This window comes from Leptospira montravelensis (assembly GCF_004770045.1).
Classification (GTDB): Bacteria; Spirochaetota; Leptospiria; order Leptospirales; family Leptospiraceae; genus Leptospira_A; species Leptospira_A montravelensis.
The window spans coordinates 1-115343 of sequence record NZ_RQFO01000001.1; the positions used below are offsets into that span (position 1 = coordinate 1).

The 115343-nt window shown below is 38.3% G+C and carries 102 protein-coding genes and 1 tRNA gene (1 of these 103 running past the window's edge); 43 read left to right on the forward strand and 60 right to left on the reverse strand.

The genetic code is table 11. The features are described from left to right. Positions 1-195 precede the first annotated feature (195 nt). On the reverse strand, positions 196-594 hold the full coding sequence (locus tag EHQ31_RS00005; protein WP_135570652.1) for a hypothetical protein: 399 nt from the start codon (positions 592-594) through the stop codon (positions 196-198). A 185-nt stretch (positions 595-779) separates the two neighbouring features. Further along, the gene (locus EHQ31_RS00010) at positions 780-1313 is read right to left on the reverse strand and encodes a gamma carbonic anhydrase family protein (RefSeq protein ID WP_135570654.1); all 534 of its coding nucleotides are present in this window, start codon (positions 1311-1313) and stop codon (positions 780-782) included. A 158-nt stretch (positions 1314-1471) separates the two neighbouring features. On the opposite strand from EHQ31_RS00010, the gene odhB reads away from it, so the two are divergent. Genes odhB through EHQ31_RS00025 form a run of 3 tightly spaced genes read left to right on the forward strand, consistent with a single transcriptional unit; the run spans position 1472 to position 6913 of the window. Beyond that, positions 1472-2695 carry a 2-oxoglutarate dehydrogenase complex dihydrolipoyllysine-residue succinyltransferase gene (odhB, locus tag EHQ31_RS00015; protein WP_135570656.1) on the forward strand — a complete coding sequence of 408 codons (1224 nt, stop codon included), beginning with the start codon at positions 1472-1474 and terminating at the stop codon, positions 2693-2695. A gap of 8 nt (positions 2696-2703) precedes the next feature. Continuing rightward, entirely contained in the window at positions 2704-4110 is a 1407-nt protein-coding gene (gene lpdA / locus EHQ31_RS00020; protein ID WP_135570658.1) for a dihydrolipoyl dehydrogenase, read from the forward strand. A gap of 34 nt (positions 4111-4144) precedes the next feature. Continuing rightward, on the forward strand, positions 4145-6913 hold the full coding sequence (locus EHQ31_RS00025; protein ID WP_135570659.1) for a 2-oxoglutarate dehydrogenase E1 component: 2769 nt from the start codon (positions 4145-4147) through the stop codon (positions 6911-6913). Positions 6914-7112: 199 nt separating this feature from the next. Here the strand turns inward: EHQ31_RS00025 and EHQ31_RS00030 are convergent, their stop codons facing one another. From EHQ31_RS00030 to EHQ31_RS00060, 7 genes are all read right to left on the reverse strand, one after another. Beyond that, complete coding sequence (locus EHQ31_RS00030; protein WP_208652691.1) at positions 7113-7892, reverse strand: hypothetical protein; 780 nt, start codon at positions 7890-7892, stop codon at positions 7113-7115. Beyond that, a complete protein-coding gene (locus EHQ31_RS00035; protein WP_135570661.1) occupies positions 7892-9013 on the reverse strand; it encodes a DegT/DnrJ/EryC1/StrS aminotransferase family protein in 1122 nt (373 codons plus the stop codon). The genes EHQ31_RS00030 and EHQ31_RS00035 overlap by 1 nt, the downstream gene beginning before the upstream one ends. A gap of 12 nt (positions 9014-9025) precedes the next feature. Next, on the reverse strand, positions 9026-9451 hold the full coding sequence (locus EHQ31_RS00040; protein WP_135570662.1) for a hypothetical protein: 426 nt from the start codon (positions 9449-9451) through the stop codon (positions 9026-9028). Then, positions 9448-10392, reverse strand: a complete 945-nt coding sequence (locus EHQ31_RS00045; RefSeq protein WP_135570663.1) for a PdxA family dehydrogenase — start codon at positions 10390-10392, stop codon at positions 9448-9450. The genes EHQ31_RS00040 and EHQ31_RS00045 overlap by 4 nt, the downstream gene beginning before the upstream one ends. Continuing rightward, a complete protein-coding gene (locus EHQ31_RS00050; protein ID WP_002989231.1) occupies positions 10393-10833 on the reverse strand; it encodes a bactofilin family protein in 441 nt (146 codons plus the stop codon). Positions 10834-10900: 67 nt separating this feature from the next. After that, the gene (locus tag EHQ31_RS00055) at positions 10901-11674 is read right to left on the reverse strand and encodes a hypothetical protein (protein ID WP_135570664.1); all 774 of its coding nucleotides are present in this window, start codon (positions 11672-11674) and stop codon (positions 10901-10903) included. A gap of 1 nt (position 11675) precedes the next feature. Next, a complete protein-coding gene (locus EHQ31_RS00060) occupies positions 11676-12875 on the reverse strand; it encodes an LBF_1011 family protein (protein WP_135570666.1) in 1200 nt (399 codons plus the stop codon). A 48-nt stretch (positions 12876-12923) separates the two neighbouring features. Between EHQ31_RS00060 and EHQ31_RS00065 the strand changes: the two genes are divergently transcribed. The 7 genes from EHQ31_RS00065 (at position 12924) to EHQ31_RS00095 (ending at position 22958) form a co-directional block, all read left to right on the forward strand. Continuing rightward, the gene (locus tag EHQ31_RS00065) at positions 12924-15191 is read left to right on the forward strand and encodes a lytic transglycosylase domain-containing protein (RefSeq protein ID WP_135570668.1); all 2268 of its coding nucleotides are present in this window, start codon (positions 12924-12926) and stop codon (positions 15189-15191) included. Positions 15192-15259: 68 nt separating this feature from the next. After that, on the forward strand, positions 15260-16549 hold the full coding sequence (locus tag EHQ31_RS00070) for a citrate synthase (RefSeq protein WP_135570670.1): 1290 nt from the start codon (positions 15260-15262) through the stop codon (positions 16547-16549). A gap of 51 nt (positions 16550-16600) precedes the next feature. After that, on the forward strand, positions 16601-18526 hold the full coding sequence (locus EHQ31_RS00075) for a SpoIIE family protein phosphatase (protein WP_135570672.1): 1926 nt from the start codon (positions 16601-16603) through the stop codon (positions 18524-18526). Next, a complete protein-coding gene (locus EHQ31_RS00080; RefSeq protein WP_135570674.1) occupies positions 18523-19356 on the forward strand; it encodes a class I SAM-dependent methyltransferase in 834 nt (277 codons plus the stop codon). Before EHQ31_RS00075 ends, EHQ31_RS00080 begins: the two co-directional genes overlap by 4 nt. A 33-nt stretch (positions 19357-19389) precedes the next feature. After that, positions 19390-20223, forward strand: a complete 834-nt coding sequence (locus EHQ31_RS00085; protein ID WP_135570676.1) for a TrmH family RNA methyltransferase — start codon at positions 19390-19392, stop codon at positions 20221-20223. Next, the gene (locus tag EHQ31_RS00090) at positions 20220-21287 is read left to right on the forward strand and encodes a glycosyl transferase (protein WP_135570678.1); all 1068 of its coding nucleotides are present in this window, start codon (positions 20220-20222) and stop codon (positions 21285-21287) included. Before EHQ31_RS00085 ends, EHQ31_RS00090 begins: the two co-directional genes overlap by 4 nt. Next, a complete protein-coding gene (locus tag EHQ31_RS00095; RefSeq protein WP_135570680.1) occupies positions 21288-22958 on the forward strand; it encodes a DUF342 domain-containing protein in 1671 nt (556 codons plus the stop codon). A gap of 34 nt (positions 22959-22992) precedes the next feature. Here the strand turns inward: EHQ31_RS00095 and EHQ31_RS00100 are convergent, their stop codons facing one another. The 12 genes from EHQ31_RS00100 to pyrB all read right to left on the reverse strand — a co-directional run bounded on the left by EHQ31_RS00100 (position 22993) and on the right by pyrB (position 32359). Further along, complete coding sequence (locus tag EHQ31_RS00100; protein ID WP_135570682.1) at positions 22993-23757, reverse strand: LA_1326/LA_4305 family lipoprotein; 765 nt, start codon at positions 23755-23757, stop codon at positions 22993-22995. Positions 23758-23762: 5 nt separating this feature from the next. After that, positions 23763-24122, reverse strand: a complete 360-nt coding sequence (locus EHQ31_RS00105; protein WP_135570684.1) for an STAS domain-containing protein — start codon at positions 24120-24122, stop codon at positions 23763-23765. Positions 24123-24176: 54 nt separating this feature from the next. Next, the gene (locus tag EHQ31_RS00110) at positions 24177-24365 is read right to left on the reverse strand and encodes a hypothetical protein (protein ID WP_135570686.1); all 189 of its coding nucleotides are present in this window, start codon (positions 24363-24365) and stop codon (positions 24177-24179) included. Then, a complete protein-coding gene (locus EHQ31_RS00115) occupies positions 24362-25156 on the reverse strand; it encodes a pentapeptide repeat-containing protein (protein WP_135570687.1) in 795 nt (264 codons plus the stop codon). The genes EHQ31_RS00110 and EHQ31_RS00115 overlap by 4 nt, the downstream gene beginning before the upstream one ends. A gap of 47 nt (positions 25157-25203) precedes the next feature. Continuing rightward, positions 25204-25404, reverse strand: coding sequence for a 50S ribosomal protein L31 (gene rpmE / locus EHQ31_RS00120; protein ID WP_135570689.1), 201 nt, complete (start codon positions 25402-25404; stop codon positions 25204-25206). A 10-nt stretch (positions 25405-25414) separates the two neighbouring features. Beyond that, complete coding sequence (gene rho / locus EHQ31_RS00125) at positions 25415-26818, reverse strand: transcription termination factor Rho (protein ID WP_015676048.1); 1404 nt, start codon at positions 26816-26818, stop codon at positions 25415-25417. Positions 26819-26960: 142 nt separating this feature from the next. Continuing rightward, positions 26961-28124, reverse strand: coding sequence for a helix-turn-helix domain-containing protein (locus tag EHQ31_RS00130; protein WP_135570691.1), 1164 nt, complete (start codon positions 28122-28124; stop codon positions 26961-26963). Positions 28125-28170: 46 nt separating this feature from the next. Next, a complete protein-coding gene (locus EHQ31_RS00135; RefSeq protein WP_135570693.1) occupies positions 28171-28809 on the reverse strand; it encodes a hypothetical protein in 639 nt (212 codons plus the stop codon). 1 nt (position 28810) lies between these two features. After that, a complete protein-coding gene (locus tag EHQ31_RS00140) occupies positions 28811-29803 on the reverse strand; it encodes an adhesin OmpL37 family surface protein (protein ID WP_135570695.1) in 993 nt (330 codons plus the stop codon). 52 nt (positions 29804-29855) lie between these two features. Beyond that, positions 29856-31082, reverse strand: coding sequence for an LL-diaminopimelate aminotransferase (locus EHQ31_RS00145; RefSeq protein ID WP_135570697.1), 1227 nt, complete (start codon positions 31080-31082; stop codon positions 29856-29858). Continuing rightward, positions 31066-31434 (reverse strand): DUF2203 domain-containing protein, encoded by a 369-nt coding sequence (locus EHQ31_RS00150; protein WP_135570699.1) that lies wholly within the window; start codon positions 31432-31434, stop codon positions 31066-31068. The genes EHQ31_RS00145 and EHQ31_RS00150 overlap by 17 nt, the downstream gene beginning before the upstream one ends. After that, the gene (gene pyrB / locus EHQ31_RS00155) at positions 31427-32359 is read right to left on the reverse strand and encodes an aspartate carbamoyltransferase (RefSeq protein WP_135570701.1); all 933 of its coding nucleotides are present in this window, start codon (positions 32357-32359) and stop codon (positions 31427-31429) included. The genes EHQ31_RS00150 and pyrB overlap by 8 nt, the downstream gene beginning before the upstream one ends. A 66-nt stretch (positions 32360-32425) precedes the next feature. Between pyrB and EHQ31_RS00160 the strand changes: the two genes are divergently transcribed. Next, positions 32426-32839, forward strand: coding sequence for an acyl-CoA thioesterase (locus EHQ31_RS00160; RefSeq protein ID WP_135570703.1), 414 nt, complete (start codon positions 32426-32428; stop codon positions 32837-32839). On the opposite strand, the gene EHQ31_RS00165 is transcribed toward EHQ31_RS00160, so the two are convergent. The 5 genes from EHQ31_RS00165 to EHQ31_RS00185 all read right to left on the reverse strand — a co-directional run bounded on the left by EHQ31_RS00165 (position 32823) and on the right by EHQ31_RS00185 (position 36861). After that, the gene (locus tag EHQ31_RS00165; RefSeq protein WP_135570705.1) at positions 32823-33419 is read right to left on the reverse strand and encodes a UbiX family flavin prenyltransferase; all 597 of its coding nucleotides are present in this window, start codon (positions 33417-33419) and stop codon (positions 32823-32825) included. The two genes, EHQ31_RS00160 and EHQ31_RS00165, sit on opposite strands and share 17 nt — an antisense overlap. After that, entirely contained in the window at positions 33419-34327 is a 909-nt protein-coding gene (locus EHQ31_RS00170) for a UbiA-like polyprenyltransferase (RefSeq protein ID WP_135570707.1), read from the reverse strand. The genes EHQ31_RS00165 and EHQ31_RS00170 overlap by 1 nt, the downstream gene beginning before the upstream one ends. An 802-nt stretch (positions 34328-35129) precedes the next feature. Then, the gene (locus EHQ31_RS00175) at positions 35130-35771 is read right to left on the reverse strand and encodes an endonuclease III domain-containing protein (protein WP_135570709.1); all 642 of its coding nucleotides are present in this window, start codon (positions 35769-35771) and stop codon (positions 35130-35132) included. 22 nt (positions 35772-35793) lie between these two features. Next, the gene (gene rpmB, locus EHQ31_RS00180) at positions 35794-36078 is read right to left on the reverse strand and encodes a 50S ribosomal protein L28 (protein ID WP_100742302.1); all 285 of its coding nucleotides are present in this window, start codon (positions 36076-36078) and stop codon (positions 35794-35796) included. 18 nt (positions 36079-36096) lie between these two features. Continuing rightward, entirely contained in the window at positions 36097-36861 is a 765-nt protein-coding gene (locus tag EHQ31_RS00185; RefSeq protein ID WP_135570711.1) for an LOG family protein, read from the reverse strand. Positions 36862-36895: 34 nt separating this feature from the next. Between EHQ31_RS00185 and EHQ31_RS00190 the strand changes: the two genes are divergently transcribed. Next, the gene (locus tag EHQ31_RS00190; RefSeq protein WP_135570713.1) at positions 36896-37744 is read left to right on the forward strand and encodes a hypothetical protein; all 849 of its coding nucleotides are present in this window, start codon (positions 36896-36898) and stop codon (positions 37742-37744) included. Here EHQ31_RS00190 and EHQ31_RS00195 read toward each other — a convergent pair. Both EHQ31_RS00195 and EHQ31_RS00200 read right to left on the reverse strand, forming a co-directional pair. After that, a complete protein-coding gene (locus EHQ31_RS00195; protein ID WP_002973090.1) occupies positions 37695-37904 on the reverse strand; it encodes a hypothetical protein in 210 nt (69 codons plus the stop codon). The genes EHQ31_RS00190 and EHQ31_RS00195 overlap by 50 nt on opposite strands. Positions 37905-37961: 57 nt before the next feature. Next, entirely contained in the window at positions 37962-38858 is an 897-nt protein-coding gene (locus tag EHQ31_RS00200; protein WP_135570715.1) for an aldose 1-epimerase, read from the reverse strand. Between the two features lie 55 nt (positions 38859-38913). Between EHQ31_RS00200 and sppA the strand changes: the two genes are divergently transcribed. The 3 genes from sppA to EHQ31_RS00215 are packed head-to-tail and all read left to right on the forward strand — an operon-like array spanning position 38914 to position 42051. Continuing rightward, positions 38914-39912, forward strand: a complete 999-nt coding sequence (gene sppA / locus EHQ31_RS00205; protein ID WP_167481613.1) for a signal peptide peptidase SppA — start codon at positions 38914-38916, stop codon at positions 39910-39912. 20 nt (positions 39913-39932) lie between these two features. After that, a complete protein-coding gene (locus tag EHQ31_RS00210; protein WP_135570717.1) occupies positions 39933-41360 on the forward strand; it encodes an MBOAT family O-acyltransferase in 1428 nt (475 codons plus the stop codon). Further along, positions 41320-42051: a hypothetical protein gene (locus EHQ31_RS00215; RefSeq protein WP_244247213.1), complete on the forward strand. Its 732-nt coding sequence runs from the start codon at positions 41320-41322 to the stop codon at positions 42049-42051. Before EHQ31_RS00210 ends, EHQ31_RS00215 begins: the two co-directional genes overlap by 41 nt. A gap of 56 nt (positions 42052-42107) precedes the next feature. Here EHQ31_RS00215 and EHQ31_RS00220 read toward each other — a convergent pair whose 3' ends face one another. From EHQ31_RS00220 to EHQ31_RS00230, 3 genes are all read right to left on the reverse strand, one after another. After that, the gene (locus tag EHQ31_RS00220) at positions 42108-42548 is read right to left on the reverse strand and encodes a tetratricopeptide repeat protein (protein WP_135570719.1); all 441 of its coding nucleotides are present in this window, start codon (positions 42546-42548) and stop codon (positions 42108-42110) included. Positions 42549-42891: 343 nt separating this feature from the next. Continuing rightward, the gene (locus tag EHQ31_RS00225; RefSeq protein WP_135570721.1) at positions 42892-45309 is read right to left on the reverse strand and encodes a penicillin-binding protein 1A; all 2418 of its coding nucleotides are present in this window, start codon (positions 45307-45309) and stop codon (positions 42892-42894) included. A gap of 4 nt (positions 45310-45313) precedes the next feature. Then, entirely contained in the window at positions 45314-46267 is a 954-nt protein-coding gene (locus EHQ31_RS00230; RefSeq protein ID WP_208652697.1) for an MBL fold metallo-hydrolase, read from the reverse strand. A gap of 58 nt (positions 46268-46325) precedes the next feature. Here EHQ31_RS00230 and EHQ31_RS00235 point away from each other — a divergent pair, with 58 nt between their 5' ends. The 3 genes from EHQ31_RS00235 to glyA are packed head-to-tail and all read left to right on the forward strand — an operon-like array spanning position 46326 to position 49263. Then, a complete protein-coding gene (locus EHQ31_RS00235; protein WP_135571029.1) occupies positions 46326-47150 on the forward strand; it encodes a rhomboid family intramembrane serine protease in 825 nt (274 codons plus the stop codon). Then, complete coding sequence (locus EHQ31_RS00240) at positions 47147-48016, forward strand: lipoate--protein ligase family protein (RefSeq protein ID WP_135570725.1); 870 nt, start codon at positions 47147-47149, stop codon at positions 48014-48016. Before EHQ31_RS00235 ends, EHQ31_RS00240 begins: the two co-directional genes overlap by 4 nt. Continuing rightward, positions 48013-49263 carry a serine hydroxymethyltransferase gene (gene glyA, locus EHQ31_RS00245; protein WP_135570728.1) on the forward strand — a complete coding sequence of 417 codons (1251 nt, stop codon included), beginning with the start codon at positions 48013-48015 and terminating at the stop codon, positions 49261-49263. Before EHQ31_RS00240 ends, glyA begins: the two co-directional genes overlap by 4 nt. Here glyA and EHQ31_RS00250 read toward each other — a convergent pair. After that, positions 49260-50063 (reverse strand): NRDE family protein, encoded by an 804-nt coding sequence (locus EHQ31_RS00250; RefSeq protein WP_208652698.1) that lies wholly within the window; start codon positions 50061-50063, stop codon positions 49260-49262. The two genes, glyA and EHQ31_RS00250, sit on opposite strands and share 4 nt — an antisense overlap. A gap of 104 nt (positions 50064-50167) precedes the next feature. Here EHQ31_RS00250 and EHQ31_RS00255 point away from each other — a divergent pair, with 104 nt between their 5' ends. From EHQ31_RS00255 to EHQ31_RS00265, 3 genes are read left to right on the forward strand one after another with little or no spacing between them, the layout of a single operon-like run. Continuing rightward, positions 50168-50779: a DUF4254 domain-containing protein gene (locus tag EHQ31_RS00255; protein WP_135570733.1), complete on the forward strand. Its 612-nt coding sequence runs from the start codon at positions 50168-50170 to the stop codon at positions 50777-50779. Continuing rightward, a complete protein-coding gene (locus EHQ31_RS00260; protein WP_135570735.1) occupies positions 50776-51834 on the forward strand; it encodes a glycosyltransferase family 9 protein in 1059 nt (352 codons plus the stop codon). The genes EHQ31_RS00255 and EHQ31_RS00260 overlap by 4 nt, the downstream gene beginning before the upstream one ends. 49 nt (positions 51835-51883) lie before the next feature. Continuing rightward, entirely contained in the window at positions 51884-52999 is a 1116-nt protein-coding gene (locus EHQ31_RS00265; RefSeq protein WP_208652692.1) for a hypothetical protein, read from the forward strand. 1 nt (position 53000) lies between these two features. On the opposite strand, the gene EHQ31_RS00270 is transcribed toward EHQ31_RS00265, so the two are convergent. Together EHQ31_RS00270 and EHQ31_RS00275 are read right to left on the reverse strand one after the other, a co-directional pair. Next, positions 53001-53606, reverse strand: a complete 606-nt coding sequence (locus EHQ31_RS00270) for a hypothetical protein (RefSeq protein ID WP_135570738.1) — start codon at positions 53604-53606, stop codon at positions 53001-53003. Then, positions 53603-54892, reverse strand: coding sequence for a glycosyltransferase (locus EHQ31_RS00275; RefSeq protein WP_135570740.1), 1290 nt, complete (start codon positions 54890-54892; stop codon positions 53603-53605). Before EHQ31_RS00275 ends, EHQ31_RS00270 begins: the two co-directional genes overlap by 4 nt. A 48-nt stretch (positions 54893-54940) precedes the next feature. Here EHQ31_RS00275 and EHQ31_RS00280 point away from each other — a divergent pair, with 48 nt between their 5' ends. Genes EHQ31_RS00280 through EHQ31_RS00290 form a run of 3 tightly spaced genes read left to right on the forward strand, consistent with a single transcriptional unit; the run spans position 54941 to position 60092 of the window. After that, positions 54941-56257 (forward strand): O-antigen ligase family protein, encoded by a 1317-nt coding sequence (locus tag EHQ31_RS00280; RefSeq protein ID WP_135571033.1) that lies wholly within the window; start codon positions 54941-54943, stop codon positions 56255-56257. 5 nt (positions 56258-56262) lie between these two features. Continuing rightward, positions 56263-58239, forward strand: a complete 1977-nt coding sequence (locus tag EHQ31_RS00285) for a glycoside hydrolase family 5 protein (protein ID WP_135570742.1) — start codon at positions 56263-56265, stop codon at positions 58237-58239. Next, positions 58236-60092: an adenylate/guanylate cyclase domain-containing protein gene (locus EHQ31_RS00290; protein WP_135570744.1), complete on the forward strand. Its 1857-nt coding sequence runs from the start codon at positions 58236-58238 to the stop codon at positions 60090-60092. The genes EHQ31_RS00285 and EHQ31_RS00290 overlap by 4 nt, the downstream gene beginning before the upstream one ends. Positions 60093-60450: 358 nt before the next feature. Here the strand turns inward: EHQ31_RS00290 and EHQ31_RS00295 are convergent, their stop codons facing one another. From EHQ31_RS00295 to EHQ31_RS00340, 10 genes are all read right to left on the reverse strand, one after another. Then, entirely contained in the window at positions 60451-60918 is a 468-nt protein-coding gene (locus tag EHQ31_RS00295) for a hypothetical protein (protein ID WP_135582917.1), read from the reverse strand. Positions 60919-61116: 198 nt separating this feature from the next. Continuing rightward, positions 61117-67512 carry a TIGR04388 family protein gene (locus EHQ31_RS00300; protein WP_135570748.1) on the reverse strand — a complete coding sequence of 2132 codons (6396 nt, stop codon included), beginning with the start codon at positions 67510-67512 and terminating at the stop codon, positions 61117-61119. A 24-nt stretch (positions 67513-67536) separates the two neighbouring features. Continuing rightward, a complete protein-coding gene (locus tag EHQ31_RS00305; RefSeq protein ID WP_244247214.1) occupies positions 67537-70176 on the reverse strand; it encodes an efflux RND transporter permease subunit in 2640 nt (879 codons plus the stop codon). A gap of 35 nt (positions 70177-70211) precedes the next feature. After that, positions 70212-73196 carry an efflux RND transporter permease subunit gene (locus EHQ31_RS00310; protein WP_135570752.1) on the reverse strand — a complete coding sequence of 995 codons (2985 nt, stop codon included), beginning with the start codon at positions 73194-73196 and terminating at the stop codon, positions 70212-70214. Then, entirely contained in the window at positions 73193-74407 is a 1215-nt protein-coding gene (locus EHQ31_RS00315) for an efflux RND transporter periplasmic adaptor subunit (RefSeq protein WP_244247215.1), read from the reverse strand. The genes EHQ31_RS00310 and EHQ31_RS00315 overlap by 4 nt, the downstream gene beginning before the upstream one ends. Positions 74408-74592: 185 nt before the next feature. Continuing rightward, on the reverse strand, positions 74593-75225 hold the full coding sequence (locus EHQ31_RS00320; protein WP_135570756.1) for a hypothetical protein: 633 nt from the start codon (positions 75223-75225) through the stop codon (positions 74593-74595). Continuing rightward, complete coding sequence (locus EHQ31_RS00325) at positions 75222-75725, reverse strand: hypothetical protein (RefSeq protein WP_135570758.1); 504 nt, start codon at positions 75723-75725, stop codon at positions 75222-75224. The genes EHQ31_RS00320 and EHQ31_RS00325 overlap by 4 nt, the downstream gene beginning before the upstream one ends. Then, a complete protein-coding gene (locus tag EHQ31_RS00330) occupies positions 75722-76156 on the reverse strand; it encodes a hypothetical protein (RefSeq protein WP_244247216.1) in 435 nt (144 codons plus the stop codon). Before EHQ31_RS00330 ends, EHQ31_RS00325 begins: the two co-directional genes overlap by 4 nt. Positions 76157-76254: 98 nt before the next feature. Next, entirely contained in the window at positions 76255-77613 is a 1359-nt protein-coding gene (locus tag EHQ31_RS00335) for an Ig-like domain-containing domain (protein ID WP_167481614.1), read from the reverse strand. Further along, positions 77600-79099: a TolC family protein gene (locus EHQ31_RS00340; protein WP_208652693.1), complete on the reverse strand. Its 1500-nt coding sequence runs from the start codon at positions 79097-79099 to the stop codon at positions 77600-77602. Before EHQ31_RS00340 ends, EHQ31_RS00335 begins: the two co-directional genes overlap by 14 nt. Positions 79100-79275: 176 nt before the next feature. On the opposite strand from EHQ31_RS00340, the gene EHQ31_RS00345 reads away from it, so the two are divergent. Then, complete coding sequence (locus EHQ31_RS00345) at positions 79276-80004, forward strand: FecR family protein (RefSeq protein ID WP_208652694.1); 729 nt, start codon at positions 79276-79278, stop codon at positions 80002-80004. Then, on the forward strand, positions 80004-80921 hold the full coding sequence (locus EHQ31_RS00350; RefSeq protein WP_167481615.1) for a DUF4384 domain-containing protein: 918 nt from the start codon (positions 80004-80006) through the stop codon (positions 80919-80921). Before EHQ31_RS00345 ends, EHQ31_RS00350 begins: the two co-directional genes overlap by 1 nt. Before the next feature lie 189 nt (positions 80922-81110). Here the strand turns inward: EHQ31_RS00350 and EHQ31_RS00355 are convergent, their stop codons facing one another. Further along, positions 81111-82259 (reverse strand): PHP domain-containing protein, encoded by a 1149-nt coding sequence (locus EHQ31_RS00355; protein ID WP_135570766.1) that lies wholly within the window; start codon positions 82257-82259, stop codon positions 81111-81113. 52 nt (positions 82260-82311) lie between these two features. On the opposite strand from EHQ31_RS00355, the gene EHQ31_RS00360 reads away from it, so the two are divergent. Continuing rightward, positions 82312-83850, forward strand: coding sequence for an ArnT family glycosyltransferase (locus EHQ31_RS00360; RefSeq protein WP_135570768.1), 1539 nt, complete (start codon positions 82312-82314; stop codon positions 83848-83850). Here EHQ31_RS00360 and EHQ31_RS00365 read toward each other — a convergent pair. Further along, on the reverse strand, positions 83847-84251 hold the full coding sequence (locus tag EHQ31_RS00365) for a thiol-disulfide oxidoreductase DCC family protein (protein WP_135570771.1): 405 nt from the start codon (positions 84249-84251) through the stop codon (positions 83847-83849). The two genes, EHQ31_RS00360 and EHQ31_RS00365, sit on opposite strands and share 4 nt — an antisense overlap. 67 nt (positions 84252-84318) lie before the next feature. On the opposite strand from EHQ31_RS00365, the gene EHQ31_RS00370 reads away from it, so the two are divergent. Beyond that, positions 84319-86265, forward strand: coding sequence for a M3 family metallopeptidase (locus EHQ31_RS00370; protein ID WP_135570773.1), 1947 nt, complete (start codon positions 84319-84321; stop codon positions 86263-86265). On the opposite strand, the gene EHQ31_RS00375 is transcribed toward EHQ31_RS00370, so the two are convergent. Both EHQ31_RS00375 and EHQ31_RS00380 read right to left on the reverse strand, forming a co-directional pair. After that, positions 86245-86805, reverse strand: coding sequence for an SCO family protein (locus EHQ31_RS00375; protein WP_135570775.1), 561 nt, complete (start codon positions 86803-86805; stop codon positions 86245-86247). The two genes, EHQ31_RS00370 and EHQ31_RS00375, sit on opposite strands and share 21 nt — an antisense overlap. Beyond that, on the reverse strand, positions 86805-87239 hold the full coding sequence (locus EHQ31_RS00380) for a copper chaperone PCu(A)C (RefSeq protein WP_244247218.1): 435 nt from the start codon (positions 87237-87239) through the stop codon (positions 86805-86807). Before EHQ31_RS00380 ends, EHQ31_RS00375 begins: the two co-directional genes overlap by 1 nt. 10 nt (positions 87240-87249) lie before the next feature. Here EHQ31_RS00380 and EHQ31_RS00385 point away from each other — a divergent pair, with 10 nt between their 5' ends. Then, the gene (locus EHQ31_RS00385; protein ID WP_135570779.1) at positions 87250-88269 is read left to right on the forward strand and encodes an alpha/beta hydrolase; all 1020 of its coding nucleotides are present in this window, start codon (positions 87250-87252) and stop codon (positions 88267-88269) included. Here the strand turns inward: EHQ31_RS00385 and EHQ31_RS00390 are convergent. Next, positions 88249-90150 carry a hybrid sensor histidine kinase/response regulator gene (locus EHQ31_RS00390; protein ID WP_135570781.1) on the reverse strand — a complete coding sequence of 634 codons (1902 nt, stop codon included), beginning with the start codon at positions 90148-90150 and terminating at the stop codon, positions 88249-88251. The two genes, EHQ31_RS00385 and EHQ31_RS00390, sit on opposite strands and share 21 nt — an antisense overlap. 23 nt (positions 90151-90173) lie before the next feature. Here EHQ31_RS00390 and EHQ31_RS00395 point away from each other — a divergent pair, with 23 nt between their 5' ends. The 3 genes from EHQ31_RS00395 to rktP are packed head-to-tail and all read left to right on the forward strand — an operon-like array spanning position 90174 to position 92324. After that, the gene (locus EHQ31_RS00395; RefSeq protein WP_135570783.1) at positions 90174-90443 is read left to right on the forward strand and encodes a Sec-independent protein translocase subunit TatA/TatB; all 270 of its coding nucleotides are present in this window, start codon (positions 90174-90176) and stop codon (positions 90441-90443) included. A 10-nt stretch (positions 90444-90453) separates the two neighbouring features. After that, positions 90454-91233, forward strand: coding sequence for a twin-arginine translocase subunit TatC (tatC, locus tag EHQ31_RS00400; protein WP_208652695.1), 780 nt, complete (start codon positions 90454-90456; stop codon positions 91231-91233). Further along, positions 91230-92324, forward strand: coding sequence for an Arg-Lys translocation region protein phosphatase RktP (rktP, locus tag EHQ31_RS00405; RefSeq protein WP_135570787.1), 1095 nt, complete (start codon positions 91230-91232; stop codon positions 92322-92324). Before tatC ends, rktP begins: the two co-directional genes overlap by 4 nt. Here rktP and bla read toward each other — a convergent pair. The 5 genes from bla to EHQ31_RS00430 all read right to left on the reverse strand — a co-directional run bounded on the left by bla (position 92301) and on the right by EHQ31_RS00430 (position 96634). Beyond that, positions 92301-93146: a subclass B1 metallo-beta-lactamase gene (gene bla, locus EHQ31_RS00410; RefSeq protein ID WP_244247219.1), complete on the reverse strand. Its 846-nt coding sequence runs from the start codon at positions 93144-93146 to the stop codon at positions 92301-92303. The two genes, rktP and bla, sit on opposite strands and share 24 nt — an antisense overlap. A 104-nt stretch (positions 93147-93250) precedes the next feature. Beyond that, entirely contained in the window at positions 93251-94531 is a 1281-nt protein-coding gene (gene clpX, locus EHQ31_RS00415) for an ATP-dependent Clp protease ATP-binding subunit ClpX (protein ID WP_135570789.1), read from the reverse strand. A gap of 16 nt (positions 94532-94547) precedes the next feature. Continuing rightward, positions 94548-95150 (reverse strand): ATP-dependent Clp endopeptidase proteolytic subunit ClpP, encoded by a 603-nt coding sequence (clpP, locus tag EHQ31_RS00420; RefSeq protein ID WP_135570791.1) that lies wholly within the window; start codon positions 95148-95150, stop codon positions 94548-94550. 3 nt (positions 95151-95153) lie between these two features. Next, positions 95154-96500 carry a trigger factor gene (gene tig / locus EHQ31_RS00425; protein ID WP_135570793.1) on the reverse strand — a complete coding sequence of 449 codons (1347 nt, stop codon included), beginning with the start codon at positions 96498-96500 and terminating at the stop codon, positions 95154-95156. 62 nt (positions 96501-96562) lie between these two features. Beyond that, positions 96563-96634, reverse strand: a tRNA-Gly gene (locus tag EHQ31_RS00430). Positions 96635-97389: 755 nt separating this feature from the next. Between EHQ31_RS00430 and EHQ31_RS00435 the strand changes: the two genes are divergently transcribed. From EHQ31_RS00435 to EHQ31_RS00450, 4 genes are all read left to right on the forward strand, one after another. Beyond that, positions 97390-98097, forward strand: a complete 708-nt coding sequence (locus EHQ31_RS00435; RefSeq protein ID WP_135570795.1) for a hypothetical protein — start codon at positions 97390-97392, stop codon at positions 98095-98097. 94 nt (positions 98098-98191) lie between these two features. Beyond that, a complete protein-coding gene (gene lsa25.6, locus EHQ31_RS00440) occupies positions 98192-98833 on the forward strand; it encodes an Lsa25.6 family adhesin (RefSeq protein ID WP_135570797.1) in 642 nt (213 codons plus the stop codon). 398 nt (positions 98834-99231) lie between these two features. Beyond that, positions 99232-99510 carry a type II toxin-antitoxin system Phd/YefM family antitoxin gene (locus EHQ31_RS00445; RefSeq protein ID WP_135570799.1) on the forward strand — a complete coding sequence of 93 codons (279 nt, stop codon included), beginning with the start codon at positions 99232-99234 and terminating at the stop codon, positions 99508-99510. Then, the gene (locus tag EHQ31_RS00450) at positions 99510-99947 is read left to right on the forward strand and encodes a type II toxin-antitoxin system VapC family toxin (protein ID WP_135570801.1); all 438 of its coding nucleotides are present in this window, start codon (positions 99510-99512) and stop codon (positions 99945-99947) included. The genes EHQ31_RS00445 and EHQ31_RS00450 overlap by 1 nt, the downstream gene beginning before the upstream one ends. A 135-nt stretch (positions 99948-100082) precedes the next feature. Here EHQ31_RS00450 and EHQ31_RS00455 read toward each other — a convergent pair whose 3' ends face one another. The 3 genes from EHQ31_RS00455 to EHQ31_RS00465 form a co-directional block, all read right to left on the reverse strand. Next, complete coding sequence (locus EHQ31_RS00455) at positions 100083-100742, reverse strand: arylesterase (RefSeq protein ID WP_135570803.1); 660 nt, start codon at positions 100740-100742, stop codon at positions 100083-100085. A 52-nt stretch (positions 100743-100794) separates the two neighbouring features. Then, the gene (locus tag EHQ31_RS00460) at positions 100795-101907 is read right to left on the reverse strand and encodes a hypothetical protein (protein WP_409996915.1); all 1113 of its coding nucleotides are present in this window, start codon (positions 101905-101907) and stop codon (positions 100795-100797) included. 100 nt (positions 101908-102007) lie between these two features. After that, positions 102008-102715 (reverse strand): OmpA family protein, encoded by a 708-nt coding sequence (locus EHQ31_RS00465; protein ID WP_135570805.1) that lies wholly within the window; start codon positions 102713-102715, stop codon positions 102008-102010. A gap of 299 nt (positions 102716-103014) precedes the next feature. On the opposite strand from EHQ31_RS00465, the gene EHQ31_RS00470 reads away from it, so the two are divergent. Then, the gene (locus tag EHQ31_RS00470) at positions 103015-105801 is read left to right on the forward strand and encodes a DUF1554 domain-containing protein (RefSeq protein WP_135570807.1); all 2787 of its coding nucleotides are present in this window, start codon (positions 103015-103017) and stop codon (positions 105799-105801) included. 13 nt (positions 105802-105814) lie between these two features. On the opposite strand, the gene EHQ31_RS00475 is transcribed toward EHQ31_RS00470, so the two are convergent. Continuing rightward, a complete protein-coding gene (locus EHQ31_RS00475; protein ID WP_135570809.1) occupies positions 105815-106984 on the reverse strand; it encodes a DUF3095 domain-containing protein in 1170 nt (389 codons plus the stop codon). A gap of 89 nt (positions 106985-107073) precedes the next feature. Here EHQ31_RS00475 and EHQ31_RS00480 point away from each other — a divergent pair, with 89 nt between their 5' ends. Then, positions 107074-108840: a glycoside hydrolase family 3 protein gene (locus tag EHQ31_RS00480; RefSeq protein ID WP_135570812.1), complete on the forward strand. Its 1767-nt coding sequence runs from the start codon at positions 107074-107076 to the stop codon at positions 108838-108840. Positions 108841-108851: 11 nt separating this feature from the next. Here the strand turns inward: EHQ31_RS00480 and EHQ31_RS00485 are convergent, their stop codons facing one another. Further along, complete coding sequence (locus EHQ31_RS00485) at positions 108852-109997, reverse strand: hypothetical protein (protein ID WP_135570814.1); 1146 nt, start codon at positions 109995-109997, stop codon at positions 108852-108854. Between the two features lie 44 nt (positions 109998-110041). On the opposite strand from EHQ31_RS00485, the gene murA reads away from it, so the two are divergent. The 5 genes from murA to EHQ31_RS00510 all read left to right on the forward strand — a co-directional run bounded on the left by murA (position 110042) and on the right by EHQ31_RS00510 (position 115018). Beyond that, positions 110042-111346 (forward strand): UDP-N-acetylglucosamine 1-carboxyvinyltransferase, encoded by a 1305-nt coding sequence (gene murA / locus EHQ31_RS00490; protein WP_135570816.1) that lies wholly within the window; start codon positions 110042-110044, stop codon positions 111344-111346. Then, entirely contained in the window at positions 111347-112024 is a 678-nt protein-coding gene (locus EHQ31_RS00495) for a 4Fe-4S dicluster domain-containing protein (RefSeq protein WP_135570818.1), read from the forward strand. It begins immediately after the preceding gene. A 177-nt stretch (positions 112025-112201) separates the two neighbouring features. Continuing rightward, complete coding sequence (locus EHQ31_RS00500; RefSeq protein WP_002973161.1) at positions 112202-112516, forward strand: LIC10235 family protein; 315 nt, start codon at positions 112202-112204, stop codon at positions 112514-112516. Positions 112517-112652: 136 nt separating this feature from the next. Further along, positions 112653-113432 (forward strand): hypothetical protein, encoded by a 780-nt coding sequence (locus EHQ31_RS00505; protein ID WP_135571043.1) that lies wholly within the window; start codon positions 112653-112655, stop codon positions 113430-113432. 221 nt (positions 113433-113653) lie between these two features. Continuing rightward, complete coding sequence (locus EHQ31_RS00510) at positions 113654-115018, forward strand: FliI/YscN family ATPase (RefSeq protein ID WP_135570820.1); 1365 nt, start codon at positions 113654-113656, stop codon at positions 115016-115018. A gap of 94 nt (positions 115019-115112) precedes the next feature. On the opposite strand, the gene EHQ31_RS00515 is transcribed toward EHQ31_RS00510, so the two are convergent. After that, on the reverse strand, positions 115113-115343 hold the 3' end of the coding sequence (locus tag EHQ31_RS00515) for a SpoIIE family protein phosphatase (protein WP_244247221.1). Its footprint extends 2823 nt past the window's final position; the window shows 231 of its 3054 coding nt (coding positions 2824-3054); its start codon lies beyond the right edge, outside the window — the gene reads right to left on this strand; it ends in the stop codon at positions 115113-115115.

Below are 115343 nucleotides of genomic sequence, written 5' to 3' on the forward strand. Positions count from 1 at the left end.
TAAGCAAGAGGAGTGCCAGAAGCCTATGTGTCGCAGACCGAGCGAGGGCGTAAGTCCCGAAGCGAAGCGGTTAGTCGCTGTTAGGTGCAGTTGGCGGATATTTAGAATCATTAATTTCTAATTTGTTTTTGCGTTTATAAAAAATAATAAAGATATCTTTATTTTAGCTAAAGTTCTGTAATAATATTTTTAAAATTAACTTAAATTTACAATTTCATCATTTCCAAAATCACCTTCTCGCCATCCATGAAATCCGATACACATACCGTCTCCATTCGTTACAGTAACTTCATCAACTAATTTACCATTGGCTTTTTCCTCTAATTTTATAATTGTTTCTAATCTTATTGAATATTTATCATTACTTAAATTTCCTGAGACTCCGTCCCATAGCATCATCAGTCCATAAATTGCATTATCGATTCCCTCGAGTATTTTTGATTTTGTTTTTTCATCCAAAGTTTCATCAATTCTATCGATAGCATATTTTCTTACATCTTGAAATATAATAAACCCTGCTGCATGTTGAATCCATAATTCTCTAGCTCGTTTTTCATCAGGAGGATTATTAAGTTGATAATCATATGTAGCCATTCTTATTCCTTGATTTTATTCTTAGTTGCAAAAATCTAATTTATTATAAAATTTTTTTAATAGTGAGTTTAAGCCAATTGCGTCTAACGAACTATAATCGCAAGCCCATCTCCCCGCACAAGGGGGAGTAGCGGAAATCCTTTCGCTTTGCGAAAGATTGGAGCGGATCACCCGGTCCCTTTCCGTTAGGAAAGGGATGTGCCCCCAATTCCTTCCGTCCGATAATTTTCTTTGTACTTCACATAGTTGTTTGCGGTGCGGGTGATGATCTCGCGGTCTTTGTCTGTGATGTCTCGGATGATTTTGGCGGGGCTTCCCATCACAAGAACTCCCGGTGGAATTTTTTTTCCCGGAGGAACGAGAGATCCCGCGCCCACAAAAGACCATTCCCCGATCTCGACATCGTCCATAAGCATCGCGCCCATCCCCACAAAACTATGATCCCGCAAAACACAACCGTGGATGGTCGCATGGTGGCCTATAGATACATAATCTCCAATGGTGACAGGATACAAATCTCTTGCCACATGTACGAGAGTCATGTCTTGGATGTTCACATGTTTGCCAATGGTAATGGTATTTACGTCACCTCGTAACACACATTGGAACCAAATCGAGGACTCTTCCCCAATACTGACCTTTCCCAGTACATCAGCGGAGGGTGCCACCCAGGCCGTTGGGTGGAGGGAAGGTGTATGGCCTTGAAACGTTCGGATCATACCTGCTACACAAAGGCGGCCAAACTGAAACTCAAGGTCTTTTCGTTTTTTCCGCTTGCGTTTTTACCTTCCGACAAGTTACCGTAGTCTTAGATTCAAATGGGATCTCACTCCTCAAAAACGCTATTTTTCTCTAAAAACCTGCTAAGGAACATTTCATGGCAATAGATATCAAAGTCCCCGAGATGGGGGAATCCGTAACCGAAGCTACCATTAGTGCTTGGACCAAAAAAGAAGGCGATGCCGTAAAAGTAGACGAAGTGCTCGCTATTTTAGAAACAGACAAAGTCTCATTAGAGATTCCTGCTCCCACTTCTGGGGTTTTGAAATCCATCACCAAAAAGGTGGGGGATGTGGTGCATGTGCGTGATATCATGGGTACCATCGAAGAAGGTGCTGTGGCATCCGCTCCTGCGAGTTCCAGTGCCCCTGCTCCCAAAGCAGAAGCACCTGCAGCCCAACCTAACACGGGCAAAGTGAATGAGGAACTTCCTCCTGCGGCTCGTAAACTTATCGAAGAAAATAAGTTAGATGCCTCTAAAATTACAGGAACCGGTCGCAACGGACAAATCACTAAAGAAGACGTCATTCTTTTTATGGAAAAAGGTGGTGCCAGTGCCTCTGCTCCTAAAGCAGCTTCCCCAGAAATTCCAAAAGCAGTTGTGGTTTCCGCAAATGCGGGTCCGAGAGAAACTGTAGTACCAATGACAAAACTTCGCCAAACGATTGCGAATCGGCTTGTCAATGCTCAACATACGGCGGCCATCCTCACAACGTTCAACGAAGTGGATATGTCTCCGATTATGGAACTTCGCAATAAATACAAAGACAAGTTCAAAGAAACTCACGGTGTGGGTCTTGGGTTCATGTCACTGTTTACCAAAGCTGCGGTTGCGGCATTAAAAGCCTATCCTGCGATTAATGCAGAAATTCGCGGAACAGACATCGTCTACAAAAACTTCTATGATATCGGAGTGGCTGTGGGTGGACCAAAAGGTCTTGTGGTTCCGATTGTGCGTAACGCCGACTTACTCAGTTTTGCTGGTGTGGAACAAGAGATCGCAAGGCTTGCCGGCAAAGTGAAAGACGGAAAAATTTCTCTCGAAGATATGGAGGGCGGAACTTTCTCCATCTCCAACGGGGGTGTGTATGGATCGATGATGTCGACACCAATCCTTAACCCTCCACAATCGGGAATCCTTGGTATGCACAATATCGTCAAACGCGCGGTAGTTGTGAATGACCAAATTGTGATTCGTCCAATGATGTATCTGGCTCTATCTTACGACCATAGAATTGTAGATGGAAAGGAAGCAGTTCAGTTCCTTGTGAAAATTAAAGAAATGGTAGAGGACCCAACAAGGCTCCTCTTCGAGGTATAGGCACGAATATGGAACAATATGATATCGTTGTCATTGGTGCAGGCCCTGGTGGGTATGTGGCTGCGGTTCGCGCAGCCCAACTCGGGAAAAAAGTAGCCATCATTGAAAAAAGAAAAACTCTCGGGGGGACTTGTCTCAACGTAGGTTGTATCCCTTCCAAAGCTCTTCTCGATTCTTCTGAAGAATATCACAAAACAAAACACAAATTAGCGGATCACGGAATCTCCGTGAAAGATGTCAAAATAGACATCGCTAAAATGATGGCTCGCAAAGACAAAGTGGTGAGCGAAGTGACATCAGGTGTCGACTACCTGATGAAAAAAAACAAAATCACTCGTTACCTAGGTCACGCGAGTTTTGTTTCTAAAACAGAAATTTCTATTACCTCAGAAGATGGAAAAAAAGAAACCATCTCTGGAACGAATATCATCATTGCTACCGGATCGACTCCGATTGAAATCCCTCCCCTTCCTGTGGATGGAAAAAATATAGTGACCTCGGACCATGCGATTGCACTAGACTCTGTTCCCGAACACCTAATCATTGTAGGTGCGGGAGTGATCGGGCTCGAACTCGGATCGGTATGGTTACGACTTGGTGCAAAAGTCACAGTGGTGGAACTCATGCCACGACTTTTCGGAACCGCTGACCAAGCGATGGCTTCCCTTGCCGAAAGACTATTAACACAGCAAGGAATCAACTTTCTCTTTGAAACCAAAGTCCATGGTGCCAAGGTCAAAGGCAAAAAAGTAGAAGTCGAAATCGAAGGCAAAGACGGCAAAAAATCCATTCTCGAAGGAGACAAGGTTCTTGTTTCCATTGGTCGCCGCCCCAACACAGACGGACTTGGTGCCAAAGAAATTGGTGTCGAGATGACAGACCGTGGTCGTGTCAAAGTGGAACTCAACAAATTCCAAACCAATGTTCCTAATATTTATGCCATTGGTGATGTGGTGGACGGACCCATGCTTGCTCACAAAGCAGAAGACGAAGGGATAGCCGTTGCCGAACTCATTTGTGGTAAGTATGGCCATGTAAATTACAAAGCCATTCCTTGGATCGTTTACACTTGGCCCGAAGTGGCTTGGGTGGGACAGGGCGAAGAAGAACTAAAAGCCAAAGGCATCGAATACAAAGTGGGTAAGTACATGTTCAAACCCAATGCTCGTGCCAAAGCCATGAACGAAACCGATGGACAGGTAAAAGTCATTGCCGACAAAAAAACGGACAAACTCCTAGGGATTTATATCGTAGGTCCTAGGGCCTCGGACATGATTGCAGAAGCGGCGATTGCTTTTGAATTTGGTGCCAGTGCAGAAGACATTGCTCGTTCTACACATGCCCATCCTACTCTTTCTGAAGTACTTCGGGAAGCGGCGATGGATGCTGATGCGAAATGGTCCATCCATTCGTAGATTAACTGTTGTTTTGTTGTTTTAGGGAGAGAATATGACAACCGACCAGATGATGAGTTTATACGGCGATAACGTCGTATTATTGGAAGAGTATTACAAACAATTTAAAGAAGATCCTCAGAGTTTGTCAAAAGACTGGATCGACTTTTTTGGAGAACTAGAAAGGTCATCCGTTTCCGGAAACGGATCCAATGGAAATGGATTTGGTGGAAATGGATACGTAAATTATGCATCCACCGAACACAGAAAAGATTCTTCACTCAGCGACTTCGGGATCATCAACCTTCTCAATGCTTATAGAAGGCAAGGTCATTTAGCGGCTAACCTCGATCCACTCGGAATCAACAAACCAAACCGCGAATTCATCGATCTCAAAATCGGAGCACTCAAACAGAGTGACTTAGAAACAGAAGTGGATTCTGGAATTGCCAACCTAGGGAAAGCAAAACTAAAAGATGTAATCGATTGGTTTGAAAAAACCTATTGCGGATCAATCGGTTGTGAACACTACTATCTTGTCAATGATGAAGAACGGGAGTGGTTACAAAACCGAATGGAACCGCTTGCCAACAACGAACCCATTAGCAAAAAGACCGCCTTACGTTTGTTTGAAAAACTATACCAAGCTGATAGTTTTGAAAACTTCCTCGCCAAAAAATTCGTAGGGAAAAAACGATTTTCTCTCGAAGGTGGGGAAACCATGATCCCTATGCTCGATACCCTTGTGGAAGAAGCGGGGGGGCATAAAATGGATGCCCTTGTGATCGGGATGGCACATAGAGGACGACTCAATGTGCTTGTGAATATCATCCGTAAACCAGCAGGCCTTATTTTTGCTGAGTTCGAAGAAAAACTAAACCCAGGCCAACTCGGTTATGCGGACGTAAAATACCATCTTGGTTATTCCAACCATGTCATGACTCATTACGGGAAAGAAGTCAAACTCTCCCTTGCTTTCAACCCTTCTCACTTAGAAGCCGTAGACCCAGTGATTTTTGGATCGGTTCGGGCTCGCCAAGAAATGGCAAAGGATATGGACCGTTCTAAATTTATGCCAGTGGCCATCCACGGGGATGCAGCGTTTGCGGGCCAAGGAGTGGTGGCAGAAACTCTCAACATGATGAACCTAGATGGTTATACAGTGGGTGGAACTTTCCACATTGTGATCAATAACCAAATTGGATTCACCACTCTCCCAAGTGAATCTAGATCTACTTTGTATGCAACAGATCTTGCTAAAGGTTTCCAAGTTCCCATTTTCCACGTAAATGGAGATGATCCGGAAGCTACTTACCGAGTCACAAAACTTGCGTTAGAATATCGTCAAAAATTCAAAAAAGATGTGATCATCGATTTAATTTGTTACAGAAGGCTTGGTCACAACGAAACAGACGAACCAACTTTTACACAACCACAGATGTATGACATCATCAAAAAACATCCAAAAACAATCTCCATTTATGAAGAGAAGTTATTAAAACGTGGTGATATCACACAAGAAGAAATCCAGTTCATTAAAGATGGAATCCTACAAGGTCTGGAAACTTCCTTCCAACAAGCCAAAGAAAAAGACACTCGTATCACTGTCGATACACTTGGTGGAGTATGGTCAAGATACACGAAAGAACCGTTGGATTCAGATGTACATACTGAACTTCTCCAACAACAGTTAGGTGGGATCGTAAAAGCAGTGACCACTCTTCCCGAAGGTTTTACAGCCAATCCAAAACACATTAAAGTATTGGAAGATCGTAAAAAAATGGGTGCTGGAGAACTTCCAATCGATTGGGGTTTTGCGGAATCACTTTCCTTTGGTTCCATTTTGGAAAATGGATTTCCCATTCGACTTGGGGGACAAGATGCACAAAGAGGAACTTTCTCTCATAGACATGCCACTCTTTCTGACATTGCCAATGGGAAAAAACTCACTCTCCTCAACCATATCAGTGATAAACAAGCAAAGATAGAGATCGTAAACTCCTCTCTATCTGAATATTCATGTTTAGGATTTGAGTATGGGTATTCCCTTGCGGATCCAAGTAGTCTTGTGATGTGGGAAGCTCAATTTGGAGACTTTGCAAACAACGCTCAGGTGATTTTTGACCAATTCATTTCCAGTTCCGAAATCAAATGGCAAAGGATGTCTGGTCTTGTTTGTTTACTCCCACATGGATATGAAGGACAAGGTCCAGAACACTCTTCGGCAAGACTCGAACGTTTCCTCCAACTTTGTGCTCTTGATAATATCCAAGTGGCAAACCTAACCACACCGGCACAGTATTTCCATATACTACGTCGACAGATCCTCCAAAGTTTTAGAAAACCACTCATCATCATGACACCGAAGTCTCTACTTCGTTTGAAAGATGCAGCTTCTAGTTTGGAAGACATCACAACTGGGGCTTTTAGAAAGATCCTTCCTGATCCAGTCGCAAAACCAGAAAAAGTGGAGAAGTTACTTTTCTGTTCTGGAAAAGTATATTACGACCTACGAAAAGCTATTGATGCACAAAAATTGGAAAACGTAGCAGTGGTTCGTATCGAACAACTCTATCCGTTTCCAGAAAACCATATCAAACAAATGATTACCAGTTACGGAAAATTGAAAAAATTTGTATGGGTGCAAGAAGAGCCAAAAAACCAAGGTGCTTGGTTCTTTGTAAGAGACCGAATCGAAGCAGTGATGCCGGAAAACAAACGCCTGCATTACGCTGGTCGTTCCGAGTTCCCAAGTCCTGCTTGTGGACACGTAGTCACACACTTAAAAGAACAAGAAGATTTAGTGAAGGATGCATTGTCTTAAACAAACACCAAGCGGTTTAGGAACGTTTGTTACCACTCTGTAAAGTTTTGAAAACCGCTTCTTATTTGTTGCCAAACTAAAATAAAAAACCCCAAGTAAAATTGGGGTTTTTTATTTTGTTTCCTTAAAAAATTCTTCTCCTACTCCATGAGCAGAGTATCCCATTTGCTTTTACCCAAGTTTGGGGAGAATGATTTGATTAAGGGTTTTGTTCCGAAGCAGTCAAAGACTCTAGTGAACCACTTAAGATTCCTTTTGTAGTGACTACATCATAATCATATACATGAAGTTTGATGTTTGGTTCGGGGAGTTTTTTCCTGATATTTTTTAGTTGTGGTTCCGGATTTTTTCCCAAAATCAAAGTTAGGTGGTTTTTCAAAGAATTAAAAAGTAATTTTCTAAAATGGTACCCTTGTGGTAACACAGAATCCAATTTATTCGTTTCTGGATCAAAGAGGAATACAAATTTGTGGTCTTTGTAATTGAGCACTCCATCCAAATTGCTATCTTCAGTTACTGCAAAGATCAAAAGTTTTTTTTCAATTTGTAAGACATCTTCTTTGGGATCATCAATGGTGTTGGCCACTGATTTTTTAGAAAACTCTCCCACAAAAAAATCCCAAATGTATACATCATGAGAAAAAAGTTTTTGAACCTTCCCATCCTTTAAACTGATCGAATATAAATTTCTTGCGTGAGTTAAGATCCCATCGGGTCCAAACCCACCAGATTCTGTTACAAGTCCATGTGGGTAAATGAAGTATTGTTTCCAATAGATCTTCCCGTTCCCGTCTTCTAAATCCAAACGATCCGAAGGTTCTGGAGTATTATCTTTATTGTCTTTTTCTTTAGACTCGGGAGTTTCTACTGTGACTTCATACCCATCATCATAGAGGCGCCAACTCTTAGACAAACTAAAAGTTAACACCGCCAAAATGAGTAAAAAGAATAAAAATACTCCGACCCTAAACTTTTCCATTATTTGTTAGCGTTATACGCTTTTATAGCACTAAACACTTCATCAAGCTCCGAATCTGTCATATAAGCAAACAGAGGGAAGTTAAGAACTGATTTGGAAATCCTACGAGCATTCCCATCTTTTCCAAAACGTTCGACTAGATATGGTTTTGCACCTGGCTGGTCGGACATAGCTCCTGGATAAATATTCCCAAATCCAATTCCTTTTTCTTTTAAAACCGCTTCGATTTTTGGACGGACTTCAGGGTCCACCAAAGTCACGTTACAGTATCCGTTTTCCTCATATCCTTTTGGAGGTTTGATGACACCAATCCCAAGACCCGGTAATTCTTTATAATAGACATCTTGTGATTTTTTACGTGAATCAATGCGAGCTTGCAGATGTTTTAAAGATAAATTTAAAAATGCCGCTTGCAGGGAGTCAAGTCTTGAGTTCCAACCCACTAGTCCGTGTTCGTAATGAGAAGTGCGTCCGTGGTTGACAAGCCTACGTGTGATAACCGATAATTCTTCATCGTTAGTGAATACTGCACCACCGTCTCCAGCAGCACCTAACACCTTCGCAGGATAAAAGGAAGTGGTTGAGATCAGAGCTTCTTTATATAAAGACTTTCCATTATGTTTTACACCAAAACATTGTGCCCCATCTTCAATGAGAGCCACGTTTTTTTCTTTGCAAAACTTTCGAAGGTCTTCAATGTTTGCTGTTCCCCAGCCGTATAAATGGACAACAAGGGCCGCTTTCGGTTTTACTTTTTCGACAGCTTCCTTAAAAACTTGGAAGTCCATTTGTAAGTCTGTAGGATTGGTATCTACAGTATAAGGATCTCCACCCACATTCACAACGGCTTCAAAAGTTGCCCAGAATGTTGAGTCCGGTAACAAAACCTTATCCCCACGACCTACTCCCACAGCTCGAAGAGCCAATTGTAATGCGTCAGTTCCATTGGCACAACCAATGGCATACTTTGTCTCTGCCCAAGAAGCAAGACTTGTTTCCAAATCGGTCACTTCGTTTCCACCGATGAACTGTGCGTTCAAAGACATGGACTTTACTTTTTCATTCCAGGTGTCCAAAAATCCTGGTTCAAATCGTTTGATATCTATAAATGGAACTGCCATTGTATGCCCTTTTTATTTACTTATTGTGAAAACTTGATGAAGCCAACCGTTGAACTCTTTGGAATACATTGTCCAAAGAAAAAATAAAGCCCAATACAGAACCGTCCCATAGGCAAGTGCTGGGATCAAGGTTTTACTTAAATTATTGGATGCGGAATAATAAATACGAATGAGAACTAGGGGCCATAAAAAGAATAAAAATACATAAATGGAATTTCCCATTGCCGAAATCCAAGTTAAAACCTCTGCTTTTGGATTTTCTTTCCAACGAGCCACCCCTTCCCAAAATTCGGGAAAAAATTGGACCAAATAAAAACAAAACACCAGGAAGAAAAAAAACTTCCAATGAGATTCTAAATCTCTCCGGAAAAGAGTGAGAAGAAGCCCCACAAACCAAATAAATAGAACCGGAAAGGCAAGGACTTCCAATAGTGTCATGGCTTTATTTTTGTATTCTCCGTGAGTCGTTCTAAACAGGAAATGAGTCCTGTGGGATCACTAATGCCCTTACCGGCAATGTCAAAGGCAGTTCCGTGGTCAGGGGACACACGGGTAAAATCCAGTCCTAAGGTTATGTTCACTCCCTTTTTCCCTTCAAGCAATTTAAATGGAATGAGTCCTTGGTCATGATATCCTGCCAAATACAAATCGTAAGTTTTTGCCCCTGGCAAAAAAGCAGAATCGGCGGACAGTGGACCTTCTACAGAATACTTAGCTTTTTTTAAGATTTTGGCACCAACAGCAAGTAGGGTCGATTCCTCGTCCCCAATCTTTCCCCCTTCTCCGGCATGGGGATTTAGGCCCAAATAAGCAATTTTGGGATTTTTTAAAAAGCGAGAACTTGTCATTGCCTTTGCCAATTCTTTCCAAGAAAACTTTTTTAATTCTTTCACCACATCTTTCAAAGGCACATGGGTGGTTAAGGGAATGACATTGAGTTTTTCCCCACTCATCATCATAAACGTAGGTCGTTTATAAAATTCAGCCAAAGTTTCTGTATGGCCCCGAAATCCTTTGATCCCTGCTTTTTGTACCCACTCTTTGGAAAGAGGCAAAGTGATGAGGTCAGCTCCGAGTTCTTTTTGCGCATCCATTGCAGCCAAAAGCGAATCATAGGCCATTTTTCCAGAGCTCGCAGAAGGTTTTCCTAAAACAAAGGAACGAGTTTTTTTAGAATCTGACCAAGTAAGTGAATAAAATCCTGGTTCAGCACTGGGTTTTGTAAGGTTTGGGAGAGAAGGAACTGTGATGTTGTGGGGCCCGCGCACAAGATAAATGCGGTGGTGTTTCCCCAAAGCTAACAATTGTGGGAAGGCAGAAACTACAAGTTCGTAGTTGATACTTGTTGGATCGCCTTCCGAAATCAGAATGGTTTTCAATTATTCTTTTGCGTTTGGTTGTTTCCCAAAAATCTTCTCAACACTTAAGGAATCTTTTGAGTATTCCAATTCAATTAGGTCTTTGGCACTGTGTTTTAGGTCGTTGGAAATCATACAACGTCCTTCCAAAATCACCCCGTTTTGGATGATAAGCTCTGGGGTTTTGATATCTCCCAAGATTTTAGAGGTAGGAAGGAGCATCACACGGTTTCTGGCAGTGACGTTTCCGGCAACAATTCCCTCTACGATGACACTGGCAGCAGTGATGTTGGTTTTGACCTTTCCTGTAACACCAATGTAGAGGTGTTCGGCCTGGAGGGATTTCCCCTCGAATTTACCGTCAATTTTTAAGGATCCATTGATGAAGAATTTACCATTGAAGTAAGAATTCTCACCAATCGTTGAATTGGTAACTTCGGTCTGATTTTTGACTAATGCCATGCTGTTACGAGTCCGTTATTGTGATTTTTCACAGTGTGCGTTTCCCCCCGGGAATGAAAAGGTTTTTTTAACCTCTAAAAGACGGGAGTCGAATCAAATCACAAGCCTCTTCCGCAAATTCTTGAAATTCACGGAGCCCTTCCATGATGGATCGACCTTCCAAAACCGTGGCCTTTTCAAAACGTGGATTGAATTTGATAGGTTCTTCCATGTTCATGATCACGTTTACCCCATCTTTGATGTCCTTATTCACCGCCGTGAGGAAATCTCGAAATTTACCCAAAGTTTCAAAAGATTCCGCTATAAATATTCGAGATTGTTTATTTTTCATTCGAGATAGCTGCTCACGAAACTCTTGTTTGTCGGCAGCTGCATATTCTTCGATTGTCTCAACAAGGATCTTCATATTTCTACGTAAGTTCTCCATATATTTGAGAACTGAATCCCTTTCTGTAGCATGAGAATAATCAAATTTGATATGACCATCTCCAAGGATAGGAATGTATTCCAAATCCATAATATTCACAAGTGTGCCAATTTGATTGATTTCACTATCATTCGAATTGGGAGAGACTTTCATCACCGGATATTGAGAAATGACTTTGTGTTTGAGGTTCTCTGGGTTTTCCTCTCTTGTTTTTGCATTCCGCATGGTCTGCTCTAAATTATCAGGAATTCCTTCAGGGGATACCTCTTGCATCCTACGCCTATAACGTTCAATGTCGAAGGCAACTCGTTCCTTTTGCAGATCATTTTTTGCATTTCTTTCAATTTTCTCCAAATTCCTTAGCATTTTCTGCAATTTGGAGAGTTCCATAATCTGTTCTTGGGTTAGTGGCATCTTACATCCAACCTTCTGGAATATGGATCGATTCACCAGAGGCAACTAATGACCGTTCAATGGAAGATCCTAAAATTTCATCCCCTTTTTGTTTTAAAACACGCCAATATAAATTAAGAGCTAAAGGTAAATACTTAAGCCTACCAGCTTTTTTATAAAATTGTAAAAACTTATCGTTTTCCTTTTTCACAAAATAGATACAAGCCAATTGTAAATTGATAAAATACGAATAGGGTTTGAGAATGAGTTCTTTTTTTAGTCCTTCTTCAAATCTTTCACCTTCATTACGAAATCTTACCACGGTTTCGACAAATGGATCCATTTGGTGAGTGAGTTCATAACCGAATCCATCACCATAAGTCCAATCTCCACGTAAACTTGTTTCCAACTCTTCTCTGTATAAAACAAATTCCTCATCTGAAAAGTAACGTTTAGCATAACGCAAAGCAAAAGACGCAGGAATTTTTCCAAGAGAAATGGAACGGAACTTTCCTTTTTCCCAATCATCCCACTCTGCATAAAAACCAATGATAAATTTCCAGAACCTAAATGTTTCTTCTCCGGTAAACCATCCGGTTTCGATGGCATGAAACAGAACTCCAGAGATTTGCCACTGAGAATCTAAAGTTAAGGCATCGGTGAGCGTTTTAAAATCTAAAACTTCCCTGTTTCCTTTTGCATATTCAACTAACATATGCAATATGGAGTTTTCGAATGGGATTTCAGAATTTTCCCAACCAAGTAAAAATAAAAACCGACGATTGTCTTCAGTTTGGCCAAAGAATTCCTTGGTTTTGAGCACCCAGTTGCGAAACTTGAGGATTTCACCTGCATACAAAAGTCCAAACCCAATGAGTTCCCAATCTTCTCTTTCCATTTCTTCAAAATCCCGATTTTGGCAAATTTCCCAAATTTGGTCCAAGGATTCTTTAGGAAAAGAGGATGGGGTAAAAAGTTGTGGGTCTCGAAATCGATTAGCGGTTTCATTTTCCCCTAAAATGGAACAAAGGCTGAACCCCCCGGAAAAATCGGTCGATAAATAATAGAGATAGTTTGCAAAACGAGACTGATTGCCCGAAAAAAAGGCACGAAGGATAGGCCAAAGTTCATTCAGACTGGCCTTTTTTGGAATCACAGGCCCAGGGTGGAATTCAATCCGATATTCCGGCCATTGCAGTTTGTATTCTGTTTGTAAGCTCATAAGGAGAGGAACCTTCCCTCTCTAAATTCGTAATCATAGGAAGTATGCATGAGGCATTTTTGGTTAGCAAGTAGAATTCTTCTCTTTTTCACAACATCCCTATTTGCGGAAACTGACCTTCAATATTTAATTAAATCCCACCAATGGGGACAAATCGAAAACCACTTTCGAAATACAAATCCTTCTCGGGAAAGTGAAGTATATAGCCTTATTGAATTCCATGAAAAAGCACCTAACGGTGACAAGGAGAAACGATTTCGGTATTTGATTTCTCTTGTGCGCGGAGTTTTTGTCACAGAATCCTCAGAAGAAGAAGTAAAAAAAATTCTGACACAAACCATGCCCTTCCAAACCACACTATTTAAACTCAGTTATTGGAAGTTGTACACAGAAATTACACAAAAAAATTACCTTACACCCGCCGAACGAATCCAATTTTTAAATCGATTGAATTTAGAAGAAGATCCCATTTGTCGTAGGTTACTGGATGAACTGGTTCGTCTTCTTGCGGCAAACAACCAATGGAAAGATATTTTAGATAAAATTAATTCTATCCAAGAATCGCACAGAAGATACCTTCTCACAGGCGATACACAATATAGATACGGGAAAGCAAAACTTATATTAGGTGATGAAAAGGGTGCAGTTGAGGAATGGCTGAATTGCCTACAAAGAGATGGACTTTCAGATTCTACCGTACAGATGATTGCCGCAGATTGGTCGAAATACAAAGGATCGGGAAGTATTTTGCAACTGGCTCCTTCTGAGCTCACTCTCTTATTGCCAGCGATTAACAATAATGACAAAGAAGCTTTGTTTCGCACAAGGCCAGAACTTTTTTCCACAAGACTTGCCTATTATGAAGGTTTCAGACACCTCACTTCTGTATTAACCAAAACGGGAAAAATAAACGAACTTTTTAGAGTTTTACGAACTAACAAAACCTTTGTGGATATGGATTCCTCATGGATTGTGAGTTTGTCTGACATTTTATACCAACAAAACAAATTCCAAAATGCGATTGAACTTTTAAAAACATTTCCAGGAAAAGATGCGGGTTATTACCGAGTTCTTGCCGCCACATACGATCGATTAGGTGACCGAGAATTATATTTTGAAAACTTAGTTTTATATTTAGGAAAATATCCATTTAATCTTTTTTACCAAGATCGGCTTATCGAATACCTAGTGGATCGCAAAGGTGAAAATTCCAACTATGCCCCACTAACAAAATTTGAAAGAGCCCTTGCCGAAATTCCCAACTTACCTGTAAAAGGCCGGCTCGTGTATTGGTATTTACGATCCCTTAAAGAAAGTGGGGATATAGAAAAGTTAAAAAAAGAACTAAAAAGGTATTATTTCCTTTGTCCAGGATCCTATTACACAAGAGTCATCCGTGAAGAATTTTTATCTTTCATCAAAGAAGGAAATAAACCAGACAATCCAACATACAACAAAGAATATTTATTTGAATATTTATCTTATACCGCAGGAATTCCGGAAGAATCCTATGCACTCCTAGGAAGAAACTTAGGGTTTGCTTATCCGAAAGATTCCTATGAACTAGGAAACAAACTGGGAGGAATGAGCTCAAGGATCCAAGGCCATAAACTTTTGAATCTCGCCAAAGAATACTTTCGCGTGGGTGAGGATAGTTTGGGGCTTAATCTTGTTAACTTTCACGTAAAACGAGAAAATCTTTCCGAGGAAGAAAAAGATGAAATTCTGGTGGGGATCGGAGACCTCACATATAACACTTATTATACTGCTTTTCACACAAGGTCATTATTAAAAAGACATCTCATCCCAGATGATCCCATACTTTTACCCACTTCCCTCTCCACGAGAATTTTTCCAAGACCCCACCAAAGTATTGTCTCTCGTTACGCGCAGGAAAATGATATCTCCGAAGATAAGGTGTATGCATTAATGCGCCAAGAATCCTTCTTTAAAGAAACAGCGACTTCCAGATCTAATGCCCGAGGCCTAATGCAAATTATGCCCGCCACCGGAAAAGAATTGGCAACGCGAATGGGAATCACCTCCTATTCTCTCTATGAGCCCGAAACTTCCATTCGTTTGGGGACAAAATTTCTGGCCTACCTTTTGAAATCCAATGGAAATGAATTAAAATGGGCTTCGATCGCGTATAACGGTGGACCGGGGAATTTACGCAAATGGAAGAAGTCAGTCTATACCGGTGATTTTAACCATTTTTTGGAAGACCTACCTTACAAAGAATCGAGAGATTACTGTCGCATCGTGGTTTCGAATTTCTACGCATATGACATCATGAAAAAATACCATAAGTTGTAAAAAATGGCTTTTCCCCACCCTTTCCCCTGTCTATCCTTTGAAATAGACAGAGATATACAGGAGAAGATATGTCCGAAAAGGCAATTCTGAAAGTGGATGGGAAAGAGTACGAACTTCCGATTTTAGTAGGAAGTGAAGACGAGAAGGCAATTGATATTACTAAACTCCGCCAATTGTCAGGTTATGTTACGATTGATTCCGGTTATTTAAATACAGGTGCTTGCACCAGTGAAATTACTTTTCTTGATGGAGAAAAAGGAATCCTTCGTTACCGAGGAATCCCGATCGAAGATTTGGCTGCAAAGTCTACCTTCACCGAAGTGGCATATTTACTTATCTATGGTAAACTTCCAAACGATGCCCAACTAAAAGAATGGAATAGTTCCATCACCAAACATACTATGATCCACGAGGATCTCAAACGCCTGTTCAACGGTTTTCCAAAAGATGGACACCCAATGGCGATCATGTCTTGTATGATGGGATGTTTGTCTACATACTACCAAGATAGTTACGATCCAATGAATGAGGAACATAGAGAAATTTCTATCATTCGTTTGCTCGCAAAATTCCCGACGATTGCAGCTTACGCATATAAAAAATCCATCGGCCAACCAATCATTCATCCACTCAATGAATTAGATTATGCATCTAACTTCATGAATATGATGTTTGCAGTTCCAGCAGAAGATTATCATATCGATCCAGAAATTGTTTCTGCACTTAACTTACTTCTCATCCTGCACGCAGACCACGAACAAAACTGTTCTACATCTACTGTGCGTTTGGTGGGATCATCTCTGGCTAACCTCTATGGGGCAATTTCTGCAGGAATTCTTGCTCTCTGGGGACCACGTCACGGTGGTGCCAACCAAGAAGTTTTGGAAATGTTAGAAGGAATTAAAAAGAGCGGGCTTTCTGTGAAAAAAATCGTAGAACAAGCCAAAGACAAAAATTCCAGTTTCCGATTGAATGGATTTGGTCACCGTGTTTACAAAAACTTTGACCCACGTGCGAAAATCATCAAAGGTGCTTGTGATAAAGTCCTAAACAAACTAGGAATCAAAGATCCACTTCTTGACATTGCCAAAGAATTGGAAGAAGCAGCTCTCAACGATCCGTATTTTGTAGAAAGAAAACTTTATCCAAACGTTGACTTCTACTCAGGGATCATCTACCGCGCGTTAGGAATTCCTACCAATATGTTTACAGTGATGTTTGCTATGGGAAGACTTCCTGGTTGGATTGCACAATGGAAAGAGATGATCGAAGATCCAAGTTTAAAGATTGGCCGCCCACGCCAAATTTACACTGGTCCACAAGAGATCTCTTACGAAGCAGCAAAAAAACAGGCGTAAGGCCAAATCGAAACAGGACAAGGGTGAATCGCCCTTGTCCAAATCCATCCATTGAAAAAAACATCGCAGGCAATTTTCCTCTTTTTACTCTCGCTTATTTTTTTCAATAAACCAATTGTTTCTCAATCTCCCAATGATATGGGGGAACGAATCATCCACACTACCAAGTTTACCTACTGGATTGATCCAAGTGCTTCGATTCCTATTGAATCAGTTTTAAAAACGGGAAATTTCACCAAAATTACAGATGATTTTGTTAACTTTGGGTTTTTGAAAGGAACTCTTTGGTTAAAACTAGATCCCAAGGATTTTCCAGATCCTATCAAATATCCTCTTCTTCTCATCCAAGCACATAACATTGATTCCGTGGAATTCTTTCACAAATACAAGGGAAATTCATATGTAGTATCTAAATCAGGCCATATCCAACCTGTGTTTCAGAGAGAAATTCCGCATAGAAATTTTGTCTTTCGGATGGGACATGAAAGAGAAACCATTCTCATTGCGATACATTCCGAAATTTCACTACAGTTTGCCCTCATTTTTACCAACCAAAGAAATCTCCAAAGAGAAGATTATATTACCCAATGGATTTATGGATTATTTTTTGGAAGCCTTGGAATCATCATCTTATACAATCTAGCAATTGCATTTTTTGTTCGAGATCGAAATTATTTTTATTATATTGGATATGTATTGTTCTTTGGGCTGGGCCAACTTTCTCTACTTGGTTTTTGGGGTTACTTTTTTGTTCCCGATTCCTATTTTTGGAAACGAATAGGGATTCCTTTTTTCTTCAGTATTTGCCTCTTTTTCTTTGTTCTATTTACATCTAACTTTCTAAAACTTAAAATACGTCTTCCAAAAATGGCTAGGTTCTACAAAGTACTTGGATTTTTATCTTTACTCAACGCATCCATTGCTTTGTTAGGTGGAATATCCGAAGCATCCGTTGGAGTGACATGGCTTTCTGTTTTGATTTGCCTAAGTTTACTCGGAGTATTGATTTGGGGAATATATAAACGGCTTCGATCTTTTTATTATTTTGCCATTGCTTTTGTTTTATTACTCGTAACTTGCCTTGTATATGGATTACTCAAATTTGGAATCCTTCCTTCCAATTCCTTTTTAGAAGAAATGTTATTCCCCATTGCTTCTCTTGCAGACATCACCTTGTTTGCCTTTGCTTTGGCAGACAGAATCCAACTGTTACGCCAAGAAAAAGATTTGGCCCTAGCCCAAGTGACAAGTCTTAGAAAAGAAAGAAAAATTTCGAGGGACATTCTGATGCAGTCCCTTCCTAAAACGATTCCTTATGTAAAAAACTTAGAGATACAAATTTTTATCCAACCTATGAAAGATGTGGGAGGTGATTTTTACGAATACTTCTCGCCCAATCCTTATGAACTGGGAATTGTTCTTTGTGATGTTTCTGGACATGGAATTCCTGCTTCCCTGATTTCTGCGATGGGAAAGGTTGCCTTTACAACGCAAAAAAATAATATATCTTCCCCGAAACAAGTTTTAGAAGGGATGAACCGTGTGTTATACGGAAATTGTACACCACAGTATGTCACTGCTTCTTATGTGTATCTCAATACATCTACGAAAGTTTGGCGATTCGGTAGAGCAGGACACCCCAGTGCTTACCTGCAGCGTGCGAGTGGAGAAATTATTAAAGTCCATCCCAAAGGAAAAATCATAGGAGTTTTTTCTGAAATTCAAATGGAAGAAATTACCTACCCAGTGGAACCCAAAGATAGAATCCTCATCTTAAGTGATGGAGTATTGGAATGTTTTCATCCCGACGGAACCATGTATGGAGAAGCGGGTCTTCTTGAATTTTTAAAAGCCAACCGCGAAATACCGAATCATCTTTTTAAAATAAAACTCATCCAAGATTTGGAGTCATTTTCTAAAAGAGAAATAAAAGACTGGGACGACGACCTAACCTTTATTTTTCTGGAATTGGTATGACAAAAAGTTACGAACTCCTGGATTCAGGTGACCTATCCAAATTAGAAATCGTTGGCGGATACAAACTCCATCGTTCTTCCCCTACTTCTGCTTATGGAAAAGAAACTCCTGAAATTTGGAACGATCTCCACGCTCATTATATCAAAAATGACTCGGGTTCGGGGCATTGGAATTTTCAAAAAAAAGTTCCTGAAAGTTTTACCATCGAATTTTCTAAGTTAACATTCAAAATCAAACTCACACCCTTTGGCCATATTGGCCTTTTCCCCGAACAAGAAACCAATTGGAACCGCATCCGAGAGATTGGAAAAAAGAAACAAGGCCTAGAAGTTCTAAACCTTTTTGCTTATTCTGGTGGCTCCACACTCGCCTGTCTGGATGCTGGGATGAGTGTCTGCCATGTGGATGCCTCCAAAGGGATGGTGGACTGGGCCCGGGAAAATGCCAAACTTTCAGGACTCGATTCGAAACCTGTGCGTTGGATAGTCGATGATGTCATGAAATTCATCCGTCGTGAAATCAAACGGGGAAAAAAATACCAAGGTCTCATCCTTGACCCTCCCAGTTTCGGTCGTGGATCCAAAGGAGAGGTTTGGAAAATTGAAGAAAACTTAAGTGAACTGATGGATGCGCTGATGGAACTTTCCGACTCCAAACCAGAATTTGTGATCCTCAGTTGTCATAGCCAAGGGTTTAGTCCTTTGACCTTAGAAAGAATTTTATCTTCACGAATCAAAACCAAAGGGAACTATCAAACCTCTGAATTATTCATTCCAGAAAAATCGGGAAAAAAATACCCAGCTGGATTTTGTACTTTCTTCTCCAAATAAATCAGGCAATTCTAAAGATCCCAATCCTGTTATATGCCAAATAGAAGACAATACATCACTAGTTTTTCCAATCCAAAAGTCAAGTGGGTAGCGGGACTCAAAGAAAAACGAAATCGAGATGAAGAAAAAAAGTTTTTCATCGAAGGGTATCGTGAAATCAAAAAAGCAATCACAAGTAACCCGAACTCACCTATCCCTTGTTTGCCGGTAAATATCACAAGTCTCTTTATTTCCCCTGAATGTTTTTTGGGAGAAAACGAAGAGGTCCTCATCCAGTCCGTCCATTGCCCTATCTTTGAACTTCCTCGAAAAATTTTTGAAAAAATTTCTTACAGAGATCGACCAGACGGCCTTATCGCAGTGGCAGAAACTCCCGAGGCCCATGTCCCTTGGGAAAAAATCAAATCCATTGAAACCAATCCCATTCTTATTATAGAAGGAGTGGAAAAACCCGGCAATCTCGGAACCATACTCCGAACCGCAGAAGGTGCCGGTGTTGGCCTTGTGATTGTCACCGATCCAAGAATTGATCTTTTTAATCCCAATGTGGTACGGGCAAGTACGGGAACTATTTTTACTTTACCCGTTTATATTGGAGATTTACAGGAAGTTCTAAAGAAATTTCAATCCAAAGGTTACAAACGTTATGCGGTCACTCCAGAAGGAAAAACTCTATATACTTCCATCAATATGAAAGAAAAATCCGTATTTCTTTTTGGAAGTGAACAGTATGGATTGAGCGTGGAAGCAAAAAACCTTTCTGATGACACCCTTCATTTACCCATGCTTGGAGAAGCAGATTCCTTAAACTTAGCCATGTCCTGTGGAATCGTTTTGTATGAATCCATTAGACAAAGAAACCAATGAAACTATATTTTTATATTTCAGGCCACGGTTTTGGACATATCAGTCGCTCAGGAAATATCATAAGGCGCCTACTAAAAGAGGATTTCATTGAAGAAATTCATTTGATCAGTCCGAGAATTTCATTTTTGGATTATACCCATCCAAAACTCATCACAAGAAATTTAAAACTGGATGTAGGAGTTTCGCAAAAAAACTCCCTCTCCATTGATTTACAGACCACAAAAGAAGAACTCATCGACTTCGAAAAAAAGAAATCAAAACTTCTAAAAGAAGAAACAGAATACTGCAAAAAACATAAAATAGGTTTGATCCTAACCGACAGTTCTTCGTTTCCCATTACCATTGCTTTGGAAACAGGAATCCCCAGTATGTTTATTGGGAATTTTACTTGGGATTTTATTTATCAAAATTACGCAAAAGATGATTCATATTTTGGAACTCTCAGCGAACAACTGCAGGTGGAATACGGATTTGCAACGGAAGCATTGGTGTTGCCGTTTTATTGTCCTATGCCCCCTTTCTTAGAGTCATCTAACATTGGCCTTGTGGGAAGAAAACCAACTCTCTCTAAATCGCAAAGCCGACAAAAGTTTGGATGGAAGGATGATACCACATACATCCTATTATCCTTCGGTGCTTACGGCCTAGAAGGAACCAAACTACAAACAGAAAATCTTCCAAGGTCCATCCAACTTGTTGCTTATGGGGTTCCTGGAATCCAAATAGAAGGAATTTTAGTTCCCGAAGTTTCCCATTATCCGGACTTAGTAGCGGCTGCAGATTTTGTGTGTACAAAACCGGGATACGGAATTTTAGCAGAATGTTATTATGCAAAAACCCCCATTCTTTATACAGACCGAGGAGATTTTAGCGAATACATCCATTTGGTAAATGCACTCGATTTATACTTTCGTTCCGCATATATTGACTTATCTCGAATAATTTCTTGTCAATTTGAAGAAGTGCTGACTCTAATTAATACGATCGACTCCATGACTCCAAAGTTAGAATTAAAAACTGACGGAGAAGAGGATGTTCTTTCACACTTATTAGAATACAATTAAATGCCCGGACCAGACTCTTATACCGATCGTATCCTCCAAGATTTAGAAGCTTCCGAAAATGGTTATTTCCAAATCGAAAATTCGGGAGGCAAAGCCGTATTAAAAATCTCCAAACCCGGTGCCAAAGGCAAAAAAGTCGATTACAAGGATGTACTCGCAAGGGTGCAACTTTTTGGTGTGGAAGGTTACAACCAGGAACAAATTAAAAAAGCAGTCGCACTTTCTGAGGGCAAACCAGTTGAAATTGGAACTTGGTCTAAGGGTGATCCTATCAGTTCCTATGCAGACATCACCATCTCCGAAGATCATATGGAAGCAAAAATGGTTCTCCATCCTCCCAAACATGGGGGCAATCTTCTCACCGAACATCAGTTACGCGGGCAAATTGCTTCCGTAGGAATTTCTGTGGGAATCATTGATATTGTCATTCAAAACCAAATCAAAGATCCGAACTTTTTTGTTCCTTATACCATTGCAAAAGGATACCCCCCCGTTCCAGGAAAAGATGGTGAAATCAAAATTTACTTTCGCTCCGATAACAAACCCCAACTGGAAGAAGATGAACATGGTCGTATCGATTATAAAAATATTGGAGTCATTCAATCCGTAAAACCGGGAGATCTGATTGCCGAAAGGATCCCACCTAAAAAGGGAGAATTTGGGAAAACAGTAAACGGAACCATCATCCCTTACCCAGAAGAAAAATCAGTGGAATGGAATCTCGGGCCCAATGTAGAACTCAAAGGGGAAAAACTATATGCTCAAATTGCAGGTAGACCTGTTTTATCTGCTTCCTTTGAAATCAAAGTAGATGAAGTGATCCAACTGGAAGCTGTCGATTACTCCACTGGCAATATTGATTTTCCAGGTACCATCATTGTAGAAGAAAAAATTGGAGATGGATTTTCTCTTACCACCAATGGAAGTATCATCATTCGTAATTCCGTTGGAAAAGCCTTTCTCAAAGCCAAAGGAGACATTGTTTTATCAGGTGGTTTTATGGGACGCGGGGAAGGTTATATAGAATCGGATGGAAATATTTATGCAAAATTTGTGGAACAAGGGAAACTCACGGCACAAGGAAGTATTTTTGTGGAAGAAGCCGTGATGCATTCAGAACTTTCCGCAAAAGATTTCATTCGAGTTTTGGGAGGACGTGGCGAGGTGATGGGAGGAACCATCATTGCAGGCAACTCGCTCACTTGTGCCAAACTTGGTGCTGTTGTAGAAACCAAAACCAAAGTGGCTATTGGAACACCACCAGAATTACTCGATGAACTCAATCGAATGAAAAAAGAAATCACGGAAAAAGAAATCACTCTTCATAAAGTCCAACTAACCCTCACCAAACTCGTGGAAAAAAGCCAAAAAAAAGAACTGAACAAGGAAGAAAAAGAAAGTATCGCGAAACTGAGAGAAGCAAACGAAAAGTTTACGAAAGTTTTAGAAACAGAAACAAAACAGTTTGAAACAGCACTTGGTTCTTATGAACCAAATCCAGATGCCTTTGTGGATGTGGAGAGAGAGGTATTTCCTGGAGTGGACCTTAGTTTTGGAGCAGGAAAAACCTACCGTTTGGGTATCAATTCCTTAGTAGGGAAAACACATTTTTATTTGGGGACGGACGGAAGCATTCAAACAGAACGAACCGTCATACGAAAAGAAGACTAAACTAATTTTATTTAACAAAAGATTGGTTAAACAATCAATCTCCGTTGATGATCCCTTCATCCTCATCACGAGAAATTCTTTTTTCTGGTTTAAGATCCGCATCTACTGAATTTGTAACTTCAGGCACAATAGTTTTCTTTCGTTTCTCAAATTTCAATTTTGCTAAATCAGCTTTATCAAACACTAACCAATGTTTGTTGCGAAACCCAGAAACCTTTTTAAAAGAAAACCCTTGGCCCTGTAAAATGTATGTCGATGTGGGAAAATGTTCAAAAGGAATATCTGGAATATTGGACCAATCAAAATAGTTCCCTTGTTCATCATAGGAAATTTCTTTCTGAAGTTCTCCAAATAGAATTTCTATGGAAGTATCTGTTGACCAAATATAAAAACCAGTTCTTGAATAATGAGAAACTACAGAACGAACAGGATTGTATTTAGAAATTACAAGGAGGATTTGGTCTGGTTTTAATTTTTGTAAACCATCCACAAGGTCCAATGCGAATTCTTTGATTTCTTTTTCTTCGAACACATACTGGTTTACATCTCCATAAGAACTTTCTTCACGAAACCGGATGTTGCCAAGCAAATCTAAAACCTTATCTTCCGTAATTTCAACAGGATGAGCAAAAGTTTTTGCAACAGAAGACTCTGACTTTAAATTAATTTTGTCGCGAGCCACTGTATAAATCGCAAACTCGTTACTTCTAAAGAGTAAAGACCTAGACTTAACACCTGTTGCACAGGAATTCAAAGTAATGGATAAAATGAGTAAAGAGAAAATTCGATAGAGTTTCATTACGCTTATGCCTCTAGAGTTTTTTGAAACTCCGGAAATTTAGAAAGGTATTCATCCAAAGTCAGAATGGAGAGAATATGATTGAGTCCAGAAAGTCGAAATACAGAGTTTAGATTTTTGTTCAAATTGGTTACGAAAATTTCTACACCACGGTTGTGGAGTGCAGAGGAAGCTTTGATCACAGCACCAATTCCGCTCGAGTCTAAAAACTTTACAGAATGAAAATCCATCGTCAATTTTCCGAAATTTTTACTTTCAATCGCCTTCTCAAATTCTTGGTAAAACTCTCTCGAGTTTTCCATCAAGACATCCCTTTGGATTGATAGAAGAAGATGATTTTCCTGACGGTGGCTTTGAATCAACATAGTTGGATTAACAATACGTTAGGATTCTTAGGATTTGTGTCAAGAAAATCGGCTTTAAGAAAGCAGGGACAAATCGGTCAGATTCATCTCTAAATCGTGAGGAAATCCTTCTTTGTCGTTATAAACGACTATGGCCTTGTCTGATTGTATTTCTTTGATTTCCACTGTGGAACCAGTAAAAATAAAAATCCCTTGGTGAAGGAAGGTTTGTTTGGTAAGTTTTGCCTTATCTCCCGGCTTCATTCCCCATCCTCTTTTTTTAGATATAAATCTTTTCCGGCTTTTTTCATCACATCAAAGATGTACATTTGGCTGTGATCTACCCTGGTTCCAATATCATAAATGGCGTCAGTAAAATCAGCACCATCAATTTTCGCTGAAGCAAGTTTGGCAAAACGTAAATCAGCACCGCGGAAATTGGCGTTTCTTAAATCTGCTCCATTAAAAAACGAAGCTTTTAGGTTGGCACCTTGAAAGTTGGCACCCACAAAACTCGAGTTTTGAAGGAAGGCATTGTGAAGGTCAGCACCAGAAAAATCAACCCCGTCTAATTTTTCTTTTTCCAACATAACACTGGATAACTTAGCATCACGAAGGTGACCTTGTTTATGAAGGAGTTCCATCGTTTGTGCTTTGGTGATTCGGTTTTCTTTAGGAACACCTTGTCCCGATTCATAATCTTCCACTGCTTTTTTGAGAGCAGCAACAGCAGATTCTGGATAGTTTTTTCTTCGTTCGGGAAATTCGAAAAGGGTTTCTAAAGTTTCAGGAGTTAAGTTTCTTAGGTCGTTTAAAGATTTGCCTTTGGAATACTCAGTTGCCATTGCAAGTGCAACAATCCCAAACCCACAACCTGTTGTGGTGTAACTTGCGTCTTCCACAACGAGGTTTTCGTTTAACTTTAAATAGATGCGATATCCGTCACCGCAACCTGTGTTGCGGTAATAGGAGACGACTGTAGCGTCTTCCATCTCACGGTAATTCATCCTTTGGTCGTTGATTTCTTTGTAGCGAGCAAAGTCCATTACTGCCATGAGTTGTTCCCCCGTTATTAGTTAGACGGATGCGAGGCCGATGCCTCTTACTTCATTTTGTATTTTTTCTTGAACTTGTCTACGCGGCCTGTAGTATCCACTAATTTGGATTTTCCAGTAAAAAATGGATGGCAATTGGAACAAATTTCCACACTGATATCCCCGGCAGTAGATCTTGTATCGATCACTGTACCACAAGCGCATTTGATTTTTGAAGAAACGTATTTTGGATGTATGTCAGTTTTCATGGTGGCCCTTTTAGTTCGTATTCATGCTGGCGAGGAATTGGTCATTCGTCTTCGCGCCACGCATTTTTTCAATCAATAGTTCCATACTTTCGGTGATACTCATAGGAGAAAGTACTTTTCGAAGGATAAAGACTCGAGTGAGGGTATCTTGCGGCAGAAGGAGTTCTTCTTTTCTTGTGCCCGAACGGTTGATGTCAATGGCAGGGAAAATTCGTTTGTCTGCGAGTTTTCGGTCCAAATGGATTTCCATATTTCCCGTTCCCTTAAATTCCTCAAAAATCACCTCGTCCATTCGAGAACCCGTGTCAATAAGGGCAGTGGCGATGATGGTGAGTGACCCACCCTCTTCGATATTCCTTGCCGCTCCAAAAAAACGTTTTGGTTTGTGAAGGGCATTGGAGTCCACACCACCAGAAAGGATTTTTCCAGAAGTTGGAACCACTTGGTTGTATGCGCGGGCAAGTCTTGTGATGGAGTCGAGTAAAATGACCACATCCTTTCCGTGTTCCACAAGTCGTTTTGCTTTTTCAATGACCATCTCTGCCACTTGGACGTGGCGTTGTGCAGGTTCATCAAAAGTGGAACTCACTACTTCCCCTTTTACATGGCGAGCCATGTCCGTTACTTCTTCCGGACGTTCATCGATGAGTAACACGATAAGAAAAATTTCTGGGTGGTTGCGTGTGATAGCATTGGCAATGGATTGCATGAGGACTGTTTTACCAGTTCGAGGTGGCGCAACAATAAGAGCTCTTTGTCCTTTTCCAATCGGACACATAAGGTCAATCACACGAGTGTCCAAATGGCTTGGATCAAACTCCATATTGATTCTTTCATTCGGATAAAGTGGTGTTAGGTTATCGAATAAATTTCTTTTTTGTGCGACTTCCACGGGGAAACCGTTGATGGATTCCACACGTAACATGGCAAAAAAACGTTCTGCTTCTTTTGGAGGCCGGATAAGCCCTGTGACAGTATCACCAGTGCGAAGACCAAACAATTTGATTTGGGAAGGAGAAACATAAATATCATCTGGACCTGGCACATAATTATAGTCAGGTGATCGAAGGAAACCGTATCCATCAGGAAGTCTTTCCATGACTCCTGCTGCATGCACCTGTCCATCTTTTTCGGTTTGTGCTTGGAGGAGAGCAAACATCAAGTTTTGTTTTTTTAAACCATGAGTGTTTTCCACTCCTAAACCTTTCGCAAGGTCAGCCAGTTCGTTGATGTTTTTTTTCTTGAGTTCGACTAAATCAAGTGGCGGCGGAATTGGACCTTCATAACGATTCTTTTTTTTCTTAAATTGTTTCGGTGGTTCGGAAGCATCGTCTTGGTCCATGATGCCGTTCGTATATTCAGTTGGTTCTTCAGGAGGATTAACTTGGATTTCTTCTTGTTTGCGTGATGCCATAGATTGTTCTACATTGATTTGTTAGAGTATTTGATAAAAATCGGGAAACCATTTGTGCAAGTTAAGTATGCAAGGGAAACAGCGAAGTGCGGAGGTGTTTTCTCAAACGGTAATGAAAAAGTTGTTTTTCTGAGTGTTTTCGTCAACGTCTTTTTTTTGTCTTTTTTCTCGCTACACTAGGTTTTGGGCTCTGTTTTTTACCTTTCGGCGCTTGTTTCACAGATTTCACCGGTTTCTGAATGATTTTGGACTTCTTACTAGGAAGTGAATTCGGTTTCTCGGTGATTTTTTTTGGTTTCTCACCAGGTTTTTCAGAGCGTTTCCTCGGAATTACAGTTTTTACCTTCGCTTCATTTTGAAACCGTTCCGAAAGTTTTAAAAAACGGATACGGTTTTGTAAGGTAGTTCTTGGAACACCAAGTTCTGTTGCTGTATGTGAAATATTATTAGAATTCCTTTTTAGCGACTTATGGATGTAATGTGATTCCATTTCTTCCAAAACTGTTTCGAGTGGGAGTTTAGAAAGGAATGCTTCTCCTAAATTAGGAAATTCTGAATCCCCATTTCCCATCGATTGGGAAAATAATGAAGGAGAAAAATGGTATAAAAATCCAACTACCTTTTTCTCTTTTTTTAACGTGATGATACGAAGGTTGGATCGAAGTTCTGTGATGTTTGTATGTAAAACAGTTGTATCTGCATCTTTACCCAAAGACAAATCATGTTCTTTTAGATAAGTGGCTAAGACTTCCCTGTTTAGGTTATGTAAGTATTTTTCTGCTAACTGCAATGAATCACGAAACAAAGGCTTTGTGAGAATATCATTTTCAAAGGTTTCATTATAAAAAACAGTAGAACCCGTGACATCTGTTGCCAAAAGTCCATCTGGGAAATGGGATAGAATTAATTCCATAAACCACTGCACAGAATCCGCATTGTCTTTTTTCTTTTCTAGTTTGGATTCGATTTCTTCGAGTTTCGGATCACGAATGTTTGCAGAATCTAATTTGGAAAAGGCGGCAAGAAACCTTGGTTTATCCCAATTGTCTTTTTTTTCTCCATCAAGACCAATGACGGGAATCTGAGTTGATTCTTTAAAATACAAAATCAGATTTTCATGAAGTTCTCTTTCTAAGATCTCTAAAGGGATTTCATCTAAGTCTTCCCTTTCTCGTCCCAAATCGGACAACTCGCGGTGGACACGATCTTTGGAAAGGAGACCGAGTAACTCACCCGCTTCCGAAATTACGGGAAGATGGGTGGCCTTAGTCAGCAAAAAATGACGATAAAGTGATTCGAACTTCACTAAGCAGTCATTCTTTCGAATTTAGTATCAGTGAAAATCGAAATTTTTAGTTTTCTTGAATCGTGTTTTGCTTTTGTTTATGAAGGCCCATCCAAATGGGTTGAACCCAAACGGAATCAGCTGATTGGAATTCTTCAGGGATCTCTGCTTTTTGCGATCGTAAAGACATAAGACTATAAACTAGCGAACGTTTGTATGTATGAAGGGAAAGTTGGTAATTCCCAGACAAAAAGTATTCTTTTGCATGGTCTTTTTCACTTTTTGCCATCATCAAATACCTTTGAATTTTTTCTTTGGTATCCCATTCGATTGGTTTGTTACTATTTTTTTCTTCGCCTTCTAATATAATCCACCCACCCATAGCTTTTTGATAAAGTCCGTTTGCGGACTCTTCCATAGGAAAACATAGTTTTCGTTGTGTGATTATTAGTTCCCCTTCCGCAAGCGAAAGAGTTTTTTCCATTTCCACACGGTTGCCCGCACGGTAAGTTTCTTCCACTTGTGTGCGTATGGTTTCAATTGAACTTTTCCCGGTTTCAGGTTCCAACTTCAATTGTTCTTTGATGTCGAGGACCAGTGCTATTTTCCCATCTAATTGTTTTTTACGTTCCCTGTAGGACATTGTGGTTTTTGCCACAAGTCCGAGCGCAAAACAAAAGATGATAACACTGGAAATCCACTTCATATTATTTTTTCTTTTCTTCTGGGTAGATAGCTTTTCCGTTTTCATCAAACTTTGGAGTAGGAGGAACAGACTCTCGTCTTGCACCTTCTGTCTCTTTGATTTGAGCATTGGCTTCCATAAGAAGGTCCAACTTTCTAGAAGTGATAAGTCCATAATTGTCATCATGTTGTTCCAATAAATCCAAAGGTTTTGCATCTGGATTTCCTGGAGGGACAATAGTTCTTTCCATTCGTTTGTTTTCTATGAAGTTGATGAGTGTATCTCTCACCTTTTCGTAGTTACGTTGTTTTTCTTCGTTACGAGCTTCTTTTAAATCTTCGTTGGAACGGTATTGGTATTCTGGTTTATCCTCATCCGGTGTTTTACTATAAATCATTGCGAGGATAGCAAAACGTTTGGCGCGGCGTAAGGTAAGAATCCCTTCTTTGTAAAGAGTAAGTTTGTATCGGTATTGGTGTGGGCTGGAATTAAGACCAGTTGTATAAAGGTCTTCCGAAGAACGAAGGTCACGAAAACCAAGACGTAACAACGCTTTGGCGCTATTGTCATTGGAACGAATGATGGTAGGAGCTGCTGCTTCGAGGAGAGCTCTTGCATCTTCGATATATTTTTGAAGTACGATTTCAAAAATATTTTTTAGTTCCCCTTGGGCTTGGCGGAGCTGGCGAAAGCCATACACATAGTTACTTTGCAGGTACCACATGTTTCCGCTGAAGTCAGATTGGTTGGCTGCTTTTAGGAGTTTGAAATAATCAAAATCCAAATTCTTTTTGGAAGGATCCGCAGCGGGAGTTTCAGCTCCTGGTTGCGCCGATGCTTGCGTTTCTTCTTGCGAAGGAGCCAAATTGCTCAGAGCGACGTTGATAAAATTTAAGTTTTCTTTGTTTTCAAAGATTAAAATCCCCAGATTCGTCTGTTCTGGTGATACTGCACTGATATGCGAGATATGACCCACAACCATTGCAAAAAAGAGGATGAATTTCCATTTTCCCATAGCTCTACCTTGTTTTATATATCGGAGCTACGGGAAAAACCAGGACTAAATTTTACATTTTTTGGATTCGTTCTATCGCAGAAATCACATCTTCCCGCTTTCCGAAGGCAGAAAGTCGGAAATACCCTTCTCCAGCCGGTCCAAATCCCGATCCAGGAGTTCCCACCACTTGTGCTTTTCCCAGAAGTTCGTCAAAAAATTCCCAAGATTTTAAACCTTTTGGAGTTTTTAACCAAATGTAGGGAGCGTTGGTTCCGCCAAATACAGTGTATCCCGCAGTCGCAAGTCCTTCACGGATGAGTTTTGCATTTTGCATATAGTAGGAAATTTGTTCTTTGATCTCCACTTGGCCTTGTACCGAAAAAACTGCCTCAGCTCCTTTTTGTGTCACATAAGACACTCCATTGAACTTGGTGGTGTGGCGGCGGTTCCAAAGAGAATTAAAACTAATTTCTTCCCCTGCCTTTGTTTTACCTTTTAGATCTTTTGGAATCACAAGGTAGGCACAGCGTGTTCCTGTAAAACCTGCGGTTTTGGAAAAGGATCTAAATTCCATAGCCACTTCTTTGGCTCCAGGAATTTCATAAATGGATTTTGGAATTTCTGGATCTTGGATGAAGGATTCGTAAGCAGAATCATAAAGGATGATACTACCGATTTTTTTGGCAAAGTTCACCCATTCCGTTAAACGCGCCTTAGTTGCCACCATTCCCGTAGGGTTATTCGGATAACAAAGGTAAATGATATCTGGTTTTTCTTTTGGAAAATCTGGTTCAAAATTGTTTTCTTCAGTGGCCGGCATATAAATGATATTCGCATACCTTCCGTCAGAACCCACTTCTCCCGTACGACCTGCCATCACATTTGTATCCACATAAACCGGATACACAGGATCCACTACAGCAATTTTACTATCCAATGAAAAAATCTCTTGGATGTTTCCGCAGTCACATTTGGATCCGTCAGAGACAAATACTTCGTCTTCTGCAATTTGAACACCACGAGCGGTATAATCATGGGCAATGATTTTTTGAATCAGAAAAGAATATCCTTGTTCCGGTCCATAACCATGAAAACCTGCAGAACTTCCCATTTCTTTGGCCGCTTCCACCATAGCATTTACAATTGTAGGTGCCAATGGAAGTGTCACATCTCCAATGCCAAGGCGAATGATTTTTGCGTTTTGGTTGGCTTCTGAATAAACCTTTACCCTTCTTCCAATTTCAGGGAATAAATATCCTGCTTTCAATTTTAAATAGTTTTCATTTATCTGAGTCATCTTCTTCTTTATTTTCCTCTATGAGTTTTCTCGATCTAAATCCTTCATGATAACCGTGTTCATATAACACGTCTTCTTCGCCCCAGGTCCAACAGTAATAGCCGTTGCCGTGGTCAAAATCAACCAACCACAAACCTTTGACATCGATATGCATTGCCAAAATTTCGTTTGTCCAATTTTTTACAATTTCACTGATTTCATCTTCTTTCGCTTCTAAAACATTTTCTGGTAACATTTTGTTACGAACATCATCCGCAAGAACACTGGCTCTTAAATAATATTCTCTCGTAATGTCTCGCACGAGAGGTAGGACTTCTCTTGCTTCTATTAAAGTCCAAATCTTTTTAGTCAAATTTCACTCCGAGACTCAGACACAGCAATGCCATTCTCACAACTACTCCATATTTCGCCTGACGGAAGTAAGCTGCATTGGGAAGGTCATCAATATCTGTAGAAAGTTCATTCACCCTGGGGAGTGGGTGCAAAATGGTGGTGTCTTTTTTGGAAGCAAGAACCAATTCCTTATTCACTTTGTAGATATCTTTTAATTTTTCATATTCTCTATGATCCGGGAAACGTTCTTCCTGGATCCTAGTGACATAGGCAACATCGGCATCCCAAAATGCTTTGATGTCGGTTGTTTCTTCCCATGTCATAGGAAAACCTTCCAAGTTCTTTTTGTACTTTTCTGGAAGCCTTAACTCTTCCGGACTGATGAGATACAAATGTACCGGGTAATGTCTGAGGAGATTGATAAGGGAATGGATGGTTCGTCCGTATTTTAAATCTCCAATAAAGGCAATGTTCAGACCATCGATTTTTCCTTTTTCCGATACGATGGTGTATAAATCCAAAAGCGCTTGGGTCGGATGTTGGCCGGCACCATCACCTGCATTGATGACAGGAATGTTGACAGCCCCAGCCGCAATCCGAGACGAACCTTCCACCGGATGACGAATGACAGCAATGTCCACATATGCTTCAATCATCTTCATCGTATCATAGAGTGTTTCTCCTTTCGAGATGGAGGAAAATTGAAATCCTACGGTAGAGATCAGTCGGCCACCCAACCTTTCCATTGCCGCTTCAAAACTCATCCTGGTTCGGGTACTGGCTTCGAAAAATAAAGAAGCCAGGAGCTTCCCGTGTAGGATTCCGAAGGCTTCTCCCGTTTCATGTAGAACATTCATACGGTTTGTTTTTTCGATGAGGAAATTCAGGTCTTCTTTGGAAAATTGTAAGGTGTCTAGGATGTTTTTGTGGGAATAGGAGTACATAAGTCGGAAATCTTTTCTCTAGGGTTTTTGGTATCGAATAAATCGAAAACATATTTTTTGGTATTTATGGTCGATACGATTCAGAACAAACTTCGCGATATGGAGCTGGTCACCCAACACCTGGTCCAACCTGACGATTTGAACTACCATAACAATCTTTTTGGGGGAAAAATGCTCTCCTGGATCGATGAGGGGATGGCAATGTATATAATGAATAAAATTCGTTATACCAATATTGTCACCATGAGTATGGACAATGTGGTATTTCGATCCCCCGCTCGTGCCGGTGACATCATCCAAATCTACGGGAAAATTGTAAAATATGGAAAATCTTCTGTAACTTCCCGGACCTTGGCCATTACAAACAATCCACAAACGGGAAAGATGTCTACTGTGATCGAAAGTGATATCACCTATGTTTGTTTAGGTGACAACGGGAAACCTACGGCCTACTTTCGAAACTTTACCCCAACCACTTAGGAAATAATGTTTGGTTCACTCCAAGAAGACCTAGGATTCTTCCTGCAATAAAATCTCCCAAGTCATCTAATGTTTTTGGCATTTGATAAAATCCAGGGGAAGCAGGAAGGATGATTGCTCCCGCTTCATCTAAATTTAAAAGATTTTTAAGATGAATGCGGTTGTATGGAGTTTCTCTTGGGACTACAATGAGTCTCCTTCTTTCTTTCAGAGAAACATCGGCGGCTCTTTCAATCAAATTTTCTGTGAGTCCCTGTGACATAGATGCCACTGTCTTCATACTACAAGGGATTACAACCATTCCATCCCAAGTATTCGAACCACTAGCAATATCGGAACCTATATCAAAAAAATTACGAACATGAAACTTATGTTTGGTTTGTGGTTTCCATTTTGTTTCTACAAAAGAAAGAATGTCCTCTGTCGTCTCCACCTTTGTCTCATACTCTTCGGAAAAAATCCTTAGAGCGGCAGGACTTGCTGTGATGTAAGTCTCTCCTTCTAATTCAGAGAGAGCACGGAGGAACCGGGCAGCATAAATACTGCCACTAGCACCCGCAAGGCCTACCACAAGTTTCATTAAAAACTAATTCCTGATGATATCTTTAGCAAAAACTCGTTCCACTTATCAAATAAAATGGCGAGGAATAAAACTACGCTGATCCAAGAGTTGATTTGGAAAAAAATGAGAGGTAAATCTTTTCCTTTGTATTTAAAGGAAATTTTGTGTTCATACATAATCAAAATGCCAATCACAGAAAGGATGAAAAAATACATAAACCCTAACTCGGCATTGATTCCAGCCAATATAAAAAACATTAAAGACAAAGTATGCAAAATGATAGCAATGATTCGGGATTTGTTCTCACCAAGTTTAGCAGGAATGCTATGGAGTTTTTCTTTGGCATCAAAATCCATATCCTGGATTGCATATAACACATCAAAGGCGGAAATATGAAACAACAAACCTATCGAAAATAAAACAGGAATGATATTGATAGTTTCGGTAATGGCAATCCAAGCGCCTAGTGGTGCCATTGAAATGGCAAATCCTAATACCAAATGGCAAAAAAGGGTAAAACGTTTTGTCAGTGAATATAGAAATAAAACAAAAAGAGCCGGGAAGGAAAGTAGGAAGGCCAATTTGTTTACAAAAAAACTCGCAAAGATAAAAATAAAAGCAGATAAACCAATAAATAAAAGGGCCGAAAGTTTTGAAATTTTTCCCGAAGGAATTTCCCTATTTTGGGTGCGGGGGTTTTTTTCATCAATTTCTGAATCCACATATCGATTGAAACCCATTGCAGCACTGCGAGCGCTTACCATACAAACGAGGACTAGTGCCCCGATTCGGAGTAAATCTCCCGTATCCAAGGTAGATTCTAGGTAGGCTAGAAGGAAACTAATCCCTGCGAACGGCAAGGCAAAGAGTGTGTGAGAAAATTTGACCATTTTAGCGTAGAGGACTAGGTTTTTTAAGAAGTTCATAACATCCTTTCTGCCCTTAGTTTAGACAGATAAAAGGTTTTTTGGTTCATTCCGATTGGATTTCTTCCGTTCCTAGTACCAAGGTCTTAATTTATGAATATCCGTCTTTCTTTTCTTGTGCGATTCCCAATATCTTCCATTACATTTGGAATTTTTCTTCTGGTGACCGCCATCAGTGCTCACTCAAGTTTGGAAGACAGACCTTTACGAATTTTTTTCCATTGTGGCAAGGAACTTTTTACTCGAATGGATGAAGAAGGTAGAGGGGGCCTCAGTGCTCTCCTTGGCTTCGTAGAAAGAGAAAAAATGGATTTGGATTTAAAACGAGGAAAAGGGTACATGTTGTACCCTTTTAGTCCCAAAGACAAACCACTCGAATTTCCTTTTGATGGATTTACCTTAGGAAAATCCAAAGAAATGAACCACGGTCCCGTTAAACTTGGTTTAGGTTCCATCCAGGAACTCATAGATCTAAAAAATATCGAAGAATATGATGGTTGGATTGTTTATGTAAGTGCAGACGATGAAACTAAAATTCCTCTTCTTCCTTGGCAAAACCACCCAGAACTTCCCCTCTTCCTTCTTGTGGAAGGAAAACCTATCTCCCGATTTCGTTATTTGTCGAATGTCCATCAAATTGAATGTCCCAAAGATTATGGGAGACTTGGGACCTTGAATTTGTTTTTTCGAAAACGAAACTTAATACGTTTGGATTATAAATTAGAATCCATTAACTTAACAGATCGCAATCGTTCTTGGAAACAAAGAAAGGAATCGGAAACAGAAGAAGGATTAGAGAAACCTACTCCGAAAACGAAGGACATAGGGAAGAAAGAGGACAATCCGAACAAAATGTCCGGCGGGCCTGGCAGTATTTACGACCGAGAAATATTAGGTAAAGAGATAGGTTTCGGCAAATCTCCTTAGGGGTAATTTTCATCATCTCCCGTTCAATTTGTACAGGATCGGTTTTATTTGTAAATCCCAACCTTTTTGTCAGTCGTTTTACATGGGTATCCACAACAAAACCTTCCACAACTCCATAAATTTCTGCAAGAACCACATTGGCCGTTTTTCTTCCAAACCCAGGAAGTGTGATGGCTTCCTCCATTGTCTTTGGAATTTCACCACCAAATTCAGAAAGAACCATCTTAGCAAAACCTTGGATACTTTTGGCTTTGTTTTTATAAAACCCAGTGGAGAAAATTTTTTTTTCAATCGCAGAAAGCGGAGCTTTGGCAAAGGATTCAAGTGTAGGAAAGGTACGGAAAAGTTCAGGGGTGACCTGATTCACACGTTCGTCCGTACACTGTGCACTCAAAATGACAGCGATGGCCAACTCATAAGGTTTAGAAAAAGTGAGGGGAGTTTCTACGACACCGAACTCCGCCTCTAGGAGGCGGTAGACATCGGTGATTTTGGGTGTTTTTTTGGATTGTTTCAATCCAGAAGCAAACTAAAAAAATTTAGGCTGCTGGTTGTGCTTTAGGAGTGATTCCAACGTATTTTTTTGGTGTGATGGCAGTAATATCGCCGCCGTGGTCTTTGATTGCCACTTTCAAACCTTTTTTACGAAGAGTTCGCAAAGCACGTGTAGAAATCTTAACGCGAACCCAACGGTTCTCGTCTTCCAAAAAGATTTTCTTTGTGATCACATTCACCTTCCAGATACGGCGATTCTTTTTATGAGAATGGGATACGTTATTCCCTGCCGTTGTTCCTTTTCCGGTTACTACACATGTTCTAGCCATAATTATTACCTTGTTTCGCTATGTTTTTGTACCCTCAGAATGGGTCAATTCGAAACGAATCTTTTCCTGAAAGAATCGGAGTGCTTCCACAGGACTGTCTGCAAATCCAAAAAGTTGTAAGTCTTCTTCCGAAATCAGTCGCATTTCTGCTAATTTTTTGAAATTGATAACCTCAGACCAAAACTTCGATCCGTACAAAAGGATGGGGATTCGACTTTTTTTTCCGGTTTGGACAAGAGTCAATGTTTCAAATAATTCATCAAAAGTCCCAAACCCACCGGGAAAAGCAATCATCCCTCTACAGGTTTTCATAAACCAAAGTTTACGCATAAAAAAGTAATGAAACTCGAAAGTTAACTCTGGGTTTACATAGGGATTCGGGTGTTGTTCGTGAGGAAGGACAATGTTGAGTGCCACAGATTTAGAACCTGCCTCTTTGGCACCACGGTTCCCCGCTTCCATAATTCCAGGTCCCCCGCCCGTACAAATATGTAAGTTGCGATCAGGGATTTCCTGTTTTAAAACTTCTGCCCATTCAGTAATTAGTCGGGAAAACTCACGTGCTTCTTCATAATAATGTGTAAGACCATCTAACGGGGAAGGCGGATTTCTTTTTTGCGATTCTGGGGAAGGAATTCTAGCGGATCCAAAAACCACAATGGTATCGGTGATTCCATGTTCCTGGAATTCCGCCTTAGGGTGAAGATACTCAGAAAGGATTCGGATGGGGCCGGCTTCATTCCCCCATAAAAAACTTTGATTCTCAAAGGCTAAATCATTCATCTTGTTATCATAGATCGACCGAAAGGTATAAAAAATGCGGAAATTCCCAAAAACAATCCCTTTCCTGATTTCACTAGAACATCTCCCTATCACAGAAACGAATCTGAAACAAATGGCTATGGATTGGGAAGGTAGTGGATTTCCATTTTTACGTCCTGCTGTGGTTTTGGATTGGAAAACAGAACCACAAGCTTTGAGTCACTCTAGTTTAGAAATAGAATTAATATTAAGTCTTGGTTTTTGGGAAGGACTCTGCGGTTGGATTTTACCAAATCAATTTTCCGCCTTTAAAAAAAATCACCTAACAGAATCTTTACGAAATGAACTCTTTTCTCAAAAAAGAAAAACCAAACCAATTTCTATTTTCTATCTGTGGAAAAAATTTGGGAAGTCTCCCCTTTCCCTTGTATGGGTAAACTTAGGATTCATAAAAATGCGAATGGAGTTGGATTTAGAATCAAACTTTTTCTCAAATGCCCTACCACTTTCTTTTGAAGGTGAGAAAAAACTCTACTTTCGTATAGGGCACTTAAAAACCATTCACTACCTATTTTCTAAAAAAGAATTTAAATTCCCTTATCCGAAGTTTGCCGAAGTATATATCAAAACCCGTGACAAACATTCTGACGAAAGTATAGGAAAAGTGTTTTATACTTTTATCGGGTATTTACTTGAAAAAAACACCGACGAATACCTGTTACCATATTGGGGATTTGAATTAACACTTCCTGAATCTATAAGAAAACAAATTCCAGAGGAAATTTGGAATCTAACGAACTCACCCGCTCCCTCTTTATGGAGAGAGGATCATCTTTTTGAAAATGAATTAGAATTTAGGACTGTCTACCAGGTTTCCACTTCTTCGCTAAATCATCTAAGATGATAAAACGTGAGTTTTTACCAATAACAACTTCATTGATTTTTTTATCTTGTAATGCTCGGTAAACAGAGGTTCGGCTAGTGTTTTTCTTTTCAGCGAAATATTTGATCTCTAACAGATTTTTACTGATTTGTTTGCATGTATTCACTAGTGCATCTGACATTTTTTATCTAACCTCTCTGGTGTTAGACAGTTTGTTCGATAAAGAGATTATATTTTTTTAAAAATGATCCAATCGAATGGAGAATTCTATCTGTTTTTCTGTTTTAGGTGCGATGGTTTTAGGATTACCACCAGGGAAATGTAAAAAATTCCCAGTACCAGTCATAGGCTCAATCGCTATGGATCTTCGATCTTGTGGAGTATATACTTGGTAAAACTCACCACCTTGAATGATGAGTTTTTCTTTTTTATTCATAGAAAAAAGCCCAATATAAGAATTAGTTCCGTTGATTGAAAAATATAGATCATCTAAATTTTTTCCGGAAAGTGTTTCTTCCGAATTCAGTAAGATATCTTCGTTCTGGATTTTTTCTGGTAAAAGATAATCTCCTAACTTTACATGATGAAAACCAGAACCAAATAAAAAAAGATCATCGATAGATTCATCTTCGTTCCAACGAAAATAAGGATGAATACCTAATGCAAAAGGAAATTCCGTATCGGACTGGTTTGTGAGATGGTAGATGATTTTTAACTCGGAAGAAAAAAGCCTATAACATTCTTTTACATGGATTTTCGAAAGTAAGGTCCCTTTCCATGACGCGGGAATTTCTATGGCAAACTCAACATAAGATTCTTTATCCCCGATTTCTTCTTTCACTAAATGTCTAGGAAGGTTGTGAAAAAGTCCATGTAAGGGAATTCCGTTTCCATCCGTCAGCCAATGGGTGCTAGGATAAAATGGTTCCCGTGCCCAGGGGTTCGGTTCTAGTCGATTGACCCAAGGGAACATCAAAAAGGAACCAGAGGCAAAAAATGGGTCTGGAGCCTTGTGACCAGAAACAACAGAGACTGATTTCCCATCCACAGGCGACTGGAGAGATAACCCAAGCCATTGGCCACCACCGGTAGGGTGGATTTCAAAACAAGACTGTTTTGTTTTCAATTGATACAAGATTTATCTCCCAAAAATGATTGAAGTCATAGTTTGCGATCTTAGAAAGGTTTGTATGCCTTCTAGAAAGTCTTTTCTTTTCGTTTGTGTCGTTCTTCTTTCGGTTCTTTTTGCCGAATCTTGTGTCATTGGGAACAGTATGAACCTGTTACCGCAAAGTGGCAAGGCTGATTTCGAAGAGAAACTCATTGCCGGAAGGGATCAAGAAAAAATCGTCATCATCTCCATAGAAGGAATGATTTCTGATGAATCCAAAGATTCCTTTTTTGGTCCACCCACAGAATCTATGGTCGCTCGGGTCAAAGAATCCTTAAAATATGCAGAACGTGATCCAGATGTCAAAGGTGTGATTTTAAAAATCAACTCTCCTGGCGGAACGGTAACTGCCAGTGACATCATTTACCAAGAAGTTTTGAAATTTAAAAACAGAAAATCCATTCCTGTATTTGCAGGATTTATGGATACCGCTGCCAGTGGTGCCTACTACATAGCAATGGCAACCGATGCCATTGGTGCACACCCAACAACTGTTACAGGTTCAGTGGGAGTCATCATGTCAGGAATCAATGTAAAAGAAGGTTTGGATAAAATTGGAGTCAAAGACCAGTCTTTTACTTCTGGCCCTAACAAAGCACTTGGTTCTCCTACAACGGAAATGACTGCGGAACAAAGAAAAATCCTTCAATCCATCATTGATAGTTTGTATGGCCGTTTTTTTGAAATAGTAAAAAAAGGAAGACCGAATGTTGGTGAAACTCGCTTAAGAGAAATTTGTGACGGAAGGATCTTCACTGCAGAACAAGCCAAAAAAGAAGGTATGATTGATTTCATCGGATACTTTGATGATTTTGTTTACCAAGTGATGCAACACCCTAAATTTCAAGGCAATCGCTCAGGAAATCCTCGCGTCATTACCTACCAAAGAGGAAAAGGCCGAGTAGAAAATATCTACCAAGCTACCGAAGGGAACAAAAATCCTTTTTCTTTAGGCATTGCTGATAAAATCCTAGGAACAGGAACAAACGCAAAATTCCTTTATCTTTGGGATCTATAAATTTCAAGGCCAACTAATCAATGTTATTTAACTCTATTCCCTATTTATTACTTTTTGCTTTCACGTATTTAATTTACTGGAATATTCCACAAAAAGGAAGAAAACCACTGCTGGTAATTTCTTCCTTAATTTTTTACGCTTATTTCAGTTTCCCTTTTTTGTTCCACTTCCTACTTGTCATTTTAGTCAATTATGGTTTTAGCGAATGGATCTTTCGTAAAAAAGACAAAGGTGAAAAATATAACCATTTGTTGTTTAGTATCGTTGCTTTAAACCTAATCAATTTAGGCTTTTTTAAATACTTTTACTTTATCACTGGTTCCTTATTTTCCTTAACTGGTTATCCATCGTTTAAAGAAATTGCAGGTTCTTGGAGTATCTTTTTACCGCTCGCTATTAGTTTTTATACCTTTCAGATCATTGCGGTGCAAGTGGACATCCATCGTGGCATCATTGAAAAAAGAATGTCCGCTTTGGACTATTTTTTATTCATTCTGTTTTTCCCACAGTTGATTGCAGGTCCTATCATGCGGTCACAGGATTTCCTACCGCAACTAGACCATCCCACAATAGATTCAGACCGAATGAAAAAAGGATTATTTCTGATCATTGGTGGTCTTTTTAAAAAGGTAATCATTGCGGAAAATATCGCACCAATCATTTCTCCGATCTATATGGACCCAGCTAAATTCGATAGTTTTTCTATCTTTTTTAGCGTTCTTGCCTTCGCCGTACAAGTGTATTGTGACTTTTCTGGTTACACAGATATGGCTCGCGGTTCTGCCAACCTTCTTGGGTATGAAATTCCAGAAAACTTCCAAGGACCATTTTTTTCCCAATCCTTCCGGGAACTTTGGTCTAGATGGCATATCACTCTTTCCTCTTGGTTACGTGATTATATTTATATTCCACTCGGTGGAAGTAAAGGTTCCATCTTTCGCTCCAACGTAAACTCCTTCATTACAATGTGCCTTGGAGGACTTTGGCATGGAGCCAATTGGGCCTTTGTTCTTTGGGGTGCCTATTTAGGGGCGCTGATTTGGATCGAACGGTCATTGTATCTGGGAAGAGGAAAAAAGAAACTTTTACCTGATACGATTCCCTTTGTGGGAATCTTTCGTACGGTAGTGATCTTTATCACTTTTTCCTTTTCCGGTGTTTTTTTCCGAGCTGCCGCAAGGGGTGAGGAATCGATGAATGTAGCCTTTGAAATTTTTAAGGGAGTTTTGACATTCCGAAATACCGGCGAAACCTTGAGTCGTGTGGATGAACTCCCCACGTTCATTGCCTTGGGACTGATGTTTAACTGGTTTCAACATTCTAATCTTGTGTATGAAAAATTAAAACCTTACCAAAATATCCTACTTCCTTTTCTCTCAGTAGTCATCTTATTATTGCTTGGAATTTTTGGAGACGGGGGACAAGATTTTATCTACTTCCAATTTTAAATCCTCACTGCTAAGAAGTGGGTTTAATCTCCCTGGGCCGAAAAGTATCAAATCGATTCTTTTCGGTTTTTTATTCCTCTTTAGTCTAAAATGTTCACCAAAAATAGATTGGATCCGGTCTCTTCCCACGGATTACCCAAGGGATGAAAAAATTTTACTCGGACACTACATTCGACCCACAGAAAAAAAATCAGCCTTTGGATCCAAACAGTTCCAGTTGTTTTGGAAAGAAGATATCCATTTACAACCAAACTCTGTATTCATCAAAACTTGGTCGGAATGGAAAGTTTATGAAGACCATTCGGAGTTTCACAAAAAAGTAGGTAGAGGTAACTTTGAAAAGTCGGGGGATTGGGTATTATTCAAAACAAAGACAATCGAAGAGACAAAATGTACCTCCAAGGAAAATACAAAATCCATTCCTCAAATGAAAAATTGGTATTTAACTTTTCCTTGTTTATCAACTAACAACACAAATAAACAAACTATAAATCATTCGCTTTTGTATTTTTACGATGGAAAATCTTTATTCCCCTTACAATACGAATCGGGATATAACGAAGCTAACTTTGGAATTGCTTGGGAGTCTGACCTTCCTTATACCAAATCAAATTTGTTCGAAATCGCTAGGCTGAAGTATGGGAAAAAAGAATTCCAACCCCACGTGTACAACCACGTGAAGTTGGATTGATTCGAAGAGGAATCAAAAAAGGGTAACCATCTCTAGAAAGAATCATTACATAGATTTTATTTAAAAGCCACAACCGCACATGCACGAGCATATTCTTTTTGTTCTAGGTTTGCTTTATGTTCAAATTTAGAAATTCCGTGTTGGCGAAAACCTTCGCTCGCTTTTTTTGCAAAGCTGGATGCCTCACAAAAATTCCCAGCTTTGGAATGAGCAAGACTTGCCAAGTATTGGATCGATGCAAAACTTTTGTGTTCATTCATTCCAATCGCTTCTCTGATTTTAATAGCGCGTGTATAATGACCAGAAGCTAAATCAAACTCCCCCATCCCTTCTTCTTCACTCGCCAGTTTTACCAGCTCGTTCGAAATTGCAGTGAGAGTTTCTTTGTCGTATTGGCTAATGAGGGAATCTAAGTCTTCGTTCATAAAAGAAGACTCTCCAGCTGAAATGGAAGCTGTTAGTGCCAAAACTAGAATGGTTAGTATTGCTTTTTTCATATTCCCTCCGAACCAATGTTCTCCTACATTAATGCAACTATCGTGCCAAGCTGCAGATGGCCTAAAAGGGGAGAGATCGGCAAAAGAAGGCGATTTTATGAAACAAGGGAAGGAAGATTTGCTTAAAATGTACGCAGAATGTCGGTTTGGAAATAGATTGCCTAAAGAAATGGAGCCAAAACGACGAGTGGCGGGAAAACCTCTCCTGATTTATAAAGTTCGGTTTAGTAGTTAGAACTTAGGTGTTTTAGAGGATTTTTTAAGTGAATCAGGCAGGCTTTTTTTTAATCGCTCCCTCCTCACTGGTAATTTTAGAGGAGGGCAAAAATTGAAGTTTAAAAACTTATTTTAATTCCTCATCCGAAATTTCGAGTTCTCTTTGGAGAAAGTCGGTGAGATCCATAGAACGGTAATGGTCCCTATCTCCATCACACTGACGGCCACCAGGAACTGCTAAGGTGCGGCCTGCAATCGTAATCGGTTTTAAAAATAAATTCCCAGTCAATGGACAGTTAGGTCCAGGACTCAGACCGTTGAAAGCACAAGTGGCTCCCTTTACCACGTCAGCAGGAATCTCATCGGCTTTTCCATTGGGATAAAATACAGGATAGGGACCCTCATTATACCAACGTGAATACATTTTTCCCCAAATCGGAGCGGCCACTCCCGCAGCCGTCACACCTTTTCCGAGCGAGAGAGAGGATTTATCAAATCCCATCCATACGACAGAAGTGTATTTCGGATCAAAACCTGCATACCAAACATTGGTATAAGAAGAAGTTGATCCAGTTTTTCCACCGGACTCTCCCTTATAATTTCCTTTGTCTGCAGCACGAAGGGCTTGAGTGGGAGTTCCCCCCATAGCAACACCAATTAACATTTGTTTAATGATATAAGCTGTAGCTTCCGGAATGATTTGGATCGTTCCGTTTTTGGCTTCTTCGGCAAGAGTTTCCTGAACTTCCTTTTCTTTATTATAAACAACAGTTCCACTTTGGTTTAGCACATAACGAACACTAAAAGGAATTACATCTTTACCTTTATTTGCTAAAATGGAGTACCCTAAAGCCATTTCATAAGGAGTGAGTTCTGCCACACCGAGTGCCAAAGCAGGCCCAGTGGGAAACCTAGCTTTATTAGCTTTTGTCACTTTGGAGGCAAAATCAATGACTGCATCAGTTCCTGTTCTCATTAACACCTGAACAGAAACAATATTTAAGGATAATGATAACGCACGAGATAGTGGAACCATTCCTCTAAAATCCCCGGAGATATCTTGCGGAGAATATCCTTCCCCTTCTTCGGTGATTGTGGTGAGAGGAGCATCCATAATTCCTGTTCCAGAACCCACTGCCCTATTTTGTATGGCTGCCGCATAAACAAATGGTTTGAAAGCAGAGCCAGTTTGTCGTCTAGCTTGCATAGCTCGGTTAAATTGATTTTTTGGTGAAAACCTAGAACCACCTACCATCGTTTGGATATAACCTGTTTGGTGGTCAATTGTGACAATCGCACCTTCTACGTGTAAGTTGGAAGAAAATACAAGTGAAGATCTTTGGAATTCTTTGACAGCCGCACTTTCATTTTCAGAAGGTATAAAGTCTGTCAAAAGTTCTAAAGCAGGAGCCATTTCCTTTTCTAAATGAAGTCGGAATACCTGTCTATCATCCAAACTGGTGATATAAGGAACTCCCACCGGAAAAATAGAACCAAACAAATTGTATAAAGAAACAAGTCCACGGTCAGCTCTTCCCGCATAACGAAAATTAGCACCAAATGCAGATTTATCTTGGTCGATCAGACCTTTTCTAAGTTCCTCTTCGGCAATTTCATGTTTACGGACATCTAGAGTTGTATAAACTCGAAGTCCACCTGTATACAAAGCTTCTTCCCCAAGTTCCTTTTCGAGGATTTGGCGTACCCATTCTGTAAAATAAGGAGCTCTGTTGAGTTTTGCTCCCCAAGTGGAACGAGAAGGAGATTGAGTGATGACCACAGGCCAATACCTTTCCCAAAAATCATCGTGGATTTTTGGGACTTGGTCTTTGGGGATAAATCCATTTTTTGCCATTAGACCTAAAACCACCAAATGAGCTTGTTTTGCTTCTTTAGGGTTTTTAAACGGGGAATACGTTACAGGAGCTTTAGGAAGTCTTGCAAGCATGGCAGCTTCGGCAATACTCAAATCTCTTACGTCTTTTTGAAAATACACATTGGCTGCAGAAGAAAGACCTGTTGTTCCATGCCCCAAATAAATTAAGTTAAAATAGATTTCTAAAATTTCTTCTTTGGTATACTCTTGTTCAATTTGTAAAGTGAGAAGTGCTTCTAAAAACTTACGACCAAAAGTTTTTTTCCTTTGTTGTAAGATGGTTTTTGCTAACTGCTGAGTGAGTGTGGATCCACCTTGTACAATTCGTCCGGCAAAAACGTTTTTGATTGCCGCTCGAACGATGGCCAAAAAATCAATTCCAAAGTGGTTAAAAAAGTTATCATCTTCAACGGATAAAAAGGCATGAATGACATGGGGAGGAATGTCACTGTATTTTAGTAGTTCTTGTTTATGACGATACAGTTCTGCAAACAAAACCCCATTCGAATCGTAAAGTTTGGTAGGAGTGGTTGGTTGGTAAGATGCCAACTTTTGTAACTCCTTTCCTTTGTTTACCTCAGAAAGAATGTATCCAAAAAACAAACCGCCAAAAAGAGCTATGGTAAAGAAAGTAGTGATTGTGATTCGAAGTGTTTTTTCTTTGTTCATGGTATTATAGGTGGAAGCGTAAACCTTCCCTTGCTAAATGAATTTTTAATTTTTTTTCGCCTAACTGTTCTTTGTGAAGTTTGGCATCATTATAGATTTCATAAATTTTTTCATCGGAATAACTTGGTTCATGGTGGGTTAAAACTAAGTTTTTTACCTTCCAAGAAGAAGCACAGTTTACCGACATTGTATAGGCAGTATGTCCCCAATCAAATTTAGAAAAAGATTCGTCTAAAGTATATTGTGTGTCGAGGATGAGTAAATCAGCTTCTGCAAAAAAAGGATAACACTCATGGATTAAATCCATATCAGCACCTGTAAATTCCGCATCCGTTGCAAAAATAAAAATTTTCCCAGCCCGGTTTGTGAATTTATAAGCAAAAGACCCACCGGGATGTTTTAATGGATAACATTCTACCTTCATCCCCGAGCCAAATTCTAAAATATCTCCAGGAAAAAATAATTTGAAGTCTTTGGTAGAACCCGTTCCATCCAGAGGCACTGGAAAAAATTCAGGTTCTTGTTGTTTTTGAAGTCTCGATTCCAAATCCGAATAAGGAGAATAAAAATTGAGGTGGAAATCAGGGAAATAGATGGGTTTGAAAAAAGGAAGCCCTTGGATATGATCCCAATGGGTGTGAGTAATAAAAAAGGAAACTGTCCGTTTTAACTTATTTGTTAGGTATTCTGAAACCAGTTCATCGCCCAAATTCCTGAGGCCCGTCCCCATATCCAAAACATAAACTTCTCCCTCATCGTCGGTGACAGAAACGCAAGTGGTGTCAGATCCTGTGACAAATTTAAGATGGTATGGGAGGTCTTGCCAAAATTCATCCGCCGAAACACCGGCCCCCGTTTGTTTGTAGAGGTCCAGGATATCGATAATTTTTTTGCGGTAGTCTTGATTTCGGAGGGGACTCGCTATGGAGCCGCGGACTCCGTAGAGTTGCACAATCACTTCCTCGATGCTAGGAAATCGACTTTCCTTGTCACTCAAGATTTGCGACCTTGAATTTATGGCTTCTCGTTACCCAGGATATGAACTCCGATTTGGACCGCCAATGGTTCCCGTAGTGCGCACTCTCATGATTATCAATGGAATCCTTTTTCTTTTGCAAATGGCAACAAAACTGGCTTTCCATTCCCCTTTGGTGGAACTGTATTTTGGACTGAACCCTGACCTCGTTTTTAGCGGTTGGGTTTGGCAACTTCTCAGTTATGCCTTTCTACATGGTAGTTTTTTACACATTCTTTTTAATATGCTGAGCCTTTGGATGTTTGGTTCAGAACTGGCAGAAATTTGGGGAGAACGTGCTTTTTTAAAGTTCTATCTATTCACTGCCTTTCTTGGTGGGGTTTTTACCGTTGTCGCCCATTTCTCTGGATTTTCTCAAGGACTTGTGGTGGGAGCCAGTGCCAGCATTTACGGACTTCTCGTTGCCTACGCCATGACTTGGCCTAACCGAGAACTTCTTGTTTTTCTCATCTTTCCCATGAGAGCCAAATACTTTGTGATGATTGTTATGCTTATGGTACTTTTTGCTCAAGGGGAAAGAGTGGCTCATTTTGCACATTTAGGGGGAGCCATTGGCGGCTTTTTCTTGATGAAAGTATATACTGGTTGGAGAAAAAAAACGAATTCGCTTCCCACATGGTCACTCGCTAGATATTTGCAAAAACGTAGATTTATGCGTTACCAAGAAGAAATGGCCAAAAGGGAAAATGCAAAAACCAAAGTGGATGAACTTCTTGAAAAAATTTCCAAAAATGGAATGGAGTCCCTTTCCCGTAGCGAAAGAAAGTTTTTAAACGAAGCCTCTCAGAAATACTTCAACGAGTGAATTCTAAAGTTTTTTATTTTCCAGAAATTCCTCCTAGGTCACCTTACTACAATTTGGCGATTGAAGAGGCAATTTCTTTAAAAATTGTTTCCGAAGGAATTACCGCGGGAGTTAGGCTTTGGAAAAATCCTGACTCCATCATTTTAGGTCTTTCGGAAAATCCATTTCGGAACATCAAAGAAGAAGTAGTAAAAAAATACGAAACCGTTGCTAGAACCCAAGGTTTTCACAAAAAACCAAAACTTAATTTTTGTTATATCGCCAGGCGTGCCTCCGGTGGAGGAACTGTGTTTCATTCCCTTTCTGGAAATATTAATTACTCTCTTTACTTCAATTTAGACAAAAGAAAAGATCTTTTTCCAGTTAGAGATTCTTATGATATCCTTCTTGGAATCGTGTCAAAATCCTTAAAAAGACAAAACATCGAATGTTTTCCAAAGGGAAAATCTGACCTAGTATTAGAAAAAAATGGAATCTTAAAAAAAATTTCAGGGAACGCACAATTTCGGAAGCGAAGTTGTATTGTTCAACATGGGACTTTAATTTTAGAAGATCACTTAATTGAACGAGTCGCAGAAGTCTTACACCACCCTCCCGAAGAACCTGATTATCGCAAAGAAAGAAGCCATAAGGAATTTCTTACATCTTTACCCGATTTTTTTTCGGAAAAGATTTGGGCAAAAGACCTAGTCAAAGAAGTTTTTTCTTATTTAGGAGAAAAAGAACCTGAAGATTTTTCAAAAATTTCCTTCTTTGGCCCCGACTTTTCTACTTTTCGGAAACAAGTGCTCCAAGAATCTGAATCTATTCGCAAGAAGAAATACCAAAATCCAGAATACACACTCCACAGAGAAATTCCCACATGAGTTATTTAGAAAAACAAGATCCTGAAGTTTACGCCGCATTAAAAAAAGAAGACGAACGCCAAGAACATTCCCTAGAGATGATTGCTAGTGAAAACTTTGTTTCACGTCCAGTGCTCGAAGCTTACCACTCCACTCTCACAAACAAATACGCTGAAGGGTATCCTGGAAAACGTTACTACAATGGTTGCGAAAACGCAGACAAGGTAGAGGAACTTGCCATTGAACGTGCTAAAAAAATGTTTGGTGCAGAATATGCAAACGTGCAACCACATAGCGGTGCACAGGCGAATATGGCTGTGTTTCTTGCGACTCTTGAACCAGGAGATAGTTTTCTTGGAATGAACTTGGCTCATGGTGGTCACCTAACACATGGTAGTGCTGTCAATATCAGTGGAAAGTATTTTAAACCAATTCCTTATGGAGTGGATGAAAAAACGGAAACCATCAATTATGATGAAGTGGCAAAACTTGCCAAAGAACACAAACCGAAACTGATTGTAGTGGGCGCTTCCGCTTATCCACGCACCATTGATTTTAACAAGTTCCGTGAAATTGCGGATGGGATTGGCGCAAAAATCATGGCAGATATTGCGCATATCTCAGGTCTTGTTGTTGCCGGAGAACATCCAAGTCCCATTGGAGTTTGTGATTTTGTCACAACTACCACTCATAAAACTTTGCGTGGACCAAGAGGGGGACTCATCCTTTCCTCTAAAGAAAATGAAAAAATACTAAACTCAAGAGTGTTTCCTGGAATCCAAGGGGGACCACTTATGCACGTGATTGCTGCCAAAGCAGTTGCCTTCGGAGAAGCTTTACAACCTGATTTTAAAACTTATATCAAACAAGTAGTAAAGAACGCAAAAGTCCTCGCAGATACATTCCAAAAACGAGGTTTTCGTGTGGTTTCTGGTGGAACTGACAACCATATCGTTCTTCTCGATGTTTCTGTCAAAGGACTCACAGGAAATGATGCGGCCAATGGTTTAGACCACGTAGGAGTGACAGTCAATAAAAACGCGATTCCTTTTGATAAAAACCCACCGGCTGTTGCATCAGGAATTCGACTTGGAACTCCTGCACTTACCACTCGTGGTCTAAAAGAAAAGGAAATTGAAGCAGTTGGAAATTTAATCTGCGATTATTTAGATCATTTTGGTGATTCTACTTGGGAATCAAAAGTAAAAGCAGGAGTCAAAGAAATCACTTCTGCTTTCCCTATGACAAACTTCCGACTAGAAAACTAACTTTCGCTAAATTCTAAAACCTCTCTCCGTTCCGAATATTCATTAGAAAGCGGATCGGGGAAGGTTCTTTCCAACATTTCCACTCCACCTTTCCCATAAAATAAAATTGTAGAAGCCCGAGTGCCGTATCCGGGAACACGAATGCGGATCGACGATAAATACCTTTCCCTTTCTAATCCAATCCCAGTATCGGGTAATAGAGAGTCTTCATTCACAAGATCTGTATTTGCTAAAAGTCTAAAAAATTCTAATGTAACAAGGGTTCGCCAATTCTCATTCATCGGGAAGGTATCAAACACTTGTTCGACGTTTGTTTTCAATTTTGCGGTTTTTGGCCAAACCGTATTCCAATTGGCATTACTGACAGCATGAAACCCTGGTTCTAAGATATACGATTGTAAAGGATCTCCTCCAACATAACTGGCGAGGTTTCCATCAAAAACAAATAAATTAAAACCCTCATAGTCAGTTGCCGTATTAAGAATTTTTTCTTGGTATGGCTTTGTACTTACTTCCCGGGAAGATTTTAAAAAATCTAAAACAAGGTTTCCCCTGGATTTTGGATGGGGGTGCGGAAGTTTTTTAAAATTTCTGACATTGGTAAGAAAGGCCACTTTTCCCAAGGAATTCGCACCAAGCCAAGTTCCCCCAGCTTTTAAATCTTTCCCTGCTAGGATGGTAGGTTGGGTATCCCAAGTGTGGATAGGTTCTGTTGGCCTTTCAAAAAATTCATCTCTATTGGAAACAATGACAAGAGGATAATCCGGATGGACCTTATATGCGATCACAACTAAGCACATGTACTGTAAAAAGACTAAAAAAGGTGGCAAAAGAAAGCGAAAAACTTGGGAAATATTTAGATTGAACGCCAAAAACCATATGAAAACGTGATTTGCATTACGATATGAAAGCCTTGGAAGCCATAAAAGCCGTCTCAATTTTCCAACAATCCTTACAAGATTGGCATAAAAAAGAAGCCCCTCATCCCAATCCTTTTCCAGAAGGAAGTTTAGAGTCCACTCTCTACCAAAAAAACCACATCGATACCATCCAATGGCATATTGAAGATGAAATTAGAAGGCCTGACATTGCTTTAGAAGATGTTGTGGCTCTCAAACGAAAAATAGACAAACTAAACCAAGACCGAACTGATATGGTGGAAAAACTGGACGACTTCGTAATTGATATGTTTCGATCCGTCACTCCAAAACCAGATGCAAGATTAAATTCAGAATCACCCGCGTGGTTACTCGACCGCATGAGTATCTTAGAACTCAAGATATATCATATGGAAGAACAAGTTTCGAGAAAAGATGCCTCTGCCACAAAAGAACATATAGCAAAATGCCAAGCAAAACTAGATGTTCTACTAGACCAAAGAGAAGATCTCAAAAAATGTTTGGATGAACTTTTTTCTGATTATTCCCAAGGAATCAAAAAAGTAAAAGTATATCGTCAAATGAAGATGTACAATGACCAAAATCTAAATCCATCATTGTATAAGAATCAGAAATGACAAACCTCTTAGTATTAAGATTTTCTGCAATGGGTGATGTGGCTTTAATGACACCTGCACTCATCGCCATTGCAGCTAAATATTCTAATATTCAACTTACAGTTGTTACCAGAGGAAATTTCGCCCCGTTTTTCTATAATATTCCTAATCTCAATGTTCTTGGGATGAATCTAAAAAAATATAAAGGTATTTTTGGTCTCTTTCGGATGTATCGCGATATCGCCAAACTGGGACCATTCGGTCATGTAATTGATTTACATGGATCAGTTCGTTCCAGGTTTATTGCTTTTTTATTTCGTAGCCAAGGAGTACCTTACTCCAAAATCATCAAAGGTCGTCGGGAAAAATTAGCACAAACAAGACGTTATAATAAAAAATTAAACCAACTTCCTCACACCGTCGAACGATATTTAAACGTATTTCGAAAAGCCGGATTTGATGCACCTATTCGCAAAGGTCCTTGGCTCAATGTAGATGGGGAATCGAAAGTATTTGCTAGGGATTTTTTTAAATCTATTGGGATTGATAAAAAAGAAGGACAATGGTTTGGATTTGCTCCTTTTGCGGGACATGCACTCAAAGAATGGAGTTTTGATAAATGCAAACGGCTTGTCGAAGTTTTACTCGATGAATTTCCCGATTGTAATGTTTTTTTGTTTGGTGGGAAAGATGAGGCTAAGGAATTAGAAATTCTTAGGAGTGGTCAAAAACGTGCCCATATCGTCCAAGGTGGAAATTTGGGAATCCGAGGGGAACTTGGAATCATGGACAGATTAGATGTAATGATTGGAATGGATAGTTCCAACGTCCATATTGCTGCCCTTCTCAAAAAACCCGTGATTGGAATTTATGGAACCACACATCCGCTTTCCGGATTCGGTCCTTTTGCCCAAGAAGATTCAGGAGTGTTACAAGTAGACCTACCCTGTCGCCCTTGTTCCATTTACGGTAATACTAAATGTTGGCGCGGTGACCATGCTTGTATGGAACTGATTGACCCACTAGACGTTGTTAGACGGATTCGACTGATTCAAAACGTAAATACTCTCTGGTAACCATTGAGTAAAAACAAAATTTCTTTTGGCAAAACAATAGGAGATGTTTATGCAATTCATAGAAAAGAAGAGTTCTCCTAAATCCGCAAATAGACCTTTGGCAATTTGTTTTTTTTGTTACCGCAAGAATTTATCTATTTCAATTTTTTATAAACCTTTTCTTAAACAGATCTCTCGTTTTTCACTAAAACTTTTTATAATTCTTTCCTTTTGTTTGTTCCTAATTCCGAAAGAAACTACGGCTGAAGCATTTTCTCCTGAGTTTCAAGAAGTCATTCTTCCTTCTCCCAACAAAGCAGATTATGAAGAACAAATCAAATGCCAAGACTTGTATTGTAAAAAAATTTCATACTCCAAAGATGGAAAGTATTTATCCGAAGTATGGGATGAACTAGGAAAAAACGGCGGTAAGGTGGTGGTAGATTTTTTAGACAATCCCCTTCTTTTCAGTGATTCTCAAATGGATGATATCACGGAATACCTACGGGAAATTGCCAAAAGAGATGGCCATGTCAGTTTGGAACCATTTTATATCGCGACACGGGGCATTGGCTTTACAGATGTCCCTGTCATCAAAGACCTTTTTGGACTCAGTTATAATTTATACAAACGATTACGTTCTGCATTTAAGTTTGGGCGAATGGGCCATTATAATGCGAAAGTCCTTTATCATCCGACATCCGGAAAAGTATTACAGGTATTTTTCTTTCATAAAAATTACGGAAATTTATGTGATACAGTTTATTCCACCTGTGACCGCATCGAATATATGGATGATGAATTGTTTGATAAACAATTGTCTTTAAAACTAAGTGAAACACAATCCAAAAGAATCGAAATCCGATTTAGCCAAACACCAGCTGTCCTTCCACAAATGAAATTGGACATTGGAAATTTACTAGATACCAATCGGTCAGCAAGACTTTATAAATGGCTCATCATAGCCAAAAAAACAGAAACAAAAACGGTGACTCGCGAAAGATTTCTTGGGGTAGAACTTGCAATCAAAGTTTTAGATTATACTCTCAGTGCCTATGAAATTGTGGAGGCCATACAACTCTATCTGCCAGCTCGCACCAAACAAGCAGAAGTTGTTTATGAAGATAGAGAAGAAGGACGAGTTCTAAAATCGGTGGTATTTTATCCTGTTGTGAATAAGGAATGAACTAAGATATTATACCAAATTTTGATTTTCTGATTTTTACCATCATCACAAAAACCAAACAAGCAATTCCAGCAGAACCAGGAAACAACAAAGTAACCATATTCCATTCAGCAAGTCCGGCCATAGCCAAAAAATTACGAAACAAAAAGATTAGATAAAATCCCAAAGGTTCTGAGTTAGGATCGATATATCCCTTTCGAAAGGTAGGAATAAAACCAAAGATATCTGCAATAGACAAAACAATCACTGCTGCTAAAGGATCAGAAAAATAAAACCAAAATGGCAAACTAGAAAGTGCTAAACAAAAGAAAAACCAATCAGATTTCGTAATTTCAATATCACCGCGTTTTCGATAAGCGATAAAGGCAACTAAAATGGTAATGATACCTGAAACACCTATGGGTAAACTTCCCACCCCACCATTCCCTGCAATTTGTGCGAAGAACACGATAAAGGTGGTGGCTCCCCAAATGATCCAGGAAAATACGTGAGGACGAATAGAACCTTTCCAAATTCCTTTGATATAGGGAATGTATGCATAAAAAGTTAAAAAGATAGCAATCCCAGAAATGAGACTACGTAACTCCAGAGATATAAAACTTTTCACTGCATAAAATCAAAAAACAAATCAAAGATATTTGTTTTTTTCACTTTTCCTTTCATTGCTTCTACAACTTTTGAATAAACTTCTTCCATTGCATCTACACATTTTTCCATTTCATGACCTGAAGCTATCTGAAGGGAATTTTTAGAGAACTTTGCATACTCTTCGGGATTACGAATGATTTCAAGGGCACCTTGTGCGATCCCTTTGGCATCGAAAGATTTGGCGATGTATCCATTTTCACCCTGACGGATCAGTTCCGGCAAAGCAAAGGCATCCACGCCGACAGCAGGTAACCCACAAGCAATCGCTTCTAAAACAACAAGGCCTTGCGTTTCCATAGTAGAAGCAGTTAAGAATACGTCATACTTTGGATATTCTTCATGTAACACGGCATTGGGGATAAATCCTTTGAAGGTGACCGCATCCTGAATTCCTAAATGTTCAGCTTGTCTTTGCAATGACGGAATGGCAGGACCTTCACCAATGATTGTCAAAGTTGATTTCGGATAATGTTCATGGATGGTTTTAAATGCATTAAGGATCACATCACAATTTTTTTCATAAGAGATTCTCCCTACATGTAAAAACTTGGGGGCATCTCCTGCCGTATAAGTTTTTGGAGTTCCTTTGAATCGTTTTAAATCCATCCCATTAGAAACAACTGTAATCGGTCGGGTGATTCCATATTCGATTAATTGTTCTTTAATCAAATGGCTCGGGGAAATGACCACATCACACCTGTTATATATATCATTACATATTTTTAAAATGATTTTTTTGCGAATATTAAAGTTATCAAATTTTACAATTTTGTCTAATTCATCGATATTTAGTTTTTTCTTAAACTTATTTGCTTTGAAGAATAGTTTATCGAGTTTGAACAAACGGTAAAAAGATACATACATTTCCTGCTCAGCCATCAAGGTATGATAGGTTCCAATGGTAGGAACACCAAATCTTTCAGCGGCATTCACAGCATATAGACCCAAAAGTCCCGGGGTGTGGATGTGAATGAGGTCGGGTTTGAAATCTTCGATAATTCGTTTGATTTTGCCAGGTGAAGGCAAAACCACTTTAATATCGGGGTAACTCGGTAGGTATCCAGAACGAAAGCGAACTACCTGGATATTGTCCGTCATACGATCAAAGTCCCCGTCGCCATATTTGGGTGCACAAATACAAAATTCGTGGCCTCGCAAAGCCAAAAGTTCAGAAAAATTTTTAATAGAAACAGCGACTCCGTCGGTTTTTGGCAAAAAAGTATCGGAAAAATATAAGACTCGCAACTGTTACCTCTTTACAAATTGGAGAAAAGCATTAGTCTCATCCAAAGTATGTTTTACCGAATCTATCGTTCGTTTCTAACCTTGTCCATCATTTCCTGTGCCCTTTCCGTTTCCTTAAGCCAACTTTTCTTACTCCTCTCTTTTGTTTTTTTTCTCTTTCTTCCTGAAAAACCAAAACTCAGGAGTCAATTGGTAAAAATTCTCTTCCTATTTTACGTTTGGCAACTTGTAACAGTTTTGTATCATTTCGCAGCATCTGGTTTTGATTTTATATCCATTAAACACGCATTTCGCGACGAAATGAAAGACATCTTTCTAGTAACCGCATTTGTCACTGTTCAAGGGATCAAACATGAAGACAAAAAATATCTCTATAAAACATTTTTTATCTTTGCATTAGTCATCGTGATAACCGGATTTATTTCAATTTTTTCGATGACAAGACTGTCTCGATTAATTTCTGATCTTTATAAAATTTCTGCCTCTTGGCCTTACCAACACCACTACGGCAAAATTTCCGATGTAAATATCTACCTTCCTATCGGTCTTATGAATACCCATCTTACTTTCGGTGGATTACTTGCTTTTATCTTCCCAGGTTTTGTATTCCGATTGTATGATTCTTGGTATAAAAAAGAATCTTTGTCAAAAATTTCTATCAATGCGATATTACTTTTATTGGTTGCTATTGTCTTTTTATTTAACAATGCACGTTCATCACTTCTTGGAGCCTTAGTGAGTACTTTATTCGGCATATACATTCTAATATTTATCGATAAAGATATATCAAAAAAAATGCTAAAACGAATCGGAATATTTATTTTACTCTCTTTGATTGTGGTTTACACAGGATACAAAACCACAAATGCAGTCAAACGTGTCGTAGATCCTTTGTTTGGTGGAGAAAAACATACTGATTCAGGTAGAACCTTCATTTGGGACTCCACCTTCCCTCTTATTGAAAAAAATCCTATTTTTGGAATTGGATCTGGGAACTACCAAAAAGAAATCGAAATTTCAAGGAAAGAAAAGGAAAAAGAACACAAAGAACTAAGTTTCTTTTATGAAGTTACACAAAGAGGACACGCTCACAATGATTACTTTCATTTAACAGCTGTATATGGAACACCTCAAGGAATTTTATACCTTCTTTTATTTATTGGAATACTATATACGCTATTAAATGGAAACATTCCCAAAGAAATTAGGTTTATGACTTATGGTTTGGTAGGATTTTTCTTTTCAGGCCTTTTACAATGTTATTTTCAAGATGATGAAGTATTGATTGTGTTTTACTTTTTACTTGGGTATCTTAACATTTACGCCGAGTCCAATCATAAAAACGAATTAAAACTAGAAGGATAAATTTAATGGCACCAAAAAAACTCTCACCCCAAGGCGAATGGTTTGTAGATGCAACCGGAAGAAAAGTAATTTTAAGAGGAGTGAACTTAGGTGGAGACACAAAAGTTCCTTTTCCAAACGGTGGAACACAGTTTCCAACGGATTTTTCAGACCACAAAGAAGTGAGTTTTATTGGCCGACCTTTTCCTCTTTCTGAAGCTGATTCCCATTTCACAAGACTCAAAAAATGGGGATTTAATGTAATACGTTTATTAACCACTTGGGAAGCCGTAGAACATAAAGGACCGAATGAATACGACGAAGCTTATTTGGATTATTTCACAGAAATTGTTAGATTGGCTGGAGAATATGGATTTTATGTTTTTATAGATTTTCATCAAGATGTTTGGTCTCGTATGACCGGAGGTGACGGTGCCCCTGGTTGGATCTTCGAAAAATTGGGAATTGATTATCGAAAACTATCAGAGGCAGATGCAAGCATAGTCATGCAAAGAGCTTACGATTATTCAAAACCAGGAATTCGTCAGGAAGATAATTATCCAACCATGTGCTGGTCACAAAACTATCGTTATGCTGGAAATGGAATCCTTTGGACTTTGTTTTTCGGAGGAAAAGACTTTGCACCTAATTTTTTAATCGATGGGATAAACGTTCAAGACTACTTGCAAGGCCACTATTTGGGCTGTATGAAACAAATTGCTGAGCGAGTGAAAGACTTTGATTTTGTTTTAGGTTTTGATTCCCTAAACGAACCAGGAAAAGGTTTTATCGGTAGGGCCTTAAATGACCGAGGTCTTACCAACAAAGACGAGGATCCCGCCAAACCGGGCCTTGGTTGGTCTCCAATAGATGCTTTGTTTTCTTCTCATGGATATTCCGTAGATTTACCTTATCTTACTCTTAAAGTTTGGAAAGGCGGATTTGTTCCTACAAAAACTGTAACCGTAAATCAGAACAAGGTTTCTATTTGGCTACCAGAATCCCCGGGTGATCCCTTCCAATTAGAAGGCGCTTATACCATTACAAAAGATGGTACACCTTTTATCGAAAAAAATGATTTTTTTCAAACAGTCAATGGTAAAACCGTAGACTTTGATGCGGATTATCTTATTCCTTTTATGTGCACCGTTGGTAAAACGATTCAAGAAATCAGAAAAGATTGGATGGTTTTTATTGAAAGAGAAGCCTCTGACGCATTCACAAATCCTTATCTAAATGGAGAAGTTCCGAAACTATCGGTAAATGCAGCACATTGGTATGATATATTAACTCTCCTTTTCAAAACCTTTCTTTATCCCTTTGCGATTGATACTTTGACCAAACGTCCTGTATTTGGAAAGTCTGGAATCGAAGCCATGTATGTCAGGCAGCTAACTAGAGTTAAAAATACTGCCGATTCAGTTCCAGGTAAAATTCCAAGCCTGATTGGAGAATTTGGAATTCCTTTTGATCTGCAAGGTGGGAAGGCATACAAAGAATGGAAAAAAGGAAACCATTCTCCCAAAATTTGGAAACTTCATGTGATGGCTCTAAATTCCATGTACAATGCGATGGACCAACTCTTTTTATCAAATACACTTTGGAACTATACTGCATCCAACCAAAACGATTTAATGGTGGGAGATGGTTGGAACCAAGAAGACCTAAGTATTTTTTCGAAAGACCAGATCATCCCAGGTTCAGACCCCGATGTGTATGGGGGTGGAGGAAGAGCTATCGAAGGATTTTGTAGACCTTATGCTGCCTTTATCCAAGGAACACCCTTACAAATGAAATATAACTTAGAAAATAGAGAATTTTATTTGGAATGGATATCTGACCTTGCCATCGGAGAACCGTGTATCATCAAAGTCCCTCGCTTTGTTTACCCCAATGGCGTACAAATTGTACTTTCAAATGCGGAAAAAATTTCTGAAACAGAAGGGGAATTGGCAGTCAAAGGAAATGGAGGAAAGGCAACTCTCATCCTAAAACCATTATGATTGATTTAGAGTCTTTACTACAAAAATACCCTTGGGAAGATAGATGGAAATCTTTAGCAACACCAATTGATTCGCTTTGGGAGTTTGATCTCCCTGTGACAAGAGAAGAAATTTGGCCCCATTTGATCGATACTTCTGCTTTAAACCAAAGAGCAGGTATGCCTAGGTTCGAATACCACGAAAAAGACGGAAAACTCATAGGAAAAACCAGGCAAGTTGGTTTCCAATTGGAGTGGGAAGAAGTTCCTTGGGAATGGGAATATCTGAAAGAGATTGGGAACGCACGTATATATAAAAAAGGATTTGGATACTACGTCCGTAGCAGATTCATCTTAGAGACGTTAGGTGAATCTAGAAGCAAAGTTTATTTATACTTTGGATGGATTCCCAGAAATTTCTTTATGCGAAAACTTTTGGAATATGCAATGCCAAAACTAGAAGTGACCTATCGCAAAGCATTAAAAGATATAGCAGAGGAAACCAAACGTAAGAAACCGCAAAAAAATCTGATCTCAGGAAAAGAATTTTCTTTTACCCCCGAAGCTCAATGGATCCATCCGGAAAAACTAGAGAAAGAGACAGAAAATCTAATCAACAAAGGAGTTTCCAAAGAAACCATCTCCACTGTTTTCCAATGGATCAAATCTGCAACCGACAACGATTTAGACAGAATTCGCATAAAGGAAGTTAGTAGAAACCTAAAACTAGATCCTGATGAAGTATTATTTTTATTTTTACATGGTTGTCGTTTAGGTATATTTACACTGAGTTGGGATATTGTTTGTCCACATTGCCGTGGAGTACGTACAAGTCTCACTCGTCTGAGTGACTTACCATCAAAAGATGAATGCGAAGTCTGCGAAATTGATTTTGATACCACTGGTTTTAATTCCATAGAAGTAACATTCCACCTTCACCCAAGCATTCGAGTGATTGAAAAACAGTTTTATTGCGCGGCAGAACCCGCAACAAAACAACACATCCTTCTCACAAAAACAATCCCAGCAAAAAAATCTTACTCATCTAGTTTACTCGTTGGTCCTGGAGTGTTTCGATTAAGAAAAAAAGGTGATAAAAAATATCGACTCGTGGATATCAAACCCAGCCATAAACAAACAGACATTTTGTGGTTACCAGAAACCAAAGAAGAAGAAATCAAAGTTTCCCCAAAACCAAACTTAGTGTTTGAAAATGAATCTGACACTGACGTTACCATCATCCTAGAAGAAAGAAATGAAGACCAAACAAGCCTTCGACCTTCGGAAATATTCAACTACCAAGAATTTCGAGACTTATTCTCCGAAGAAGCCATTGCCACCAACTTACAATTAGACATCGGAATTAAAACCATCCTCTTCACAGATATAGTCGGTTCGACAAAGTTTTATGAAACAGAAGGAGACCACGGAGCATTTTTACAGGTGCGTGAACATTTTATCAAAACAAACCAAATTATACAAAATTTTAGGGGAGTGGTCGTAAAAACTATCGGAGATGCTGTTATGGCAAGTTTTTTTAGCCCCTTACAAGCATTAAAGGCCGCAAAGGAAATGCAAGAATGGTTTCATCCAGAAAACCAACATACACCCGTTAGGATCAGAATTTCAATCCATACAGGTAATTGCCTTGCCGTAAACCTGAATAGTAACATAGATTACTTTGGCAACACTGTCAATTACACCGCCAAACTCCAGTCAGTGACAAACTCCGGCGAAATTTCTTTTAGTGAAACGATTTTCCGCGACCGAGACATTCGAGAATACCTCCGAAGCGAATCCATCAAACTCCGAAAAATCGAATTCCCATTACCCTGGGCAGACCGCACTGATTTTGTCTATGTATGGAAGGTATAGAGTTTCTCATTTCCCACTCCCGACGACGAAACACCATGTTTCCTCTGAAAGACCAAGGCCTTCCCTAACCTAGCCTCATTGTGGAGACAAGATGATGCACTTTAAAGGAAAATTAGTTTCATCGCCTGGGTTGGCTTAAACCTATAGACACCTTGCGTTGGTTTGGTGGCAATCAATCCCTTCTAGAACCGACAAAGTTTTTATCGGAGATCCCATTCAAAATTAATTAACGCTAATATTTTACCTTAAGTTCGCTTCACTCATCGTCCAAGTCAAATTCGGTTTGCTTGTAACCTCGCTTCAATGGTAGCTGCGGATAAATATATGGCGCGGGGACATGAATTAATGTTTTTGAGACTCACTCCGAAAGAATCAGAGATATCTTATGCCAGACTTCTAAGTTTGGTAATGGTTTTGTTGTTTCTGCCAAAACAAACGATTTTGAGTCCCCATATACTGGAGAATTGTCAAGTGCAGAATGTCTTAAAACTTTCATTTCATTATTTGCAAATGTAAAATAAAGAAAGCTACCTTGACTATCAATGTTTAAGTTATTGATTTCACAATCAATTCTCTTGATTATGAATTCTTCCGTTTTTAAATCACTGCTATCAAGGGGATCTACAAATATATATTTACCGTCTTTGTGATAAATTTTCCCTTTTTGTTTCCAGACCGTTATCATACCATCTGGCCCATGATCTACGATTTTGATTTCTCCCCTTTTATCAATATGGTATTTCGTTTCATAGCTACCCCTATCCCATGTTTTTCCAAAAAAATAAGCTTCAATCCCTTTTGATTTAATTTCTTCTATGGCTTCCACACAAGTAAGTTCCTGCTTTTCTATTTTGCAAGGTTTCCCCCAATAAAAATCACCCTGGGCGATTTTCGGGCATTCACTTTTAATTTTTTCTAATTTCGTCTTAGGCTGTGCTATGTTTTCCCTACAAGTCCAGAATAAAGTGGCTAAGATGAGTAATCTTATGAGTCGTTTTGAATGTATATTCATACTTAAAATCTCCTATTGATCTTGCGGCTTTACCTTATAAAATTCACTTCGTTTTAGATAACTAGAGTCTGGATGACTGATCCAACGAGTTGCCGGCCCATGATTTAGATAGCTCTCAGAAATTTTATACTCAAATTGTCGAGTTTCTTCATTGTATCGCTTGTCTACAATGATATAAACATGATCTGATTTCATCGGTCCATGTTTATCCGGCTCCGGTTTTCTAGTTATCCCTATTTGGCCAACTTCCAAATCAGGCACTTTAAAACCGTCGCCTTTAACTGCATTTCCTGCTTCACTTGTAATAAGTGGACTTGTCCTCTCTAATAAATTAGATGCTTGTCTTAAAAACTCCACCCCGTTTCCATGAGCTTGCTTATTAGTAATCATTTCATTCATGCGATTAACATCATCAGCTAGCAGATAGGTATTTGTATTTAAGTTGGCAAAAGATCCAAAGCCAGTATATCCTGCAGCCGAGAATACTCCACCAATCCAGCGAATACAATCAGTCCCAGTGACAGCCCGAAATCCATTGGAATCAACAGTATTTGCACCTGATACTTCAAGTTTACCATTAATATCTAATTCTTGCGCGTAAGAAATTTTTCCATCCAAATTGGAACCCAGTATTTTTGCCACTGAAGCCAAATGCTCATTTAACTTCTTCTGATCTGACAAATCAACAACTTTGGATGCTTCACGAATTTCATTTCCCAATCTTTGGAAATATTCAGCATTTGTTTCTTTCGTTTTATCCTGAATTAAATTCACAGAAGACAGCGCGTCCGTCGAGGTTTTGTAACCACCTGCTGGTTCAGACCATAGTGGCTTCTTTTCTCTAGTACGTTTGTATTCCTCAAATTCAACGAGTGCTGCTCCACTTAAAGGTTTGTCCTTACCTCTTTTTTTTGTTAATAGGTTTTCCAAGTCGGTTGTCTCCGCACCCAATAATCTTAATTCTAAAAGCTTTTTCTCTGAAGTCAGCCTACTATCTTTTGAAAAATTTTCAAAAATACTATTTTTAACTGCTTCAATTTTATCAAAATCTTCCAATGCTTGGGCAGCAGATAGATTGGGATTATATTGTCCGCTGTTACTACTTGTAATTTCTTTTCCTATTGCATCAAATAGTTTAATTTTACCATTTGAATAACTAGTGCCAAATATGGATCGATTAATCTGGAAACATGTCTCCATGATCCTTCCGTCTTCTCTTAGAATCAGCGATTGTAATTCTCCATTTTTCTCTCTCACAAAGTAATCAGTTCCATTAATATTCTGTTTAACAAATTCGGAGCCATAAATATTGATTTTATCTTTTTTGTTGAAGTTTTCTACTTGATATTTAGTAAAGACAACTTCTCCGAATTTATTTTTCTCCCGATGATTTGTATCGCTGTTTTGAACATGACTACTTAAAGCAGTTTCATTCCCAAAAAATGAATTGATAGAACTAACAATTCCGAGTTGCATACCGTCTGCAGTTTTGTATTGTATACCAGCGAGAACATCCGCTTGGTGTAGAGCAGCTACTTCATCAGCTGTATATAACTTTCCAGTCTCCGAAACATATTTGTCTGTGGAGGAATCATAGACCAAACTTCTATTGGCTGCACCTGCCTCTACGTCCTTCTGGAACTCATCAATCGTTGTAACATTTTCACTTTTAAATTCAAAAGCCGGAATATCAACCCTGCCAACTCCTACTTGATCTGAAATTTCTGGATTCGACAGATCAATAACATTGGAATGGGCCAATTCTGAATCTAAGTGATCTGTAGATCTTTCTGGCGGTTCATCACCCTCTCCTTCTACCTCCTTCCTGCGCTCCCTCTCAATACCTTCAACACCTACCGTATTTGTTGCTGCTCCTTGCGAAGGAAGAGGAGTGCCACCTAAAAATAGTTTGGTGGCCAAGGTGGTAGCACCAGCCAGTAAACCAACAAGTGCCAACCCTGCATCTGAAAAATCTTGAAACAAATCAGCCTCTGGATCAGGACTATCTTTTTCAGTCGACGAAGTAACCTTATTCCCTATTTCACTTGCATCTTGAGCTGCATTGATATTCTGTTCGGCGAAGTTCATTTCATCCATCTGGAATCCAGTAGAACCATTCGTTGCAATGCTAACACCGGTCATTTCTGCAGACGTAGACAATCCATCTTTATTAATGGTAGAGGTTAATCCCAGTGTAGAATTTGGATTCGTATAACCAATACCTCCACTCAAACCACCTCCATTAAAATCATACATCATAGTAAAATTCCAATCCTTCCTTGGACCCTGACCTGTAGGATTATAGTTTAAACCTAAGTTTGTGGCTCCATTGGTTGTGAGATCTGCCGTGAGTTGCACCCCACCATTCAAAGACTGAGAACCTTGTAAAGTAGTATCTCCATTCTCGGAAAAACTAACACTCAAATTACTAATAGTGTTTCCAATTCCCAGAGAACCACCCCAACCATTTTTATCGGAATAAGTAATACCAATCCCCGGAACCAAACCTTTAAAAAATTCAGATTGGATTTTTCCAATACCTTGTGTAACCCCACCTAAAACTCCGTTTGCAAAACCTGCGATAGCTCCTTTAGGTCCTTCATGACTTCCAGCGACTGTCTGTACCAAGGTGGTAGCTGCCACTTGCCCAATTTGAGTCGTAGCAGGAAGTATTCCATTCGTTATAGTGCTGACTGCTTTTCCGATATTGGAAAGTGCAGAACTAACGCCTGATAAAGCTCCGCTTGCTCCCAAAGTTATCGCAACAGAGGCTGCATTCACTACTGTTTGTCTTACTGCTTTCGATCTGGCTTTTTTATCTGTTTTTTGTTTTTGATAAGAAGCATAATGGGAATCGACAATCTGTCCAATGGCTGTCTCTGAAACACCCAAAGATTTTGCCAATTCTTTTGAAAGGGCTTTTTTCCCAAGGTCTTCGATAACTGCCTTTGAATCGTGAAGGTCTAAGTAGGCACTTTGGTGTTGAGTCCAACTCGGCTGCATTCCCAATGCCTGCAAAGTATAACCAAAGCTAACTTTATTAAATGAGTTTTGATTTAAATTCCCCGCATTGATAATTCCATTCGTATCTTGCAGAATTACTTGAATTTCATCTTCTGGCATTCCCAAAGCAACAATTGCCGTTTTTGCAATTCCACCAATGGCTCCCACAATTTGTGATCCAAAATCGAAAATGGGATTTTTTCCCATATCCTTATTTGCTTGTTTCGCCTTCATCTGACTATATTTATCACCAATAAATTTTGAAATCGCTTCTACTGGCATCCCCGTGCTCTTAGCGATTGCTGTGGAAATCCCATTTTGAACTAACATCAGTTCATTTGCTTTTATTTCTTCTAAACGTTTACCAGTCCCTGCAATTTGATCATTTGTTTTATTAAATTGTTTTTCCCCAACTAAAGTTTTATAGGCCGCCATTGAAGGTGCCTGTATCAAACTTAATGCAGAAGATGTTAAACCAAGAGTACCGGCGTCCAAAACCTTTAATGTTGTCGTAAATGTTTTAGCATATATCGACTCGAAAGCTTGGATAGGATTTTTAATTGATATATATTGATCGCGAGACTGAATTTTTTTGGCGGACATTTTCCCTCTCATAAAATCAATCAACATGGATGCTGTTTGAATATCCGATTCACTCCCACCAGTTGCGGTTATCCAGGCTTTTGCAATTTCACTATTAATGGTAGACTCTAGTTTTCCAGTTAAGGAAGTTTTCACGCCGGCAGCACCTCCAGTTAAATACGCCACTGCCAATTCTTGAAAAATGGAATCCGCATTTTCTTGTGATTCTTTTCTTTCTAAAAATAATTCCTTATTACGATTATCTTTCTCTTGTATAGAAACCAAATTTGAATTTATAAATTGTTTATCTTTTTGAAGAGAATGTGTTAAAAAAGATTCAGTGATTTCCGATTTTTTTTGGTATAAAGAAGCCCAGTCGTCTTCTTCCCAAATCGTAAAAAAATCATTCGTTTTGGCTACCTGTAATTTTTCCAAAGAACTTAACTGAACATAACGTACTTCGTCCATTTTCCCAGCAGTGTATTGCCCATCAGAATTTTTTCCTGCAAGTAAACCGTTATGAATTTCTTTTTTTAAAGTAAGAACACCATTTCTCGTATCGATGACGGTATCATATTCCTTTTTTAATAATGACTGACAAACGTTCTGCTCTGGATTTTCATAACAGGTTCCAAACCGGTTTTGTTCCTCTTTAGATAGTTGATTTACATCATAGTTCCCAAGTAGAATTTTTTCTTCCTTAGTTAATTCCCTTCCCCCCAAAGAATCCCAGCGAATTTCATAAGCCATTTGGTTTACTAGTTTCTTTTGCTCTAACTGTTTTAACTCTTCTAAATCAGTATTCATCTGTAAGACTGATGCATATTGACTTACACCTACGATGCTTCTTTGTAATTCAAACAAAAGATTACTGCTACCAATTGTTATGCCATCTATTGCCCCATTAAAATTACTTAAATCTTGAAATTCAGAAAATTTTGAATCTTGAAACGGTACTGATTTTTGACTAGGAGACCAAGATGAAATCTCCGGATTAATCATTTCAGTTTCTTTCCCGCTTTTATATAAATCTGTCCATGAACGAATCCCGTTTCGTTTTTCATCCTCTAGACGTTGCAACCAATCTTCTTTGGATCTTTCCAATTCCATTCGATTGGCTTCTAGTTTGGCAGTAGCCTCAGCTAATAAATTTTCACGATTATCCTTCCAACTTTCATAAAAATCCGAGTATTCTTTCACTTTTGTTTCCCAATGAGAAACTGCAGGCAACAAAATATCCTGGAAATGATCCCTCTGTCCACCTAACTGAGAATAATTTCCATTCCAATATAATGATGTTTGATATGAATTATCATCGTACATTTCGTATAGGACTGAATACCCGATTGCACCCATCTGAAATTCAGCTCTCTTTTGGTCTGACATAGAAACACTTCTCTCCGCCATCCAATACCCATATTTGCTACCTCCATCTAACAATAAATTTCCGGAAGTATGGTGCGCCTTGTCAAAAGGAACATAAAAACCTCCAAAATTTTCGTTATTAATAAAATTATATGCATCCGTATACAAATTGGCAGATATCATTGATTGGACACGTCTGCCTTCACCTAACTTACTATTTATAACAGATATTAAAGTCTGAAAATCAGAATAATGGATTGATTGAAATATTACTCGTAATTCTGGGTCATAAACTCGACCAAAATAACCAACTTCTCCAGGACCACCCGCCAACCAATTTTCGTATCGTTTATCGGAAGATAGTTGCCAGAAAGATTGATATCTAAGATTCCATAGCGCACCACCTAAATCAAATTTTGTTTTCGTTTGGTCTAAATTTATTTGAAATCCCGTTTGATATGTATAAATTTGATCGTTATAAAATGTATACTCTGTAAATGCTTTATTTGTTTCATTAGATAAAAAATCCTTAATTTTTGTGGAAACTAAAGTAAGGATAGAATCTGGATCAATATTTGGCCCATTTAGCTCTTCAGTTAGATCCAAAAGAAACTTAGAAAACAACTTACCTGCTTCATTAAAACTACCATCAAAATTTTTAAACTGGCATCCTGTATCTACGGAACATTCAGAATCCAATCCAAGTTTCAATTGTGATACCATATCTTTTAACGCGAACTTAATTGTTTCTTTATATGAATTAATTGCCTCTAAATTTTCCGCAAATCGACTTTCTGTATCAGATAAAGATTGAAGATAATCCTGATAATCACTTTCCAATTCCGTAAACGAATTTGCAAAATCATCTAAGCCTTGTTGCCTAGTTTGATTCCATTGAAACTCCCAATCCCTCGCTGATTCCAAAATTCGATTTCTATTCTCTGCGACCTTCATTTCTTCAATTGTATATTCCTCATACATTGAAACTTGACCAATCCGTTGAAAATAAAGGGAATCCACTCTACCGGTTTCTAATTTTTGTAGAAATGAATTTCGATTTTCAAAATAATCATCAATTAAGTCCCGCTCCCACGCAGAATAAAAAACTGCAATTTCCGAAAATAAAGATTTCCTCCGTTCATCTAAGTAACCTTCATTATTTATAAATGCATCAGACCCATTTTCCAAGGTTAACATTTGTTCAACCACAGAATCGGCTGCCACTTTCCAGTTAGCCATTGATTGGTATAAAACCTCTTGCACTTTATATTCCCACTCATCCAACGATTTTGAAAAATAAACACCGCCATAAAACTCGGAGTATTCGGTAGACTGGTAAACAGGTGGATTCCAAGTTTCCGAAAGTGACTGACCGTAAATTGTGTAAGTAAAAAAAATGCAATTGGAAACTAAGAAATTAAATATAATACGATGTCTTAACGAAAGTTGAGAATACATAAAGAACCTCAACTTTCTGAGGTATTAAAATGTTGTTTTGGTCTTAAATAAATCTAAAATAGAAAATAATTTAAATTTCATTAGTATAAAAAGAGAAACTAGAAGTAGGCCTTCGAATAAAAACTTACCACCTTCTCCTGGAAACAAATATGCAATCAAAACGAGGAAAATCAAAGGGATACAATGTTTAAGATAGTTTATATAATCTCTAGACCATATTTCGAAAATTACTAACGTAATAGAAGTGGCTCCAAATAATAAGTATTCATCACCAAAAATAGATATCTGAATTCGAAATAAAAACAAAAAAAGAATTAAAATCATCCACGAATGCAACTTAGATTTTTTACGAAAACTATATATAAAAATCCAAATAAATAAAAATATGGCTCTGGATTTCGTTTCCGATTTTTTTTGCGGAGAAATTTCAGATAATCTTACTGGGCCTTCACTTAGAAGTTTATTAATTTTAGATTCTAACTCATTCCAATGAATATTCTCTCCTTTCACTAAAAGTTCCAAACTCGTATCTCCATTTTTATGATAAATCCTTCCTGGAGTTTTTATTTCTTTATAATGAGAAATGGATTTATCGAACAATGTAATACCATTCGATAATTTGACACCCTTCCCACTGTAATTTTCAACTTCTTTGTTTTGTTTTACTAAAAATCGAATGTCAGTTAATTTCTTATCAATTAACATTCTACCAACTATGGCTGACTGTAAATCCAACGAACGTTCACTTACCAACTCTTCCTTACCAAAGTTTAAAAAGCTTCCGAATTTCGCATTTGACTGCAATTCCAAACCATCTACAGAAGGCTGAAAACACAAAATAACTTCGGTTACACCAGGGAAGTTCCGAATCCAAGGAACCAGAGGTAGAATATTTCTTTCTAAAATTGAAGTTTCTGCATTGGAAAACCGCAAAATATGACCTGAGTTTACTATTGACTCTCCCAAAACATGAAAATAACCTGATTCCGATGGTAAATTTCTCATTCCGTTACTAACACCTAACTCATTTAAACGAAAATAAAAATCAGCATTTGTCGCACTCTGCTTCACTACTAGTAAATCGGTTAAATTTCTTTCTAAAATTACATCTTCTACCTGTTTGGTGATACGTAAGGTTTCCTGCTCAGGGATAGAAGTTGGGAATTCCAATCTTGCCATTTGGATCGATCCATTTGGGATTGTTAACGAATACAAAGAAATACTAGAAAAAAAGGAAAAAAGAATCCCCATCGCAAAAAATACAAAAATCCCTAATACCTTAAAAAGTGATTTGGATTGTTTTGACTGATCCAAAACTTTCCTAAGAAAGTAAAAGGATGTATCAAACAAACGGAACTTAAACTGAGGGAAAGGAATGCGAACAAAATGTCCAAATAAACTATTAAGAAAGGATATAGAAATATAAAAATACAAATTGGCCAACAAAATAAGACCAAAAACTTTAGGGATCCAATCAAGATAAACAAAGAGAAAAAAGATAAAAAGAGAATACGATACCTTTTTATTCCAAAAACTAATCCTTTTAGAAGAAACAAATGCAAAAAAATATTTCCATACAATGAATAGAAAAAAATTCATTTTTCCCAAAGGGTAGGCAAAAATAGAACATACACTTAGAAATAATAAAAGCGAAGTGTAATAAGAAAAAAAATATACAGCTAGATGGAACCTTTCTAAGTTTAAGTAGGAAGAAAAAATAATTAAAACTAAATCTACCGAAATTAATATAATTATAAATCTTATGAATTCATTCACTAATTCCTGATGACTAGAATACAAAAGAATCCAATCATTATATTCAGCGAGAATTGGTTTCAGTTCGTTTGTAAGATGATAAAGAGAAGTAGCGCTTTCTGCGTTTAAAATCATTGTTTCCGAACTGGCTCCATTAATTCTTGTTCCGTGCCGCACCGCTCTTTCTTCAAATGCGACTTTTCCCAAGGATGAAAATTTAATTCCTTCCCCCAATCGAGATGGTAATCCTAATTTTGAAAAAGATTCCTTATTAGGCGGATAGTCTTTTGGGAACCAAATCCCAAGTGATTCATCCAATTGAAAACCCCATTGAAAATTCCTAATCGTAGTAAATATTTGTGATAAAGAAGGAAATTCTTGAGTTTGAATCCAATCTGAGTAAATCTGAACTAAGATTTCCCTTTCTTTATGGGAATAATGCACCAAAGATTCTAGTCCCGAAATATTACGTATTTTTTGCTCTAGTCCTTTTCTATTTTTTGTAGGGTCATTTCTTATATTTTGCAATATTAAAATATACTGATTCTCCAACCTACCTAATTTGATTCTAGGAAAAAGAGAATCCTCTGGAAATCTATGCCTTTGTAATAGATATTCATTTCGAATGGATTGAATTACATTTTGTATTTCTATTCCTTCCCTTAATTCTAGCCGAATTAAGGAACTCCCTACTTCCGAAATGGATTCAATGCTTTTATATCCAGAAATAGATTTTAGAATTTGTTCCCAAGGTTTAGTTATTTTTTCTTCTACCTGAATTGCCGTTTTATTTGGCCAATTAACTGTAATTTGAATCGTTTTTGAAATTTCAGGTGATATTTCATCTGCAAATGTTAGTTTATCGATACAAAAAACTGAAACTAATACAATAAATATTGCAACGGCCAATAAACGATATCGGAAACAGCGAATCCAGGCCCTACTCATAATACCTTTTCCAAATACTTTTCAAACAAACTAGGATAAATATAAAAAACAAAAAATATAGAGATTGGAATACCAACAAACATTGTTAAAGCGATTGCTTTTGAAAATTCAGATCCGACTATACCAAAAGCAATAACCGGGAATATACCCATTAATGTTGTTCCTGAATTTAATAATATAGGCCATAGCAACCACCTAAAGGTAAATTCTCTTCTTCTGGAACTTGAAACTCCCTGAGGGGTTTCCATCCATCTCTCACCAAACAAAGAAATACTATCAATAGATAACCCCAATAAAATAATCAGGCCAATGTAATGGCCCAAATGGAATTCGCGAAAAAAAATAAAAACAAAAGAAACGGCGACACACAAATATAACAGAGAAATTGATAAATAAAAAAAAGGGATTCGAAAGGATTCGTAAATTCCTACTAAAGCCAAATAGATAAATATAAAAGAAAGAAGCAAAAGAACCAACAGAATTTGAAAAAACTTCTTTATTTCATTTTGCGCAGAAAAATGAATCACTGACAATCCACTCTTTGAATTCAAAAGATTTGCGTTAGGTTCTACTTTATCCCCTAACCATTCCATATAAAACAAACCTGATTCCCTACGATATTCAGAATAACTACTCTCTTTCTTTGAAGTAAAAAGAGAGCCAATAAAGGTAGTTTCATAAGTTCTAGTTTTAAAACTGATTCGTCTGGAATCTTCCTTTGTTCCGAAATCAATTCCACTTGCATCCACTCTCAGATACAAATCTCTTTTTGAAGTTTCGCCCATAGTTCCCAAAAACTTAGGACTCATTTGGTATAAGATTCTTTGTTTTAAATCCTCTTCATTCGGAATCAATTCAGAAATCGGAATTTGGTTGCGAGACCATTCTTCCATTGTAATTAGTTTTGGAAAAAAATCGAAACCACCAACCAACCCAAGTTTAAAAGTTTTATCTTTAAATTCTTTAGAATATTTTAATAATTCATCAAAACTTTCGTGAAGAAACACTGTTGAATCTTTTGGGATAAAAGGTAATGCAATAGAAACTTGAGTTTCAATTGGTAACAATTTCCAATCCCATTTCGAAGAAGACAATAATTCACCTAACACATTTTCTAATAATTCGGAACTCTCAAATCCAATAAGTTTCCACTGAAGCGGAATTGCTTTTTCTGGATTTTTTCTCTTTGTTTCTAATGAATTCAAAGGGAAAACTAAAATCGGATGTTCTGGATTTAAGTCTCTTATTTTTGTTTGTAATTCATTAACTGCACTTAACTCTTCTGTTAGTGGAAGATTTGCTTTTGGTGTCATTTGTAAATTAAAACCAAGAATTGGTTGTTTCGGAAATACTTTCCAATCAAACCTAAAACAAATAAAACAAATCGGGACCAGAACAAATACAAGGAATGCTAAATTCCTTTTTTGAAACCCATTCCATAACTCATATATTTTTTCATATTTTGAGAATAGAAGATTTTCTAAATTAAGGTCAGCCTCTGCCTCGTTCAATGAATTTGCGAAAGATACTGTGACTAAGGGGACAATCCACAATGAAGAAACTAAGGAACAGAAAACTAAAAGAGCAATACAGACTCCCGAATCAAAGAAAAAATGTTTCCATTCCATCGGGTAAACCAATAGCGGAATAAAAACAACCATAGTAGTAATTGAAGAAGAAAATAAAGAAATAAATACGGACCGAATACCCTTAGCGATGGAATCAGATAAGACTATATTATCACCAATTTGTTTACGAATAGAAAAAACTATCAAATTACTTGCATCAAATAACATACCAATCCCGACGGAAATGCCACCTAAGCTAAGTAAATTGATCGAAATAGAAAAAAATAAAACGAAATGAAAGAATAAGATAAGTGAAGAGACTACCGATATTAATAAAATAATGGCAGGTACCGCATTCCGATAAATTAGAAATGAAAATATAAAAGCAAAAACCAAACTCCAAACTAAATTAAACCCAAATTGTTTTAACTGAACACGCAATTCATTTGATGCATCAAAAGAAACGATTGGCGATTTGATAAAATTTGAATTCTGAATTATTTTTTGAACTTCCGAAGAGACACGTAAGGGATTTGCCGACTGATCCGCGAAAACTGCAATATAAATAACATTTTTTCCATTCAAACTAGTTAGTTTCTCTTGCGGTGATTCAGACTCAATAATAGTGGCGATCTGTCCGAGATTTACGGAATTCCCATTTCCTAAACTAATTGGGAATTTGGAAATATCGTCCATTGTCTGAATATCTGATGAAAACTTTAGTTCAGTATCCTTGGTATATCCTTCAATTTTACCAAGTGATCCTCCTCGCATTGCAGTTTGGATTTGAGATTCCATATCACGAATGTTAATCGGAAATACATCCAATATATGTGATTTAAGTGAAATAAATATAGAATGTTTTGGTTTTCCCTGTAAGCGAACTTCCGTAACACCAGAAATTCTTTCCAATTGGAAAACAAATTGTTGTAAATAAAAATCGAAACTAGAGGAATTTTTTCCGTAATCGCGAGGAATTAGTATTTCAAAAAAAGGTCTTTCCTTTGAATCTCCAAGCAACAATCGCGGTGTTTCTACACCTAACGGTAGCTTATCTTTCATTTCCAATATATTCTGATACAATTGGTCTTTAAATTCAGCAACGGAAGCACCAAATTGTAAATCAATTTGCACTACTGACTTTCCATGTTCTGAACCGGTGCGTATACGTTTGACCGATTTTACAGAAGACACCATATCCGAAATAGGAACACTTACCGATAAATCCGTATCTTCTGCGGAATGATTCGGATATTCCGTCACTATATAATAACGTATTGGTGTTAACTTAGGTAATAACCAAATTTCTAATTCTGGAATTCTAAAAATAACTCCGAGCAAACTACAAAAAAATATAACCCAATGTAACTTTTTATGTTTAAACAATGATAGGACGTATTTTTCAAGTATCATAAGGACAAACTTGATTCAACTTCATCATCCAGAGAAAGCCCTGATAGAATTTCTAATTCACTTTGTAAATATGGTTTGAATTGAACGTATCTTTTGGTACTTCTACCATCTTTTCCCTTCACATTCACATAAAATCCACTGGTTTCATCTCCTTGAAGGCAAGATGCTGGAATTAAAATTTTTTCCGTAATTTCAGAAAGTTTGACTTGGACAAGTCCAAACATTCCAGGCAATATATTGTTTTGTTTTACCTCTAACCTTACCTTAATCCCAACACTATGCGATCTTGGATCCAAATATCCACCAACCAAGTCCAATTTACCTTTGATAGCTGGGAAATTCGCGGAAGATGGTAGAAAATAAATTTCTTTGCCTGGCGTAAAATAAGATAAATCTGATTCGTTAATTTGGAATCCTGCCGATAATTCTCCTTTCTCTATTAGAACCATCACTGGAGCTTGCGTGGTTAATTCTCCTTCCTTCGCATGAATTTTTAATATTTTCCCAGATTTAGGTGCTCGTAACTTAGTTTCAGATAACAATTGTTCATTTGACTTAATTTGATTTTTGATGATTTTAAGATGTGACTGGCTTAATTCAAATTCTGTTTTTTCTAACGTTGTATTTTTCTTTCTCCAAATTTTTAGCTTTTCATCAAAACTAAGATTATCCGTTTCTAAATCCAAATTAATTCCAGATAATAAATTTTCACGATCTCGAATTAGGTTCTTATATTGGGTTTCTTTTGATAACTCATCCTGTTTTAATTTTTCTAACTCTGATAAAGATACAAATCCCTGTTTCCAAAGTATGATTTTTTTCTCTTTTTGGTCTTTGCTTAAAACCCATTCTTTTTCAGCTAATTCGACCCACTCCGTTTTTTTGTCGATCTCTCTAAGTTTTACATCTACTTGTTTCTCTGCCAACTTCCACTTTTCTAATGCAATTGCAGCATTCGATTCAGAAACTTGTGCGGAAAGACGTAACCTTTCACCTTCCAAACGCAACAATTCATCGTCGATTTCCAGTAAGATCTGCCCTTCTTTAACAACAGAACCTTCTACGACATATATTTTCCGGATCCGACCAGTTTGTTTATTATGTAATTGAATTTCATTTGTGGGTTCCACTACCGCCGGATATTCAATTACTTTATTTTCTTCCAATAATCTAGGTTTTTGATACACCAAACTTTGTTTTGGTGATTCCATTGCTGAAACTTCAGAAAAGGAATTCCTGTAGTTGGGGTAATATAAATATTTTACTAACAACGGGAATCGATTTCGAGTTTCCAAATTGGAAAAAAAAGTATATAATGCCGATGAAAGTAGGTATACAACTCCTACCAAAAACAGTTTACGCAGCAAAACTTTAATTGTAACCATTTGATACGTCTTCATACATTTGTTAATGCCAAAACAAAAAATATAAATAGTATAGGATTTACATAACCCAAACTATGGGACAAAAATGTGATGGAATGGTCGTTCGGAACAAATATCCTTTTATATAAATCTCCGTTTTGAATGATATAGAGCAAAAATAAACTAGTCCAAAACAGAACAACTAATACTGGGTAAAAGTTTCTATCTTGAAAAAATCCCAAAAGTTGGTTTCCCATGAATAGGATACAGATAAAGAAAAAAAACTGCCTCACTAAACTCTTAAAAAAAATAGTAATTTTTGATTTAAATATTAACTTCGCATTTTTCCCCAGCGAAAATAAAAAATTGATACATAAGGAAATAAAAAGATACAAAACAAAAACAAATAAAGCACTCACTATTTGGAAAGGATATAAACTCCAAAGAGAAATCTGTTTGCCAGAATGAATTGCATGTAATTCCAAATTCCGATTGAAACTCATAAATTCAGACCAATTCCAAATACAATGGAAGGCATAAAGAACGAGATAGAAGAATAAAAAAGAAAACGGAGACTTATAAATATCTTTTATTATATTTTTTACCCTTCCTCTTAGATTCTGAATTTTTTTACCAATCAATTGATATAAACTAAACCAATTCATTTATTTTCCCCCAACTCCTTGATTAATCTATCCAAGTGGGTTTGGAATTGTTTACCTTGGGCCAAAATAAGTTTTTTCTCTTGGAGGCGATTTTTATTTTTTGTAAATTTTATGTATAACAAACAAGCTTCTGGGGAAACAGACAATAACTCTATAAGTTTAGATTCATCTTCAGAGGAAACTGCCACTGGTGTTTTCGATAGTAGGACTGCTTTAAAATATAGCAAAACAAGTTCAGGAGTTTTGTTTTGGACCGAAACCCAATGCGAAAAAAAATCCTTCCAATTGGCTTGATAAAATAAAGTTTTTATATACAAAACTTCTTCTTCGTTCGTAAACTTCCGATTCTCCTGAATTTCCTTTAACATAGAACTTACTACCGTTAAGTGACCAGACCGGTATGCTTCGGTGAGTAAATTTATTTCTTTTTTATCGTTTGGCGAGTTAAAACAAGATAAACAGGTTATAATCAAAAACATAAGACTAAATAGTTTTTTCATTTTTCCCCTTCTAAACTGTATCGAATTGAATCATAAAAGGGGATAGGTGTGTCGGGATTCCAAGTCCAATCGAAACGATTGACTTCATTTTTATCTAACCGAATCCAGAACATTCGAATTTCTTTCGACTTGTTTTCTGAAGAGAAATTATACCTTAATAAAAAGATACCACTAGCATCTATTAATTCTGCACGTTCCTTCCAAATTTGAATTCTTGGTCGATCTTCTTGCCATTGTGTTTTTATTTTTTTTTGAAATATTTCGAGATTATCTTTTGTTACAGTGTTCACAGAGGAATCTTCCCATATTTTTTCACTGATAACTAAAGAGTATCCCAACTCTTCTAATTTTTCGTAAATCAATTGATTCGCATTGTTGATTTCTTCATAAGAATCATAAAAAAATGGGGAAGTAATATTTACAAAAAGCATCTTCTTGCCATTAGGCAAGGGGTATGTTGCTTTACGTATTGCAAGATTTTCAAAAACACATGATAAGAAAACTAAAGGTAGGAAGAGTAATATGTATTTCATTTTGCTTCCACCTGAATGGTAAATCCAACTTTCATACGTTTTCCTGATATAGATTTGGCTTCTGGTTCCAATCGAAATTCATAATAAGGATAGTAATTAGGGGAAAGGGCCGATGTTTGCAGATTAAAATCTCCACCAGTCCCTATGTTTCCGAACAGAGTTCCATTACAGCTAGCTTCACTTTCTGCATATGAATAGGTTAACTCTTTACATCCAAAAGGAAATGTTGTTTGACAATGTGACCAAACCCAAGTCGACAAACGAATATTTGTCGATGGTGGAGATATTTTTGATAACTTACTTGCACCAATCACTGAAGTAGTATCCATGAATTGGTTAAAAAATATCTTAAAATTATCTGTATTTACATCAGCACATGCCAGTGGGCTTCCTGAAATTCCACTTCCGTCATCCCCACCGCGAAACTGATAGAAATTTGGATTTAAAATTGGTAGACCCCGGCTCCAAAAACAGAAATTAGAATCCCAACGAGCACCTGTTATTGATCCAATTTCTTGGGTTCCTAATCCACAGTTTTGTGATTCTAAACCAAATCCGATTACTTCTGGATCACTTAAATCAGGCCCCACTAAAAAATTCATTCGTATGGTTTCCTCTAATTCGGCCCCATCGTCTGCGTGTATTCCTTTTGGGAATACTATATGGTATCTTGTCTCAGGTGTTAAAATGGTATCAGGTAATATTCTAAATTGAGATGTGTTATCCCATTCCAAACGATAAGACAAGGAAGGTTCCATTCTTAGTCCCAATTCGATTTCCGTTTGGTTCATTGGTTTAGTGAAACGGACGAAAAACGGTGGTGGCCCAGGTATTCCAGAACAAACAGAATCTACTTCCCCTAATTTAATATCAGTGGAATTTCCTCCGGCCAAACATTCAGTTTCTGTACCTGTTAAAACCAATAAGGTTTCCAATTCAGGTGATTTAGGAATTTCCTTCTCGCCTACTCGAAAGGGAACTGTATATACGCGATCCAAGTCTTTACCATTTTTATCTTCACATTGTTTTGTGATTCTGATAATATATCCACCTGACGGCAGTTCCGTTTTTGGAATAAATTTTAAACTTAAATCGTTAGTTTCAAATGAACCCCTTACTTGCGGTTCCAATGAAAAAGCCGAAACACAAGATTGGATGGACATTGGATGACTAAATAAAACGGATATTTTCGTTTCTGGATTTACATCGATTGTATCGGAAGCCGGAGAAAAAGCCAAAATTTTAGGAGTATCTTCTAAGCTCAAAACTCCCAACCAGTCTTGTATGGATCCAATTTGAGAATGACAATGGACCAACAGAACCATAGAAAATAAATTCCATTTAACGAGTTTCATACGGATCCTCCATTAAGAATGGGTAAGTTCTTTTTAATTTTGGTTCGTTTATTTTTCGGTTTTCTGATGAAGTATTCTGTTTCCAATGTTCTAAAACTATTGTGAGATCATTGGGAACCGTTTTGGATTCAAGTTTGTAATACCGATTGTCAAATGGATCTTCACCGATTAACAAAACTAGTTCTAATGCAGTTGTTAGATATTGAAAGTAATGGTCTAATAAGGTTTCAAACCCAATAAAGACATCCTCTTCTGATTTCAAATATTCGATTTCCGAAATGATACCTTGGTTTCGTTCTTCTTTTTTGAATCGATGTTGGTATAAGTTTGATTTAGTATTTTCTAAGTATAAATTGTACTTACTGTAAATTTCAATTAACCTAATTTCTGTAGATTGGATTTGGTTTAATACCAAAATCTCCGATTGTTTCCATTCTGATTTTGCTTGTAACAAACTCATTTTCGAATCAAAGATTTTTTTATTCCGACCTATATCATCAAAAAGTCCGATTGATCCGCTTTGAAATGAATTTTCACCAGGACCTACTGGTTGAGGTCCGTATCCAGGAATTCTCTGTATTCCATTTCCCTCTGATTGAATTCCATTTTGTGTATTGGTTTGAAAACTAGTTCCACCTAAATTAGCTTGAACACCAAAACTCAATCCATAAATTTCATTCTGTAACGGAAATCCAGCGTTTCCATTTTTTCCGAGATAACCACCCAGTATCAATTTTGGTTTCCAATCATTATCCAAACTTTCTTGGTCAAGTTCCGCTAGTTCCATTTGTAACCGGGCTTTTTTTCGAATTGGATGGTTTTCATCAAAAGAAGTTTTTATATTATTTGGATCAAATATGCGAATTCGTTCGGTAAGTCCAGTATCCAAAACAAAATTCACTCCAGGCAATAGAGACATCGCTTGTTGTAATTCCAAATAAGCAAGTTTCCTAGCAGATTCAGAATGGATTTTTTTGGATTGGAAATCTACTTCCCAAACTTTACGTTGATCCAATTCCCCCTTGGGCGAAAGGCCTAGTTCACTTTCTTTTTTACGTTTTTTCTCCTCCCAATGGTAAAGTTCTGATCTTAGTTGATAAATCGAATCAACTAACAATCGCTTTACTGAATTAAAATAAGAAAAAGAAATAGACTTAAAAACTTTTTCACGTAAAAGTTTTTTTTCTTCCGAATGGATCAATCTTCTGATTTCTATTTTTTGTTTTTCTCTTTCTGTTTCTCCTCCATCATAAAGAAGTTGTTGGATTTGTAGTCGAACATCTCTATATTCTTGGTCGATTTGTTCCTGGTTTTTAGAAAAGATACCAAAATAATGTACACCTAATTTAGGGAGGTATTGTTTCCATTTGTCTTTGGTAAGAATCGGAAAAATCTCAGACCGCATCTGTTCCAATCCCAAATTACCATTACGCTCCATCCCAATCCAGACACAGTCCTCCCATAATAATTTTCCCTCTGCTAACATCGGAGTGGAATGGAATCCAAGGAATAAACAGAGAACCCAAGTTTTATGGCACATATCAGAAGATAGGTGAAGAATTAAAAATTTGGTTCCCCTTCTCTACGTTTGTAGCGAAATTTTTGAATTTTTTTTTTAGTTTTTTGGCTTGTAAGAAGAGACAGTTTGGTTATAAAAGTGGCATGATTCGAATCCTTGTGTCCATTTTTTGCCTTTTTTTCACTCTCACCCTATCAGCCGAAGAAGTGGGAATCATCAGTTTCATCCAAGGAAAGAATTACCTTTCAGGTCCACGTTTCAAAAAAGCCAAAGAACCAGTGAAGTTAGGAAGTATTCTAAAAAAAGGCGACACCATCACAACAGAAGACGGAACTTGTGAAATCCAATTAGCTACCCAAGCGACGATTCGACTTGCCAAGTATTCTTCTGTCCAAATCGAAGACCTTCTCAATCCCAAATCAAAATCGACCACTCTGAAACTTGTTGGTGGAAAGTTATTTGTAAAAGCTCACAAACCTGAGTCGGGTCTCCCAAGCCAAAACCCACTAAGTGTGGTGAATCCTAGTTTTGTTGCTGGAGTCCGCGGTACTGAATTTTTAGCGGCTGCTCCGGATACAGCAGGAGAAAATGAAGATCTTAGCAAAATAGAAACGGGTGTTTATGTAAATGAAGGAACCGTTGCGGTAAGCCCAGACAAAAAGGGAAAAGTAACTCTCGTGACAGAAAACGAAGAGGTTCTTGTTTCTGGAAAAGAATTAAAAAAACAAATTTTAGATGAATTCGTAAAAGAAAAAATGAGAATCTTCCAAGAATTCAAAGCCATCAAAGAAGAAAACTACCAACGTATCAAAGAACAATACGAAAACAACGACAAACTGATGAACGATTACAAAGGTAAGGCAGAAGAATAATGAAACAATTTTGGATCTTAACTTCCGTAATTACGCTTTCCCTGTTTTCGTCAGACCGGTTAGGAAAACGTCCTGTTTATAAAATAGCAGTGGAAGTAACTCAAGGAACTGTTGAGGCTAACTTACTACGTGATTTTTTGAAAGAACAAATCCAAACATCAGGTCGCGGACAAGTTTCACTCCCTATGAATGGGTTTGATTCTAATATTTGGGAATTTAATAAAGAAGGAATGGCTTCTCCAAAAACTGCAGAAGTTTTGCAAAAACTGAATGATATAGACAAACTGGCCCTCATAACAACAGAAGATGGGCAAGCTGTGATTTCTTTTGTAGATGTCCTCCACCAAAAACTGGAGTATCGTAATTCCCTACCCGACAGTCTTTCCAAAACTTTAGTTTTCGACTTTCTCGGATTTTTGGATAAAAAAAATATCTACTTAGCTTTATCCGAAACAGGAACAGGTTCTAACTCGCAATTGAAAATCAATTCCTTAAAACCTACTTATATAGCTGGAGAACCAATTCGATTTGAAATTGAATCGTCCGAGGACAATTTTGTTTACGTTGTATTAGTACCAGAGAACCAGAAAGGGGAACCCGTTTTACTTTTCCCCAACCAATTTCAAAATGATAACTTTATCCGGAAAGGTGACAAAGTGACTATTCCAGATAAACGAATTTCGTTTAAAGCTTCCTCAACTCCTTCCAAAGATCGTATTCGTGCTTTTGCTTCTCGGGAAGAATGGAAAGAGTTTCAACTTCGCAGTAAAAAAGAAGATTCCTTTTATAAAATCTTACCGCCTGCTGTCACTGGCACAAAAGCTACCGCTCGCTCAATGGTAGTTCCGCAAACCATAACCGCATCGATTGAACAAAGTCCAGTTATGGAATGGGATTACCAAATCATTTCTAGATAAATTCTAACATAAACTCTCATACCTTTTTTAACCTAGGTATGAGGGGCTTATTCTTGATTGTTTCTTAGTGCGCATGACGCTTTTCACTTGTTCATTATATAAATATTTCTGCAATTGTTACTTTGCGCTGAAACCTATGGTGGTGCCCGCCGAACAAAACTTAAAATTCAACAAAGGATTGGTTATCAGTTAATTACTTAAGTAAATAGCGTTGGAAAGGATAGAACCAGTAAGGGCAACCATCTCCAAACGCACATAAACATCTTTTTCTTGGAATCGATATTCAGCATTGTTTGTGTCTGGGTTTACCTGTAACAATTCGCCTTTTTGTCCGATAAAACGAATTTCCAAATACCTTTCCCTAGAATTCACTTGGATGGTATTATCCTTTGTCAGAAAAATTTTCGGTACCTTAGGATCATCCGCACCTTGAAAGAATTTTTTAACACAATAAAAAGATCCAGAATTGAGAGAAGATAATACAGAAGTTTGATCTTTTTTACCTTCCGCTGTAACAATATAACGTAAAAAACTCTCTCCCTTCCTTGACCGTTGATTTCCTAAAGTTTGAATCAAATCTTTCCAAAAAGGTTGGTCAAAACTTTTGATTGAGTTTTCTGGAAAATAATGTAAGTCATCACTTGCCATACAATGTATGTTTCGTCCTTGGCTAAGAAGAGAATCCAATATCTTTGGATCATCGCCAAACGGCGAATATACTTCTACTGCTTGAAATCCATCAATTGCCAAAAGTTCTTCCCTTGAAAACGAATCGAATAGTTTTGGATGCGAAACAACTACATAACCACCTAACTTTTTCATGCGATCCATAACCCAATTCAGATTTTCGCGACTCGCATATATAGGAAAATAATCATAAAAAGATTTTTTAATCCCAATGGCAAGTAAGTGACGTTTTTTTAAATTTTGTCCCCATTCCATTCCACGGATATATTCTTGATTTTCCGTTTCAGAAACTTGCCCATAATCAGTGATAGCAACATTGGAAAATCCATCTCTTTTGTATTCGGATTGGATTTCATTTACAGTATGTCTCTCTGGGGTAAACCATACCTCATTGGAATGAGTGTGTAGGGATATTTTTTCCTGTCCGTCCCCAATCCAATTTTGGTATGGATTAATTATTTTTGTACCTTGAAAAGAGGAAGCTGGCAAAACAATCGACTTTCTAAGGAGTAATACAACTGCTAGTTGGTAAACAATCAATATCCCCAATAAAGATAATAAAATTAATACATATCTGTATTTCCAGAGGGAGGGACGCACTGCTATTGAGTTATCTGCATAGGCAATGGAACCCGGAACATTGAAAAGCATAAGAAAATTCTATATATCTTTTTTTCCAATTTGATTCCAGTTTTGTTACAAAATGAATACAAAACACCAGGTACATTTCTGCTTTGACAAAGTAGGTCTGGTTTTCTCTCTTGAGACTGTGAAATTCTTTTCTGTCCACCGCACCTTTCTTTTACTACTTTTTGTATTGGTAGTTTTTTTGTTTTATGGGAATTCCTCTCCCCTAGTTGATCAAGATGAGGCTGCCTATGCAGGTTTTTCTAGATCCATGATGGAAACAGGGGATTACCTTTCTATGAATTTTCCTTATTCCACTCCACACAGAAAACCACCTCTCCATTTTTGGATTACCTCTTTTCTTTTTCAAATATTCGGACCTTCAGAATGGGCCTTACGTTTATTTCCTGCACTTTGTATTCTGGGAACAGGTTTACTAACATACCACCTTACCAATGTTATGTACGGACAAAGAACGGCTTTGTATGCATTCAGTATTCTAAGTTTTTCACTCTATTTCCCTCTGAATGGAAAAATTGCCTTAGTAGATTCCCTTTTAGTTTTTTTAAGTATGTTAGGTTATGTTTCTCTTTACCACTGGATATTATCTAATAAAAAACGATTTGTATTTTTGTTTTGGCTTTCCGTGAGTTTGGGTCTGCTTGTAAAAGGACCTCCTATTCTTATTTTCCTTGGGGGAACTTGTGTCCTACTTTTAAGCCTGAATCAAATCCGTTTTAGAATTTGGAAACTAAGTCCTTTTTTATGGTTTCCTATTTCCCTACTCCCACTTTTTCTTTGGGGATATTTCTCTTGGCAAAAAGACAATGGGATTCTAATCCGATGGATGTTGGATTGGTATATTTTTCGACGAGCGACAGATCCTGTATTTGGACAATCAGGTCCCCCTGGCACCTATCTTATGTTATTTGCCATTACACTTTTCCCTTGGACTAGAATTTATCTTTCCTTTTTAAATGAAAATGGATGGAAATTGTTGGCGTATTTAAAAACAGGAGGTTTAAAACTTTTTATAAACTTACTTCCTTGGAATTGGAAAGGAATCGATTCTCCGTTTACACCAAAACGATTTTTACTCATAGGACTTGGTTTTTCTTGGATCTTTTACGAAGGTTTGGTTAGTAAACTTCCATCTTATCCATTAGCAGCCTATCCAATCCTTGCCATCCTTCTCGGTGACCAACTTTCAAGAAAACATAATCAAATCTATATGTTTCGGTTGTATTTGACTGTTTCTCTGGTTATGATTGCGGTCTTATCTTTTGTGATCCTTCCAAAGTTTTCTGAACTCAGAAAGGAAACAAAAAAGGTTGCAAGTGAAATTCAAATTTTGGTTCCTCATAAAGAAACCTTACATACCTTTGGTGGTCTAGGGATTCCAAGTTTTGCCTATTATTACCATAGGCCCATTCATGAAATGAATTGGGAAGAAATACAAACCACTAAAGGTTATATCCTTGTCACTGAATCCGATTATTTACTTTGGAAAGGACTAGGAATTGGATGGGAAACAATCGGAGAACCGTTTTCGATTTTTGCCTACGATCGCAATAAAAAACTTACCCTTAGACTGGTTACTACAAAGAAAAACTAATCCAAGAATCGTTTTTTTATGTTTGGTGAAGGGATCATACAAACTTCCGCTTTACCAAACCAGTTGTATCTATGTTTGGCAATGTACCTATAGAGGAAATTTCTAATAAATCGAGGAACGAACCTAAATCCAATCAACAAAAACCAAGGGAATTTTAATTCAGTAACCAATTGCAAAATAGCATCGGATTCAACGTATAACTCCCCTTCTTTCCAATAGAGGATACTATCGGGGAGTTTGGAAACCATGTTTATGGGGATTAGAGAATGGAAAACTTCAGAACCAATCGCAGAAAAGTATAAATTTTCTTTTTGGTTCCTTTTCAAAAGAAACTGGACCGAACCCATACACAAATGGCAAACCCCATCAAAGAAAACAATTTTACTTTTTTCAGGTAGCATCCTTTCCCTCTGCTTCCAAACTGACAGAGAACTATTTGAAATCGAGTCTAAAACAATAGAGGCCATTATGTTTCCTGAATTTCATTCTGAAAATCTCCCAAAAAAAGAATCAGCCATTTTAGAAAAAATGGAGTCCAACAAAAACTTCATCCAAACACTATTACAAATAGACAAACCTAACTTTCAAAACTTTGTTAAACCTTACCAAAGAATCCAAACCGAACTTAGTGATTTAGTTACAGAAATTTCCCATCTCAATTCAGTAAAAAATAATGAAGAGAGCCAAACAATCTATAGTCGACTTTTACCGATCCTCAGTGAGTATTATACCGACCTTGGACAAAATGAAGAGATATTTTCAGCTTTGTTAAAAATTCAAAACTCAGAAAAAAATCTAAACCACGAAGCATCCAAAGTTTTGGAAAATGAAATCCGTGATTTCCGTTTGTCTGGTGTAGGACTTGATATCAAAACAAAAGAAGCACTCAAACAACTTCGCATTCGTTCATCAGACCTCTCTAACCAATTTTCACAAAATGTTTTAAATGCTACCAATGCCTTTGCCCTTTACCTTTCCGAAGAAGAAGTAAAAGGCCTTCCTGAAAGTGAAAAAATTTCAGCCAAACAAGAGGATGGAACATATAAATTCACCCTACAATTCCCATCTTACATTGCTTATATGACCTATGGCGAAAATAGAGAAATTAGAAAAAAGCTCTATGATGGGTATTGTACAAGAGCACCAGAAAATGGAAAACTAATGGAAGAAATTTTAGAACTCCGAGACAAAGAAGCAAAACTCCTTGGATTCCCTACTTTTTCTCATTTGAGTTTGGCTACCAAAGTAGCAGATACTCCCGAACAAGTTATTGAATTCTTAGACCATCTTGGGAAAAAAGCAAAACCTATCGCATTACGAGAATTAAACGAAATTAAAAATTTTGCCAAAAATTTGGGACATACCGATTTAGAACCTTGGGACCTTACCTATTTCTCTGAAAAATTAAAAAAGGAATCCTTTTCTTATGATGAGGAAATTTACCGACCCTATCTAGAAAAAGAAACAGTCATCCAAGGAACTTTTTTATTTTTAGAAAAACTTTTAGGAATTCAATTCAAACAAGTAAACACTTCCGTCTGGGAACCGTCTGTCCTCTGTTATGACTTAGTCGTAGATGGAGAAACAAGATCTCGTTTGTACTTAGACTTAGAAGTCCGAACCGAAAAAAAAGGTGGGGCATGGATGCACAATTGGAAACCTCATTTCCTAGACGAAACAGGAAAAAAAGAACTTCCTGTTGCCTTTGTTGTAGCCAGTTTCCCTAAAGCAACCGAAACACAACCTTCACTTCTACGACCAAGCGATGTGGTCACTCTCTTCCACGAATTAGGTCACGCACTACACCACCTCCTCTCTCGTGTCAACGAAGCCTTTGTCAGTGGAGTGAATGGGGTGGAATGGGATGCAGTGGAATTCCCTTCTCAGTTTTTAGAAAACTTTGCTTATGAACCAAAAGTATTGGAGCTTTTCGCTAAACATTATCAAACGAAGGAACCAATCCCAAGTTCTTATATCGAAACTATGGTTAAGGCCAAAAATTTTATGTCAGCGATGGGAGTAGTTAGACAAATTGAATTTGCGAAGTTTGATATGTTGATCCATCTAGAAAAACCAACGGAGTCTCGAGTTCAGGAAATTTTAGACCAAGTTAGAAAAGAATTTTCGGTGGTATTTCCGCCAGCTTATAATAAATTTCAAAATTCTTTCACACATATCTTTGCCGGTGGATATGCAGCAGGATATTATTCCTATAAATGGGCAGAACTTCTTTCAGCAAACGCCTACTATTCGTTTGTTGATAAAGGTGTATTCGATTTAGAACATGCTGCCCATTTCAGAAAAACGGTTTTAGAAAAAGGTGGCTCTGGGAACGCAATGGATCTTTTCCGCGACTTTTACGGTCGAGATCCGGAAATTGATGCCTTACTTCGCTTAAACGGAATTGCCGCTTAAAGTAAGTATCGATTTTGTGATAACTTCTTTGGGATCAGTAGACTTGATTAACTTTCTTGTCTTACGATTTTTGTCCAAAACATAAATGTAGGTAGAATGGTCAAAACTTTGGCCATCTTCTGTTTTTTGGACATAGGCAGCGTATTGTTTTAGAATTTGATTCGTTGTGCCTTCCGAAAAAGAAAGTCCAATCGATTGTGGCAAATAAAATTGTACATACTTTGTTGTTGTCTCTGGAGAATCACGCACAGGATCTACAGAGATAAAAACAACTTTGAATTTAGTTTTTTCCTCAGATGAAAGCGGTTCTACGGCTGCTTTTATTTTTGCCAAAGTATTAGGACAAAAATCAGGACAATAAGTATATCCAAAAAAAACTAGTAGAACTGGTTCTTGAAACGATTTAAAAGACACTAATTGTCCCGATTTATCTTTTGCTTCAATATTTCCACCAATCGGGAGCTCTGTGAATTCTAAACTCGAACCACATCGTAACATTGATATTCCAACTAACAAAATTAAGACTATATTTTTTTTCATTATTGATTCATTTCCACAACTACCGTTCGACTTTCTCCGTTAGAAAATTGGATTTCCAATTTTAAATTTCCAGAAATATTCCCTTTATCGAATAACATCAGATGATTTCCCGACCGCATCAACTGGATTGATTGATTTACCTTTAAAAGGATCGGATAATCCTTCTTACGCATCCTGGCAACTTGTGTCTCGCTGTCGATGGAGGTTTCATGAAACTCAACTGTTTTGTATTGATTACTGACGATGTTTCGAATCTCCACATCCACTTCAAAAGGATTTCGAATCTCTCCATAAACAGCAGCAGTTTTTGCTACTTCTGGTGGAGGTGTCATCCAGAGTCGGATGGGTTCTGTCGGTTTGTGACAGAAAACAAACAAATTGACTTGAATTAGAAACAGAAATCCTGCATTTGTTATATTTATCTTTCGTAACAAGAGAACCTCGATGAGAATAATAATCAAATGGGTGATAGCCATCACTCTCATTCTTTCTGCATTCCTAGTATCCACTTACAACTGGTCTATCAGTGAATACAATTATGATTCCTCTCGGAAATTCGAAAATTTTGAATCCTTTTACCAAAATGAACTGAAGACCAGCCTCAGCGAAAATACAAGGCCAAACAACGAGGAACTTCTCATCCGTGTTTCGGAAGAAAAAACTCCCATTGCCATAGTTTATATACATGGCTTTGGTGCTAGTCGTGGGGAAGGTGAAGAGGTAACAAACTTATTATCCGAATACTTCGGTGCCAATACTTATTATTTAAGACTGCCAGGACATGGAACGAATCCCGAAGACCACTTAAATACTCAGTTTCAAAAATACTTGCAAGATGCAGAAGATAGTCTGATTTATGCAAGAGAACTCGGACAAAAAACTGTTCTCATTGGAACCAGTATGGGTGGAAACATTGCTTCCTATTTAGCAGCAAAACATCCAGAGCTTGTGGATTCCCTTGTCCTTGCTTCTCCATTTTATGATTTTGATGATCCTAGTGCGCATATGTTTCGTTTTCATTGGGGAAAATCTTTTATCAATGCTATCAAAGGCGAAATGCGTATTTCCAAAACCGACCCAAAAGATGAATCGGGAAAGTTTTGGTATTTAGACCAGTATTATGGTGCCATTCAAAATCTTTTAGATTTAAAACGATTTGTAGACAAAGACAATCCGTTCCCTCGCATTACAGCTCCCACCTTACTCATGTACTACTATAAATCAGAAACAGACCATGATTTTGTTGCCTCTGTTCCTGCTATGTTACATGTCTTCGATCAAATTCAATCGGGTCCAAATCACAACCCCAAAAACAAACTTTTAAAAATTGAAAACGGAGCCCATGTTTTGCTTTCCAAATACGTGAAATCAGACAAAGAACTAATCGAAAAAGAACTCATTCAGTTTATCAAAGATACGACAGGTGCAGAAGAAGTAAAAAAATCAAAGAAAACCAAACGATAACAATATCGTTTCATAAAGTTCATCTACGGATATTGGTTTCGAACGAACCAATATCCCTTCTTTATCCAACTCTTCCGAATCAAGTCCTTCCATATTTCCTGTATAAAGAATCGCCGATAGATTTGGATTTACCTTCTTTATATTTCGAATGAGACTTAGGCCATTGATTTCTCGCATTCGGTAATCAGACAAAATAAAATCAGGAACTTTATTTTTTAAATTTTCCAAAGCTGAAGTTGCCGTTCGGAATACTTGAGGAAAAATTTGTTTTTGCGAAAGAACAAAACTAATCGCTTCACTAGCTGCTTCATCATCTTCAACCACCCAAATTTCTTTTTCAGAAATCACTGACCAAACATCTTTAGGTTTATTTTCTTGGTTTGTTTTCTTTGCACCGAATAGATTCTGCCCTTCCTCTAAAGGCAAATAAATATGGATTAGAACAGTCATTGGTTCTGGTTTTTCGATATAGAACTCACCTCCCCAATTTTTCACATAACGATTGATTAGTTGCATGCCCGTCCATTGGAATTCTTCCTCGCCAAAATTGACAAAGTCCAGTGTATTTAAACCGGAAAGACTAGGTAAAGAAAGCCCGGTAAATTCCATAGATACCAAAAGTTTAAACTCATCCGCGGGCGAAGTTTGTATTCGAACAAGTCCCCTTTTCCGATCATCCCAAACCAGAAGTCCACCAGAAGTCAATTCACATAGAATTTTGGAAAACCGAACCGCATCCAACTTTGTATAAAGAGGAAATTTATAAAAATCGAATTGAGCTTCTACATTTTTCGGTAACCCTGCATTTACAAGAGGAATGGCAGACTCGATCACCGAAGATATTTCAATTTTTGCGGAGGAATTTTCGTCTTTTGCCTTTGAATATTGGATGATCCGATGGATCATTGAACGGGCATTATCTGCTCCCATTCTAATTTTTCCCAAATATTCTAAAATTTTTGATTCGTCATATTTCCCCAATTTTATTTGTTCTTCACCTAACTGAGAAAACACATGTATTGGTTGTAAATAGTTATTTAAATCATGCGCAATATTAGTCGCCAAACTACCGATAGTTTCCATTTTTTGTGAATGCAACTGATAGGATTCGAGTTGTTTTTTTTCAGTCACGTCATCCAAAAAAACATAATAGAAATCTGGTTTTCCTTGTGAATTACGAAAAGCACTGATCCGTCTATATACATTAATACGCCTACCATCTTTTCTTGTTAAACGAGACTCTTCTACCCCTTCTTTAAAAAAACCAAAATACTCCATCTCTTCTTCAGATATAGGTTCCCCTTTGATCCGTTTGATATTCAAATCTGTTAAATTTTGAAAACTATACCCTGTGATTTCCGTAAACCTTGGATTGATACGAAAATATCCACCTTCCCAATCTTGTAGAGCCATTCCTACAGATGCATTTTCAAAGAGTCCAAGAAAAAACTGAATTTGTTCGACAATATTGATTTCGTTTGTTTTTTCATTGGTCACATCGCGAACAAAAACAATTTGTAATTGCGAATCCATATTCGGGATGTTTACTTTTCGTTTTTCGAACTGAAACCAACGAACTAAAATTTCATTCGGCATTCGAAATCGGTAATCGCCTTGGATGGTGTCCCGATCAAAATGTTTATTTGGGATAAGAAACTGTTCCTTAAAATTGGCTTTATCTTCTTCTGCGACCCATTGTAAAAGATCGGATTCCAAACATTCCTCGGTGGTTTTGTGACAACCCAAATTGTTTTTAAAAAAATCGTTAGAAAATAAAATTTTCCCGGATTTTGGATCTGTTAAATACACTCCACCGGAAAATAGATTGGGCAAGACCTTAAAGAATTCTATCATTCCGCTTGCTTCTAGATTCGTTTGCATAACTCTTGCCTTAAGAGGGAAATATGCCATCCAATCCGTTTTCTTTTCAAGCACCTATTGCTTTTTTTAATTTGGGACCTTGGGAGATTGCACTCATCGTCTTCTTAGCGTTACTTTTTTTTGGCGGAAAACGCCTTCCCAGTCTTGCAAAAGATTTAGGTTCGGGAATCAAAGAATTTCGTAAATCCTTAACGGGACAGGAAGACGAACCAACACAAACCAGTTTTCCCCAAGAAGAGCCAAAGTCAGCTTCTTCGGGCGCTTCCAAATCCGGAAAAAAGAAAAAAGCATAAGATTTAAACCTTGGCCGGGAAAAAAAGAACTGTACTCCCATTACCCGAGGGTTCCGAAACCAGGGAAAAGTATATGTCTCTGGGGGATCATTTAGAAGAACTCCGCCAAAGGCTGATTTATTCCATTTTAGTGGTGTCTGTTTTTATGATAGCCACCTTATATTTTGGAAGTGAAATCCATACCATTCTCATCCAACCCTACAAATCTGTTTTAGGACCCGATGCCCATTTTTTTCAGATCCAGCTGATGGCTCCGTTTCTGATTTATCTCAAAACCTCTTTTATTTTATCGGTCCTTGTTTCTTTACCATTTTTACTCTACATCCTTTGGGGTTTCATTGCACCGGCTGTGGACACAAGGACAGAAAAATGGGGTAAATTCATCATCCTATTTTCTACCTTACTCTTTTGGTCGGGACTAGCGCTCTGTTGGTTTACCGTATTCGAAAACTTCCTTAGGATTTTCCTTGTGGTTCTTAGACCCGATGGAGTGGATCCGTATTTACCGATTGACGAGTATTATGATTTGTTTTTTAATTTGCACCTAGTGTTTGGTGCCTCCTTTCAATTACCAATTGTTCTCATCCTTCTTGGTAGGATTGGAATCCTTTCTTCCCGGTTTTTGATTTCGCGATGGAGGGAAGCAGTCCTTATCATTTCCGTTGTGTCTGCAGTTCTTTCACCAGGCCCCGATGTTTTTTCTATGTTGATGTTACTCGTTCCTCTTAGTTTTCTATTCTTTCTTTCTGCTATCATTATGAAAGTATTGGAAACAACAGATCGCAAATGAGTTTTCGAGTTAAACTTCCTGTACTCTTAGGTATCATTAGTTTTCTTTTTTTCCTCATTCATTTTTTATTTGCAGAATTTACATTTACTCATTGGCAAAACCCCAAAGGAGAAAATGCACTTAACTTCAATTTGGTGGGAATTTATTCCTCTTTTGTATTTTCACTCCTTCTTGGATTTTTAACTTATTATTTCCTGGGATTTTTATACCAATATATTCTTCATGTCATAGCTCACATCCAAGATACTGAACTCCCGAAAGACATTCAAAAACTAAATAAAGATTCGGAAGAATACAAAATCTACAAATCAGTTCGATTTACCCTTCTTCAGGGAGATGAAAGTTTCGGCGAAGAACAATTCGAAAACAAATTTGATTGGAAAACGAACCAAGCAGCTTCCATAAATAAACAAATTCCCGACATTCATATTCCAAAAATTCATGGGTTCGATGTATCAGTTTTTCCATCGGTTATGCGTTATGCGGGAGCTGACTACATTCGAATTGTTAGGGCCAAAGATGGAATTTTTGGAATCCTTGCAGGGCATATGGAACCCGGGATTTTAGAATCCTCTGAAAAAGTTTATATTCATGGGATCATTTCTTCTTTGGGAGATGGTATTTTTTCCACAGATGAAATTTTAGAAAAACTAAAATCAGCACTCCATCAATTTACATTTTTAAAATTAAAAATCTCTGCCTTTGTGATTCAAAACAAAGAAGACAAAATGTCTTTTTTGCACTATATGGATATGCCTATCTTCCAATTTTCAGAGCACGGAATCCAAGTGATCGAAGGAAGCGGAGACGACCATTGGTATCCCAACCACAAACACCCACTTTCTATGGCTGATGGAATCGAAATTGGGGATTATTTGGTTTGGGCCAGTGACAGGACACTTACTCAATTTGGACTCACATCCTTTGAAATTATGGAAGAGTTTGTGGATTATCTTTTGGATTTAAGGCCTAGTTCCTCTAGACAGATGTTACTTGCCATTGCCAAAAAAATGAGCGCCCTAGGTGCTGAAAGAAATCTCTCAAACCCAATGGAAAAACTTTCAATTTTAGTGGTTAGGCGTAACAAGTAAACGAATTGTATGGCGAAGTAAATCCAACTTCCCCCAGTCACCATGCCCTGGCACTACGACCTCGGCATCTGGATAACGAGATAAGACCCGCTTCACTGAATTGGGCCATTCGTTTAGATCTGCTTCTTTGGTATTTCCTAAGTCTTCTGCGTCTAGTGACTTCACAAGACAACCTCCAAAAAGAATATGAGTACCAGGAAGCCAAACCACAATATTATCAGCTGAATGTCCGTGACCTGGAAAAAAAACTTCAACTGACTCTTGGCCCAAAGAAAATCTTGTTTGGATGTCAAGGATGGGATTTGTTTTTCCCAACCCTCTTTCCTTTGCTAATTTCGCTGTTAAGGAAGTGCTATAAACGGGGATGTTTCGATTGTGAAATAAAGGAACTCCCGCCATACGGTCGTCATGCGCATGGGTCACAAGAAGAAACAAAACCTCTTTTTGGAACTTGGTTTTGATATCAGAAAATAATTCTTCTGTTTGTGATTCGGTCCAAGGGGTATCAATCACTACAGCTCCTTTGTTTGATAGAACCACAAGTCCATTGGCAGAATATACCTTTCCGCCAAAGGTCCCGAAACTGCGATGGATCCAAACGGTTTCTTTGATTTTACTCCACTCTAAATGAGAGGGAAAAACATTAGAATCTAGGATTTGCGTTTGGTCCTTTGGATTAATATTTGGTTCGGGAATTTTTTCAAAATGGCAGTGATAAAAAGAGAACCCTAAACAAAAATAGAAAATAAGCAATTGAAATCGAATTATAAATGGTAAAGAAAATTGCAGGGATCTGTTTTTTACGTGACTGGAACCTAACATAAATTACTCCTAAAAAAGAAAAACCTATCGGTCCGATAGGTTTTTAATCCTTTCTCTAGATCCAAAATTTAAGGTTTTAAATCCAGAAATTGTATTTAGAACAGTTATGCGATTTTTTCGATATCGCCTTTCAGAATGGTGATTGGTGCGTCTTTTTTAAGAACTGTTTCATCAGTCACAACCACTTCCAATACATCCTTACGGGATGGAATTTGAAACATGAGTTCCATCATAATTTCTTCTACGATGGCACGGAGTCCGCGGGCTCCACTTTCCCGTTTAATTGCCGTTTGGGCAATGGCTTCAATGGCAGATTCAGTAAACTTGAGTTTTACATTCTCAATATCAAACATCTTTTGGTATTGTTTGAGAAGTGAATTTTTTGGTTCCGTAAAAATGGATTTTAAACTTTCTATAGTGAGTTCATCCAGAGTGGCAATGATCGGAAGTCGGCCAATGAACTCTGGGATCAGACCAAATTTCATTAGGTCATCTGGAATCACATGGTGAACCACAGATTCCCCTTCTTCAATTTTACGACCTTTGTCATTTACGATTTCGTTGGAATGGAATCCGATTGATTTTACACCAACTCGTTGTTTGATGATGTCACTTAGGCCAACAAACGCCCCCCCACAAATAAAGAGGATGTTTTTGGTTTCTACTGGAATGTATTCCTGATGAGGGTGTTTACGCCCCCCCTGTGGTGGCACATTGGCAACCGTTCCCTCAATGATTTTGAGAAGTGCTTGTTGGACCCCTTCCCCACTCACATCACGAGTGATGGAAGCAGAATCCGACTTACGAGAAATTTTATCAATTTCGTCGATGTAGATGATTCCCATTTCCGCACGTTTCACATCATTGTCTGCATTTTGTATGAGTTTGAGGATGATGTTTTCCACATCTTCTCCCACATACCCCGCTTCCGTAAGAGCCGTGGCATCGACGATGGCAAAAGGAACTTTTAAAATACGAGCTAGAGTTTGTGCAAGGAGAGTCTTTCCCGAACCAGTAGGGCCAATGAGCATGATATTGGATTTTTCCAATTCCACGTCTCCCGCCTTACGTTCGTTATGAAAGATTCTTTTGTAGTGATTGTAAACAGCAACAGACAAGGCTTTTTTAGCTTGTTCTTGTCCAATCACATACTGGTCTAAGATTTTTTTAATTTCAGTTGGTTTAGGGATGTCACCGACAATGGCAGTTTTTTCCCCACCTTGCGGCTCTTCTGCGATGATTTCATTACATAAGGAAATGCACTCATCACAAATGTAAACACCAGGACCAGCGACAAGCCTTCTTACTTCATCTTGGGCCTTTCCGCAGAAAGAACAATGTAATTTTTCTCTGGAATTACCCGTTTGGCTTGGACGTTTGGTCATGATGTAGCCCCTCTTATTAAGCTTGTGGCATCTGTTTGCGTTCTTGGATGACGTTGTCAATGACGCCGTATTCTTTGGCTTCATCGGCACTCATAAAAAAATTTCTTTCTGTGTCTTTACGGATTTGGTCGGAGGATTTTCCTGTATGCCTTCCATAAAGATCGATGAGTTTGTCTTTGATCTTGATGATTTCTTTCGCAGAGATTTCGATATCGGATGCTTGTCCGCCCGCTCCACCATAAGGTTGGTGTAACATAATTCTAGAATTAGGAAGTGCGGAACGTTTACCTTTGGCCCCACCCGCAAGAAGGAGTGCTGCCATAGAAGAAGCCTGTCCAATACAAAGGGTCCTTACCTCAGGTTTGATGAGTTGCATGGTATCGTAAATGGCAAGGCCAGAACTCACATACCCACCAGGGCTATTGATGTAGAGATAGATGTCACGGTCAGGGTTCTCAGCCTCTAAAAACAAAAGCTGTGCCGAAATGACATTAGCATAGGTTTCGTCGATAGCAGATCCAAGAAAAATGATCCGGTCCTTCAAAAGCCGCGAAAAAATATCGTATTGGCGTTCGCCACGGCTTGTTTGTTCGATGACATAAGGCATGAGTGTAGACATAGTTTACTCTTCTTTCCCGCTAAGAATTTTCTCAGCATCTTCTGTTGAAATAGTCTTAGGCGACTTCTTTTCTACCTCAGCGTATACAAACTCGTCGATTTTATCAAACAGGAATTTGTCACGGTAGTAGGTTTCCGCCTTCTGTTTTTGGACTTCTTTTTTGAGAGTTTCGGCAGGAATTCCTTGGGCAGATGCTTCTTTTTCGTAACCCGCTTCTACTTCTTCGTCAGAAATCTGGATTTTGTGGTCTTCCGCGATTTTCTGCTTCAAAATATAGGTTTGGATGCGTTTTTCAGCCGCTTTTGAGAAAGATTCGCGAACTTCTTTTTCTTCCTTATTCAATCGTTTTGCGTAGTCGGCAAGCGAAGATACAGGAAGGCCAAATTCACGCATAAAGTTTTGGAATACGGTTTCTGTTTCTTCGTAAATCAAAGACTCAGGAATGATGAATTTGGATTCTTTGATGATTTCATTGTAAGCATCGTCAGTGGCACGTTTTGTGAGCGCGTTTCCGAAAATTTCAACTAGTTGTTTTTTGGTTTTTTCTTTTAACTCTTGTAAGTTGGCAGAACCATCCACTTCGGATGCAAAGTCATCATTGATTTCAGGATAAGTCACTTTATAAATCGCTGTGACAGTCACAGTATAAACAATGGTTTTTCCCGCAGACTCAGGAGACTGTGGGTAAGAGTCAGGGTAAGTAAAAGAAAACTCTTTGGTTTCGTTTAATTTCATTCCAAGAAGGTTCGTTTCAAAACCTGGTGGGTTCTGAGGAGCACCCATTTGGAATTTGCCCACTTGCCCTTGTTCTGGGTATTCTTTGTCAGTTTCTTTGAACTTATAATTGATTTCCAAAAGATCTGCGGATTCTACCGGTTCTCCCTCTTCTTTCAAAGAGTTACGAGCCATGTTTTTTTGAATTCCTTCTAATTCTTTTTGGATGTCCGCATCAGAAATTTTAATTTCTTTTGGTTGGATTTTGATCTTTTTCAACTTAGGTAAGGTGACTTCCGGTTTGGTGTCGTAAGTGGCTTTGGCTTTGGCACCTGTATTTTTATCGAAGGTTTCCATTTGGAATTGGGGCAGACGAATTGGTTTGTGTTCCAATTTATCAAACAAATCTGCCATTGCTTGGTTGAGCATAATGTTGGCTGCATCATCCATTACGGAATCCCCAAGAACTTTTTCGACCATATTCAGAGGTGCTTTTCCAGGTCGAAACCCGGGGATTTTTACTTTTTCAGATGCATTTTTGTAAGCCTTAGAGTAGGCAGTGCGGACTTCTTCAGCGGTAAATTGAATGCTGAGGTCACAAGTTGCGTTGTTATTTTTTTTTGCCGTAAATTCCATCGTATTATATCCAGTGTAAATAAAGAGAGTGTAGTGGAAAGAAAAAGAAGCGTACCTTCATTAGCGGGAAACGGGACTTGAACCCGCGACCCTCTCCTTGGCAAGGAGATGCTCTACCGCTGAGCTATTCCCGCAGAAGGTTTGTGAAACCATCATTTGGAATTGGGGCAAATCGGCAAGGAAAAAAGGCAAAAAGGAAAGAGGAAAATCGAGGGAAAGATTTAGGACCAGATCCCCGATATAGGGAACCGAGTTTTGTTCCCAACGAGTCTACCATCTAACGGGTGTCATCTCCAGTAATCCAAAATAACCTTCCCATATGTACCATTAGTTGCTACATTCCTTCTCTCCATAAAAAAGATAACAGTGTTCCTTTTAGGGAAGGTTGTTTGTATCATCAGTAATTCTTTATATGCGAAACCTTACGTCCGAAACCAAAAACCTAGAATCCTCTTTTCGGAAAAACGGACCAGCTTGTAACAATTAGCGAACAGCGAACTCAATTGAAGGATTCATTTATGGAAATCCCTCGAAGAGGATCTCCGAAAAACAAATATTATGGGAAATTTTCAAAATCTACCTTTGGATTCCTCATATTTTCTTCCATTTCCGACCCAGCAACACTTGTTATTACCAAATTTTCAATGGCCCATTGCTTGAAATTGAGTTTTGTAAGGTTATTTTCTACCTACGAAAGTCTGAGGCTCCAACCTGTTTTAGATTGATTCTATGCCACCGCATAATCCTTGTATGGATGCAAAAATGTCAAAATTTGCAAGGTTCACAAAAAATTGCGTATTTAAACCGAATTCTCTTGACACAATTTTCATATCTGCGACTAACTAGTACCCGCTGGCAAACGGCGATAATATTCCATAAGGAAACACGAATGAAAAAAACAACATCTATCCTCCTCGCTCTACTTTTCGTAGCTGCGGTTTTTGGTAACTGTAAAGAAGAAGAAAAAGACGACAACACTGTACTTGCACTATTGCTTTATGCAAATGACCAATTAAGCGGTAACTGTGCTACTGTTACTAGAAACAGCTCAACATCTTACTCTGCAACAATCACATCTGTTCCAAAAGGTGGTTGTAAAGTTGCTTCAACTAAAGCTGAATATGAAGAAAGTATTAAATCAGTAAAAACAAAAGTTCTAGGTTATTACACAAGCCAAGGTGCATCTTGTAATTCTTCTGCAGCTATTGCAACAACTCAACTTGACAACTTAATCACAACTTCTAACAACAAATCTGATGCTACTTTTGCTGCAGATGTTGAGAAACAAAGAGCATTCACTGTAGGTAACCTTGTAACTGAAACTGCACTAACTTTAAAAAATACTGATAGTAGAACTGATGCACAAATTGCCGCTATGAAGCCAGGAAATTTGGAACAATATTTTCTATCTACAGCTATTGCTTATGCTAATGCGATTGGCGCAACAAGCTGCGTTAACCTTATGAAAAATATTGATCTTGAAGGAGTTACTGGTCTAATTTCAAGCCCTCCAACAATCATTACTTCTAAAACTTGTACTTACGGATCTTCTGCATCTGCAACTACAAAATGTGCAACTCTTAACACTGAGTTCTAAGATTTCTTAAGAAATTCAGTTTTTAAGGACCGGTCACACTAGTGGCCGGTTTTTTTGTTTTACCTACACAACTTGGCTCTGCATTTTTCCCAATATGAAAAAAATCTTTAGTATCATCTCTTTCTGTCTTTATTTTACATGCTCTCCCTTAAAATTTACAGAAGTGAAAAACCAAGCCATCATCCAATGGAAAGACTTAGGTCTTGGGTTTTTCCTTGCCACCAAAGAAGAGGGAGACCTCTATCATGACCTAGCTTGGATCTACGGCGATTTAGAAGACCAATCCAAGACCTTTCCCTTGTTTAATGAATGGAGGGATCCCAAAACAAAACTACCGGTACGTAGGTTGTGGTTTGGACCAGAAACACAAAAATTAGTAGAATGGTCTGATACAAACCAAAATGGAATTTGGGAAACAAAAACCTATTTTAACCAATTTGCCAAAACAGGAATCACATCTGCGCAAGTTGCCTATTCCGAATTTGATACCGACGAAAATGGATTTATGAATGTAAGAATTTATTTAGGAGCCCGTGTGGAAGAATTGGTCCAAGAAAATGGCACCATTCGTATCTGGGCAGAAGGGAATGGCAACCTAGAAAAAGTCGATGCATTTATACGCACAAAAAAACTAACCGATTTAGGTCCCAGTCGTAAAATTCCCGTTGCAGAATCTTGGGTAGTTCATCCAGAAAAGGTGACACAAAAAGTCTACCGAGCCGTATATCAACCGTAAGTTGTGAATGGATATAATCTGGACACCTCAAAAGCGCTTTTAAGAAACTGTGTATTCTTCGGTATCTAGTTTAGTATTTGGCTTTCATGGCCTGTGATGAAGAAATTGCAAAATCTATTAAAGGCTTTTTCAAACCAATACTTTAGCTCAAAATTACACTTAACATAAAGTTAATTCCCTTTCTAGTATTCGCCTTGCTTTCGTAAGCTACATGCCAGTCCCTAACGTCCCGTTGGGACTCAGGGTCAAGGAACTTAGTTAAGTCTATTTCGTTATGCGTAAGTTTGCAAACTTTGACTGTGAAATAAGAAATACTCTATTTGACACTTTTTTCGTCTTGCAATTGAATAAAGTAACCATTATCATAAAATTGTAACTACAATTCCGGAGCAAAAATAATGATCTATGTAGGAGTGAGAGATTTAAAGGCAAAACTCAGCGAGTATCTCGATAAAGCAAGGCATGGAGACGAAGTAATAGTTACTGAACATGGCAAGCCTATTGCTAGACTAATCAAAGAACCAAGTAAACAAAAAACTACAATTGAAAAAATGTATCTTTTAGCTGAGAAAGGTATAATACAACTCCCCAGTAAAGAAAAAAAAAGTAAATCGGCTGCGCCACTTACAATAAAGTCAAAAATATCAGCATCAGAAATCTTACTTAATGACCGCTAATGTTTTATTATTTAGATTCCAGCGTTCTGGTAAAAAAATACTTTGATGAATATGCTTCAGATACTGTTTTAAATATTTGGAAGGAAAATAGATATCTAGCCATTTCACAAGTTGGATACTCGGAAATACTAGCGACTATAAATAAAAAACAAAAAATTGAAAAGTTCTCTGACAAGGTAAAAGAAAATATCATAAAGCAATTCAAATCTGATTGGGATCAACTTGTCAAAATTAACGTTGATCATACTATAAATTCGGAATTAGAAAGAATTCATTCAAAATACCTACTACGTGGTTTCGATGCTATTCATCTCGTTTCTGCAATTATCCTATTTAATGAATTAGAAGAAAAAACTTTCTTCCTTAGCGCAGACGATAATTTAGCTACTGCCGCAAAAAAAGATGGCTTAAATATTGGAAATTACGCTTGGAAATAAACACGAAACTTCGTATAACAGCAGATACCCGCTTCGGCAATGGCCTCGATTTAGAGTTTGCAAAATTCCTCTCCATCATGCTTTCCTTGCGCTAGAGGAAATACTTATCAGCTAACGCCTATTTCATAGACCCTTCTATTTCACTATCAAAGGTTTCAGATAAGGATAAACTGTTTCTGCCACTAATTTATGGCCTGCTTCCGTAGGGTGGATTCCATCTTTTTGATTGAGTTTTCGAATGGATGCCACTTTTTCTAAGATAAAAGGCACTAATGGCACATCCTCTTCTTTAGAAAGTTCTGGGTATATAGAATTAAAGGCACTCGCATATTTTTTCCCCATATTGGGTGTAGCATACATCCCAACTAACAGTATCTTGGTGTTTGGGTATTGGGATTTAATTTGCCGAATCATAGAACGAAGGTTTTCTTTGGTTACACTTGGACTTATTCCTCTAAGCATATCATTGGCACCTAATTCTAAAACAAAGATAGATGGTTTTTCCGCAAGAACCCATTCCAATCTACCGAGTCCGCCGCTCGTTGTATCGCCAGAAACACCAGCATTGGTCATTTGATAGGAATATCCCTCTGATTGTATTCTTTTGGTTAGGACATGGGGCCATGCGTCCTCGAAATCCATAAGCCCATAACCTGCTGTCAAAGAATCACCAAAAAAAATGATCCGTTTGGTTTCATTTGCTTCCTTTTTCAAAGAGGCATCTGCGTTTGTTTGGTCAGAAGAATTTCCGCAAGTGAGTAAAAGAAAAAAGCTAATAAAAATTACATAAGGCATCACTGATTAGATTGTTCCTAACGAAAGAAAAATCAAAGGAAAAAATAAGAATTCAGTAAATTTTGTCTGCGTCGTAAAAAAAGGAGACTCCAGGCATAATGTAAAATTCTGTAACCGTATGTTTGACTGAGGCAGACATTTCCGAAAATCCAATGTATACACTTCTGGAGGAATAATCACTTCTTGGAACTCCACCCAGTGTATCACCCAAATAGGTTTCGTAACTACGTTTGATATCTTGGCGAATCATTCCAATGTCCAAAGTAAAACGACAATATTGAAAAGAAGATTCTATGTTTAAGATGGTTCCTTTGTCCCTTACCTTTCCACCGTAAGCCGGGATCACTCCTGTTAAGTTGGAACTTCCATCACTAAATGCTTCTTGGATGATTTGAGAACCTAACACAGAAAAGTTTCCCTTTCTGTCTAATAACTCTAACCGGGTCCTTAGTTCCCACCAATCTCTCAGTTTAAACTTAGCAAATATTCCAGGCAAAATCCCTTTCATCGAATATTCCGCGTTTGCGTCCCCGCCTATGGACCAAGTGGCTTTGTTTGGAACTGTTGCTTCTGCTCTACTTGTAGAATAGGAACCATAGGAGATATTATTTCTTTCCGTATAACGATGGAAATTGATAGAAGGACCAATCATCAAAATTTTGGAGAAGGGATGTGTGTAGGAAAAACGAAGGTGTTGGCTTACTCCTTCAAATCGTAGCAAACGGTTTCCTTCAAATACGCTGGCCCAATAAGTATCCGTTCTCGGTGAAAAAAAGTTATTAGAGGCAGGAAGGTCACGACTATAAACACCCAGAGTTGTATCTTCTGCTAATTGGATTTCAAATTTATTTTTGTATCCGTACCGAATGTCCCAATACTGAGAATTTACACCCAAATCTTTTACTGGTTTGTATGGGATAGAAAGAGGAGAGCCTGGTTCCGTGAATTGTCGAAAAAGAGAATTTTGAAACCAAGCAGGTCCTGTTTCATTAAGAATTGCAGGAGAGAGTTTTCCGATTCCCCAACCTGTGCGAAACATAAGTCGGTGTTCATACACATGGTTGAATATATCCATTCGAGTTTGGTTATCTTCTCTATCTTCTAGAGGTACCGATGTTTTTTTTTCGGTCTCCGCACCTTCCTGTTTTATTTCGGTATTAGGAATTTCTTTTTTGGTTTCTTCCGCAAAAGTTGGAAAAACAAACCCTAAAATTATAATTAAAAATAGATAATTGAATACACTAAATAAAAAACAATTACGGATCTTAGTAAACAATGCGAACCGTCCCTACATAAATTTCTGTTCTTCGGTTTTTCTTTTCGGCAAGCATTGTATCTACAATTTTATGTAAATCAGCATAACCATCGACTTCCTTAAACCTTTCCTCTGCAATTTTATGTACTAACTTTAACTCTCGTTTTACGGATTGTGATCGTTCCTTACTAAGTTTTAGGTTCATAGAAAAAGCACCCACACTATCAGTATGTCCGCCAATCCTACAATTTGTTTCTGGATAAGCATCCATAGCATCTCCCACTTTTGCGATCAGTTCTTTTGCTTTGGGAGTAAGAGTCGATTTTCCTGATGGGAAGGCAACGTCTCCATCAATTACGATTAATAGTTCTCGAAGGCGTTTTTCATCATCTTCAATTCGTTTGAGTTCGACACCTTTTCCAACAAGACTCCCTCCGGCTTCTTCAAAGGGAGTTCCTGAATGTTCAAAGTCACTTCTAAGACCTTTGTATAATTTTTCCAAATAATCAGATGTGCCCAATTCTTCTAAAGCACCTTCAGGCAAACTACCTAAGTGGTTGTTGCCTTTTTTTTCTTCTTTGATTGTGACACAACCGCAGAACTTTTGAAAGGTCGCAGACTCTGTCCATTCCGGTTTTTCCATTGAATTACAATGCAAAAGGGTAAAAACGAAACAGATCAAAAATAAAACTTTGTGTACAGATCTATATTTAAGCATAGGGCAACAGTCCTTATCTTTAGAACCAATTGATGAAATCAATTGTTTAATTATAGAAAGTAAAATTAACACCATTCAAAGGCTAAGCCTTTTCCTATAACATAAAGTTGACACATACATTAGGAGAACACACTAAAACAGCTCCTGAGAATCCACTACAAACTGCCTATTTTTTAAGGGGCAGCTAACCCATGTATCATGATATTTCTAAAATTAGATTCTATTAGGATTTTCGTTGCTCCCTTCCGATAAATCGAAACATTTGACTAAGCTAAAACGTCGGTGGCCTGAATTTATATATGAACCATTATCAAAACAATCGATTCTCTTTGATCCTCCTCTTTTCACTTTTAGTTTCTGTCCCAAATTGTAGCGGTCAAGTTTCCGCAGGAGATACTTTCCTCTTTGGACTGAGCGAACAGTTTGATAAATTATTTGGTAAGGAAACGGCGACTGCTGTTTGTTCGACAGACGTAACGATAACGACAAAAAAAATTGATCTAGTGGAAGATGGCAATGTTTCCGCGTCATTTAGTACAACAGAAGATTCTGGAATAACTCCTGCACCTACAGAAAACGATTGGGGATATAGTAGTTTCGAAACCTGCATTTATCCTAACTCTCCCTTTACTGGATCTGTTGAAATACCAGTATCAATTTCCTCAAACTATGGCGCAAGAATCACATCCACACAGTCAGTTCCTGGGCCTGCTGCCTTTCCATCAAAACTTACGTTTACAGGGAACGGATTGACGGCAAGGCAGTGTCTGCGATTTACAGTGGTTAACGATAGTGATAGAAGCGCTGTTGTGGATCCAATGACAGTAGACTTAGGAAAAATGGTTCAAAAGGATGGGGATGGAAAAGTAACATCAGGAACTTATTCCAATAAAGATGCCTGCGATATTTCTGTATCACTAGAAGATGATGAGGCTCCAGGTGTAAGGGTTTCCAATATTCGCGTTATGGAAGAACCTGGCCCGTCGGCGACCACTACTTATGGAACTTTTAAAGTAAAACTTAGAACCGCTCCCTCAGCCAATGTAACCATTCCCATCAATGATGTTTTTGATGCAGTGAATGTTGGGAATCGAGAAGGAACTACGAATCCCAAAACATTAACTTTTACACCTGGAACTTGTCCAGGAACTGGAAATTGGTGTGCAGACCAAACGGTCAGGGTTGATTCTGTCGACGATTTAGAGTTAGATGGTTTAAAATCGTATACGATCGAACTTGGAAAAACAACGAGCACCGATTCCGAGTATAGCGGAATCAAACCTAGAAATGTAGTCGTTTACAATCTTGACCAAAGTGTTCCAGGGTTTAGTGTCCTAAAGTTTAGCGGTGGTTCCACTATCAATTCTGCAAGTACAAGCGTTCCAGCAATAACAGGTTTTGCAACAGATGAAAATAATCAATTCGGAGATAAATATTCCAACTTTCAAATTCGACTCCGATCCAAACCAACAAACAATGTTACATTAAATTTTACATCCGATTGCGGAAATAAATGTACAATCCAAACTCCTTCATTGGTGTTTACACCAAGTGATTGGAATACTTATCAAACTTTTCGTGCTATCGGAAAAACAGATTCGGCAAATTCGGGTAACCAAAATTATACGGTCTCATTTACTGTCAGTTCCTCCGACACAACCTATAGCACGACAGTTTATAAACCCAGTGTTACCATTCGATCTTGTGACAATGATGGAACACATCTCATCCAACCTTGTAATTATTCAGGTTCTCCTTTAGGAACTATGGGCAATCAACTTAGTGCTGCGGAAGGAGGATCGACTCAAATTTGGCTCATCACCCAATCCTCTCCCGGCAGTGCTGTCTCTGTTGGTCTAACGTCCAGTGACACATCAGAAGGAACAGTACCTGCAAGTGTTTCGATCGATGCTAGTAATTATAATACTATGGAAACAGGAGCCACAAACAGAATTGGTTTGGCCCATGTGGATGATGCTGTCGTTGACCTCACACAAAATTGGACAATCACAACGGCAACTTCCTCGGGAGGTTTGACATATGATCCCATTGATATTTACGCAGCTACTACCGACGATGAAAAAGCATTTTATGTTACTCATACAGGTTCACCAAAAGAAGGAACAGGCAATGTAGCCACTGTACATGTTTGTTTGGGTGGAAATAATCCATCCCAAGAAGTGGTTTTAAACATTAGCTGTAAGACCTATTCCTCTACAGAAGCTGCCTATAACGAGTGTGATTTGATCAATCCTACTCAAATCACCTTCCCCGTGAATAGCGAAGTAGAAGGAGCGAAAGCTTCTGATGCTGATTGTGCTACCTCCGCCAAAAGACAATCTTTTACAGTCAGTGGCAAGGATGATTTATTTTCCGATGGGGACCAAACCTTTGATATTCGATTAGTGATGGCTGCAAATACTGATACAAATTATCAAAATGCAACTAGCCCATCTGACCATTCTATTACGAATGAAGACAATGAACCTGCAGGTAAAAAAATATTTACAACTGCCAACTCCTATAAAGGAGAAATGGGAACAGATGGAGTTTTTGGTGCTGATCTAACATGCAATAACAATAAACCGACAGGCGTTTCAGGAACCTACAAAGCTTTAATCATTAGTAATAGTGTTGGTGATTCGTCGATTGCCAACCACCGCGTGCCTAACGGAATCAACTGGGTTCTCTCACCTAACTATCATTATTATCGCTGTACAGGTTCTGGATACAATGTTTGTAGCGATGAATATACAAACCTTTTTGTTGCAGATGGGTCTGCCTTATTCAATCCAACTTCCATGTTTCGTGATTTTTCAACCACTGCATCGGATGAATTTTGGACTGGGATGAAAAGTGACCTAACGCCAGCAACCCAAGCGGCATTAAATCCTGATTCAACGGCTTGTAATGATGCGTCTCTTGTTTATCGACAAAACTGTCATGGCTTTAATTACGAAACGTGCACAACGAATGCCGCTACCTACTTCTACGGCGAGGTATGGGTACGCAATGGCAATGGCTCCGTTTCCAATGCTTCAAGACGCTGTGATTTGCTTAAAAAACTAATTTGCGTGGAACAATAGAAGGATCTTTCCCCTACAGTAACTTTAACTTTTCTTTTAAAACTTTGGCGGCCATCGCAAAGCCGCCGTCAGCTCCGTCCACAAAATGGACTTCTTCGGAAGAGTTTACCTTCAATACGCAGGTCATCAGCGACCGATTGGAAACAAAAATTCCATACCGAATCAAACCTTCCAATTCCAATTGATTTAAAAAACCAACAAGAGACTCCCTATTCTGTTTGGATCCATCTATCACCATTTTTAAGGTTCCATCATATTTGCGAAAGTCAGCGGAAAGAACTTGATAGTCTTTCAAATGATTTAAAGAATAATGACCGGAGCGAATGGGAATCCCAAACCGCATGGCGATTGCCATCAAAGTTCTCTCCAACCATACTTTTGTTAGCTCCAAATAGAATTTAATTCCATTTGATTTTCCAATCCGGGCAAGGGTTTCCTTTCTTAAATAAGGACCCGAATCCAATTCTATATTATCAACTCGTAAAGGATGGTAATCCCCTTCTTCTCCATACTCAGATCGAATGAAATTCAAAACACGAGTGATTGTTTTTTTACAAATATCAAAATCTGGATGAATGGGTTTTACAATGAGAGAAACGATCTCTCCCCTTTCGCTGGGGATATCTTTCCATCGACAGGTAAACCCAGTAAAATCAGCAGGGAAAATCTTTTCATTTTCTCGCACTAAATAAGACTCATCTTTTCCTTCTTTGATCCAAGTTTCAGCAAGTGATAAGGCATCACCAAAAAGGGAACATTGCACATAATGTGCTGATGCACGAAACTTACTTAAAAATAAATCGGCACCGGCGCGGTACAACTCTTGTACGGGAACGATTCCTGCACGCATCTCCAATCCAAAGGCGGAGCGCACTTGAGAAATGGTATCAGCAATTGCCGATCGAATGGGAAAAATTAAATTGACGGGGAGTAAAAATGTTACCCCATCGCCACCAAATACAAAGGGAAAATCCATATGTCCGTAAACATTGGCGACCGCTATCGCCGTAAGTCCACCGGCCGTATTTACATCTTTATAACGACCTTCCTCAATGGCTTTTGTTGATCCAACAATATCTGTAATTAATACAAACCAATCATCCGGAACTTTTGTGGGCTGTTCACCATAAAATAAATTTTGGAATTCAGGACTTGGTTTTAGGTTTTTATAAAAATCATCCACAGAAACTCAGACGAAGGATTCTTATACAAAGTGGATATTTTTCTTGGTTGTCTCGAAAAAGCCGTCAGTAAATCGTACTATCAAACCTTATGAACCAAGTTTTACTTCGCACATCTTTTTCCCTGTTTCTTCTTTTTGGATTTTTCGGCTCTTCCTATTGTTTTGGTTTTTACTTAAATGAACTCGCCGCCAACGAAAGAAAGGTTTGGTTAGAGGATAAAGCTTGGGCCATCACAAATGCTATGTCAGACGCAGAACTGGTTGGCCAAACCATTCACATTGCCATTCCTCAAAAAACAGTCGATGCAATTGCCATCGAAGAAATCAAAGAAACAAAACCAGGTGGGATCATTCTATTTGGAAAAAACTTAGGTAAAAAAGAAGAAATCCTCTCTCTAACAAACAATCTACAAGCAGAAGCAAAAGCCAATGGACTTCCTCCCTTTCTTATCTCCACAGACCAAGAAGGCGGACGTGTGTTTAGAGTCCAAGACGGGATCACACCGTACCCAGGAGCAATGGCAGTAGGCCAAACAGGAAATACCGAATGGGGAGAAACCGTTGGTTTTGTAACTTCCTATGAACTTCGTAATTTAGGTCTCAACTTTTTATTTGCCCCTGTTTTAGATATCAATAACAATCCATTAAATCCTGTGATCAACACACGTTCGTTTGGTTCTGATTCCAAACGAGTTTCAGATGTAGCTGTAGCTTATGAACGAGGAGCTCGTGTTGGTGGATGTTTGCCTGTTATCAAACATTTCCCTGGACATGGAGACACAACGGTAGATAGCCATTTAGGCCTTCCCATCATAAACAAAAGTCTGGAAGAACTAGAACAATTGGAACTGGTTCCTTTCAAAAAATCCATTGCTGGTGGAGCCGAGGCAGTGATGTCCGCACATATTGTTTATCCAAAAATTGATCCACAGTTTCCTGCAACTCTTTCCAAAACCATATTAACCGATGTTTTACGAAAGAATTTAAATTTTGATGGGATCATCATCACTGATGCTATGGAAATGCATGCTATTTCAAAAAATTACGAAAAGGATAGGCCAGGAGTTTTAACTATACTTGCCGGTGCCAATATTGTTCTTTTGACCAGTTGGGGAGAAACTGCTCGCAAATTCAAAGCGCAACTTAGCGAAGCTTATAAAAATGGAGAATTTCGTTATGTGGACAAAGACGGAAAAGAACATGATAAACTAAAAGAAGCGGTACAAAAACAAATCCGTAAAAAACTAGAACTCGGCATTTACGATACAAACTCCATCTTACCAACAATATATGATGAAAACCTAAAACAAAAAGAATTTTTAGCCAATTGGAACGAAGAAAGAAAACAAAGGTATATTAAATTAAACCAATCCAAAAACTTTGTGAAAGAAATCAACGAAGACTCCATTCGTTCTTATCCAAAATCGTTCCCAACTTCTGGAATTTCAAAAACTGAAACAATTTCCTTTGTAAAGAATGGCCGCCTAAAAGAAACTCTTCAAACTAAAAAAATCGATTCATTTCCATTCAAAAACTTCCAGAACCAAATCAAAAATAAAACTATCACAACGTTTGTATTTGATTCCACTTCAGAAAATGAAGTTCTTTCCGTGGTTAACTTAGCAAAAAAGTACCCAAATAAAAAGTTTGTGATTTTGCATGGAGGAACTCCGTTTATCAAACTTCCGGAACTTCCAAACTTAAACTATTTATTATCTTTTTCTTTGACCCAAGGATCTTGGGAGGCATTGGGAGAAAAACTCACCTCGGGGAAAGAAATCCCGGTTGTGGATTTAATTTTATTACCCAAAGGATCCAAGACTCCATCCAGAGGAGCCTTTCCTGAGAGATTATAAAAGAAGTTAACTTATGATAAAACTTCTCTGATACCACCACGTTTGCGGATTTCTTCATACAAAGTTTTCCGCACGGTTTCATCTGCATCCACATAACGTAATAGATACAAATCTGACTTTTGTTTTGTGGGCATCATCTTGGCTCTGATATGAAACATAGGTCCATTCTCAAAACTAAAACTGACTTCCCAAAGATCTTGTTGTTTCCAAATTTCGGAAGAAGTACCCGGCGGGAAAGAAAACAAAATTCCACGATCAGACAATCGATCCGAAAAAGTAACAAAAGGCCTTGGAGTTTCCTTGATATCAAAACGTTTTTCGTTATTTTCCTTTTGGTCTTTGGCGATTCGTTTTAATACTTCTAACTGTTTATCAATATTTTCTTCTGTGAGTAATAGTTTGTTTTTGTCCAACTCGAGAACTTGTTTTTTTTCATCAGGCGGTGGCCAAGGAGAAACGGTTAAGGATACCTTGTCCGTGATCATCAAATGTGATTCTCCTTTCCTTTCAATTTTCCCATTAAAATGGAAAATCACCCCACTCTCATTAGTTCGAATTACTTTCCCTTCTAACAAATAACCGCCGCTACTGGGTCGAAATACATATAATTTTGCTTCTTTTCCTGGAACGAGTAAATCCTTGGAAAGACCTTTTACCGATAAAAGAAGTTCGTCGGTGGTTTTTTGCATCACATAGGTGAGTTCTTCACGCCCATCTGCCTCGAGTGCCGCTACCTCGCCTATTGTTAGTTCGTTTAAGGAAAGAATTTCTTTTTTAAATTCCACACCGGATCGGAATAGTTTATCAAAAAGGTCCACTTCCTTTTCCGTAGTGTTGGCATTCGATTTTAAAAAGTAACGATAAAGTGCATTTTTTAGTTTGTTTCTGTTTTCAGGTAAAAGATAAATTTCACTTTCCTCTTCACTGAGGTGATCATAAAACGCATGAAGGATATTGAGTTCTACTTGGTTACATTTTCTAGCTACAGCATACCGTTGAAACTCAACCCAATGATTGACAACACTGGTTTGTTTGTTTTGCAGATAATTCATAACTTTCACGTAAATAAAGGCAGCAATTCCCATAAGAAAGATGTAAAAGAGGTAGATCGTATCAAATTTGGGAAAAATCCAAACGACTTGTGCTATAAAATTCATAATTTACTTTTCCTCATATCCGTATTGTGTCGAATGGAAGCAAGGTGAGCTCTTCCTACTTTAAAATTATCGGCAAAAATCCTCTCCACGGGACAGTTGTTCCCCAAGGAAATAAAAATGAGGCACTTCCACTTCTCGGAGCCCTCCTACTTTGGGAAGGAGACGTCATCCTTGAAAACCTTCCAGAAATTGCAGACGTTCTAAAACTTATGGAAGTGCTCCGCCAAATTGGAGTAGAAATCACTTCCACAGGTCCAAAAGGATCTTATCTCTTTCAGAAAAAAAATCCAGTGAAATCGGACCTTCCCTACGAACTTTGTTCTCAACTCCGAGGAGCAGTCACTTTAGCTGGACCTATCCTTGCTCGGACTGGTAGGGTTTTTCTTCCTAAACCAGGGGGAGATAAAATTGGCCGACGTCGTATGGACACACATTTATTGGCTCTTGAAGCTCTTGGTGCCAAAATCGAAGTATTTCCCGATGGTTATATGATCACAGCTGACCGATTGGTCGGAAAAGATATTTTACTTGATGAGGCATCTGTCACTGCCACCGAAAATGCGGTGATGGCTGCTGTTTATGCTGAGGGCCTAACAACGATTCGTAATGCTGCATCCGAACCCCATGTACAAGGACTTTGTCGTTTTTTAATCGCTGCCGGTGCCAAAATTGAAGGAGTCGGAACAAACCACTTAACGATCACAGGCGTTAGTTCCCTAAAGTCTCCACCGGGTGGACTCAAACATAGAATTGGTTCGGATTATTTAGAAATTGGATCTTTTATCAGTTTGGCTGCCGTGACAGGCGGGGAGATTCACATTACCGATGTCAATCCAGAAGACATTCGAATGATTCGAATGGTTTATTCTCGCCTGGGAATAGAGGTAAGGCCTACAGAAAATGGAATCCTTGTTCCTTCGGACCAAAAGATGGAAATCATTCCCGACTATCATGGGGCCACACCTAAAATTGATGATGCACCTTGGCCAGGATTTCCAGCAGATATGACCTCTGTAGCTCTTGTCACAGCGACTCAATGTAAAGGAACCGTTCTCATTCACGAAAAACTTTTTGAATCAAGACTCTTCTTTGTCGACAATATCATTGCTATGGGCGCTCAAATCATCCTCTGTGACCCACACAGAGCCATTGTGATCGGAGCCAACCGTTTGTATGGACAAAGGGTCGCAAGCCCCGATATCCGTGCCGGGATGGCTATGATCATTGCCGCACTATGTGCAGAAGGTCAAAGTGAAATTCATAACATTGTTCAGATTGATAGAGGTTTTGAATCGATTGACACCCGCCTGCGGTCCTTGGGTGCTCAAATCGAAAGAGTCTCCGATTAGATGAAACGAAAAGACCTTTTCCGAGAAGGGTTTAAATCCGTATTTCAATTTACCTTTACGAAAGCGGATGAACTGACAGAAGCCATTAAAGAAGTTTGGGAGGAAGAAAAAACTCCCCAAACAAAATCAAAACCAAGGGCAAAATCACCAACTAGCAAAGAAAAGTTGCCTGCAAAACCAACAACTGTCCGGAAACGCAAAACTAAAATGTTCCAGACTTTGTCCCTACCTCCTGGCGCATCTCCCGATTTTTTTTCTCTTTGTACTGGATGTAATGAATGTATTTTTGCCTGTCCTTATGCCGTCTTATTCCCTGTTACAACAGGGGAATCTGGAAAAATATTTCCACATTTAGATCCAAATGCAAAAGCTTGTCATCTCTGCACCGACTGGCCCTGCATTAGTGTTTGTCCTGAAGAGGCCCTCCTACCGTACGAATTGTCCGGTGAAAAACCAAATTTTGGTAAGGCGAAAGCCATCACAGAACATTGTATTAACGAAAAAACAGGTGAATCCACTTGTAATGCCTGTTTTGTTACCTGTCCGATCGAAAAAACTGTCAAATTTAAAGGGAATTTACCAGTTTTTGCCTCATCATCTTGTACGGGCTGCGGACTATGTGTTGAATCTTGCCCAAGTTTTCCGAAAGCAATTCAGATTAAATTCAAAAAACAATAACGATCGCCTATCAATCGTTTTATAAAATAAAATCATCGCAAAACATCAAAAAATTGTTATTCGGTGAAAAAAATATCTTGAATTTTTAAGAGTGCAGAGAGATACCTTTGTTAGGGCAAGGGATTTTCCCTCGTCAAAAAAAAAGATAATATCTAGATTTAAAGGAAAAAGAAAGCTATGGAACCACAAAAAGTAGGCCCAGGACAAATTGACAAAATTGCAGAGGATTTGAAAAAAGATCCTGAAAAATCCATTGGAAATTACCTTTTCAAAGGATTCAGAATTCAAATCTCTAAATACAAAGCTTCTGGTGCAGAAAGAGTACAACAACTCTACAAAAGAAGAAGAGCGCAAGGTCTTTGCATCGTTTGTGGAACTAAAGTAACACGTAAAAATCCTGTAACAGGTATCCTTTACAGACTTTGTGACACTCACAGAGCTGAAATTGATCAAAAAAACAAAGAAAAAGCGAAAGCAAAAAAAGGAAAATAAACCTTTCTTTTCGTTTTTCTAACTAAGAGGGGACTTTGGTCCCCTTTTTTGTTTACAGGCAATTACTAAGTCCTATCCTTTTTTCATGAAATTCCTCCTACCGGTTTTTGCCCTTTCCCTCATTGGATGTTCTCAAATGATCTGGCGCCACGCACAATTGCCAGAGGAAGTGTCTCCGAGTAATGATCCCAATTTTAATTTAATCCTAACAGTGGAATACGAAGAAAAAGATTCATGGAATCCTATGAATGGAACCACGGACAAAAGAAATTATAAAAGCAAAATTGAATTAGTAAAAAATACTCCAACAGGAAGAAAACCTGTAAAGGAATGGACCCTACCTTCTTGGTCTTTAGGAGATGGAATCTTTTATCACACAAGTTCATCCACCTTATTTGTATTATATGGAAAAGATGATGAGTATGGAACTTTAAACCAAACTTTGTCCCTATATCCAGAAACTGGTGGTGCATTTTCTTATCCTGCCACACCCGAAAACCGAATTATCTTTCAAATGGCTCCTTCACCTAATGGAAACTTGGTGGCACTCGTCACAGCAAACCCTAAAAAAGAAGGTGAGTTTTCCGAATTCGAATTAAACATCATCCAACTTTCTGACAAAAAAATCCAAAGTTTCCCAATCAATTTTTGGACAGCTCTCCCACTCTATGGAATTCGTTGGGCCGAGGATGGAAAAAAATTGTATCTCCGAACCCCTGACCGCATTCTTTTATGGACTGGTTCCGAAATTATAGAGACCAAATCCTTTCCCGATTGTTTCACAGTCCCTACCAACTTTGGAAAATGGGCTTATGAAACGGCAAGTATTGGTGAAGGCGGGAATGTGGTTTTAGGAAAAAAACTCCCAGTTCCCCGCCAAATCTCCAATATGGACCAAATTAAACTCTGTCGTTAATGAACGAGTTTTAAACCGCAGAAAGGGCCCTCTTCTCTGATAAAGAGAACGGGGCATCGGAAACCATAACGAAGACTCCGAACCTAAACAGAGAATGGCCCAAAACTTGGGCCGTCTTTCCCAATCGACATTTCATTAGTAATCCAGGTTGACGAACCTATCCCCTTCCTCAATTCGCTTGATTTTATTATGTCACATGATTGGATGAGTGAAAAGCCCCCATGATCGAAAAGAAATTTACGGAACATATCGATGCCATTTCCAAATACCTGAATGTCGTCGAAAAAATAGAACCCATTCGCAAAAGTGGGGTCGTTGTATCCGTTGTGGGCAATGTCATTTATTCGCAGGGACCTCCCGATTCTAAGGTGGGAGAAATTTTAGAAGTAGAACGTGGGTCTGACAAAGGTTATTTGCCATGTGTACTTGTCGGTTTTAAAGATCATCTTTACACCTTAATGCCATTAGGTGATACTCAGCAAATTTTCCCTCATGCATTTGTATTTTCATCGGGAAGACAAATTACTCTGAATGCTGGTCCAGAACTTTTAGGTAGAGTATTAAACGGTCTTGGCAAACCCATTGATAACAAAGGGATTCTCATTACTAAAGAAGAAAGACCATCTGAACCAAGATTTCTAAACCCACTAGACCGCCCTCCCATCACCGATATCTTAGAGACGGGAGTTCGAGCCATTGATGGGATGTTAACCGTAGGTCGTGGACAAAGGATTGGAATTTTTTCCGGTTCCGGTGTGGGTAAATCAAGTTTACTCGGAATGATCGCTCGTTATACGAATGCTGATGTGAACGTTGTTGCTCTCATCGGAGAAAGAGGGCGCGAAGTGAATGAATTTTTACATGTTGAACTTGGCAAAGAAGCTATGACTAAATCTGTAGTTTTTGTAGCCACTTCCGATTCTTCGAAAATGGAACAAGTAAGTTGTGCAAACTTAGCTTGTTCTGCAGCGGAATATTTCCGTGACAAAGGAATGTCCGTCAATTTATATATGGATTCTCTTACACGTTATGCGGAAGCACTACGAGAACTTTCCATTGGAGAACCTGTGGTAACCAAAGGTTATGCGTCTAGTGTCTTTACAAAAATGGCTAAACTTGTGGAAAGAGCAGGAACATCACATAACGGTGGTTCCATTACTGGGTTTTATACAGTTTTGACTGATGCAGAAGATGATATGGATGATATTGTTGCTGATAAGGTTCGCGGATTTATCGACGGACATATTGTTTTAACAAGAAAACTGGCAGAACAAAGTCACTACCCTGCTATCGATGTACCCGCTTCGCTTTCAAGACTAATGCAAAAGATTGTCAACGAAGATCATTATATGCGTTCTTCCATCGTCAGGGAACTTATTTCAAAATACAAAAACTCGGAAGATATTATTTTATTAAATGCTTATGTTCGCGGAGCCGACGAAAAAGTGGATATGGCCATTGATAAAAAATCACAAATTGATGATTATCTTAGACAAAGGATTGAAGAAAAGTCTAGTTACCAAGATGCAACCAACCGATTGGCAAAAATACTGCAATCTTCAACTCGTGTAGAAGATGATTTTTAATCTAAAGATTTAGATATTTTTTTGATAAAACTTCAACGAACCAATTTATGCATATCTTCCAAATATAATTTTAAAAAATTGTTAGTTAGTGACTTTATTCGATTTCTAGAATCACTAAAGTGACATCGTCATCGGGAGAACGATTTCCTGTAAATTCTTTGATCCTTTCGAGTAACAAACGTTTGGATTCTGGAATCGGATATCCACTGTATCTCTGAACAATACTTTCCCAATTTTCCTGACCAATCATTTCCTTATCGGAGTTAGTGGCTTCTGTAATCCCATCCGTATACAATACAATTCGGTCACCAGATCGCAAAGAAAC

Excerpts from the sequence above, each read along its gene's own strand:
- rpmE (WP_135570689.1), bottom strand. The coding sequence starts at position 25,404 with ATGAAAACTGACATACATCCAAAATACGTTTCTTCAAAAATCAAATGC.
- EHQ31_RS00280 (WP_135571033.1), top strand. The coding sequence starts at position 54,941 with ATGTTTTACCGAATCTATCGTTCGTTTCTAACCTTGTCCATCATTTCC.
- EHQ31_RS00195 (WP_002973090.1), bottom strand. The coding sequence starts at position 37,904 with ATGTCAGATGCACTAGTGAATACATGCAAACAAATCAGTAAAAATCTG.
- EHQ31_RS00325 (WP_135570758.1), bottom strand. The coding sequence starts at position 75,725 with ATGAAAAAACTATTTAGTCTTATGTTTTTGATTATAACCTGTTTATCT.
- EHQ31_RS00355 (WP_135570766.1), bottom strand. The coding sequence starts at position 82,259 with ATGCTTTTCAATGTTCCGGGTTCCATTGCCTATGCAGATAACTCAATA.
- EHQ31_RS00435 (WP_135570795.1), top strand. The coding sequence starts at position 97,390 with ATGAAAAAAACAACATCTATCCTCCTCGCTCTACTTTTCGTAGCTGCG.
- EHQ31_RS00090 (WP_135570678.1), top strand. The coding sequence starts at position 20,220 with ATGAAACTATATTTTTATATTTCAGGCCACGGTTTTGGACATATCAGT.
- pyrB (WP_135570701.1), bottom strand. The coding sequence starts at position 32,359 with ATGTACTCCTATTCCCACAAAAACATCCTAGACACCTTACAATTTTCC.
- EHQ31_RS00005 (WP_135570652.1), bottom strand. The coding sequence starts at position 594 with ATGGCTACATATGATTATCAACTTAATAATCCTCCTGATGAAAAACGA.
- EHQ31_RS00340 (WP_208652693.1), bottom strand. The coding sequence starts at position 79,099 with ATGTTAGCAGAGGGAAAATTATTATGGGAGGACTGTGTCTGGATTGGG.
- EHQ31_RS00105 (WP_135570684.1), bottom strand. The coding sequence starts at position 24,122 with ATGTTGATTCAAAGCCACCGTCAGGAAAATCATCTTCTTCTATCAATC.
- EHQ31_RS00055 (WP_135570664.1), bottom strand. The coding sequence starts at position 11,674 with ATGCCACTAACCCAAGAACAGATTATGGAACTCTCCAAATTGCAGAAA.
- EHQ31_RS00165 (WP_135570705.1), bottom strand. The coding sequence starts at position 33,419 with ATGAAACTTGTGGTAGGCCTTGCGGGTGCTAGTGGCAGTATTTATGCT.
- EHQ31_RS00350 (WP_167481615.1), top strand. The coding sequence starts at position 80,004 with ATGAAACAATTTTGGATCTTAACTTCCGTAATTACGCTTTCCCTGTTT.
- EHQ31_RS00335 (WP_167481614.1), bottom strand. The coding sequence starts at position 77,613 with ATGAAACTCGTTAAATGGAATTTATTTTCTATGGTTCTGTTGGTCCAT.
- EHQ31_RS00095 (WP_135570680.1), top strand. The coding sequence starts at position 21,288 with ATGCCCGGACCAGACTCTTATACCGATCGTATCCTCCAAGATTTAGAA.
- EHQ31_RS00010 (WP_135570654.1), bottom strand. The coding sequence starts at position 1,313 with ATGATCCGAACGTTTCAAGGCCATACACCTTCCCTCCACCCAACGGCC.
- EHQ31_RS00510 (WP_135570820.1), top strand. The coding sequence starts at position 113,654 with ATGATCGAAAAGAAATTTACGGAACATATCGATGCCATTTCCAAATAC.
- clpX (WP_135570789.1), bottom strand. The coding sequence starts at position 94,531 with ATGACCAAACGTCCAAGCCAAACGGGTAATTCCAGAGAAAAATTACAT.
- EHQ31_RS00290 (WP_135570744.1), top strand. The coding sequence starts at position 58,236 with ATGATTGATTTAGAGTCTTTACTACAAAAATACCCTTGGGAAGATAGA.
- glyA (WP_135570728.1), top strand. The coding sequence starts at position 48,013 with ATGAGTTATTTAGAAAAACAAGATCCTGAAGTTTACGCCGCATTAAAA.
- lsa25.6 (WP_135570797.1), top strand. The coding sequence starts at position 98,192 with ATGAAAAAAATCTTTAGTATCATCTCTTTCTGTCTTTATTTTACATGC.
- EHQ31_RS00470 (WP_135570807.1), top strand. The coding sequence starts at position 103,015 with ATGAACCATTATCAAAACAATCGATTCTCTTTGATCCTCCTCTTTTCA.
- EHQ31_RS00160 (WP_135570703.1), top strand. The coding sequence starts at position 32,426 with ATGGTCGATACGATTCAGAACAAACTTCGCGATATGGAGCTGGTCACC.
- EHQ31_RS00455 (WP_135570803.1), bottom strand. The coding sequence starts at position 100,742 with ATGCCTTATGTAATTTTTATTAGCTTTTTTCTTTTACTCACTTGCGGA.
- EHQ31_RS00140 (WP_135570695.1), bottom strand. The coding sequence starts at position 29,803 with ATGGGAAAATGGAAATTCATCCTCTTTTTTGCAATGGTTGTGGGTCAT.
- rho (WP_015676048.1), bottom strand. The coding sequence starts at position 26,818 with ATGGCATCACGCAAACAAGAAGAAATCCAAGTTAATCCTCCTGAAGAA.
- EHQ31_RS00210 (WP_135570717.1), top strand. The coding sequence starts at position 39,933 with ATGTTATTTAACTCTATTCCCTATTTATTACTTTTTGCTTTCACGTAT.
- EHQ31_RS00450 (WP_135570801.1), top strand. The coding sequence starts at position 99,510 with ATGTTTTATTATTTAGATTCCAGCGTTCTGGTAAAAAAATACTTTGAT.
- EHQ31_RS00370 (WP_135570773.1), top strand. The coding sequence starts at position 84,319 with ATGTTTCCTGAATTTCATTCTGAAAATCTCCCAAAAAAAGAATCAGCC.
- EHQ31_RS00445 (WP_135570799.1), top strand. The coding sequence starts at position 99,232 with ATGATCTATGTAGGAGTGAGAGATTTAAAGGCAAAACTCAGCGAGTAT.
- rktP (WP_135570787.1), top strand. The coding sequence starts at position 91,230 with ATGAGTTTTCGAGTTAAACTTCCTGTACTCTTAGGTATCATTAGTTTT.
- EHQ31_RS00500 (WP_002973161.1), top strand. The coding sequence starts at position 112,202 with ATGGAACCACAAAAAGTAGGCCCAGGACAAATTGACAAAATTGCAGAG.
- EHQ31_RS00285 (WP_135570742.1), top strand. The coding sequence starts at position 56,263 with ATGGCACCAAAAAAACTCTCACCCCAAGGCGAATGGTTTGTAGATGCA.
- clpP (WP_135570791.1), bottom strand. The coding sequence starts at position 95,150 with ATGTCTACACTCATGCCTTATGTCATCGAACAAACAAGCCGTGGCGAA.
- EHQ31_RS00250 (WP_208652698.1), bottom strand. The coding sequence starts at position 50,063 with ATGTGCTTAGTTGTGATCGCATATAAGGTCCATCCGGATTATCCTCTT.
- EHQ31_RS00085 (WP_135570676.1), top strand. The coding sequence starts at position 19,390 with ATGCCAAATAGAAGACAATACATCACTAGTTTTTCCAATCCAAAAGTC.
- EHQ31_RS00050 (WP_002989231.1), bottom strand. The coding sequence starts at position 10,833 with ATGGCATTAGTCAAAAATCAGACCGAAGTTACCAATTCAACGATTGGT.
- EHQ31_RS00385 (WP_135570779.1), top strand. The coding sequence starts at position 87,250 with ATGAGAATAATAATCAAATGGGTGATAGCCATCACTCTCATTCTTTCT.
- EHQ31_RS00265 (WP_208652692.1), top strand. The coding sequence starts at position 51,884 with ATGCAATTCATAGAAAAGAAGAGTTCTCCTAAATCCGCAAATAGACCT.
- EHQ31_RS00025 (WP_135570659.1), top strand. The coding sequence starts at position 4,145 with ATGACAACCGACCAGATGATGAGTTTATACGGCGATAACGTCGTATTA.
- EHQ31_RS00080 (WP_135570674.1), top strand. The coding sequence starts at position 18,523 with ATGACAAAAAGTTACGAACTCCTGGATTCAGGTGACCTATCCAAATTA.
- rpmB (WP_100742302.1), bottom strand. The coding sequence starts at position 36,078 with ATGGCTAGAACATGTGTAGTAACCGGAAAAGGAACAACGGCAGGGAAT.
- EHQ31_RS00390 (WP_135570781.1), bottom strand. The coding sequence starts at position 90,150 with ATGCAAACGAATCTAGAAGCAAGCGGAATGATAGAATTCTTTAAGGTC.
- EHQ31_RS00065 (WP_135570668.1), top strand. The coding sequence starts at position 12,924 with ATGAGGCATTTTTGGTTAGCAAGTAGAATTCTTCTCTTTTTCACAACA.
- EHQ31_RS00115 (WP_135570687.1), bottom strand. The coding sequence starts at position 25,156 with ATGGCAGTAATGGACTTTGCTCGCTACAAAGAAATCAACGACCAAAGG.
- EHQ31_RS00190 (WP_135570713.1), top strand. The coding sequence starts at position 36,896 with ATGCGGAAATTCCCAAAAACAATCCCTTTCCTGATTTCACTAGAACAT.
- EHQ31_RS00060 (WP_135570666.1), bottom strand. The coding sequence starts at position 12,875 with ATGAGCTTACAAACAGAATACAAACTGCAATGGCCGGAATATCGGATT.
- EHQ31_RS00220 (WP_135570719.1), bottom strand. The coding sequence starts at position 42,548 with ATGAAAAAAGCAATACTAACCATTCTAGTTTTGGCACTAACAGCTTCC.
- EHQ31_RS00485 (WP_135570814.1), bottom strand. The coding sequence starts at position 109,997 with ATGAATTTTATAGCACAAGTCGTTTGGATTTTTCCCAAATTTGATACG.
- EHQ31_RS00320 (WP_135570756.1), bottom strand. The coding sequence starts at position 75,225 with ATGAATTGGTTTAGTTTATATCAATTGATTGGTAAAAAAATTCAGAAT.
- EHQ31_RS00345 (WP_208652694.1), top strand. The coding sequence starts at position 79,276 with ATGATTCGAATCCTTGTGTCCATTTTTTGCCTTTTTTTCACTCTCACC.
- EHQ31_RS00070 (WP_135570670.1), top strand. The coding sequence starts at position 15,260 with ATGTCCGAAAAGGCAATTCTGAAAGTGGATGGGAAAGAGTACGAACTT.
- EHQ31_RS00145 (WP_135570697.1), bottom strand. The coding sequence starts at position 31,082 with ATGACTCAGATAAATGAAAACTATTTAAAATTGAAAGCAGGATATTTA.
- lpdA (WP_135570658.1), top strand. The coding sequence starts at position 2,704 with ATGGAACAATATGATATCGTTGTCATTGGTGCAGGCCCTGGTGGGTAT.
- odhB (WP_135570656.1), top strand. The coding sequence starts at position 1,472 with ATGGCAATAGATATCAAAGTCCCCGAGATGGGGGAATCCGTAACCGAA.
- EHQ31_RS00365 (WP_135570771.1), bottom strand. The coding sequence starts at position 84,251 with ATGCTACCTGAAAAAAGTAAAATTGTTTTCTTTGATGGGGTTTGCCAT.
- EHQ31_RS00225 (WP_135570721.1), bottom strand. The coding sequence starts at position 45,309 with ATGAACAAAGAAAAAACACTTCGAATCACAATCACTACTTTCTTTACC.
- EHQ31_RS00035 (WP_135570661.1), bottom strand. The coding sequence starts at position 9,013 with ATGGCAGTTCCATTTATAGATATCAAACGATTTGAACCAGGATTTTTG.
- EHQ31_RS00360 (WP_135570768.1), top strand. The coding sequence starts at position 82,312 with ATGAATACAAAACACCAGGTACATTTCTGCTTTGACAAAGTAGGTCTG.
- EHQ31_RS00110 (WP_135570686.1), bottom strand. The coding sequence starts at position 24,365 with ATGAAGCCGGGAGATAAGGCAAAACTTACCAAACAAACCTTCCTTCAC.
- EHQ31_RS00395 (WP_135570783.1), top strand. The coding sequence starts at position 90,174 with ATGCCATCCAATCCGTTTTCTTTTCAAGCACCTATTGCTTTTTTTAAT.
- EHQ31_RS00505 (WP_135571043.1), top strand. The coding sequence starts at position 112,653 with ATGATCTGGCGCCACGCACAATTGCCAGAGGAAGTGTCTCCGAGTAAT.
- EHQ31_RS00465 (WP_135570805.1), bottom strand. The coding sequence starts at position 102,715 with ATGCTTAAATATAGATCTGTACACAAAGTTTTATTTTTGATCTGTTTC.
- bla (WP_244247219.1), bottom strand. The coding sequence starts at position 93,146 with ATGTTAGGTTCCAGTCACGTAAAAAACAGATCCCTGCAATTTTCTTTA.
- EHQ31_RS00495 (WP_135570818.1), top strand. The coding sequence starts at position 111,347 with ATGAAACGAAAAGACCTTTTCCGAGAAGGGTTTAAATCCGTATTTCAA.
- EHQ31_RS00255 (WP_135570733.1), top strand. The coding sequence starts at position 50,168 with ATGAAAGCCTTGGAAGCCATAAAAGCCGTCTCAATTTTCCAACAATCC.
- EHQ31_RS00315 (WP_244247215.1), bottom strand. The coding sequence starts at position 74,407 with ATGGAATCACCAAAACAAAGTTTGGTGTATCAAAAACCTAGATTATTG.
- EHQ31_RS00030 (WP_208652691.1), bottom strand. The coding sequence starts at position 7,892 with ATGGAAAAGTTTAGGGTCGGAGTATTTTTATTCTTTTTACTCATTTTG.
- EHQ31_RS00375 (WP_135570775.1), bottom strand. The coding sequence starts at position 86,805 with ATGAAAAAAAATATAGTCTTAATTTTGTTAGTTGGAATATCAATGTTA.
- sppA (WP_167481613.1), top strand. The coding sequence starts at position 38,914 with ATGCCTTCTAGAAAGTCTTTTCTTTTCGTTTGTGTCGTTCTTCTTTCG.
- tig (WP_135570793.1), bottom strand. The coding sequence starts at position 96,500 with ATGGAATTTACGGCAAAAAAAAATAACAACGCAACTTGTGACCTCAGC.
- EHQ31_RS00300 (WP_135570748.1), bottom strand. The coding sequence starts at position 67,512 with ATGTATTCTCAACTTTCGTTAAGACATCGTATTATATTTAATTTCTTA.
- EHQ31_RS00235 (WP_135571029.1), top strand. The coding sequence starts at position 46,326 with ATGGCTTCTCGTTACCCAGGATATGAACTCCGATTTGGACCGCCAATG.
- EHQ31_RS00040 (WP_135570662.1), bottom strand. The coding sequence starts at position 9,451 with ATGACACTATTGGAAGTCCTTGCCTTTCCGGTTCTATTTATTTGGTTT.
- EHQ31_RS00310 (WP_135570752.1), bottom strand. The coding sequence starts at position 73,196 with ATGATACTTGAAAAATACGTCCTATCATTGTTTAAACATAAAAAGTTA.
- EHQ31_RS00260 (WP_135570735.1), top strand. The coding sequence starts at position 50,776 with ATGACAAACCTCTTAGTATTAAGATTTTCTGCAATGGGTGATGTGGCT.
- EHQ31_RS00480 (WP_135570812.1), top strand. The coding sequence starts at position 107,074 with ATGAACCAAGTTTTACTTCGCACATCTTTTTCCCTGTTTCTTCTTTTT.
- EHQ31_RS00100 (WP_135570682.1), bottom strand. The coding sequence starts at position 23,757 with ATGAAACTCTATCGAATTTTCTCTTTACTCATTTTATCCATTACTTTG.
- EHQ31_RS00170 (WP_135570707.1), bottom strand. The coding sequence starts at position 34,327 with ATGAACTTCTTAAAAAACCTAGTCCTCTACGCTAAAATGGTCAAATTT.
- EHQ31_RS00185 (WP_135570711.1), bottom strand. The coding sequence starts at position 36,861 with ATGAATGATTTAGCCTTTGAGAATCAAAGTTTTTTATGGGGGAATGAA.
- EHQ31_RS00330 (WP_244247216.1), bottom strand. The coding sequence starts at position 76,156 with ATGCTTTTTGTAAATATTACTTCCCCATTTTTTTATGATTCTTATGAA.
- EHQ31_RS00135 (WP_135570693.1), bottom strand. The coding sequence starts at position 28,809 with ATGAAGTGGATTTCCAGTGTTATCATCTTTTGTTTTGCGCTCGGACTT.